The 115343-nt window shown below is 52.8% G+C and carries 87 protein-coding genes and 4 tRNA genes (1 of these 91 running past the window's edge); 65 read left to right on the top strand and 26 right to left on the bottom strand.

The window, feature by feature from the left end; all coding sequences use genetic code 11:
- From BJL95_RS04500 to BJL95_RS04475, 6 genes are all read right to left on the bottom strand, one after another.
- On the bottom strand, positions 1 to 1758 hold the 5' portion of the coding sequence (locus tag BJL95_RS04500) for a DUF563 domain-containing protein (protein ID WP_071155823.1). It extends 102 nt beyond the left edge of the window; only the first 1758 of its 1860 coding nucleotides appear in the window; the start codon lies at positions 1756 to 1758; its stop codon lies off the left edge, out of view.
- Between the two features lie 37 nt (positions 1759 to 1795).
- Positions 1796 to 2554, bottom strand: a complete 759-nt coding sequence (locus tag BJL95_RS04495) for a phytanoyl-CoA dioxygenase family protein (protein ID WP_168032843.1) — start codon at positions 2552 to 2554, stop codon at positions 1796 to 1798.
- A gap of 203 nt (positions 2555 to 2757) precedes the next feature.
- Positions 2758 to 3978, bottom strand: a complete 1221-nt coding sequence (locus tag BJL95_RS04490) for a glycosyltransferase (RefSeq protein ID WP_071155821.1) — start codon at positions 3976 to 3978, stop codon at positions 2758 to 2760.
- An 18-nt stretch (positions 3979 to 3996) separates the two neighbouring features.
- The gene (locus BJL95_RS04485; protein WP_071155819.1) at positions 3997 to 6306 is read right to left on the bottom strand and encodes a glycosyltransferase; all 2310 of its coding nucleotides are present in this window, start codon (positions 6304 to 6306) and stop codon (positions 3997 to 3999) included.
- A gap of 10 nt (positions 6307 to 6316) precedes the next feature.
- Complete coding sequence (locus BJL95_RS04480) at positions 6317 to 8986, bottom strand: glycosyltransferase family 2 protein (protein ID WP_071155817.1); 2670 nt, start codon at positions 8984 to 8986, stop codon at positions 6317 to 6319.
- Between the two features lie 137 nt (positions 8987 to 9123).
- Positions 9124 to 10242 (bottom strand): calcium-binding protein, encoded by a 1119-nt coding sequence (locus BJL95_RS04475; protein WP_071155815.1) that lies wholly within the window; start codon positions 10240 to 10242, stop codon positions 9124 to 9126.
- 479 nt (positions 10243 to 10721) lie between these two features.
- On the opposite strand from BJL95_RS04475, the gene BJL95_RS04470 reads away from it, so the two are divergent.
- Entirely contained in the window at positions 10722 to 11066 is a 345-nt protein-coding gene (locus BJL95_RS04470; RefSeq protein WP_071155813.1) for a DUF2782 domain-containing protein, read from the top strand.
- A gap of 59 nt (positions 11067 to 11125) precedes the next feature.
- Here BJL95_RS04470 and BJL95_RS04465 read toward each other — a convergent pair whose 3' ends face one another.
- On the bottom strand, positions 11126 to 11539 hold the full coding sequence (locus BJL95_RS04465) for a hypothetical protein (protein WP_071155811.1): 414 nt from the start codon (positions 11537 to 11539) through the stop codon (positions 11126 to 11128).
- A gap of 178 nt (positions 11540 to 11717) precedes the next feature.
- On the opposite strand from BJL95_RS04465, the gene BJL95_RS04460 reads away from it, so the two are divergent.
- Together BJL95_RS04460 and BJL95_RS04455 are read left to right on the top strand one after the other, a co-directional pair.
- Positions 11718 to 12005 carry a hypothetical protein gene (locus tag BJL95_RS04460; RefSeq protein WP_064031717.1) on the top strand — a complete coding sequence of 96 codons (288 nt, stop codon included), beginning with the start codon at positions 11718 to 11720 and terminating at the stop codon, positions 12003 to 12005.
- Between the two features lie 8 nt (positions 12006 to 12013).
- Positions 12014 to 12739, top strand: coding sequence for a pteridine reductase (locus tag BJL95_RS04455; protein WP_071155809.1), 726 nt, complete (start codon positions 12014 to 12016; stop codon positions 12737 to 12739).
- Positions 12740 to 12741: 2 nt separating this feature from the next.
- Here the strand turns inward: BJL95_RS04455 and folK are convergent, their stop codons facing one another.
- Both folK and folB read right to left on the bottom strand, forming a co-directional pair.
- A complete protein-coding gene (gene folK, locus BJL95_RS04450) occupies positions 12742 to 13233 on the bottom strand; it encodes a 2-amino-4-hydroxy-6-hydroxymethyldihydropteridine diphosphokinase (RefSeq protein ID WP_064031715.1) in 492 nt (163 codons plus the stop codon).
- A 3-nt stretch (positions 13234 to 13236) separates the two neighbouring features.
- On the bottom strand, positions 13237 to 13590 hold the full coding sequence (folB, locus tag BJL95_RS04445; RefSeq protein ID WP_064031714.1) for a dihydroneopterin aldolase: 354 nt from the start codon (positions 13588 to 13590) through the stop codon (positions 13237 to 13239).
- An 89-nt stretch (positions 13591 to 13679) separates the two neighbouring features.
- On the opposite strand from folB, the gene plsY reads away from it, so the two are divergent.
- The gene (gene plsY, locus BJL95_RS04440) at positions 13680 to 14252 is read left to right on the top strand and encodes a glycerol-3-phosphate 1-O-acyltransferase PlsY (RefSeq protein WP_071155806.1); all 573 of its coding nucleotides are present in this window, start codon (positions 13680 to 13682) and stop codon (positions 14250 to 14252) included.
- A gap of 10 nt (positions 14253 to 14262) precedes the next feature.
- Here plsY and tsaD read toward each other — a convergent pair whose 3' ends face one another.
- Positions 14263 to 15273: a tRNA (adenosine(37)-N6)-threonylcarbamoyltransferase complex transferase subunit TsaD gene (gene tsaD, locus BJL95_RS04435; RefSeq protein ID WP_071155804.1), complete on the bottom strand. Its 1011-nt coding sequence runs from the start codon at positions 15271 to 15273 to the stop codon at positions 14263 to 14265.
- 102 nt (positions 15274 to 15375) lie between these two features.
- Here tsaD and rpsU point away from each other — a divergent pair, with 102 nt between their 5' ends.
- The 7 genes from rpsU (at position 15376) to ahcY (ending at position 22381) form a co-directional block, all read left to right on the top strand.
- Positions 15376 to 15609, top strand: coding sequence for a 30S ribosomal protein S21 (gene rpsU / locus BJL95_RS04430; RefSeq protein WP_020483611.1), 234 nt, complete (start codon positions 15376 to 15378; stop codon positions 15607 to 15609).
- Positions 15610 to 15617: 8 nt separating this feature from the next.
- Entirely contained in the window at positions 15618 to 16067 is a 450-nt protein-coding gene (locus tag BJL95_RS04425; RefSeq protein ID WP_071155802.1) for a GatB/YqeY domain-containing protein, read from the top strand.
- Between the two features lie 17 nt (positions 16068 to 16084).
- Positions 16085 to 17803 carry a DNA primase gene (gene dnaG, locus BJL95_RS04420; RefSeq protein ID WP_071155800.1) on the top strand — a complete coding sequence of 573 codons (1719 nt, stop codon included), beginning with the start codon at positions 16085 to 16087 and terminating at the stop codon, positions 17801 to 17803.
- A 150-nt stretch (positions 17804 to 17953) separates the two neighbouring features.
- Complete coding sequence (gene rpoD, locus BJL95_RS04415; protein WP_071155798.1) at positions 17954 to 19765, top strand: RNA polymerase sigma factor RpoD; 1812 nt, start codon at positions 17954 to 17956, stop codon at positions 19763 to 19765.
- 5 nt (positions 19766 to 19770) lie between these two features.
- Positions 19771 to 19847: transfer RNA gene (locus tag BJL95_RS04410), tRNA-Ile, on the top strand.
- A 66-nt stretch (positions 19848 to 19913) separates the two neighbouring features.
- Positions 19914 to 21074 (top strand): methionine adenosyltransferase, encoded by a 1161-nt coding sequence (gene metK / locus BJL95_RS04405; protein ID WP_071155847.1) that lies wholly within the window; start codon positions 19914 to 19916, stop codon positions 21072 to 21074.
- Positions 21075 to 21088: 14 nt separating this feature from the next.
- A complete protein-coding gene (ahcY, locus tag BJL95_RS04400; protein ID WP_064031708.1) occupies positions 21089 to 22381 on the top strand; it encodes an adenosylhomocysteinase in 1293 nt (430 codons plus the stop codon).
- Between the two features lie 80 nt (positions 22382 to 22461).
- Here the strand turns inward: ahcY and BJL95_RS04395 are convergent, their stop codons facing one another.
- The gene (locus BJL95_RS04395; protein ID WP_254786683.1) at positions 22462 to 24477 is read right to left on the bottom strand and encodes a TonB-dependent siderophore receptor; all 2016 of its coding nucleotides are present in this window, start codon (positions 24475 to 24477) and stop codon (positions 22462 to 22464) included.
- Between the two features lie 284 nt (positions 24478 to 24761).
- Here BJL95_RS04395 and BJL95_RS04390 point away from each other — a divergent pair, with 284 nt between their 5' ends.
- From BJL95_RS04390 to BJL95_RS04375, 4 genes are read left to right on the top strand one after another with little or no spacing between them, the layout of a single operon-like run.
- Positions 24762 to 26126 carry an adenosylmethionine--8-amino-7-oxononanoate transaminase gene (locus tag BJL95_RS04390; RefSeq protein WP_071155845.1) on the top strand — a complete coding sequence of 455 codons (1365 nt, stop codon included), beginning with the start codon at positions 24762 to 24764 and terminating at the stop codon, positions 26124 to 26126.
- Positions 26126 to 26854 carry a 16S rRNA (uracil(1498)-N(3))-methyltransferase gene (locus BJL95_RS04385; RefSeq protein ID WP_071155794.1) on the top strand — a complete coding sequence of 243 codons (729 nt, stop codon included), beginning with the start codon at positions 26126 to 26128 and terminating at the stop codon, positions 26852 to 26854. The genes BJL95_RS04390 and BJL95_RS04385 overlap by 1 nt, the downstream gene beginning before the upstream one ends.
- Positions 26854 to 27738 (top strand): CPBP family intramembrane glutamic endopeptidase, encoded by an 885-nt coding sequence (locus BJL95_RS04380; protein WP_071155792.1) that lies wholly within the window; start codon positions 26854 to 26856, stop codon positions 27736 to 27738. The genes BJL95_RS04385 and BJL95_RS04380 overlap by 1 nt, the downstream gene beginning before the upstream one ends.
- Before the next feature lie 33 nt (positions 27739 to 27771).
- On the top strand, positions 27772 to 28131 hold the full coding sequence (locus BJL95_RS04375; RefSeq protein ID WP_254786682.1) for a hypothetical protein: 360 nt from the start codon (positions 27772 to 27774) through the stop codon (positions 28129 to 28131).
- A 22-nt stretch (positions 28132 to 28153) separates the two neighbouring features.
- Here BJL95_RS04375 and BJL95_RS24470 read toward each other — a convergent pair whose 3' ends face one another.
- Positions 28154 to 28372 (bottom strand): hypothetical protein, encoded by a 219-nt coding sequence (locus tag BJL95_RS24470; RefSeq protein ID WP_139306125.1) that lies wholly within the window; start codon positions 28370 to 28372, stop codon positions 28154 to 28156.
- Between the two features lie 691 nt (positions 28373 to 29063).
- On the opposite strand from BJL95_RS24470, the gene BJL95_RS04370 reads away from it, so the two are divergent.
- Entirely contained in the window at positions 29064 to 29885 is an 822-nt protein-coding gene (locus BJL95_RS04370; protein ID WP_254786681.1) for a lytic transglycosylase domain-containing protein, read from the top strand.
- 553 nt (positions 29886 to 30438) lie between these two features.
- A complete protein-coding gene (locus tag BJL95_RS04360) occupies positions 30439 to 30819 on the top strand; it encodes a hypothetical protein (RefSeq protein ID WP_064031702.1) in 381 nt (126 codons plus the stop codon).
- A gap of 67 nt (positions 30820 to 30886) precedes the next feature.
- On the opposite strand, the gene BJL95_RS04355 is transcribed toward BJL95_RS04360, so the two are convergent.
- From BJL95_RS04355 to dcd, 4 genes are all read right to left on the bottom strand, one after another.
- On the bottom strand, positions 30887 to 33298 hold the full coding sequence (locus BJL95_RS04355) for an EAL domain-containing protein (protein ID WP_071155786.1): 2412 nt from the start codon (positions 33296 to 33298) through the stop codon (positions 30887 to 30889).
- Between the two features lie 305 nt (positions 33299 to 33603).
- Entirely contained in the window at positions 33604 to 34599 is a 996-nt protein-coding gene (gene glk, locus BJL95_RS04350; RefSeq protein ID WP_071155784.1) for a glucokinase, read from the bottom strand.
- Between the two features lie 8 nt (positions 34600 to 34607).
- Positions 34608 to 37805, bottom strand: a complete 3198-nt coding sequence (locus BJL95_RS04345; protein ID WP_071155782.1) for a glycoside hydrolase family 15 protein — start codon at positions 37803 to 37805, stop codon at positions 34608 to 34610.
- 36 nt (positions 37806 to 37841) lie between these two features.
- Complete coding sequence (gene dcd / locus BJL95_RS04340; protein ID WP_064031738.1) at positions 37842 to 38408, bottom strand: dCTP deaminase; 567 nt, start codon at positions 38406 to 38408, stop codon at positions 37842 to 37844.
- Between the two features lie 169 nt (positions 38409 to 38577).
- Here dcd and BJL95_RS04335 point away from each other — a divergent pair, with 169 nt between their 5' ends.
- The 7 genes from BJL95_RS04335 to BJL95_RS04310 all read left to right on the top strand — a co-directional run bounded on the left by BJL95_RS04335 (position 38578) and on the right by BJL95_RS04310 (position 44457).
- Complete coding sequence (locus BJL95_RS04335; RefSeq protein ID WP_071155780.1) at positions 38578 to 39174, top strand: TetR/AcrR family transcriptional regulator; 597 nt, start codon at positions 38578 to 38580, stop codon at positions 39172 to 39174.
- Positions 39175 to 39221: 47 nt separating this feature from the next.
- Entirely contained in the window at positions 39222 to 39446 is a 225-nt protein-coding gene (locus tag BJL95_RS04330; RefSeq protein ID WP_071155778.1) for an addiction module protein, read from the top strand.
- Positions 39443 to 39733 carry a type II toxin-antitoxin system RelE/ParE family toxin gene (locus BJL95_RS04325; RefSeq protein ID WP_071155776.1) on the top strand — a complete coding sequence of 97 codons (291 nt, stop codon included), beginning with the start codon at positions 39443 to 39445 and terminating at the stop codon, positions 39731 to 39733. The genes BJL95_RS04330 and BJL95_RS04325 overlap by 4 nt, the downstream gene beginning before the upstream one ends.
- 184 nt (positions 39734 to 39917) lie before the next feature.
- Entirely contained in the window at positions 39918 to 40451 is a 534-nt protein-coding gene (locus tag BJL95_RS23615; protein ID WP_217631661.1) for a DUF4145 domain-containing protein, read from the top strand.
- A 204-nt stretch (positions 40452 to 40655) separates the two neighbouring features.
- Entirely contained in the window at positions 40656 to 40928 is a 273-nt protein-coding gene (locus BJL95_RS04320; RefSeq protein ID WP_064027354.1) for a DUF4242 domain-containing protein, read from the top strand.
- Between the two features lie 186 nt (positions 40929 to 41114).
- Entirely contained in the window at positions 41115 to 42428 is a 1314-nt protein-coding gene (locus BJL95_RS04315) for a selenium-binding protein SBP56-related protein (RefSeq protein ID WP_071155775.1), read from the top strand.
- 139 nt (positions 42429 to 42567) lie between these two features.
- Positions 42568 to 44457, top strand: a complete 1890-nt coding sequence (locus tag BJL95_RS04310) for a cytochrome c peroxidase (protein ID WP_071155773.1) — start codon at positions 42568 to 42570, stop codon at positions 44455 to 44457.
- A 2-nt stretch (positions 44458 to 44459) separates the two neighbouring features.
- Here BJL95_RS04310 and BJL95_RS04305 read toward each other — a convergent pair whose 3' ends face one another.
- A complete protein-coding gene (locus BJL95_RS04305) occupies positions 44460 to 45449 on the bottom strand; it encodes a hypothetical protein (protein WP_071155771.1) in 990 nt (329 codons plus the stop codon).
- A gap of 338 nt (positions 45450 to 45787) precedes the next feature.
- Between BJL95_RS04305 and BJL95_RS04300 the strand changes: the two genes are divergently transcribed.
- The 5 genes from BJL95_RS04300 (at position 45788) to fae (ending at position 48884) form a co-directional block, all read left to right on the top strand.
- A complete protein-coding gene (locus tag BJL95_RS04300) occupies positions 45788 to 46342 on the top strand; it encodes a flavodoxin (protein ID WP_064026785.1) in 555 nt (184 codons plus the stop codon).
- A gap of 3 nt (positions 46343 to 46345) precedes the next feature.
- On the top strand, positions 46346 to 47125 hold the full coding sequence (locus tag BJL95_RS04295; protein WP_071155769.1) for a 4Fe4S-binding leucine-rich repeat protein: 780 nt from the start codon (positions 46346 to 46348) through the stop codon (positions 47123 to 47125).
- The gene (locus tag BJL95_RS04290; protein WP_071155767.1) at positions 47115 to 47792 is read left to right on the top strand and encodes a hypothetical protein; all 678 of its coding nucleotides are present in this window, start codon (positions 47115 to 47117) and stop codon (positions 47790 to 47792) included. The genes BJL95_RS04295 and BJL95_RS04290 overlap by 11 nt, the downstream gene beginning before the upstream one ends.
- Before the next feature lie 11 nt (positions 47793 to 47803).
- Positions 47804 to 48244: an ankyrin repeat domain-containing protein gene (locus BJL95_RS04285; protein WP_071155765.1), complete on the top strand. Its 441-nt coding sequence runs from the start codon at positions 47804 to 47806 to the stop codon at positions 48242 to 48244.
- A gap of 88 nt (positions 48245 to 48332) precedes the next feature.
- On the top strand, positions 48333 to 48884 hold the full coding sequence (gene fae / locus BJL95_RS04280) for a formaldehyde-activating enzyme (RefSeq protein WP_064026793.1): 552 nt from the start codon (positions 48333 to 48335) through the stop codon (positions 48882 to 48884).
- A 59-nt stretch (positions 48885 to 48943) separates the two neighbouring features.
- On the opposite strand, the gene prsR is transcribed toward fae, so the two are convergent.
- Both prsR and prsK read right to left on the bottom strand, forming a co-directional pair.
- The gene (gene prsR, locus BJL95_RS04275; protein ID WP_064026795.1) at positions 48944 to 50311 is read right to left on the bottom strand and encodes a PEP-CTERM-box response regulator transcription factor; all 1368 of its coding nucleotides are present in this window, start codon (positions 50309 to 50311) and stop codon (positions 48944 to 48946) included.
- Positions 50304 to 52394 (bottom strand): XrtA/PEP-CTERM system histidine kinase PrsK, encoded by a 2091-nt coding sequence (gene prsK / locus BJL95_RS04270; protein ID WP_071155763.1) that lies wholly within the window; start codon positions 52392 to 52394, stop codon positions 50304 to 50306. The genes prsR and prsK overlap by 8 nt, the downstream gene beginning before the upstream one ends.
- 95 nt (positions 52395 to 52489) lie before the next feature.
- Between prsK and BJL95_RS04265 the strand changes: the two genes are divergently transcribed.
- The 25 genes from BJL95_RS04265 to BJL95_RS04150 all read left to right on the top strand — a co-directional run bounded on the left by BJL95_RS04265 (position 52490) and on the right by BJL95_RS04150 (position 84649).
- A complete protein-coding gene (locus BJL95_RS04265) occupies positions 52490 to 52963 on the top strand; it encodes a Crp/Fnr family transcriptional regulator (protein WP_071155761.1) in 474 nt (157 codons plus the stop codon).
- Positions 52964 to 52995: 32 nt separating this feature from the next.
- On the top strand, positions 52996 to 53736 hold the full coding sequence (locus BJL95_RS04260; protein ID WP_254786680.1) for a PEP-CTERM/exosortase system-associated acyltransferase: 741 nt from the start codon (positions 52996 to 52998) through the stop codon (positions 53734 to 53736).
- 88 nt (positions 53737 to 53824) lie between these two features.
- A complete protein-coding gene (locus BJL95_RS04255) occupies positions 53825 to 56194 on the top strand; it encodes a tetratricopeptide repeat protein (protein WP_254786679.1) in 2370 nt (789 codons plus the stop codon).
- Positions 56195 to 56215: 21 nt separating this feature from the next.
- Positions 56216 to 56884 carry a polysaccharide biosynthesis/export family protein gene (locus tag BJL95_RS04250; RefSeq protein ID WP_064023853.1) on the top strand — a complete coding sequence of 223 codons (669 nt, stop codon included), beginning with the start codon at positions 56216 to 56218 and terminating at the stop codon, positions 56882 to 56884.
- A 47-nt stretch (positions 56885 to 56931) separates the two neighbouring features.
- The gene (locus tag BJL95_RS04245) at positions 56932 to 58473 is read left to right on the top strand and encodes an XrtA system polysaccharide chain length determinant (protein WP_071155757.1); all 1542 of its coding nucleotides are present in this window, start codon (positions 56932 to 56934) and stop codon (positions 58471 to 58473) included.
- Positions 58474 to 58497: 24 nt separating this feature from the next.
- On the top strand, positions 58498 to 59391 hold the full coding sequence (locus BJL95_RS04240; protein ID WP_071155755.1) for an XrtA-associated tyrosine autokinase: 894 nt from the start codon (positions 58498 to 58500) through the stop codon (positions 59389 to 59391).
- Entirely contained in the window at positions 59378 to 61030 is a 1653-nt protein-coding gene (locus BJL95_RS23610) for a TIGR03016 family PEP-CTERM system-associated outer membrane protein (RefSeq protein WP_083385633.1), read from the top strand. Before BJL95_RS04240 ends, BJL95_RS23610 begins: the two co-directional genes overlap by 14 nt.
- Positions 61031 to 61044: 14 nt before the next feature.
- Complete coding sequence (locus BJL95_RS04235) at positions 61045 to 62079, top strand: XrtA/PEP-CTERM system-associated ATPase (protein WP_071155753.1); 1035 nt, start codon at positions 61045 to 61047, stop codon at positions 62077 to 62079.
- 3 nt (positions 62080 to 62082) lie between these two features.
- Positions 62083 to 63201, top strand: coding sequence for a non-hydrolyzing UDP-N-acetylglucosamine 2-epimerase (wecB, locus tag BJL95_RS04230; protein WP_071155751.1), 1119 nt, complete (start codon positions 62083 to 62085; stop codon positions 63199 to 63201).
- Positions 63202 to 63209: 8 nt separating this feature from the next.
- Positions 63210 to 64079 (top strand): XrtA system polysaccharide deacetylase, encoded by an 870-nt coding sequence (locus BJL95_RS04225; RefSeq protein WP_071155749.1) that lies wholly within the window; start codon positions 63210 to 63212, stop codon positions 64077 to 64079.
- Positions 64019 to 65095: a FemAB family XrtA/PEP-CTERM system-associated protein gene (locus BJL95_RS04220; RefSeq protein ID WP_254786677.1), complete on the top strand. Its 1077-nt coding sequence runs from the start codon at positions 64019 to 64021 to the stop codon at positions 65093 to 65095. The genes BJL95_RS04225 and BJL95_RS04220 overlap by 61 nt, the downstream gene beginning before the upstream one ends.
- Before the next feature lie 3 nt (positions 65096 to 65098).
- Positions 65099 to 66289: a TIGR03087 family PEP-CTERM/XrtA system glycosyltransferase gene (locus BJL95_RS04215; RefSeq protein WP_071155744.1), complete on the top strand. Its 1191-nt coding sequence runs from the start codon at positions 65099 to 65101 to the stop codon at positions 66287 to 66289.
- Between the two features lie 8 nt (positions 66290 to 66297).
- On the top strand, positions 66298 to 67431 hold the full coding sequence (locus tag BJL95_RS04210) for a TIGR03088 family PEP-CTERM/XrtA system glycosyltransferase (protein ID WP_071155841.1): 1134 nt from the start codon (positions 66298 to 66300) through the stop codon (positions 67429 to 67431).
- 21 nt (positions 67432 to 67452) lie between these two features.
- Positions 67453 to 69342 carry an XrtA/PEP-CTERM system amidotransferase gene (locus BJL95_RS04205; RefSeq protein ID WP_071155742.1) on the top strand — a complete coding sequence of 630 codons (1890 nt, stop codon included), beginning with the start codon at positions 67453 to 67455 and terminating at the stop codon, positions 69340 to 69342.
- A 93-nt stretch (positions 69343 to 69435) separates the two neighbouring features.
- Positions 69436 to 70272 carry a hypothetical protein gene (locus BJL95_RS04200; protein ID WP_071155740.1) on the top strand — a complete coding sequence of 279 codons (837 nt, stop codon included), beginning with the start codon at positions 69436 to 69438 and terminating at the stop codon, positions 70270 to 70272.
- Positions 70273 to 70325: 53 nt separating this feature from the next.
- Positions 70326 to 70565: a hypothetical protein gene (locus tag BJL95_RS04195; protein ID WP_071155738.1), complete on the top strand. Its 240-nt coding sequence runs from the start codon at positions 70326 to 70328 to the stop codon at positions 70563 to 70565.
- Positions 70566 to 70618: 53 nt separating this feature from the next.
- A complete protein-coding gene (locus BJL95_RS04190; RefSeq protein ID WP_217631660.1) occupies positions 70619 to 71473 on the top strand; it encodes an HprK-related kinase A in 855 nt (284 codons plus the stop codon).
- The gene (locus tag BJL95_RS04185) at positions 71470 to 72549 is read left to right on the top strand and encodes a nucleotidyltransferase family protein (protein ID WP_083385631.1); all 1080 of its coding nucleotides are present in this window, start codon (positions 71470 to 71472) and stop codon (positions 72547 to 72549) included. Before BJL95_RS04190 ends, BJL95_RS04185 begins: the two co-directional genes overlap by 4 nt.
- Before the next feature lie 60 nt (positions 72550 to 72609).
- Positions 72610 to 73830, top strand: coding sequence for a TIGR04063 family PEP-CTERM/XrtA system glycosyltransferase (locus BJL95_RS04180; RefSeq protein WP_071155734.1), 1221 nt, complete (start codon positions 72610 to 72612; stop codon positions 73828 to 73830).
- Positions 73817 to 75025, top strand: a complete 1209-nt coding sequence (locus BJL95_RS04175) for a glycosyltransferase (RefSeq protein ID WP_071155732.1) — start codon at positions 73817 to 73819, stop codon at positions 75023 to 75025. The genes BJL95_RS04180 and BJL95_RS04175 overlap by 14 nt, the downstream gene beginning before the upstream one ends.
- Positions 75022 to 76371, top strand: a complete 1350-nt coding sequence (locus BJL95_RS04170) for a phenylacetate--CoA ligase family protein (protein ID WP_071155730.1) — start codon at positions 75022 to 75024, stop codon at positions 76369 to 76371. Before BJL95_RS04175 ends, BJL95_RS04170 begins: the two co-directional genes overlap by 4 nt.
- 9 nt (positions 76372 to 76380) lie before the next feature.
- Entirely contained in the window at positions 76381 to 78171 is a 1791-nt protein-coding gene (locus BJL95_RS04165) for an asparagine synthetase B (protein WP_083385629.1), read from the top strand.
- 239 nt (positions 78172 to 78410) lie between these two features.
- The gene (locus BJL95_RS04160; RefSeq protein WP_071155728.1) at positions 78411 to 78878 is read left to right on the top strand and encodes a prepilin-type N-terminal cleavage/methylation domain-containing protein; all 468 of its coding nucleotides are present in this window, start codon (positions 78411 to 78413) and stop codon (positions 78876 to 78878) included.
- A gap of 74 nt (positions 78879 to 78952) precedes the next feature.
- Entirely contained in the window at positions 78953 to 80968 is a 2016-nt protein-coding gene (locus BJL95_RS04155) for a hypothetical protein (RefSeq protein ID WP_071155726.1), read from the top strand.
- 240 nt (positions 80969 to 81208) lie between these two features.
- Positions 81209 to 84649 (top strand): AAA family ATPase, encoded by a 3441-nt coding sequence (locus BJL95_RS04150; RefSeq protein WP_071155724.1) that lies wholly within the window; start codon positions 81209 to 81211, stop codon positions 84647 to 84649.
- Positions 84650 to 84679: 30 nt separating this feature from the next.
- On the opposite strand, the gene BJL95_RS04145 is transcribed toward BJL95_RS04150, so the two are convergent.
- The 3 genes from BJL95_RS04145 to BJL95_RS04135 form a co-directional block, all read right to left on the bottom strand.
- A complete protein-coding gene (locus BJL95_RS04145; RefSeq protein ID WP_071155722.1) occupies positions 84680 to 85063 on the bottom strand; it encodes an exosortase system-associated protein, TIGR04073 family in 384 nt (127 codons plus the stop codon).
- An 81-nt stretch (positions 85064 to 85144) separates the two neighbouring features.
- The gene (locus BJL95_RS04140) at positions 85145 to 87433 is read right to left on the bottom strand and encodes a Tex family protein (protein ID WP_071155720.1); all 2289 of its coding nucleotides are present in this window, start codon (positions 87431 to 87433) and stop codon (positions 85145 to 85147) included.
- Positions 87434 to 87589: 156 nt separating this feature from the next.
- Positions 87590 to 87787 carry a hypothetical protein gene (locus BJL95_RS04135; protein WP_064024863.1) on the bottom strand — a complete coding sequence of 66 codons (198 nt, stop codon included), beginning with the start codon at positions 87785 to 87787 and terminating at the stop codon, positions 87590 to 87592.
- 375 nt (positions 87788 to 88162) lie between these two features.
- On the opposite strand from BJL95_RS04135, the gene BJL95_RS04130 reads away from it, so the two are divergent.
- Positions 88163 to 88528 carry a SirB2 family protein gene (locus BJL95_RS04130; RefSeq protein WP_071155718.1) on the top strand — a complete coding sequence of 122 codons (366 nt, stop codon included), beginning with the start codon at positions 88163 to 88165 and terminating at the stop codon, positions 88526 to 88528.
- Positions 88529 to 88691: 163 nt separating this feature from the next.
- Positions 88692 to 89096: a septal ring lytic transglycosylase RlpA family protein gene (locus tag BJL95_RS04125; RefSeq protein WP_064024900.1), complete on the top strand. Its 405-nt coding sequence runs from the start codon at positions 88692 to 88694 to the stop codon at positions 89094 to 89096.
- A 58-nt stretch (positions 89097 to 89154) separates the two neighbouring features.
- Here BJL95_RS04125 and purD read toward each other — a convergent pair whose 3' ends face one another.
- From purD to dusB, 4 genes are read right to left on the bottom strand one after another with little or no spacing between them, the layout of a single operon-like run.
- Positions 89155 to 90432 (bottom strand): phosphoribosylamine--glycine ligase, encoded by a 1278-nt coding sequence (purD, locus tag BJL95_RS04120; RefSeq protein WP_071155835.1) that lies wholly within the window; start codon positions 90430 to 90432, stop codon positions 89155 to 89157.
- A gap of 18 nt (positions 90433 to 90450) precedes the next feature.
- Entirely contained in the window at positions 90451 to 92013 is a 1563-nt protein-coding gene (gene purH / locus BJL95_RS04115; RefSeq protein WP_071155716.1) for a bifunctional phosphoribosylaminoimidazolecarboxamide formyltransferase/IMP cyclohydrolase, read from the bottom strand.
- Positions 92014 to 92042: 29 nt separating this feature from the next.
- A complete protein-coding gene (locus BJL95_RS04110; RefSeq protein ID WP_064024856.1) occupies positions 92043 to 92306 on the bottom strand; it encodes a helix-turn-helix domain-containing protein in 264 nt (87 codons plus the stop codon).
- The gene (gene dusB / locus BJL95_RS04105) at positions 92307 to 93284 is read right to left on the bottom strand and encodes a tRNA dihydrouridine synthase DusB (protein WP_071155713.1); all 978 of its coding nucleotides are present in this window, start codon (positions 93282 to 93284) and stop codon (positions 92307 to 92309) included.
- 236 nt (positions 93285 to 93520) lie between these two features.
- Here dusB and parC point away from each other — a divergent pair, with 236 nt between their 5' ends.
- The 9 genes from parC to BJL95_RS04065 form a co-directional block, all read left to right on the top strand.
- Positions 93521 to 95755 (top strand): DNA topoisomerase IV subunit A, encoded by a 2235-nt coding sequence (gene parC / locus BJL95_RS04100; protein ID WP_071155711.1) that lies wholly within the window; start codon positions 93521 to 93523, stop codon positions 95753 to 95755.
- Between the two features lie 143 nt (positions 95756 to 95898).
- Positions 95899 to 95975: transfer RNA gene (locus BJL95_RS04095), tRNA-Pro, on the top strand.
- A gap of 6 nt (positions 95976 to 95981) precedes the next feature.
- Positions 95982 to 96058 (top strand) — tRNA-Arg (locus tag BJL95_RS04090).
- Between the two features lie 18 nt (positions 96059 to 96076).
- Positions 96077 to 96152, top strand: a tRNA-His gene (locus BJL95_RS04085).
- 821 nt (positions 96153 to 96973) lie between these two features.
- Positions 96974 to 97096, top strand: a complete 123-nt coding sequence (locus tag BJL95_RS25990; protein ID WP_083385627.1) for a transposase — start codon at positions 96974 to 96976, stop codon at positions 97094 to 97096.
- Between the two features lie 352 nt (positions 97097 to 97448).
- Entirely contained in the window at positions 97449 to 102782 is a 5334-nt protein-coding gene (locus BJL95_RS04080) for a type I polyketide synthase (protein ID WP_175463644.1), read from the top strand.
- Positions 102775 to 108117: a type I polyketide synthase gene (locus BJL95_RS04075; protein WP_071155707.1), complete on the top strand. Its 5343-nt coding sequence runs from the start codon at positions 102775 to 102777 to the stop codon at positions 108115 to 108117. The genes BJL95_RS04080 and BJL95_RS04075 overlap by 8 nt, the downstream gene beginning before the upstream one ends.
- A 2-nt stretch (positions 108118 to 108119) precedes the next feature.
- Positions 108120 to 113372, top strand: a complete 5253-nt coding sequence (locus BJL95_RS04070; protein WP_071155705.1) for a type I polyketide synthase — start codon at positions 108120 to 108122, stop codon at positions 113370 to 113372.
- A gap of 2 nt (positions 113373 to 113374) precedes the next feature.
- On the top strand, positions 113375 to 115343 hold a 1969-nt coding region (locus BJL95_RS04065), incomplete at its 3' end, for a condensation domain-containing protein (protein ID WP_175463643.1).

Genomic DNA, 115343 nt, shown 5'->3' with positions numbered 1-115343 from the left:
ATTCACGATCATGTCGTCATGCACGCCTAATTCGTGGGAGCCGTCCAGTCTAAAGCATTCAAAGAAGACCAGTTTTAATTTCGCTATTTGGGCCATTTCGGCAAGATAGAAATAGTTGCTGTTCTTGTAACCATTCACCAAGACCACGACTATCGTTCCAGGGCGGCAAAATACCAGATTCGCTTGAGCGGCCCCTGCTTCCGAGACAATAATTTTAGCATTAGAAAATACGCGGATTTGTTCTTCGAACGAAGCGCGGCCAGGGTCGAAATCCCAAAAACCCTCGCGGATAAGCATTTCACGGCAGAGTTCGCGGTTCACTAAACGGCGAAATTCGACGTTAGTGCGAGTAATTAATATCCGCTCATATTTAGCAATGCCTTGCATGGCATGATCGGCCGCGAGTTCCTTTAATAACTCGACGGCTGTGGGCGAAATTAAAATGTCACTTTTTTTAGGTAGCTGCAGGGTGCGAACCGTATTGATCGATAGGTCCGATACCCAATGGAGTTTTCCAACCTTCACCGAGGCATTGCGCGCAACCTTGATGACTATGGCGTCGTTTCCTAAAATTAGACGGATGACGGCTTCCTGAAGTTTGCCAATTTTTTCATCGATTAAAAAAGTAGCATTACAAGCGAGTCCATTCTTTCTGGCTAATAAGTATCGAGGTAGAACCTCAATTATCCAATGGAAGTAATTGTGACCATGATCGTGCATGAGCGAAAACGCTTCGGGTACATACAAGTCCGTGTAAGTATATTTTACCGCGCAAACATTATTGACGGCATGAAGTATGTAATGACATTTGATTTCGGAAGTGTTGTCGGTAGTATCGTCAAGATGGTCGTAAAGTAAATCGTGGCTATTCGCGATGATCATGGCGCTACCGCCAATTAGCACCACGTTTTCCAATATACCGTAATACGGTGTCGGTAGCGGGTGAATTTCAACTTCGCCAATGGTGTTAGGCCGATTCAGAAAATGCGGGTCTGGGACCGAAATGCTGGATGCCGCGGAAAGCTTTTTAACAAACCAGCGGCGATTTTGAGCAAATTGAACTATTTTGTGTATTTTTCCAACGACGTATACACCTTCGCGCCAGTTATTCAGGTGCGGCATGGGTAAGAAATAGTTGAAAAAATAGTTATAGCAAAGCGCGGATGCTCCAAAATATCCGCAGGCGGAGAAGGCAATTGCTAGAGCCAACCAATAATTGTTGCGATAGGTTTTCGGTACAAGGCCTTTTTTACTGGCTTCGTCGAACAGGGCTTGCAATAGCGCGGGGCCGTTTTTAACCTCGAAACGCAGTTGCCGGTCGAGCGAGTTGTCGCATGCAATATTGAACCTCGACAAGATATTCCAAGTGAGGGTTTCGCTATCCACGTTGTCGTTGAAATTGAACGGCAAACGATTTTCGCGGATGCCGTTCAATATGAAGTGTCGGAAATGGTTTTGCGTTACATCGGGGTATTGCTTTTTGTAGAATTCCTCGTCAAAGCCCAAAATGTCCCGAAGGCTCGTTTGCGACGACAGTAATCGCGCTTGCTGTTCTTGAGCTGTTTGAGTATTTATCGACCAAGGGAAACGGCCTTCGTACATGCCTTGGGTAAGAAAGTGGATCAGAGGATCGGTTTTCGTATTGGCGACATCGGGGAACTTCTCTAAATAAGCTTTTTTATCGAATACCAATAATTTCTCAATGACCGCTAACTCTTCATCGGTGTATGCGCTTATGTCAAAAAAATTTTTATACATGGTATTGGATGGGGTTTATCGAATACTAATTCTTGAGTTAGGCTTTTTTATTGTTTAAATGACTTTGTCGCCAAGCAAGAACCGAGTCGGCGGTTTCCCAGCGGTAGCCTAATAAGCCCGCGAGAAAAGGGTCGTCTTTGAAGCGGCCGTTCATCATCCGCGAGAAATTAATTTGCTGTTGAATAATGGGCAGGGTGTAGAGATTGTTAATGGCTCTTCTAACATTAGGCGATACGTTAACCCCGGCGCGGTGGTAAGCGAGCGCGTCGAATATTACGGCATCGCCTGGGTCCGCTATGATTTGAATTTCATGCTTTTTAGCGTACTCGTCCGAAGGAAAAGGCTCATGGAGATGGGAGCCGGGCAGGAAAAACGTGCCGCCGGTCGTCGCGTTAAATGGATCGATACAGAATAGCGATTGCAACGCAATCGGACGAGAAATCGTAAAGTGTTGATATTGCAGTTCGCGATGCCAAGCAGTTTGATAAAGAGTATCGTCGGGTGGGTTTAATATACCGACTTGGGAGGAAAGGCTAATATTGTTGCCTAGCGCCTTTTTAATCACCGGTAAGATTTTTTCATTACAGGCAATTTTATGCAGAAAAAAATCGTCGTAGGCCAGCATGGAGCGCACGATATACCGATCTTTTAGAGCAATCAGATTGTCTAGCCCGAATTCGTCGACTTGCTGCTGATAGATTTCGTCCAGCTTTTGCCGGGTATAATCGACTTCTTCTACCGTTAGAGCGGATTTTATTACCGAGAAGCCGTTTCTAGAGACTTCTTCCAAGTGCATTTCGATATCGGTCTCGTTTTTATGGCGTTCGTATACGCCGTGAACGGCCAAATTGAGTTTTTCTGCTTCGGCTCTCATTATATTGTCCTCGATTAATGGGGATTCAAGTTCTTCGGAAACAAACGGTTGTGCTTGCTTCCAAGTTTAAGTCCGCTCTAGAGTTGAGTTGGTGGTGCGATAATCCACGATAGATTCAAGCGCTTTTAAATTGACGCCATGATTTTGGTGGTCCACTTGTGCAAACATTGCTCAAGATCATACTGAGTCACTATAGTTTTTCTGGCGGCTTTGGAAAGCGAGTTGGCTTTTCGTTTGGGTAGGCTTAACGCTTCGACCACTCGGTTGACCAAGCCCTCTTGATCAAAGAAATCGAACAACAAGCCGTTTTTGCCATCCTGAATCAGTTCTCTTACCGGTGCGGTATCGGAGGCAACGATGATGGGGCCCGTCGCCATGACTTCCAGCAGCGACCACGACAATAAAAACGGATAGGTTAAGTACGCATGTACTTTCGAGAGTTGTAAAACGTTACGGTAATCCGCCTTGGCGAGGCGGCCGAGGATGTGAACCCGGTTCGGGTCCAAGTGGGAACCGACTTCCCGCATCAGCATGGCCAGCCAGGAGTCGTGGCCGTGGGGACCGGGACCGTAGCCGCCGGTTTCACTACCTATGATGATGACGTGCGCGTCGGGTCGACGCTTCAATAGTTCCGGGAGGGCACGCATAAAGACATGAAATCCGCGCGTGGGCTCAAGATAGCGGGCGACAAACGTGATGATCTCGTCTTGTCCGCCAAGCGTTATGCCCTTGTTTGGAATCGTCAGGGTTCGAGTGGCATCTGGGCTAAAGTAGTTCGTGTCGATACCCTCATGAATCACGTCGATTTTGGATTGAGCCCAAGCGGGGTAGGTGCTCCGCTGCCAATGGGTCGGAGAAATCCCGGCATCGATGTCGTGCAGCGCGTGCAGATTGACGGTATTTTTCAAGCGCAACTTAGCGAGCTTTTCGACATCGTCGGTTTTGAATTCGGAATCGAAATTAAAGTCCTGGCCGGTCGCCGCGTAAAAATATTCTAAATAGCCCAGGTATTTTGCGTCCGGCCATATGTCGCGTAATAACAGCGCCTCGCCCCAGCCGGGATGCACCATCACGACATCGGGTTGGAATCCTTGGCTTTTTAGCAGATCGGCGGCCTTGGCGGTGGCTTCCGCTCGCAGAATTTTGGCTTCCCATTCGCTCATCAGCGGGTGAATATCCGGGTTGCTACTGCGAGACGGAGTGTATGCGATAGTACTGATGTTGGCGATTTCGACATTCGGCGCTTGCCGTATCGCCATGACTTGATTTTTTGTGTCCTTGGCTAAATGCGTGGCGATTTGCAGGAATTGGGCTGGAAAATTTTGATGAATAAATAGGATTTTCATAGGAAAGGACAGTTGGGGCTAGCGATGCCGGCGAGTTCGAGGTGGAAATGCCAAGCCATCATGCGAATAGCGGTCCAAGTTAAGATTGTTATTATAGTAGGGGTCGAAAAACAGTCGGTTCGCCCAGCGTCCGCGCAATGCCGATTTTTCCTTCTCCAGTCGGGCGCGTTTTTCCGGCGTATCGTCCCGTCCTCGACTGGCCGATTCCGCATGCCATAATCTGGCTTCAGGCGTCCAGACGATTTTTTTGCCCGAGTCTCCAAGCCGCAAACAAAAATCCACGTCATTGAACGCTACAGGAAACGCCTGGGCATCCAGGCCGCCCAATGCCAAATAATCCGATTTTCGGCAGATTAAACAGGCGGCGGTAACCGCGCTAACTTCGCGGATTAACTGATTATAGCCGAAATATCCCAAATCGGATTCGTCCCACAAGTTGCCGATATGGCCGGCTAAACCGTGTAATCCCAGCAAAACGCCGCCATGTTGGACCATGCCGTTGGGCCATAACAACTTTGCGCCGACCGCGCCGATGTCCGGCCTTAGCAACTGGGTAACCATGTTTTTTAACCAGTCAGCATGGATCGCCTCGATATCGTCGTTGATTAAGCCGATTATTTCGCCTGTTGCTAGGGTAACCGCATGGTTATTAATCGCTGAGTAATTGAAGCGATGTGGGTAGGGAATGATGCGAATGCCGGCTTTTTTAAGTTGGGATAAATACTTGAGGGTTGCTTTGTCTTGCGAGTCGTTGTCGACGACGATGATTTCCAGATAGGGGTAGTCGGTTTTCTTTAAGCTCTCGATACATTTTTCCAGCAGGATTCGATGATCTCGCGTCGGAATGATTAGGCTGACCGTCGGCCAGATTTCCGGTTGCCGCCAGCGCATTACTCTGAACGCGTTGTCGGCGATCCGGGTTTCGATGCGGCTGCCTGGCGCGATTGCGGGCAGGCACTCGGCGACCGCCTCGTCCAATGCTGGGGAGAGACTGGCTTGATGACGGTGGTATAACACTTCCGGCAGGTGTTTGATCGCCGACGCGGTTCGCTCCCGTTCGGGAAGCGCGCGGACGGCCAGCCACGGCCAGCACTCAGGGTGTTCCAGCCACACCGAGTCCTGCGGCAGTAGCCCGCTTCGCACCGCGAATAGATGCTGAAGTAGGTCTTGGCTCAGGAACAAATTCAGGTCCCAGTCCGGCTTGAACCAGGGTTCGATGGTCGGCGGCTGACGATGCAGCAGGCAATCGCTGTAGGCTATCCGAACCGCCGGATCGGCGAACGTGCTGCCGATTTGGGCTAGCGCCGATTCCGGCAAAGTGTCGCCCGCCTCGATAAAGCTCAACAAGCCGTCGTGTTGGCTTAATTTATGTCTGATGGCTTCGGGCCACGCTCGGCTATCGACCACGGTCAGGCGGGAATCGGCGAAGTTGCCTTGGCCCTGTGCCAATACCTCGAAACCCTGCCAGCTTTGCGAAGCCAAGCTATCCAAGGTTTTTTGCAAATCACCGTCGCCGAACACCACGATCAATAAGTCTTGTTGGCAGTCGAGCGGAGTCTGGATCGCTTCAGGCGGATAGCATGCGGCCCAATCCGGATACGCCGAAAAATCCACCGACATCGGCAAATAATCTCGGTATTTTAAGAACTGTTTCGCGAGCAGGCGCCGTTGATCAGGCAACAACACGCGGTCCGCCTCGACGAGTTGCTCCAGCAATAGCGGGGCCGTGGCCACCGTGAGTGGGCTGCCAGGCAGGTTTTGGCCTTGTTCGCTCAATACCCGGACTTCGTGGCTGTCGCCGTCGGCATAGGCAAACGGCAAGGTGTAACTAAAACCGTGCCGGCCGTTGCCTAAACCCATCTCGATCAAATCCGTGCGCCGCCGGTCGGCGTGGATTTCCCCGATCAATTTATCGTCCACGAAAACACTCAGGCGTACCGCTTGATCCGGTCTGGCGGAATTCCAGGCCCAGCCGGTGAGTTTCAATCCTCGTGTATTAGCGACGCTGCCGAGCAGTGTCGAGGTCGGTCGAGTTTGGGTTCGGTTCAGATAAATAGTGCCGTTCAGCCAGAATTCGCTATTGGCGACTTTGGCGCGTAAGCGACTAATGCCGCGCAATTTCGAGACCGGTAATGCGACGCGAAAGCCGTAGCAACCATCCCCGATGGTCTGCGATTGCGGCAGCCAAAAATGAGCGTGGATTAGCGCCAACGGATAGTCGTCGCCATGGATTTCGACGACGACGCGTTCCTGTAACCGCGTGGCGTCGCAGACCCAGCCCGACAAATAGCCGTCGCTGAAATCGGTTAATTCGCCTTGGAAACTCATGTCGGGTCGTTCATGGAGAAATAGCTGGATGGGCGGAGAGTATGGCGTTCAGCCAATTTTCGACCGTCGCGTCGGGAGCCAACGGTATGTCGCCAGCCGTTGGGTCCAGTAAATCGGCATAAGTCCCGATGGCGGGCGCGGCGATCGGCAGACCGCAGGTTTTTGCCAGCCGCCACGCTATGGGTTCGATTTGCGGCCAGCGGCTGGCGTCGAGTATTAACGAGCATCGATGCAGCGCGAGCATCCTCGGAATTTCCTGGTAAGCGAGCGCGCCGACCGCCCACGCCCGGCCGGTTGCCAGTAGCGCGCCGTCATTCACGCTTTCGCCGAATACGATCAATTCCGCATTCAGCCGCCGAGCCGCCAGCAATCGGGACATCTTCAAAAGCGCTTCGAAATCGTCGCCACCGGGCGCGGCCTGTATGACGGCGATGCGCAGGTGCCGGTCCCGAGGTAACGGAGGGGTGTTTTCGGCGGCGTCGCGATCGCTTGCCCAGTTTGGGGCTCGGTAGCGAAACCGAACTTCCGGAAAACGCCGCCGAAAACGGTTTAACCCGTCCCTCGACGCCAAATAAACGCCGCTGGCGTTTGCCAGCAATTGCCGCGAACCCTGGCGCAAATCCGCTGGACTATTCAGGTCGGGCAGTCGGCTGCCGTAACGATCGATACATTCGACGCAAGCGGTGATATTCGGAGGATCGCCGCAAAACGCCGCGTTCGGTCGAGTCAGCGTGATGCGGGGACAATACGCGGCATAATCGCTTAAAAAGATCCGGTAGGGAATAGCGAGTTCGATCAGCCCCGGCCCTATTTGAAAAGGCCAATCGGCCAAATCGTAAATATCGATGCGGGCGAGGTTCAGCCGGGACAGGTCTTGCCACAGTGGCTGCTCGTCATCCGGCCAGCGGTAGTGCAACGACAGCGGCGTTTCGGTTCGAGTGCTTTGCAAGGAGAGGGACAGTGCGCCGTCCGCCGCGCGCGACGCCTGCAGGGTAAACGTGGCGGTTTGGCTTAGGCCTTGCGCCAACCATTCTCCTCGCAAATCGCCGGGCTGGGTGGTGGGCAATAGCGCCAATTCCGCGCGTTTGCCGAGCAGCATCGATAAAAATTGCCGCTGCAAGGCTAGCCGTATCGGCCGCAACGGATCTTCCGATAGGAAGCGGTCGTATTGATCCGAATGGTCCGGGTATCTGGCGTAGATCTTGGCGACATTCTTGGCCGCCAGATCGGCTTTTTCAGTCCCGAAAGACACGCTACCGGAGTGACCGACGAACACTCGCGGCGTGCAAACGTTACGCCAACCCCGCCGTTCGGCGCGTAGGCAAAACTCGGTGTCTTCCCCGTAACCGCGTTCGATCATGCGGCTATCGAATCCGCCGGCCTCGGTCAAACATTGGCGTTTGATGTATAAACAAAAACCGACGCCAACCGGAATATCCACAATGCTGTCGGCGGGCAGTTCGGCGCAGAGACGATCCAAACGTTGCAAGACCGCCGGCTTGGGCAAGGCCCAAGCGCGCATCGGCGTCGGGTAGCTGACCAGTTCGCCGTTGTTGCTGAATGGCGTGACAGTGCCGATATCGTTGGCCAGATATGCGGCGTCGCGCAAGCGGTCCAGCCAATCGCCGTGTACCACGGTGTCGGCGTTGAGTAGTATCGCATCGCGATGCGGGCCGAGCCGTAGGCCGCGATCGACGGATTGGACGAAGCCGGCGTTGACGGCTTGTTTTACTAGTGTGATACGGCCTTGGTCCGCCAGTTTGCGCAAATAAGATGCCAACAAAGGATCGGGGCTTGCGTCGTCGACGACAATCAAGCGGTAGGCGGTGCGATTGGCGGCGGTTAAAACCGACTTCAGACAAGCCTTGGTTTCCGCGTAACCTTTATAGACCGGTACGATCACATCTACGGCGCCGTCTTGCTTTGCTATTGTCAAAGCGGCATCGCCGCTGGACGCGACATCGGACGCGCCGCTGAAAACCAGCGGCGACCCGGCCAGATCTTTATTCGCCAAATGGACCCGGATGTGCCGGGGGCGATAGGGGAGTTTAAAGGAAAATCCGTCGCGCTCGCCGCCCAAGCCGTTCCGGTTTAACAGTGGGGTCGCCAGAAACGGTTTCAGCGTGTAATCGATGCCGTCGAGAACCACGCTGAGCGGCGGTTGCCGCTCGGCGTTCAACAGCCAACCGCTGAGGGTTTCGCCGTCGAAGCGGCAAGCGCCGATCGGTGCATCCCCGAATCGGGTCAGAATCCGCGCCGCCCGTAATACATCCACCGGTTGATCGTGTCTGGCCAAGGCCGCCCAGGCCAGCTGCCGCGAAGCGGGGTTGGGCGGCTGGGGATGCGCTTCCAGCAGTTCCAGCAAATATGCGATCAACGTGTCGTTATCCGGAAACCGTCTTCTCGCGTTGAACAATAATTCCACCGCGGCATTGGGTTGTCGGCAGTGCTCGAGCGCCTTGGCTTGCAAAAGCGTCAAATCGACCGACTTAAGTTGATAGACGCGCGTTACTCTGTCGATCAGTCGCCACGCGTAATAGGGATGATCGCGGCGTAACAATCGGGCGGCGGTATCGACAAAATCGAGGGTATGCGACGGTTCGCCGCCGACGGTTCGGTCGCGGTCATCGAGGCCTATCGCTTCGGCGGAAAGCAGGGGCAGTGGGGTTAATCTCGTCAAAACAGGCCGGGACTTTGTTGGGGGCAAGGCCGACGCAACCCGACCTGCGCCAATATCGGCAAAAAATTCGTCAGGCAAAAAAAAGGTGCCGAATGTTCGGCACCTTTCAATGGGGTTTTAATTAGTCGGAAGCGTCATTACAGGCTATCCAAGAAATTTCCCAGGCCGGTCAGACTGATATTTTCGGCGTGCGCATCGCTATCGAAATTACCAATAAAGCGCTCGACATTGCTGATGTCCAAGGTCGTGCCATCGGCCAGAACCACGGTAGCGGTATTGGCCGCGGTGTCGACCGAGCCGCTGGTGATGTGTACGCCGAACAAATCGAGTACGTCTCTACCGGCGCCGCCGTCGATGGTAATCGTGGTCGAGTCGTCGTTGATTTCGCTGGATTGGACGACGATTTTATCGTTGCCGGTACCTGCGTCGACGATATCGCTGCCGTCTCCGACCGTGATCGTGTCTTTGCCGGCGCCGCCAAAGATCGTATCGTTGCCGGTGCCGCTGGTGATGCTGTCGTTGCCGTCGCCGCCGATCAATACGTCGTTGCCGCCGCCGCCGGTAATTTTGTCGTTGCCGCTGCCGCCATCCAGATAATCGTTGCCGGAGCTGCCGAGTATGCTGTCTTTACCGGTGCCCGCGACGACGGTGTCGTCGCCAAGGCCCGTGACGATGGTATCGTTGCCGGTGCCGGCGGTGATACTGTCGTTTCCGGCGCCGCAGAGGATGCTGTCGTTACCGGTGCCGCTATCGACGGTATCGTCGCCGTCGCCGGCGTCGATGATGTCCTTGCCTTTGCCGCTGACGACGCTGTCCTCGCCGGCGCCGCCTTTAACGGTGTCGTTGCCGGTGCCGCCAATGACGGAGTCGTTACCGTCGCCGCCTTGAACGTTTTGAGCAATGCGGCCGGAATACGTCAGGAAGTCGTCGCCCGCGCCGAATATCACCGAGCCTCTGAACAGGCTGGACAGGTCAAGGGTGACGTTGGTTTGGGTCGAGAAAACCAGCGCGTTGATGTCTCGAATCACCGAGCGGCTCAAGCCGTCCAAGCTGAAGTCGCCGCCGCCTTGAATCCAGACCACGTCCGAGCCGGATGGAATTTGGTCTACCAGACTGGTTTCCGGATCGACAATGACACTCAAGGTGTCGCCACGCTCTCTGTCCAGCGCGGATAAAAACGCTCCGTCGACAAGACCGGAATCTTGCAATTCGGTCAATGCACTGGTGCTCTGGTCGTTATCGTAATTTGAAGACATTCGTTAGCCCCTTATATTTTCTTAATAATTAGGCTGTCGCATGGAGTGCGTTAAAGCGTTGTCACCGTTAACGGCCTGTATGAGCCGTGGTTCCGAGAGTGCGCCGTGTAACATTCCTAGCGAAACAACTGTGCAGGGAGTATAGATTCGCTTTTTTTTTTTGCAAGGCGACGCCCAATTTTTTTAACGGCCATCGCAAATTTGGTGTCGTATATGGCTAGACGAATTTGGATTGGCGTTAGCGGTAAAGCCGATCTCAGGGTGGGGCGGAGTCGTTCGATCAGTGTTGGAAGCGGTGGTTTTGATAGAGCCCGCGGTTTGGGAGTGGAGATTAGTTGCCCGCCCACTTGGCCGCGATTAGGTGATTGGCGCGTCGCACGACGCCGGCGTGTCGATGATTTCTTCGATCAAGGCGCTCCGCGATACGGCACGGCGAAATGGTTTATCATGGCTACTCACCGAAAATTTCAGAGGCCCCAATGCGCCAGTTATTTCGCTTGATCCTTTTTTTGTCTGCGTCCGGACTCGTTCTGGCCGAACCAGCGCCGGAAGAATTGGCGCCAGTACCGGAGCCACCCGATTTGCCGATGCCGATTCAGTCGGGTGAGGAAATGGCACCGGATATTACGATCACCCGCAAGGGCCGGGACATCATTCACGAGTATCGCCGTAACGGCAAATTGGTCATGGTTAAGGTGCAACCCGATGTCGGGCCGTCCTACTACATGCTGGATACCAACGGCGACGGGGAAATGGACGTGAAGAAAAACGATTTGGATAAGAACACCAATGTCAACCAGTGGATCTTATTCGAATGGGATTGACGTCCGGGGTGGTCGATGGCGAGTAGGGCGGCCGCCATCGACAATCGCTGAACGCGGTGTTATTCGCTCACTTTTAGCAGCCAGCCGCCTTCCGCATCGCATTTGCCGGCCTTGGCCTTGGCGGTGACCGAAATACGGACCGCCGCATTTTTCAGATCTACGGGAAGATGACCTTTTATCCAATAGAAGGTGTCTTTGTCCTCGATTTCGACGTCGACCGGTTGTTGCCGAATGCTGACATGGATGTGGCCCGGGCCGTTGCTGCCCGATACCGCGAACGAGAATTCCGCGCCAGGCGCGACCGTTGCCAAATGTTCGGGGTGGTAACGAGTGATTTTTGCCTTGATGCAGTTGTCTCCGCCGCCGCCGGCCGAGCCGCCACCGTGCCCGCCGTGGCTTTCAGTGGATTGCGACCAAGCCTGCTGAGCGATGCCGGTCAGCATTAGAATGGTGAGTAGCTTAGGGATGCGCATGGGTGTTTCCTCATGTTCTTATTGTCAAAGTGTCCAGATTATAAGTCCGAAGCCCGGAAGATTGAAATTCGGGCCTATAGCGCCGGTGGGCTTGGCATTGAAGTCCCGGGTGCTTTTGATTACATTGGGCGCGAGTCGGTTGATTTGCGAATTTATAACAATAGTAAGGGGAGGGGGTATGTTGTTTTTGGCGAAGTTGTGCGGCATTTTGACGTTGATTTGGTTTTACATGACCGCGAAAAATCACGGCGGTCCTTTGTTGAACTGGCCGGTTATCGGTTTGATCGGTTATTGGCTGACGTGGTGGCTATCCAAAATGCTGATTGTCGTGCCTTTGGCCGGCATGGTGCCTAAGCATTCGGTGGTCGAATTCCTGCTCACCCAATTGCCGGTACTGTGTTCGTTGGCAGTCTGCTATTTGATTCGCGGCAAGCTGATCGCCAGTTTGTCCGCGGTCGATAAATAACTGTTTCGGTGCCGAAAACCGTCTTAATCACCGGCGCGGCCCGCCGCATCGGTGCTGCTTGCGCCAGTTCCTTGCACGAAGTTGGTTGGAATGTCGTGCTGCATTATCATCGGTCGGAAGTCGCCGCGTTGGATCTCGCCGGGGCGTTTAACGAAGTTCGACCCGATTCGGCCTTCACCGTAAAGGCCGATTTGGCGGAGGCGGATCAGCGCGGCAAACTGATCGAGTTTGTCGCCGATTTGGGCGGTGTCGATGCGTTGGTGAACAATGCTTCGGCGTTTTTACCGACGCCGTTCGGAAGGGTCGCGGAAAGCGATTGGGACGATTTGATGGCGGCTAACCTGAAAGCGCCGTATTTTTTGTGCCAGTCGCTGGCGGCGGGTTTGAGGCGCCGGCGCGGCAGCATCGTCAATATTGCCGATATACATGCCGAAACGGGTTTGCCGGGCTATTCGGTTTACAGTATCGCCAAAGCAGGTCTGGTAGCGATGACGCGCTGTCTGGCCAAGGAGTTGGCACCGGAGGTCAGGGTGAACGCGGTCGCGCCAGGGGCGATTTTGTGGCCGGAACAAGCCGGATCCGAAGCGGCCCAAGCCGAAATTCTTCAGCGGGTGGCGTTAGGTCGGCGTGGCGACCCGGACGATATTGCCGGGGCGGTCCGGTATTTGCTGACCGCGGACTACGTGACCGGTCAGGTTCTGGCCGTGGACGGCGGTCGCGGTTTGAATCGTTGAGTTTAGTATTCCGCCGGGCCTAGTTTGGTTTGGCTGGCTAGCGTCTTGTCGAAAGCGTCCCACAGTTCGCCGAAACGGCGGCCGCAGACCGGGTGGGTTTCGTTAGGCGCGATTTCCGCCAGTGGCTCCAGCACGAAGGCGTAGCGTTCGATTTCGTCTCGGGGAATTCGCAGGCGGCCGTCGCTAATTATGTCGCTGCCGTACAAAATCAAATCCAGATCCAAGGTTCGGGCCGAGAACTTTTGGCTGTCGCGGCTGCGGCCGTGATCCAGTTCGATTTGGCGGAGCAGTTTTGCCACCGCTTTAGCCGGAAGGTCGGAGTCGAAGCTGGCGACCAGATTGTAAAAGCTATCGCCGCTGAAGCCGACCGGTTCCGATTCGTAAATGCTCGAGACCGTCAGATCGCCAAACTGGGCTTGCAGCGCCCTTAAGCTGGACGGGATGTGGACTTCCTTGTCGATGTTGCTGCCGATGCTAATGTATCCGGTCGGCATGGTCTATCTCTGGCCTCGTTCTATTACGATGCCGACGTCGCGGGCTCGGCTGATCGCGCCTTTTTTGTTAAGAGTAATGCGTACCCAGGGAATGGGGAATTCGCTGCGCAGTAGTTTGGCGATTTCTTCGATCAGAGTTTCCACCAGAAAGAACTCGCTGTCTTCGACGAAGGCGACAACCCGGTCGGAAACGGTTTTATAGTCCAGGGCATGGGCGATATCGTCGCTGGCGGCGGCGGGGCGGATGTCGAAGCCCATCTCGATATCGAGCACCACTTTTTGCTTGATTTTTCGCTCCCATTCGTAAATGCCGATCAATGTATCGATCTCAAGACCGCCTAAAAAGATGATGTCCATCGTTGCTTTCCGGTTATGATATTTTCTTCAAAGCGGCCAGTATCGAGTATCCGGCCGGCCTATACAAGTATCGAAACGAGGTTGTTTGAATGATGGAATGGTTGCTGGTGCCTTTTGCTTATCTAACCGGTTCGGTGTCCAGCGCGATTATAGTTTGCAAATTGATGGGGCTGGCGGACCCGAGGGAGAACGGATCAGGCAATCCCGGTGCGACCAATGTGATGCGGATAGGCGGTAAGAAGGCCGCGGCGATTACGTTGGCCGGCGACGCCTTAAAAGGCTTGATTCCGGTGCTGATCGCCAAGGCGCTCGGCGTAGATACGATGGTGCTGTCGGCTGTGGTGTTCGCGGCGTTTCTCGGTCACTTGTATCCGGTCTTTTTCGGATTCAAGGGTGGAAAAGGGGTGGCCACGTCGCTGGGCGTGACCTTGGGTGTTGCGTGGTTATTGGGGTTGGCGGTTTCAGGTACTTGGTTGTTGGTTTATAAAATCGGTAAGATTTCGTCGTTGTCGGCGCTGGTCGCCGCCATATTGACACCATTCTACGTCTGGTTGATCGTTGGCGACGTATACTTGATCGCCACTTTCGCGCTGATTTCCGCTGTGTTGCTTTGGCGGCATCGCAGCAATATTCAGCGTTTGCTGGCGGGTCGGGAATTCTGATCGCAAGCGCTTAGATCGTTAGCAATTCTTCCATCGGCCAGCGCGGCCTGGCGAAAATCTCCAGGTCTTGGTGCTGGCCCACCAATAGGCGCTGGCAGCCCGCGTAAGCGATCATCGCGCCGTTGTCGGTGCAAAACTCCGGCCTTGGAAAATAAATGCGGCAGCCGGTTCGGTCGGTTAGCGTTTGCAATTGAGCTCGAATCGCTTGGTTCGCGCTGACGCCGCCGGCGACGACCAGAGTTTTTAGCCCGGTTTGCTGCAATGCGCGCCAGCATTTGATCTGCAAGGTGTCGGCGACCGCTTGTTGAAAGGCGTAGGCGATGTCGGCTTTATCTTGCTGGGTTTGCTCGGTAGCGGCCAACGCGTTCAGCGTGAAAGTTTTTAGGCCGCTAAAACTGAAGTCCAGTCCGGGGCGATCCGTCATCGGTCTTGGAAGCTTGAAGCGCTCCCGGCCAAAAGTCGCCAGTTCGGCCAACTTGGGTCCGCCCGGATAAGCTAGGCCCAGCATTTTAGCGGTTTTGTCGAAGGCTTCGCCGGCGGCATCGTCCAGTGACTCGCCCAGCAGCCGGTAGCGGCCTATCCCTTCCACCTCGATTAACAGTGTGTGGCCGCCGGAAATCAACAGAGCGACGAACGGAAACTCCGGCGGTTCCGCCTCCAGCATTGGCGCCAGCAGGTGGCCTTCCATGTGATGAACGGCGATTGCAGGGATTTGCCAGCTCCAGGCCAGGCCGCGGGCTGCGGCGGCACCCACCAGCAAAGCGCCCATCAGGCCGGGGCCGGCTGTATAGGCAATCCCGTTAATCGAATCCGCTGATAAATTGGCTTCTGCCAATACGCACTTGATCAGCGGTACCAGCTTGCGGATGTGATCTCTGGATGCCAGTTCCGGAACCACGCCGCCGTATTCGCGGTGCGTGGGAATCTGGCTGTGCAAAGTGTGGGCAATCAAGCCTCGATTCGAGTGATAAACGGCGACAGCTGTTTCGTCGCACGAGGTTTCTATCCCTAAGACATACATTAGTTTTTGAAGAAATGGAAATTGTCGGTATAATCGAACGTTTCACATGGGTAGCATGCCCTAGGCTTCAACCAGATACTAACACAATTCGGATTATTGCTAATGCCTTCAGTAAAAGTTAAAGAGAACGAACACTTCGATATCGCGATTCGTCGCTTCAAGCGCGCTTGTGAAAAAGCCGGTGTATTGGCCGAGGTTCGTCGTCGCGAGTTCTACGAAAAACCGACCACCGAGCGTAAACGCAAAGGCGCCGCCGCTGTAAAACGTCATTTGAAAAAGCTGGCTCGCGAGCGTTATGCGCTGAAAAATCTGCGTCGCGGTCGTCCGCAAATTTAAGTCTGGCCATGGATGCTTTAAAGGAGCGTATCAAGGAAGAGATGAAAGCCGCGATGAAGGGCGGCGATAAAGCCAGGTTGGGCGTGATTCGTCTGATTATGGCCGCCATCAAGCAAGTCGAAGTCGACGAGCGGGTTGAGCTGGGCGATGATCGGGTGTTGATCGTGCTCGATAAAATGCTCAAGCAGAGGCGCGAGTCGATTCGGCAATTTCGCGATGCCGGGCGCACCGACTTGGCGGAAATAGAGGAGGCCGAAGTGCTGGTTATCCAGGATTTCTTGCCGCAGCCTTTAAGCGATGACGAAATCGATGCGTTGGTCGCCGGTGCGATAGCCGAAACCGGTGCGGCAACGATAAAGGACATGGGCGCTGTTATGAATGTGCTCAGGCCCAAAATGCAAGGACGTGCCGACATGGCTCAGGTCAGTGCGAGAATCAAGGCTCGGCTGACTGCGTAACCCTTTGCGGCGGTAATATGTCCGGCAGGATACCCCGCCAGTTTATCGACGATTTGTTGGTCAGGGTCGATATTGTCGACCTGATAGACTCCCATGTTCCCCTCAAGAAAACGGGCTCGAATTTTGTGGCCCGTTGTCCGTTTCACACAGAGAAGACTCCCAGTTTTTCAGTTAACCGCAATCGGCAGATTTATCACTGCTTCGGTTGTGGTGCCAGCGGCAACGCCATTAGTTTTTTGATGGATTTCAGTCATCTCGGTTTTGTCGAGGCAGTCGAGGATTTGGCGGCATTTGCCGGTGTCGAGGTGCCGAGGGAGTTTCAGTCGTCCGATGCGACGCAGTCTCGCAATCTTACTTCCGTTTACGAGGTGCTGGAAAAAGTCGCCGGGTTTTACGTCGAGCAGTTGTGCAAGAGTCCGGAGGCGGGTCGGGCTGTCGAGTACCTGCGTGCTCGCGGGGTTGGTGACGATGTGGCCAGGAAATTCATGCTCGGTTATGCGCCGGATCGCTGGGATGCGTTGGTCGGGCGACTCCCTCGCGAAGCCTTGATCGAAGCCGGTATGTTGGTCGTTAAGGACGATGGCAAGGCTTATGATCGTTTCCGGGGGCGGTTGATGTTTCCTATTCGCGACAAGCGTAAGCGCGTGATCGGATTCGGCGGACGAGTTTTGGATGACAGTCTGCCTAAATATTTGAATTCGCCGGAAACGTCGGTGTTCTCAAAGGGCAGAGAGTTGTATGGGCTCTGCGAACTGTTAAGCGAGAACGGCAAACCCGAGCGGATTCTTGTGGTCGAGGGCTACATGGATGTGATCGCGCTCACTCAATTCGGTGTGGTGAATTCCGTGGCCGCGTTGGGTACGGCGCTATCCAAGGCGCATGTCGATTTATTATTTCGATATACCTCCGAATTGGTCTTTTGTTTCGACGGCGACAATGCTGGCCGTCAGGCGGCTTGGAAGGGGGTTGAGGCGGCCTTACCGTGCTTGCGGGACGGAAGGCAGATTAAAATTATGTTATTGCCTCAAGGACATGATCCCGATTCGTTGATCAGGGCTGAAAATTTATCCAAATTCATGGAACGAATTGCAACGGCGCGAGTCCTTTCCGACTACTTGTTCGAGAATGTCACCGATGGGCTCGATTTGGCGACCGTCGAAGGTCGTTCGGGGTTGGCGAGCAAGGCGAAGCCTTTGATCGACAAGGTGCAGCCGGGATTTTTCAAAGACATGATGTTGGCTCGGTTGTACCAGTTGTCCGCGGTGGAGCTTGTTGAAAACGCGGCTACACTTAAAACGACGATGCCCAATCCCGTAAGGCGGGGTGGTGGCAAGCAAATGAGCTTGGCGCGCAAGGTGATTGCTTTATTGTTGCAATATCCAAATGTTGCCAAAGCTGCTGAGATTCCGGGTGAATCGTTGAATGGGTTGGATTTTCCTGGTGCCGAGTTGCTGCGTGATTTGTTGGCGACGATTGCGCTTGAAAAACCCGGAAGCAGCGCCATTTTAATTGAACGGTACCGGAATACTGATCAGGAAAAAGTCGTCGGTGCCCTCGGGGTTGTCGATTTAGGTTTGCCGGAGGGCGGTGAAGTTGCCGAGTTCGAGGGGGCGCTGCATCAGCTTGTGAAACAAGGACGGACTCTGTTGTTGAATCGGCTGATCGAAAAGGAGACCAAAGAGGGCTTGAGTGACGCGGAGAGAGAGCAGCTGCGCGGTTTGTTGCGGGAAGGTTGATTCTCTCTCTGGAAGCCTAATCGTATGATGCGCTGTAGCGCTTAAAAACGGATCGGGGAGTGGTTTTATAGGGGGTGACCGTGGCAGGCTTTCGAGATATAATTACCGGTTCTGCGGCGCTTGGTGCTGAAAACGTATTGTGAGTGAAGAATGAATCAAGAACAACAGCAATCTCAACTTAAACAGCTGATAGCGAAAGGCAAGGCGCAAGGTTATTTGACCTATGCGGAGGTCAATGACCACCTGCCGAGCGATATCATCGATCCCGAGCAGATCGACGATATTATCGGCATGATCAACGACATGGGCATTCAAGTTTATGAGGTTGCGCCAGACGATGATGATTCGTTGATTGCCTCGGACGCGGTTGTCACCGCGGACGACGACGAGGAAGTGGCCGAGGTTGCGGCATTGGCGTCGGTGGATAGTGAATTTGGTAGAACCACTGATCCGGTACGCCTGTACATGCGCGAAATGGGGTCTGTTGAGCTCTTAACCCGCGAAGAAGAATTAAAAATCGCCAAGCGAATAGAAGAGGGTCAGCGGCAAGTTGTAGGGGCTATCTCCCGCTCCGGCTTTATCGTTGAATCGTTTATCGAGACGTTCGATTCGGTCAAGGACGAAGAGTCTGGTGTGCGATTGGGTGATTTAGTAACCGGTTTCGTTGATTTGTCGGAAATAGAGGCGGAGATCGAAGTCGAGGCTGTCGATATTGACGCGCCGACGGAGGAAGCGGAAGAGGAATCTAAGGTCGTCGATTACGATGAAGTCAAGGAAAAAGTCGATCAGCTCAGAAAAGCGCTTAAAGCAGTAACCGCTTCGATTAAGAAGCATGGTTACGGGCATGACAAAACCGAGAAACTGTTCGACGCATTGGACGAGATTTTTAGCGAGTTCAAATGGACTCCGCAATATTTGAAAAGAATGGTTTCTATTTCCGAAGAGCTGATCGCTCAAATTCGGGAGGAAGAGAAAGCGGTGCTGGAAGTCTTCGTTAAAAAGGCGAAGGTGCCACGCAAAGACTTTATCAATGCATTTGCTGAAAATGAAGCCAATATCGCTTGGTTAGATCATTATGTCCAGCAACATCCTGCCTATGCCGGGGTTTTAAACGAGCATCGCGAGTATGTTGTCGCCGTGCAACAAAAACTGGCCGATATCGAGGCTCGGTATGGCTTGAGCATCTCGGTGTTGAAAAATATTTGTCGGAATATCTCGCTCGGCGAGGCTAAAGCTCGGCGCGCCAAAAAGGAAATGATCGAAGCGAACTTGCGGTTGGTGATTTCGATAGCTAAAAAATATACCAATCGTGGCTTGCAATTTCTTGATTTGATTCAAGAAGGCAATATTGGTCTGATGAAGGCCGTCGACAAATTCGAATATCGCCGCGGGTATAAGTTTTCAACGTATGCGACTTGGTGGATACGCCAAGCGATTACTCGTTCTATCGCCGATCAGGCCAGAACGATTCGAATTCCGGTGCATATGATCGAGACCATCAATAAGCTGAATCGGGTTTCGAGACAAATCCTGCAAGAGCTTGGCAGGGAGGCTACTCCGGAGGAGTTGGCGGAGCGGATGGAGATGCCGGAAGATAAAATTCGCAAGGTTCTGAAAATAGCCAAGGAGCCGATTTCGATGGAAACTCCGATCGGCGACGACGAGGATTCGCATTTGGGGGATTTTATCGAGGATTCGAAGATGTTATCACCGATAGAATCTGCTACAATCGCGGGTCTTCGCGAGTCCACTCAAAACGTATTGGCTGGATTGACGGCAAGGGAAGCGAAAGTGTTGCGTATGCGCTTCGGTATCAACATGAATACTGACCATACATTGGAAGAAGTCGGGAAGCAATTCGACGTTACCCGCGAACGAATCCGGCAGATCGAAGCTAAAGCGCTGAGAAAACTGCGTCACCCATCCCGTTCGGAGCAGCTTCGCTGTTTCCTAGATGAATAATACCGGGGCCCTTAGCTCAGTTGGTCAGAGCTTCCGACTCATAATCGGCAGGTCGTAGGTTCAAGTCCTACAGGGCCCACCATTGATACTCTAGGCCGTACTCGCGGCCTTTTCTATGTTCGCCACGTTAATTGCGAGGTCCATCACCGTGAACAAAAGCTATCTCTTTACCTCTGAGTCGGTATCGGAAGGTCATCCCGACAAAGTCGCCGACCAAATATCCGATGCCATTGTCGACGCGATTCTAGCCCAGGATCCTAGGGCACGGGTGGCCTGCGAAACACTCGTTAAGACCGGAATGGTTGTGTTGGCCGGCGAAGTGACTACCAGTGCTTGGGTCGACACCGAAGAGTTGGTCAGAAAGGTGGTTTGCGAAATCGGTTACGACCACGGCGATATCGGTTTCGACGGCAACAGTTGCGCGGTATTGAATGCCATTGGCAAGCAGTCCGCCGATATTGCCATGGGCGTCGACGAATCCGAAGATCATGAACAAGGTGCCGGCGACCAAGGTTTAATGTTTGGTTATGCCAGTAACGAAACCGATGTGCTGATGCCCGCGCCAATTACTTATGCGCACCGGTTGGTGGAACGCCAAGCGCAAGTTCGCAAAAACAAGACCTTGCCTTGGCTGCGTCCGGACGCGAAAAGCCAGGTCACATTCCGCTACGAAAACAATAAGCCGGTGGCGATTGATGCCGTAGTGCTGTCGACTCAGCATTCGCCGGAGGTCGGTGGGAAATTGTTGGAAGAAGCGGTGATGGATGAAATCATCCTGCCAACCTTGCCGAAAGAATGGCTGCATAAAGACACCAAATACTTCATTAACCCGACAGGTCAATTCGTCATCGGCGGCCCGGTCGGCGACTGTGGTTTGACCGGCCGGAAAATTATCGTCGATACCTATGGCGGTATGGCTCGTCACGGTGGCGGCGCGTTTTCCGGAAAGGACCCGTCGAAAGTCGACCGATCCGCGGCCTATATGGCGCGTTACGTCGCAAAAAACATCGTCGCGGCCGGTCTTGCCGAGCGTTGCGAGATTCAGGTTTCTTATGCGATCGGCGTTGCCGAACCGACCTCGATTACCGTTGAAACCTTCGGTACGGGCAAAATCGAAGAAGAGCGCTTGGTCAAAATCGTTCGCGAACACTTTGACTTGCGCCCGAAAGGTTTGATTGCCCAATTAGGCTTGTTGAAACCGATCTATCGCCCCACTGCGTCTTACGGCCATTTTGGTCGCAATGAAGCCAGCTTCAGTTGGGAAAAAACCGATAAGGCCGAAGCATTGAAAGATGCGGCCGGCGTTTAATCAAGGAGATTAACATGACGCAAAATGATTACAAAGTCGCCGATATGGCCCTGGCGGATTGGGGCCGTAAGGAAATCAAAATCGCCGAAACCGAAATGCCGGGTTTGATGGCTTTGCGCGCCGAATACGGAGCCTCGCAACCTCTGAAAGGCGCGCGTATCGCCGGCTGTTTGCATATGACTATCCAGACGGCGGTGCTGATCGAAACCTTGACCGCGCTGGGTGCGGAAATTCGCTGGTCATCGTGCAACATCTTTTCGACCCAGGATCACGCCGCCGCCGCGATTGCTGCCGCAGGCATTCCGGTGTTTGCTTGGAAGGGTGAGACCGAAGCCGAAGCCGAATGGTGTATCGAACAAACCATTCTCGGACCGAACGGCTGGCGGCCGAACATGATATTGGACGACGGCGGTGACCTCACCAATATGATGCACGACAAGTTTCCGGAGCTGATGGCCGATGTTAAAGGTTTGTCGGAAGAAACCACGACCGGTGTTTTACGGTTGACCGAACGCGTCGCCAAGGGGTCTTTAAAAGTTCCGGCTTTCAACGTCAACGATTCGGTGACCAAATCCAAATTCGATAATCTGTATGGTTGCCGCGAATCGCTGGTGGATGGCATCAAGCGTGCGACCGACGTGATGGTGGCCGGTAAAATCGCCGTGGTTTGCGGTTACGGTGATGTCGGTAAAGGTTGTGCGCAGTCGTTGCGCGGCTTGGGTGCCACTGTCTTGATTACCGAAATCGACCCGATTTGCGCGTTGCAAGCGGCGATGGAGGGTTACCGGGTTGTGACGATGGATGAGGCTGCCTCGCTGGCGAATATTTTTGTCACCGCGACCGGCAACGTTCACGTGATTACTCACGATCACATGAAGGCGATGCGTGATCAGGCCATCGTCTGCAATATCGGTCACTTCGATTCCGAGATCGATATTGCCTCGTTGCGCCAATATCCCTGGGAAAACATCAAGCCGCAAGTCGATCACGTCATCTTCCCGGACGGTAAGCGGATTATCGTGTTAGCGGAAGGCCGGCTGGTGAACTTGGGTTGCGCAACCGGCCACCCCAGTTTCGTGATGTCCAATTCGTTCTGCAACCAGGTTTTGGCGCAAATCGAGCTCTGGAACAACGCTTCGGCCTATGAAAACAAAGTCTATGTGCTGCCTAAAAAGTTGGACGAGAAGGTCGCCAGCCTGCATTTGGCGCAAATCGGCGTGAAATTGACCAAGTTGACCGCGGAGCAGGCAGCTTATATTAACGTCACGGTGGATGGACCCTACAAGCAGGACCATTACCGTTATTAATAGCGGGATAGTAATAAAAAAGGGGGCGTAGGCCCCCTTTTTTGTGGTCTGATTATTCGGTAGATTCCCGGCGGCGTAGCTCAAAACCGAATTTCGGCTTTTAAGCGAAATTCTCGGCCATTCATTTTCAACACGTTCGCGCGTTGATCGGGGCCGAGCATTTCGTAATGGGAGTCGAATACATTGTATACGCCGAAGGAAATATCCGTTTTTGGGATCAACTTATCCGAGCTCAGATTTAGATTGATCAATTCATAAGCACGGGCACTGGTTCCCCAGTAAGTTTTACGTTGATCGACGAATATGCTTTCAATCCCCAGTCGCAATCGATCATCGAAGAGAGGCTCGGCGAAATGCAGTTTGAGCAGATTTTGGGGCGAATCGTTGCTCCAGGTTTCGTCGGCGTTGTGGTCCTCTAACCAGCTATAGGTGTAGGAGGCTTTAAACAAACGGCCGTTCCGCCAACGCTTTTCGGATTCGAATTCGGCGCCATACGCATGATACTTGCCAACATTCATAACGGAGTAATTTCCGTCAATATCGCCAGTTGGAGCAGCCTGTAGCAGGTTGGAGATGTCGTTGAAAAAAAGCGAGCCCAACAGGCGAAGATTGTCATTGGAATGCCATTCAACAGTTGCTTCGTAACTCTTGATTTGTTCTTCGTGCATCTTGGGATTCGGGATGATGCCAAAGGCATTGTAGTCGCGCTCCCAGGCGTTGGGAGCTCGAAATGTCGAGCTATACAAGAGTTTGGCCGAGAGGTTGTCGCTTGCGGTCCAAATCAGACCGAGCCGGGGATTGAGCTGCAAGTTTTTCAACATGTGATGATAGTCCAAGCGTAGGCCGGCGCTGAATATCCAATTCGTATCCAGCTTTATGTCATCTTGAACGAACAGCTCCAGCCGATGACCGTTACGATGGCCGGCTACATAGCTGAAATAAGGATCTTTGTCGTAGTTGATTAGTCGTTGGCGTTGGTCGTACTGATATTCCAGACCGGCAATCAGTTTGTGTATATCAAATGCAGTCGTTGTCAACTGTATTTCGCCGCCAAACCAACGACCGCTGGCTTCGTCGTAATTGATGACGCGGGCGTTTTCCGTTCCGGTAGGTTGATCCGCGTAGTAGTCGTAGCCCTGGAAAAAACCTTTCGCGGAAACAGAACTATTGGTATCGAGCGCTTTTAGATACTTAAGATTCGTGAAGAATTGCTTGTCGTTAGTGAAGTACTGGGGATCGTTGAAAATGGCGTCGTAAGAGGCGGTCGGCACTTGCTTGCCGCGGCTCACATAGCCGCCGCTCAAGGTCCAATTTTGGTAGGCGATTTTGCCGAATAGCCGGTCGGCTTTTTCGGTGTCGAGGTTTTGGGCGATGCCGTTATTCGTTTCTGGCGTATCGTATCCCGGAAAATACAGATTATCGACTCCGGCGCGATCATAATGCGAAGCGGAAAATACTAAATCCGCACCGTTCTCCAAGGTTTTGCCGTAGCTAATTCTGCCCTTGTAAGTGTCGAAACTTTCTATTTGGCCGGATGCTAGCGCACCGTCTATCCCTTTGCCTGTCTTGGTAATGACATTGATCATGCCTAGAAAGGCGTTTGCGCCATAGATAGACGAACCGGAGCCCGGCACGTATTCGATGCGGTCGATCAGCTCCATGTCGAGCATGAATTCCTGGGCGATGTAACCGCCATCGTAGACATTTTCGTTCATGCGTTGGCCGTCGATCATCAACAAGACCCTGGAATTATAATCTCCGCTTCGGGCAAATCCGCGAACTCCTAGATAGGTGTAATTGCGGTCGTTGCTGAGAAAGATGCCGCGTAAGCTATTTAAGGCGTCGGCTAAGGTTCTCCACCCGAACGTCCGGATATCTTCTCCGGTGAGTATCGAAATGGACGTTGGGGCATGGGCGACGGATGAGCCAAGTCTGGATGCCTTGATAACGTGAACATTCAGCAATTGTTCTACTGACAGATCGGTTAGATCCACCGATCCAGGATCGGGAGCCGCCGCGGCGAGGCTCGGCAGGATCAGTATTATTCCCGCCAAAGTTCTAAGCATGTGAGCGTCCGCAGCAAAAGGCGAAAACAAACGCGTCGTCGGTCGTAGCAGAATGCGCGGCTGACCGATACTTGTGTAAAATTCCCACTTTCAGGCGATCTATCATGTTTTGTTAAGATGGGCTCGAATGTTCGTCTTGCAGCTGGAGTCTGATGGAATTTTAGTGCAACTGGCCATTTTGAATTGAAGTGTTTCCAATTTGCCGAGTTGCTGGTGCGACCAGCGTTCCTTCCGGGTGGCGAAGATAATCGTCGGACTGAGAAAAATGGCACAATATTGTCGTCAAGTCACCACTCTTCCATTGCGAGATATTGTTGAACAACCGTGCTTTAATCGAACGCGATCTGGCTGTGCTTTGGCATCCGTGTAGCCAGATGAAAGACTATGAATTAAGCGGGGATGAGGCATTGCCGATGATCCCGATCAAGTCTGGTAGCGGCGTCTGGCTGGAGGATTTCAACGGCAACCGTTATTTGGACGCGATCAGTTCCTGGTGGGTCAATCTGTTCGGTCACGCTAATCCAACGATAAACCAAGCCATTAAAGACCAGCTCGATACTCTTGAACACGTGATACTTGGTGGATTTAGCCATCAAGCCGCGATCGAGCTTGCCGAAAAATTAGTGGAAATTACGCCGGCTGGCTTGAATAAGTGTTTCTACGCCGACAGTGGTTCGGCAGCTGTAGAAATTGCGCTTAAAATGAGTTTTCACTACTGGCGTAATCTGGGTAAGACTGAAAAAAACCGCTTCATCACGTTGGAGAACAGTTACCACGGCGAAACGCTTGGTGCTTTAGCGGTAGGCAATGTTGCCTTGTACAAGTCAACCTATGCGCCGCTATTGATGGATGTAATCAGCGTGCCGGGGCCCGATTGCTATTTTCGCGAGCCTGGCGAAAGTTGGCGGGATTACTCAAGTCGCCGCTTCAAGGCGATGGAAGAAGCCTTGGCTGAACACGCCGAATCCGTGAGCGCGGTGATCGTCGAACCTTTGGTGCAATGTGCCGGCAATATGCGTATGTACGATCCGGTGTATTTGAAATTGCTGCGCGACGCTTGTGATCGTTACGAGGTGCATTTGATCGCCGACGAAATTGCGGTCGGTTTCGGACGTACCGGTACTCTCTTCGCCTGCGAGCAGGCCGGTATTAGTCCGGATTTTCTTTGTCTTTCTAAAGGATTGACCGGCGGCTATCTGCCGCTCTCGGCCGTATTGACCACCGATAATGTGTATCGGGCATTTTACGACGAGTATCGAAACCTGAACGCATTCCTACATTCGCATAGTTATACCGGTAATGCCTTGGGTTGTAGGGCCGCCCTCGCGACCATCGGTATTTTTCAACAACAAGACGTTTTGGCGCGCAATAGGCGCTTGGCGGCGGTATTGGCGGGGGCGCTGGAACGCTTTCGCGAGCATCCCCAGGTCGGAGAAGTACGTCAAACAGGTCTGATCGCGGCGATAGAATTAGTGAAGGATAAGCGGACGCGAGAGCCGTACCCTTGGCAACAAAGGCGAGGGTTACGGGTTTACCGGCATGCGCTGGCCCAAGGGGTGTTGCTGAGACCGCTTGGAAACGTTATTTATTTCATGCCGCCATACGTGATCAACGAAGCGGAGATCGAGTTGATGGTTGAGGTGGCCTGGCAGGGTGTGCAGCTGGCGGTGCAGGACTAATGAGGGTTTCTCGTCTCTATATTCCCCAGCCGCTACAGGTTGGGGGCAGCGTCCAACTTGACGAGACGCGCGCTCACTATTTGCGTAGCGTGCTGAGACTAAAGCAGGATCACGAAGTTATATTATTCAACGGCTTGGGCGATGAATATTTTTGTCGTTTGGACGAAGTTAGTCGTAAAACGGTTAGTGCACGAGTAGAAAGCCGTATCGAGCGTAATGTCGAAACGCCGCTAAAGGTAATACTTGGCATTGGGGTGTCGAGGGGCGATCGCATGGATTGGGCGATGCAGAAGGCGGTAGAGCTGGGTGTTGCAAGTCTGACCCCGTTGGTCACCGAGCGTTGCGTAATTAAATTTGACGAGGATAAAAAGCAACAGCGTCAAGCTCACTGGCGGGGCATCATTCAACATGCGGCCGAACAGTCGGGCCGAACCATTCTGCCGGAATTGGCGGACTTAGCCGACTTGCCTAAGTGGGCGTCGGAACAAACCGGGTTGCGCCTATTTCTCGATCCGTATGCTGATTTCAGTTTGGCCGATTTTAGGCCGGAGGGTGAAACCGTGACCTTGCTATCCGGTCCGGAGGGTGGGTTTTCCGAGGCGGAGCGGGAATCTGCCAAATCGGCTGGCTTTATCCCTGTCAAGTTGGGAGGGCGGATCTTGCGTACCGAAACCGCGGTCCTAGCGGCATTGGCCGCAGTGCAGGCCTTGTGGGGGGATTTTCGTTAATGCGGACCGCGATTGCGTTGCTGGCGCCGCTAGCTTTGTTACTATTATTGGCCGTTGTCGCCGGGTTTATCGGTTACGGCGTTCTGCTGCTGGTGGGTGATGTCCTGCCGCTCGCGAAGTTAGTTAGTAAGATTACATTGGTGCTGCTGTTGCTAAGTGTATGGCCGTTGAAGCACTATTTGCGGCTGGATTGGTCGAATTTTGGCTTCGCATCGCGCGAAGTGTTTTTTCGGCAGATGGGTTGGGGGTTCTTACTGGGTTTGGCGAGCCTATTGCCCGTGTTAATCGTACTTTACGGACTAGGGGTGCATGTCTGGGACGACAGTCGGGTTTGGAGTGTCAACAAAGTTGCTGAAAAACTCGGTTTGGGGTTGTTTTTCTCGTTATTGATTGGTGTCGGTGAGGAGTTATTATTCCGCGGGTTGTTACTGACGGCGTTGCGGCGCGTCTTGCCACTCTCGATTGCGGTCGTACTGAGTTCGCTGTATTACGCCGCCCTGCATTTCTTAAAAAGTACATCTCTGATTCCGTATGCCGAACTAACACCTTTTTCAGGTATGAAACTGCTTGGAGAAGCGTTCGGCAGTTGGTTGAACCCCGACATCTTGACCGCGCTCATCGCTCTATTGGTTGTCGGTTGTTTTCTGGCGACCATCAGGTTGCGTTGGACGGAATCGCTGGGGCTTTGTGTTGGTTGCCATGCGGCTTGGGTTTGGCAGATAAAAGTCTTTAGGGATTTTTTTAACGTTAATTTGCAGTCGAAGCTACTGTATTTAGTGAATACCTATTATGACGGAGTCATCGGGCCTTTGGTTAGCGTTTGGTTGTTGTTGGTGCTGGCTGGTGTCCGATTTGGCTTAGTTGGGGGAAGTCGAGCCCACTAGAGGTGTAGTCGCCTTTGCAGCGGTGGTTTTCTGGTGGCGATAATTTTTATTAAGTTGTTCTTAGGTAAAAAAGAGGAAATTCAGATGCGCAAATTCGCACCGTTATTCGTAACTCCTGCTATTTTCCTGACGGCCGCTACGTTGAGCGGGTGCGCTGGCGAACCTGCGAAGCCAGCCCGGGAAAAAATTCTATCGGGCGATCAAATGCTACGTGATAGTCAAGGAATTGCACAGTTGGGTAGCCGTTGGCAGGAGGGTAAGCAAATGGTCGAGCGTGCCGAGATCATGCAACGCGATGCTCAGGGCAAGCTGGAAGAGGCGCGTCGCATGATGGAAGAGGGCCAGAAAATCATGCGCGAAAGCGAAGAGGGTTACAAAAATTTGAAGCAGTGATAACCGACCACCCCGACACTGGTCAACCGGTCGCTTCTTTGCTTTGAGAGTGGAATGGCGGGACTGGTTTCAAAAATTGTTTAAGTTTTTGATCGGTTTTAGCGCCAAAATCTGTAAACTCAAAATGTATGCTGTTACATAGTGCGCATAAGCGGCTATTTTCCAAAAACGGTAGATCCGAAATACTGATCTCGTCTCCACAGCGGGAGCACAACATAGGGTGCATTGCGGTTTTTTTCATAGATCCTCCTTGCCGACAAGCGTTTGAGGATACTGCGGATAACGAATAATATCTGTTGCTAATTCAACATTTTCTCGTAGTCTTTTCTTCGGTATTGTGAATTATCCAGAAGTTCTCAAAGTATTGCACAAATTTTCCGCAATTTGAAAAAGGGTCGAGTCTTGGTCATGCGCGATATTTGTTACGCTCGCGGCGTGCGATACGCATGCCTATCCGTGGCGCGCTTGAATATCGACCAGTTTTTAATATCGGTATAGCTGACGCGAAAACGTTTATCGAGTTTTGCATAAAAAAATTGACCACTTTTTAATCCAATCTTCACGAACTTTCGAAATAAGCGCTATTATTCCTTGAAATTCCAAGAATCCCAGGGTGCGGCCATTTTTGGCTGGAGTGCCTCGGTTGCGCAATTGTCAATTTCGAAATTTCCATGAGCCGATTTCAGTCACATCTAGTCTCAATGTTGATGATGTTCGCACTGTTAAGTGCGTGCAGCAGTCCTTCGGTCAAAAAAGAAAAATTGGCCGGCTTCAAGCCTTACAGTGTACAACAACCGCAGTCGCAGCGACGCTCGCCGCAACCTGCGTTGCTGCAACCGGAATTTTATGTTGGGATTTTCCCAAAGCCTGCGGAGTTGGAGCCGGCAGTCGGCTTTTGGCGAAATACCTATGCGGTATGGTCGCGATCGCAGGTGGCGTTTCATGATGATAGGTATCTGGACATTGTCTATGAAGTGATGACTTTGCCCGGCTACGTAGGAGAAGGCTTGACCAGCGTGCAAAAAGAACTGATCAGCCAACGCCGCGAATATTGGAAATCTCAGCTGTCAGGTTTGGAAACCAAATTACGTTACAACGCGGCGTTAAGTAACAACGATAGGGATTTGATCGCTCGCTTGGAAAGTACCGGGAAGCCGCTGACGACGATATTGGCTGGCTCATCAGAGCGTTTGCGCTCGCAGCGCGGAACTCGGGAGCGCTTCAAAAGAGGGATGGAAATCAGCGGTCGCTACGATTTGCAATTCCGCAAAGTGTTTCGCGATGCTGGTTTGCCCGAGGATCTGGCTTATTTACCGCATGTTGAATCGTCGTTTCAGCCGGCGGCGAAGTCCTCCGCCGGAGCGGTCGGCATGTGGCAGTTTACCAAGGCTGCCGCAAAAACCTTTATGCCAGGTGGCGACCGTTTCGACCAACGTCTGGATCCTTTTGCCTCTGCGGCCGGTGCGGCGCGTTACCTGAGTTACGCCTACGCTAAGCTCGGCGATTGGCCGGCTGCGGTGACCTCGTACAATCACGGTATCGGCGGTATGAAACGCGCTCAAAATCAGGCGGGTCGTGATTTCGTTCGGATAGTGGAAAGCTATGACGGTCCTGCGTTCGGTTTCGCGTCCAGAAACTATTATGCACAGTTTCTGGCGGCTCGTGAAATTGCCAATAATTCGTTGGCATATTTTCCGGAAGGCATTCAATACGAAAGCCCAGCATTGCCCGGACAATACGTGGCGGCCGAATAAGAGCTAACAATCAGGAAAACTGGCGGCTTATTTCTCAATATTTGTCGGAGCCGATTTGTCGCTTGCCGTTTTAGCGTGAGTTTGACTGGTGGATGGTGGGGGAGCTCGCGTCGCTCTTGAAGTGTCGGCGCGAGCGGACCGTCGGAACTATCGTTGCAATCGTGAACATTAAAAGATCAGCGTCGATTTTCGCTGGGCAGTTGCATTCCCGTGATGTATTTTTCAGGTTGTTCTTGGTATCGCCCAAGGTAGGTATGTCTTGGGTGTCCGCTTCAAATATCGATGACCTCGTCTATTAATATCGAGTCGCTTTCTATTGGTCATTCCGATTTAATTTCTAAGTGAAATTTCTTGCAATTTGAATGGCTAATCGCGGGGGATTTTCTGATTATTAAACCCTGTATTAATAAGGTTATTGCTTGTCATTTTTCTGTTTTAACGGTGTTGCTTTGATCTGTGATAGCATGCCGGTGCATTTGAATATGCACTAATAAATGGGTGGTAATAACATAGATTTATTAGGGAAATTTAAACAATTAAGACAGGAAACCTAATGATTAATCCGATTAAAAAAACTTTGGCGGCTTTGTGCTTGATGGCTGCGACAATTTCCGTTCCGGCATTTGCAAACAGCGCGGGCGATGCCAAAGTTCGTGCCGCCGCTGAAGGCACAGTAGCGAAAGTCGAAGAAGCCGTGAGTTTGGTGGAAAAGGGCGCCGATAAAGCCGAAGTCCTGAAAGCGCTGAGCGATGTGCGTCAATTGCAAAAGGAATTCCGCTACGAGCAGACCGAACGCTTGCGCCAAAAAGCCGGTGATCGTCTGAAAACCGCTCGCGAGCAATTGGAAAACGGCGACGCGGAAGGTCCTGCGAGCTTGAAAGCCACGCTGGAAATCTATAAGGAAATGTTGAAAGTCTATAACGCCGCGCACTAAGTTCGTCACGGTTTAGCCGGCTGGCCCATGCGCTAGTCGGCCGCTCCGGTTCTTGTTCTCAACCTTTTTAGGTTTGTTCGGAAAATCGGCTTTCGAACAAATCCGCCGGTAACGGTTTCGCAAAGAAAAAGCCTTGGCCGAAGTCGCAGTCTGCGTTTTTGAGCAATTGCCGCTGGGCTTCCGATTCTATGCCTTCCGCGATGACGCGAATGCCAAGCTTGTGGGCCATCAGGATGATGGCTTCGCATAGTGCCAAGTTCGCGGGATCGGCGGAAAGATTGTTAACGCATTCCTGATCGATTTTTAAATAATCAATATCGTATTTTTTTAAATAAGACAACGACGAATACCCGGTACCGAAATCGTCCAACGAGATTTGAATGCCGGCGTTGCGAAATGAGGACAACTGGTCCTGAAAGCGGTTGCCACTTTCCAGTAGCACGCCTTCGGTGATTTCGACGACGATGTGTTGGCCGGACAATTGCAGTTGAGTCAACTTTTCGAGCCACGCTTGGTGGTTTTCGCGTTCGTTGCGAAATTGCACCGAGGATTTGTTGATACTGATTTGAAAGTCGTCGTGTATCGAGAGTCGCCATTTGCGAGCTTGTTGCGCGGCTTGTTCGAAGAGCCAGTTGCCTATTGTGTTGATCAGACCGGTTTCTTCGGCTATGGGAATGAACTCGGCCGGGCCGATCAGGCCGCGTTGGGGATGGTGCCAGCGAATCAGCGCTTCGGCCTTGCATACCCGATTGCTGCTCAGTTCGACAATGGGTTGGTAGTAAACAGTCAATTGCCGGGTGGACAGCGCCGAGCGCAAGTCCTTGCTCAGGCCAAGTCGATGCCGCGCGGCTTCCTGCATGGCAGGGATGAAAAAACAATATTGATTGCGACCGCGATTTTTGGCCACATACATGGCTTGGTCGGCGTGTTTTAGCAGCGATTTGATATCTCTAGCGTCATCCGGGTAGAAGGCGATACCGATGCTGGTGGAAATGTGGGCAATGTCCGCGCCTAACTCGAAGCGCTCCGCCATTTTTTCCAATATCGCACCCGCAATCCGTTCCACGTTACAAGGTTCGCCGACTTCTCTTAGGATCACCGTGAACTCATCGCCACCCAATCTGGCGACCGTGTCGGAGTCTCGGACGCACATTCGTATACGCTGGGCGGCGGTTTGCAGAAGTTTGTCGCCCATGTCGTGTCCCAGCGTGTCGTTGACTTCCTTGAACAGATCCAGATCGATGAAGAACAAAGCCAGCCGGGTTTTATCCCGGCCGGCTTTTTTGATTTCCTGCTCCAAGCGGTCGTGAAACATGCGCCGGTTTGGCAATTGGGTCAGCGGGTCGATATTGGCCTGCTGCCAGATCAGGTTCTCGGCCTGTTTTTTTTCAGTGATGTCCGCGAACAGTGCTACTAATCGAAATATCTGCCCCGCCGAATCCTTGATGGCGTTCACGGTCAGCCATTTTGCGTATCTGTCCCCGGATTGGGTCCTATCCCAAACTTCGCCTTGCCAAAAACCGGATTTGCGAACGCTCTGCCACATCGCTTTGCGGTGATCTTCGGTATTGATAAGATCGATGGATTGGCCCTCGATCTCCTCGCGGCAATGGCCGGTAATCTGGGTAAAAGCCGGGTTGACCGCGATAATACGTCCCTCTGCGTCAGCCAGTAGCATGGCTTCGCTACTGTTTTGGTAAATTAACGCGGCTTGCTGCAAGACTTCTTCGATACGCTTGCGTTCGCTGATATTCCGGGCTATCGCCAGGTTGTAACCGGTGTTGGCGTATTCGAAGAAGTTGGCCACGACTTCGACCGGAAACAGTCGGCCATCCTTGGTTTGATGTAGGGTTTCTAAAGTTAGCGAACCCGATGCTTTTAGCGCTTGCCAATGAGTTCGCCAAATCGTGTCGGTATGCGCGGGGTCGACGTCTTCAACCCGCATGCCTCGCAATTGTTCGCGACTGTAGCCTAATTCCAAGCAAGCGTGGCGGTTGGCGTAGATAATTCTGGCATCATTGTCGATCAAATAAGCCGCGTCGCGCATCTGATCCATGCCGAAGCTCAATTGCGCCAACGGCGTTTCCGAGGCCTTGCGTTCGGTAATGTCGCGAAAATGCCAAATTTGCCCAACCGCGACGCCATCGCGATATTCGGTCATCTGGTGGCGTTCGATGATCCGACCGTCGCTTAACAATAGTTCGTCGTAAGCGTGTCGTTCCGGATCGCGGCGTACCTCGAACCAGCGGGTTTCCGCATCGTCTTGCAAATCCGTGCCGTTCAGGATCCGGCGGAGCGGCGCGGATTGGGTGTCCGCGTTGAGCAACTCCCGGTCAATCTGCCACATACGGGCGAACTCGGTGTTGTATTGTATGACGCGACCGGCCGCGTCGACAACCAGAATGGCATCGGTGGTGGCGTCCAACGTCGCTTTCAGCAGCGACAGGGAGTGTTCGAGCTTGGATCTGGTGTGGGCCATGTCAGCGCTTTGGTATAGGTCGATTTCGGCTAGCCGAGCCCTGTGAGAGACTGCTACGTATCGATCTTAACAATAAACCTCGCGGGCTGATAGTGTCGATTGCCAAAGCCGCATCGCATGGGGGATCCGCAGACCAAGTATCGTGCAAGGCGGGCTCGATTAAGGCGTGCGGTAGCTGTTCAGCATAGGCTTCGCAACCGGCCTAAATCCAAGTTTCCCGTCGAAAAAGGGAGCTCGATGCGGATATCGCCGCTCCCCCTTTTTTGAAAGAGGGGGTGACAGATCGCTGAGCATTCGCCGAATAGTTACTGCTTGCCAAGCAAATCGGCAAAATAATGCATGGCGCCAATCAACGGTGCGCGCGGATTCAACGCGAGTTTTACCGGTATTTTCGCTAACAGCGGCTGAAAGCGGCCTTTGGCTGCGAATGAGCGTAAAAACTCACCCGACTCCAGAACCTTACGAATCTTCGGGCCTATCCCGCCGCCGATAAACACACCGCCCGTCGCAAGCAGCTTCAAGGCCAGATTGCCGGCTTCCGCACCGTACAATTCGGCGAATAAACGGGTTGCTTCTTCACAGAGCGGGTCTTCACCGCCCACACCCAAACGCGAAATCAGTGCGTTGCGGTCCACTTCGGATTCGGCGTGCGCGGCGGGAATTGCTGGGCAGGCAGGCGCGAAACGGTCGGCTAACAGAAAATCGTATAAATGACTGAAGCCGTTTCCGGACAGCACCCGCTCGCAACTGACGTGGTCTGGAAACAGTTGGCGCAAATAGACCAACAACCGATCCTGTTGTTCGGTTTGCGGCGCCAAGTCGCTATGTCCGCCTTCGGTGGCGATGGGATGATAGCGTTGGCCGTCCCAATACAAAGCAGCCTCGCCGAGTCCGGTGCCGGCCGCGATCACGGCGATATTGCCGGTTTGGGGTTCGGCGGCGGGATTCAGTTCGACGAAATCTTCCGGTGGCAGATGCAGCATGCCCAAAGCCATCGCTTCCAAATCGTTAAGCAGTTTGACTTGGTCGGTACCCAGCTTCTGTTGCAACCGTCGACCATCCAGCAACCAGGGTAGATTCGTGGTTTGGCAGCGTTGTTCGACCACCGGTCCTGCGACGCCGAAACAGGCTGACGTTGGCGGGGGCTGATCGGCGAGGAATAAGTCCAAAATCTCCTCGAAGTCCAGGAATTCACGGCTGGCAAACGTTTGTTCGCGCACGCTGTGCAGCGTGCCGTCGGCTAATGGTTCAATTAAGGCCAGCACCGTTTTGGTGCCGCCGATGTCGCCGGCTAAAATCATATCGGTCCTCACTGGGCGTTGGGCGTGTCGAGTAAATGCATCAGAGCGTCGAGAATGCCGTTGGCAACGGCGTGGGGTGGCAGTTGATAAAAGGCCTGCCAAGCCAGCGACACGTAATTTTCGTAATGGTCGCGATGGTCCGGGTGATCGTGCAGCCAGCAGATTCTGACGGCATGGCCGATCAGAATGTCTGTGACTATCGTATCGTCCACCCTTAGGGTCGGGTTGTCCCGGAAAATAGAACCCAGTGCCCGCAATGCCTCGGCGGTCAACTGCCGGTAGACCGGCGCTTGAATTTTATTGAGTACGTGATTGACGTGCAATTTAAAGGTTTGCTCGCCCGGCGTCATCTGCGACAGCGTGGTTTCGCTGTCGAGCCGGCGCATGCCATTGATTTTTTCGCCTATCATCAGACCCTGGCAACGTTCCAATACCGTCCAAACGCCGGTGAAAAAAGCGTCGTTTTCACGGCCGACGCTGCCTTGGCGTTCGCGCCAGTCGTACCAGTCCTCGGAGTCGCCGCGATTCGGGTTCATCGTTGCCGGGAAGCGAGCCGAACTCAAGTCGCGTTGCGCGCCGTCGTAATGCAAGGTTTCCACTAAGCCCAGTTGGGTTTGGCTATTGCCGTAATCCTCTAAAGTTTCTCTGAGCAGTTCCACCAGTCGGTGCGGCGGCAGACCTAATACCTCGGTAAATGCTTGGTCCAGCGAAACTTGGCTGGCGCGTTTTTGCCGGGCCACGATCAGCTGCAGAATATGGCCGACCCGAATCGTATGCATATCGGCGAACAACTCGGGCTTGAGTTTGATCAGCATACCTAAATAAATGATCAATTCCTGGATGACAATGTGCTGGTTGCTGTCCTGACTGTTAAAGCTACGGATGGTTTGCAGTATTTCCCAGGAGTCGGTCGGCCGCCGTAACGTGGCTTTGCCGCTGTAGGCGCGGCCGACGGTCAAGCCGTGTTGGCGGACCAGGATGTCGGTCGCCGCCTGTTCCAGATTGATATCGTACTTGCCCAGAATGCCGGCCGCGCGACGCACGATGTACCAGACGTGGCGGTCGCCGGCGCGGGCGTAAACCTCTTCCAGCAGGTCGCGCACCGAATACTCCTGGCCGGCCAAGCGCACAGGATGGTCCAAGCCGTGGCGGCCGCCGAGCAGACTTAAGGCTTCCAGTTGCGCATACAGATTGCCGTTGCCGCGCAATTGCTCTAGTAACAACGCATCGTCGCCGATTTCCCAGGCGGTCAGCGTATAGCTGTCCAAAGGTTGTGGGGTGGCGGCCTCGTGCGGCATGGCGTGCGCGCAGGGGCGCTCGGCGTCGTCGCGTCGAGGCTCCGAAAAGCGAAAATCGTGCAGATAACCGATTTTCTCACGACAGGAGTCGGCCGCGAATTCGGTTAACAGGCCGAGCCTAACTTCGATGTCGGCTAATTTGCCGGAACCGATTTGCTGGATGAAATCCAGCAACATTTCGCGATCGGCGCCGTGCAGCATGTTGTCCTTGACGTTGATGACGAAGATTGGCGGCTTAGGGCTGTCCCAGTGGTGTGCCAAATACGTCAATTCCATGCGCAGGCGTTGAATCAACAAGCGATTGTCCATCGCAATATAGAATCCTTGTTGGTTCATGAATTGCGGTAGGAATAGCAGCGGTTCGCCGGCCAGCAGATAAAGGCGGGAGGTCGCCAAGCTGCGAATTTGGCGCAAGGGGCGTCCGGTCAGGCCGATTCGATCGTTGCGTCCCACTTGGGTGTAGGCCGCAGCGAGTTCACTGGCTTCGCGCACCTGTATCGGCGCGATTTCACCGAGTGTTTGCGAGACGATGCCGGTAGCGTGTAAGTCGGCTTGTACCGCCTCGCTGTCGGCCAGCAGCGCCACCTGTAAAGGCGTTCGGTTATACAGGCGGGTGGATTTGTAACGGCCCAGCGGATCGATGTCGTCTAGCGCGATCAAGCCGTCCTGCAGTAGACAGCCTAGGATAAACAGACTTTGGGCCCAGACCAGCGGTACGTTTTCGTTGGGTAGCCGTTCTTGGCTGTGGGGGTGGCGCTTCTCGGCCGCGATCGCCGGTTCCGGCACCAAATACAGCTCGGGCAACAACCATTGACCGTTACGTTCCACCAATAAGTGTTCCAAACGGCGCCGATAGTCGCCCACGCCGTCGGCGTCGCGGGCAAACAAGCGATTGAGCAGCAAGTACGAAAAAAACAGCGGCCATTCGCACTCGATGTCCATGAACTGCTTCAGCTCGCTGGGTTCGTAATGCAGGCGCTGGTGGTCTTCGATGACGGTTTGGTGACCGTCCAGCAGAAAGCGCTTGCAACCGTATCGGCCTTGCAGTTTCTCGATGACCAATGTCTCGGTTTTTTCGCGGAGAGCGGCATTGTCGACCGCGAAGGCTGGAAAGCCGGTGATGCTGAGTACCGCCGAATCGACTTCCTTGGAAATCGATTCGCGCGGTAGCAGCGATTCCAGCGTGATCCGGGTGCGGGCGATGTCGTCGGCGACGACATGGATGATCGCGGTCTGGCCGCCATCCTTGCCGAACAGGTTGAAGCCAGACATCGCTTCCAGCGCCGCCTTGGCCATACCGATCGAGCTGGCGTTCAATTCGGCGATGCCGTGGTTCATTTTATTGCCGCGTTCCCAAATGCCGTAATCCGGCGTGCGGTAGGCGCGGCTGACATAGTGCACCAGATTTTGCACGAAATTAACTTCGTCCACGCTGAACACGATGCGGAGACCCGATGCGATCATTTGCGCCAGCATCAACAAAAACAACGAGGTGGCGTCCAGTTGCAAATGGCCCCATTCGTTGTCGGCAACCACGATTTCGCCGGTCTGGGTGTTGTATTTGGCGTGCAGCGCGTCAAGCGGGTCCTGGCTGTGCTTGAATTTCTCGACTTTAGGCGCTTGGCGCATCATCGCGGTCAGCAGGCCGCGCATCAGTTTGACGACGCTTTGCTCCAGCAAATAAGCGCGTTCCGGGTTTTCGCCGTTCTTCCGGTAAGCCAACGCTAGCCCCCAAGCCGCCAGAATGCTATATACGTTATCCCTAACCCAAGCGTCGGTATAGTTGCCGTGTACGGTGACGGCGGTGCTGGCCGGCAGCAAGCCACTAATCCAGTTTTGCCGGCTGAGAATGATGTCGTGGACTTGGCGGTAATATTGGTCTAACGCGTCGCTACTGGGTTGGGTCATATCGGTGCCGGGCTGGGTGGGACGGAATGGTCGGGTTCAGGCCTTGGGTAAAGTGACGCCGGTTTGTCCCTGGTATTTGCCGCCTCTGTCCCTGTAGGAGGTTTCGCAGACTTCGTCGCCGCCGAAAAACAGCATTTGGGCAACGCCTTCGTTGGCGTAGATTTTGGCCGGCAGCGGCGTGGTATTCGAGAATTCCAAGGTCACATGGCCTTCCCATTCCGGTTCCAGCGGCGTGACGTTGACGATGATGCCGCAGCGGGCGTAAGTCGATTTGCCCAGGCAGACCACCAGCACGTCACGCGGAATTCGGAAATACTCAACGGTACGGGCCAACGCGAACGAGTTGGGCGGAATGATGCAGACGTCGGACTTGACATCGACAAAGCTGGCCTCGTCGAAATCTTTTGGATCGACGATAGTCGAGTTGATGTTGGTGAAAATTTTGAATTCGTTGGAACAGCGCACGTCGTAACCATAGCTCGACGTCCCGTAAGAGATGATCCGGCCTTGAGCGGATTCGCGAACTTGGCCGGCCTGAAACGGCTCTATCATGCCGTGTTGCTCGGACATTTTGCGTATCCACTGGTCTGATTTGATGCTCATGTTGCTGGGCTTACCATTAAAAAAGGAACAGACTGCCAACATAGCATATCAAGGCTGAAAAATCGCTACTCCGGCCGCGTTCGGCCGGTTTTATCGGCCCGTGGGTCGCGTTTAAAAATATTAGGAAAAACTGATTTACAAATTAGACGACCGGTCGCATAATTAATCCATGTCATCGCTAAAGCCGAAACAAGTCAAAAAAGATCGATTGCTCGAGCAGGGCGTCAGTTTGCTGCTGGAAAAAGGCTATCACGCCACCGGCCTGAAAGAGATCTTGGACACCGTGCAAATTCCCAAGGGCTCGTTTTACGCCTATTTCGAAAGCAAGGAACGCTTCGCCGCCGAAGCGATCCATCATTACATCGAGCCTTTTATCGTCCGCTTGACCGGGCATTTGCAAAACCCGGAATTGGACGGACTGGGCGCATTGAAAGCGTATTACGCGGAATTGATAGCGGAAGTGGCCAAAACCGGTTTCAAGGGCGGTTGTCTGCTGGGCAATTTGATGGGGGAAATCGGCGATACCAGTCCGCTATGCCGCGACGCCTTGCTGGACGCGGTCGGTCGCTACGCCGATTTGCAGAAAACCGCGCTGGAGCGCGGCCAGAAAGACGGTACAGTACGCACCGACAAGACCGCGAAAAGTATGGCGGATTTGATGTTAAACGGCTGGCAGGGCGCGTTGTTGCGGATGAAAGTCGAGCAGTCGGTTGAACCCTTGCAGGCGGTTTGCCGGGATTTGTTGGATGATTATTTTAGGGCTTGATTGAGTTCCTGCCTTATCGCATGCTAGCGCTAAATTGGAGGTGATTGATGGATGCACAAACGATAACCGAACAGGCATTAAAACTGGCTCCGGCAGCAAGAGCATATATTGCGGAAATCTTGATCGAAAGCCTGGATTATGAAGAAGACTTTCCGGTTTCCGATGAGTGGCGGCAGGAAATCCAAAAGCGTTGCAAGGAAATAGACGCCAATTCGGCGCTGCTGCTGGATGGCGAACAAGTCATGGCGGAGCTAAGACAGCGCTTTTTATGAAATATTTCCTGCATCCTCAGGCCCGCGAGGAGTTGGAACAAGCAATATTGTTTTATCAAAAACAACAAGCGGGTTTGGAAAAGCGCCTTATCGATGCGGTGGACGATGCCACCCACCGGGTTTGTAACAATCCCATGTTGTATCGAAAGGTAGATGATGAAACTCGCAAGTGCCGGATATTGCGTTTTCCATATGCGTTAGTGTTTCGGGAAAAAGCCGGAAAATTGGAGATTTTGGCGGTGATGCATTTGCGAAAACAGCCTAATTATTGGAATTCTAGAAAATGATGTCGTGGATTTGGTGTTGGATGACCTGGCAGGGTGCGTTGCCAAAAATGAAGGTCGAGGGTGGAGCTGTTGCAGGCGGTTTGTCAGGATTTTAGGGCTTAAATAAACATCAAGTTAACCTTTATTGGTACGCCTAGGACACAAGATTTGAAATTGGAGAATATTTGGTATGTCGTGGAATAGCTTGAATAGCTTGCAGTCAGTTCAGTATAAGTGTGGACATTGCGGTAATGTTGTTGCATCTAATCAAGGATATTTCTCAAATTTAGGGCAACGAATTTATATATGTCCTCATTGCGAACGACCTACTCATTTCGCTTATGGAGCGCAGTACCCTGATGTGGCACCTGGAAATGATGTCAATCATCTACCTGAAGAGTTAGCGTTACTATACAAAGAAGCAAGAAATTCTGTTGCGGCGTCGGCGTATACCGGTTCGGTATTACTTTGTAGAAAACTCTTAATGAATATTGGTGTAAAACAGGGTGCCGAAGAAGGTAAACCATTCATTTATTACGTTAATTATTTAGCAGATCAAGGATATATCCCGCCGAATGGCCGAGGCTGGGTGGATCATATTCGTAAAAAGGGTAATGAGGCAACTCACGAAATTGCTCTTATGGATAAATCAGACTGCGAAGATCTAATAGCTTTTTCAGAAATGCTTATGAAATTCATATATGAATTTCCAAACAAAATACCGGCGCAAGGATCGTAGGATGCCCCAATATTAGACTGAAGTGCGTAGTCTGGGTTGAATGAAAGGAAATCCAGCATTGGCAGACGCCTAGCCGGGTTTCAACGTGGCCTTCAGCTCGCTGTCGCTCTACCCAGCCTACGAATCGAAATAACCGCTGCCCCACCCGGCAGCATTTTTTAACGCCGGCAAATTAGACGACCGGTCATTTATTAGGAGATTATCATGCCCAAATACATCATCGAACGCGACATTCCCGGCGCCGGCCAGTTCACGCAAGCCGAGTTGCAAGGCATTTCCCAAAAATCCTGCGGCGTGTTGCGCGATATGGGGCCGCGCATCCAGTGGCTGCACAGCTATGTGACCGGCGACAAGGTGTATTGCATTTATATCGCCGACAACGAACAAGCGATACGCGAACACGCCGAGCAAGGGGGTTTTCCGGCCAATCGGATAGAAGAAATCAAGACCGTGATCGATCCGACCACGGGGGACTGAGCTTGGGTAGGGTGAGCGCCGCGTACCTCGTCGGAGGTCGCGATTGCCGGGCAAAAGCTACGCAGTGCTCACCCTACAACGCTGAACCGCTGGAGCGGTTCATCAGCGTTTGCGCGTGCCAGGGTGGAGCGTTCGAGCGCGGAAGATAGGACACCATTAAAACGATAATTTACGGGGATAACACTCATGACTTTTAAACTCAGCACCTTTACCGCCGCGCTATTGCTCGGCACCGCCAGCCTGTCGGCCAGCGCGGACGAAACCTGCGCCTCGCCGTACATGGCGAAAATTACCGGCCAGGAAGATTTCGTTTACATCTGGACCTTGGGTGCGGAAGGCGTCGGCGACGAGCAGGACAAACTGGTCACCGTCGACGTTAATCCCAAATCCAAACAATACGGCAAGGTGATCGGCAGCCTGTCGGTGGGTGGCCGCAACGAGGCCCATCACTCCGACTTCACCGACGACCGCCGCTTTTTGTGGGCCGGGGGCCTGGATACCAACAAGATTTTCATCTTCGACGTCTCTACCGATCCTGCCAAACCCAAGCTCAGCAAAACCATCACCGATTTCGTCGCCAAAAGCGGCGGCGTAGTTGGCCCGCACAGTTTGTATGCCTTGCCGGGGCGGATGATCATCACCGGCCTGTCCAATAACAAAGATCATGGCGGCCGTACCGCGCTGGTCGAATACACAAATACTGGTGATTACATCGCCACCTACTGGCTGCCGACCGACAGCAATCTGGAAGGCGCGATCAAATCCGGCAAATACGCCGATGGCTACAACTACGACGTGCGGGTATTGCCGCGTAAAAACCTGATGCTGACTTCGTCGTTCACCGGTTGGTCGAATTACATGATGGACTTCGGCAAAATGCTGGCCGACCCGGAAGCGATGAAACGCTTCGGCAACACCGTGGTGCAATGGGATTTACACAGTCGCCAGCCGAAGAAAGTCTTCGACGTACCCGGCGCGCCGTTGGAAATCCGCTGTGCCTGGGACGAAGCGCATAACTACTGCTTCACCAGCACCGCGCTGACCTCGAAAATCTGGCTGATTCATCAGGACGACAAAGGCGAATGGCAAGCCAAGGACGTCGCGGACATCGGCGAGCCGGCGAAAATCCCGTTGCCGGTGGACATCTCCATCTCCAGCGACGATAAAACCCTGTGGGTCAACACCTTCATGGACGGCATGACTCGCCGCTTCGACATCAGCGATCCATTCCACCCAAAACAAGTGTTCGAGCAAAAAATCGGCGCCCAGGTGAATATGGTGTCGTCGAGTTGGGACGGCAAACGCCTGTATTACACCTCGTCGCTGCTGGCGAACTGGGATAAGAAAGGCGCGGACAACGAACAATTTTTCAAAGCCTATAGTTGGGATGGTAGCAAGTTGACCGAGCAGTTCTCGATTGATTTCAATAAAGAGAAGCTGGGTAGGGCGCATCAAATGCGGTTTGGGGCGTATGCTTTGTACGGCAAGGCGCCGAAGTAGCTCGCGCGGGCGTTTAAAACACCGAAAAGGTCGTCGCTACGCCAGCGTAACCGCCGGTTCCGTTGCTTAGGCGCGGACCGCCGGGATTCGCTGGTCGTGGCGAAAGGATCGTTCAATTTCGCCAACGGAATCCACCGCAATGAAATTCAGCTTTCTATTGGGCTTGGTCGCCGTTCTCGCGACCGCACCAGGCTTTGCCGATCCGTTGGATCGGCAAACGCTCGCTCCCGGTCATGCCGGTCTCGTTTTTCAACTCGCGGCCCCCGGCTCTTACCAATTGCCGGTCATACAGGCGGCGATCGACGGCGAGGTGTTGACCAGCGATAATCGGCCCAAGCGCCTTCACGATCTGATGGGCGATAAGCTGGTCTTGCTCAGCTTTATTTATGCGGCTTGTAGCGATAGCAACGGCTGCCCGCTGGCCACCCAAGTGCTGCAGAAGATCGGTCGCCAGTTACAGAAACAACCGGAATTGGCCGACAAACTCAGATTGATAACCCTGAGCTTTAATCCGACTCAAGATACGCCGGACATGATGCGCCACTACGGCGCCGGCTTTAACGCCGGTCAATTCGATTGGCGGTTTTTGACCACGCGCGACGAAGCGGCCTTACAGCCGATTTTGGACGGCTACCAGCAGAGCGTGCAAAAAATCCTCGACGAGCAAGGCCGCTTTAGCGGCACGTATTCACATCTGTTGCGGGTGTATCTGATCGATAAGGACAAGAACGTACGCAACATTTATAACGTCGATTCCTTGCATGCCGATACCTTGCTCAACGACGTCAAAACGCTATTGACACTTGCCAAACCGATGAGATCGGCGCAAACGGTTAATGACGAACGTTTGTACCGGGCCGGTGACGATAAACAAGGTTATCGGCAAGCCGATTATCGGACCGACTCTCTAGCCCTCGAACAGCGGCGAGGTAAGTCCGCCGATTTGCTGGCTTTTGCCCTAAAGCCGCCGCTGGGTTTGCCGAAGTTGCCCGTGCCCAAAGACAACCCGCTCACGCCAGCCAAAATCGCGCTGGGCCGCAAGTTGTTTTTCGACCGGCGGCTGTCGCTGAACAATACCTTTTCCTGCGCGATTTGCCACATCCCGGAACAGGGTTTCGCCAACAACGAGATGGCGACGGCGGTCGGCGTCGAGGGACGGAGCGTGCGCCGCAATGCGCCCTCGCTGTACAACGTTGGTTATGCTCAATTGTTGTTCCACGACGGCCGCGAAAATACGCTGGAACAACAAGCCTGGGGGCCATTGTTGGCGCATAACGAGATGGCTAATCCGTCCATCGGCTATGTAATCGACAAAATCAAAACCGCCGCCGACTACAGTGGCCTGTTCGAAGCCGCTTTCGGCAAAGCGCCGACGATGGAGACGATAGGTAAGGCGTTGGCGAGTTATCAACGCACCTTGAATTCGGCGGATTCGCCGTTCGATCGCTGGTATTTCGGCAAGCGCTCAGAGGCGCTCGACGAACCGGCCAAGCGCGGTTTTGCGTTGTTTATCGGTAAGGCGGGGTGCGGCGCCTGTCATACGGTCGATGCAAAGTCGGCGCTGTTCACGGATCAAAAACGCCATAACACCGGCGTCGGTTATGCGGAATCCATGCAAAAGGCCCCGGTTACGCAACAGGTGCAAGTGGCGCCTGGGGTGTTCGTCGATGTCGATATCCGGCATTTGTCGGGGGTGCGTGGCGAAAAACCTAACGATCTAGGCTATTACGAAATCAGCCAGAATCCGGCCGACCGCTGGGCTTATAAAACGCCGTCGCTACGCAATGTGGCGTTGAGCGCGCCTTATATGCACGACGGTTCGCTGGCGACCTTGGAAGAGGTCGTACGTTTTTACAATCGGGGTGGCGTTGCCAACGACAATCTGGCGCCCGCGATGCGGCCGTTGGCCTTAACTGACGGCGAAGTGAACGAATTGGTGGCGTTTTTAAAGGCGCTGACCGGCGCCAATGTCGGTCGATTGGTGTCCGACGCGTTTGCAGCGCCGGTCGGCGATGCGCCGGCGCGTTGAAGCTATGGCGCCATCAAACCGCTGATGTGTTTGATAAAGTTGGTTTCGTTGACGAAGGTAATGTCGTACATTTTGGTCAATCCGGCGACTTGCTCGTCGCTGGTTCCCAAGGCCAGCAGTAAAAAATGGTTTTTGTCGATGTCGAGGCGGCGGCGCATTTTGCTGTACTTGTCGATGAAGGGTCTGAATTCGCCGGATTTGCATTCGATGAACACTGGAATACGGCTATTGATCAGGAAAAACACGTCGATTTCGTATTGGTCCTCGTTGGCGAAGCGGATCGTAAAATTGCGGAGACAGGAAAACAGGCCGTTGCCGTCGTAGCAATGCTTTAGCAATTTCATGAACACATACCATTCCAACCATTCGCCGTTGAAAAAGTTGACGATGGCCGGCGCAGTTTGCAGCGTCAGATGGACGCGCTTTTCGTTTTTGTTGTAGAAATATTTGGCGACGAATGAGAAGTCGTAAAGCGATTTGCAAAAACCGGTGATGATTTTGATTTGGTTTTGACTGTGGTTGCTTAAATTCATCGTCACCGAACCGTAGTCATTGCGCTGCGCCTTGCGGATTTTGTCGAGTAGTTCCCCCAGCGTCGCCAGCTGATCTCCAAGCTCCACTGCAACTTCGTCGAAAAAACCTTGGGTATCGAGAGCGTCGTGATTGACTTGGACTTGCACGCGTTTACGCTCGAACCAACGGACGATCGGTTGATATTGAGTGCTTTGGCTCATCACCGCCGTATTGTGCAAATCCAGATCCTCGATTTTTTGCGGCGCTTGGCCCTTGGGCGGCGGGGTGGATTGCGACGCTTCCAGAGTCCGGTATTTGCTTAAAAGCGCACTGTACTTGTCGATCAAACCGGTCACGAAGCCGACTGTGTCATGAATCGCGGCAGGTTTTTCGCACACAGGGCATTTGACGGTCTTGCCGGCATGCTCGGAAGGTACCTCTCGCAGATAGGCGCAAGCGCTGCAACGCAAAATTGCCATGGATCAATCTCCCTTTTGGTCTTGAAAACGGTGTTGTTGGTTCGGAGGCCTAGTCTGGATTGGCGAACAATAGCGGTTCTGACTTCTTGTGTTCGCGGGCGGGCGATATGAGTCGCTAACCGGCGGGCTGTTCGGCTGTGTGGCAATCTCGCCAGTTTCCCGGCAATTGTAGCCATACCTTCAAAGAGCTCAACCGTCGGGGCATGCCGGGTGTTTTATGTTATTGAATTTGTGATTAAAAAATGTTGGCGAGCAAGGATTCTGTTTTGGATCGAAATTTGCTGAGAATTGCGAAAAGGCTTAAGGCCATTCCTCGCAAACTCGTCTACAGGTGATTTATGGGCAAAATCGGCATTTTTTTCGGCACCGATACCGGCAGTACCCGGTTGGTGGCAAAGAAGATCTACAGTCTGCTGGGTGAAGAGTTGGCGGACAAACCGAAAAATGTCAATCGGGCCAGTCTGGACGATTTGCTGCAATACGATGCGCTGATCCTGGGGACACCCAGTTACGGTATCGGCGATTTGCCGGGCATGGCCGTCGGTTGCCAGGAGCGCAGTTGGCAGGAGTTTGTACCGCAGTTGGAACATTGCGATCTGACCGGCAAGCGCATTGCGTTGTTTGGTCTCGGACATCAAGAGCGCTACGCTTCGCGGTTTGCCAGTTCGCTGATTCAACTGTACCGCGTGTTTTGCGGCTATGGCGCCGACGTGATTGGGCGCTGGAGCACAGACGGTTATCAATTCGAACATTCCGATTCGATCATCGACGGTCAATTTGTCGGTTTGGTACTGGATCAGCGGACGCAACCGCATTTGACCGACGAGCGTATACGGGTTTGGCTATCGCAAGTAACACCGGAACTGTTGCCCGTCAGGGCCGAGGCGGCTTAAGCGATGGCCGCCCAATCACCGGAAGTTCGGGAACCTGATCTGACGCCGTTGGCCGACTGTAATGCTTGCGCGTATCGGAGCAGTTTGTTGGCGCAGGGGGCTTGTAAGCCCGGCGATATTTGCATCATGGCGGAGAGCGGTCGGCAAATAGACCGGTTTTTCAAGCTGCATCCCGCTTTGGCTCGCGAGTACATGCAAGATGCATTTTGGGAACGACGGGCGATAGCCGCCCGCTATCTGCCGACGAATTTGTTGCGGCCGCTGTTGGCCGATCCCGACGAAGCGGTGCGACGGGTATTGGCCTACCGAGTCCCGCTGGAGTGGTTGCTGGAACTAATCAACGACAGCGATCGAGAGGTGCGAGTGACGGTTGCCGACCGTTTGCCGGAGGCGCAGTTGGAGTTGATGGCGGGCGACACCGATTATCTGGTGCGAGCGTATGTCGCCAAACGCCTGCCCGAGGGGCGCTTGTTTCGCTTGGTGGCCGATGCCGACACCGAGGTTCGGCGTACCGTCGCCGAGCGTATTCCCGCCGTCAGTCTGGGTTTAATGGCTGAAGACCATGAAGTGGGTATTCGCCGCATCGTGGCGCAGCGTATGGAGATCGACGATTTGGTGATGATGGCCGACGATCCGGACTGGACCGTGCGTTACGAGGTGGTCTTGCGGGCCGATGGCGAATTATTGCAGCGGATGATGGAAGACCCCGACGAGGAAGTCGCGCTGATGGCCCGGGAACGATGGCAGGCGCGGTGCGCCGAGCAGGTAGCGAATGAGCGCTGAATTTGTCGTAGGTTTAACCTATGCCGACCGTTTGCGGTTGGCGAGCGAGGCGCGGCAGGCTTTGATCGGTCGCGTGTTCGAATCGGAAGTTGCGTCGTTGACGTCGTTGATGGGGCCTATGAGCGATGGGCCGGAATGGCCGGCCGGCGCCGCTTGGTTGGCGGCTCGGCATGGCGCTAACGCCTGTGTCATTTCCGACGGTCTGTCCGACCCTTGGGTCGAACGCGATCGGCCGGAAACCGGCTTGGGTCTGGAGGTCTTTATCGAAAGTCCGGATGCCGGACTCACCGAGGATCACCCGCTCACTGCGTTGGCGGATACCTGGCTGTTTCCGTTGACTGCCGAGGTCAGCCATACCCTGGCCGGCTACCCGGTACTTTGCGAGAAATTATTGGCGGGCGAGCCTTTGTCGATCGAGTTCAATATCGAACATATCAAAGACGGTCGAGGTCGCGTTGGTGCGCTGTTGTCGCTACCGGCTGGCCTTGATGCCGTGGCCATGTTGCCGGGAGGACCGGTGGCGCTAGTGGCGATTACATTGCTAACGGTCGCGGAGTTACGCTATCTGCGCGGCAAGGGCGAGGCTGCACGTTTGGAATTGTTGGAGGCCTTGCGCCAACATGGGGTTGGGCATGTGTCGCTGTTGTCCAGGCCGTCATTGGTATAAGTGGGGTTAGGATGAGTCCGAATACCGAAATCACTGAATGGCTGGCTCAAAACGGCTTTACGATTCCGCCTGCCGCACCGGTTAACGGGCGGGGAGAGCAGGCTTTGATCTTGGCGGCTCGACACGGTCGAGCGGATGTGGTGGTGTATTTGCTTGAAAGCGGCGCTGATTTGACTGTTTTGGATGCCTACGGCAATAACGCGTTGTGGGCTGCCTGTTTTGCTGAATCGGCGGAGTGTATTGCGTTGCTGTTGCAAGCCGGTATCGCCATCGATTATCAAAATCCTAGCGGTTCCAGCGCATTGATCTACGCGGCATCGGCCGGCAAACACGCCGTGGTTGCTCAATTGCTCGACGCTGGCGCCAATCCGCGTCTGACCACCGACGACGACTTTAGCGCATTGGATTTGGCGGCCAACCGTCAGTGTCTGCAATTGTTACGTAAGCGCTAGGACTCCTGATTCCTTGCTGTCGGCTATTGCCGGGTGGTTGCGAGCGGCATAGAATGCCGGCTTTCGCAATTACGATCAAGGACTCACCATGTCAGATTCATATTGGTTTAGAACCGGCGAAGCCACCGTATTTTCGAGCGAAGGCCAAGGTACCGACGCAATGCCGGAAATACTGCTCGGCGACGTCAAAGGTCCGGCCGGCCATGCTTTCGCCAATTTGATGGGCCAGACCGAAGGCCATACCCGGATGTTCGCCATCAGGGCGACAAACCAGCAAGTGCGGCCGGCGACGATTATGGTACCTAAGGTGACGATCAAGTCTTCCGCTTACGTTAATTTATTTGGCGGACCGGTGCAGTCCGCAGTTGCCGACGCTGTGATCGACAGTGTCGCGGATGGCGTCATTCCTCGGTTGCAAGCCAATGAACTGTGTATCGTCGCGATGATTTGGATAGATCCCTCTTGCGCAACCAACCCCAATCTCGACCGTAAGGATTTGTACCGTACGAATTACGAGGCGATGAAATTGGCTATTCAGCGCGCGATGAGTAATTCTCCCAGTATTGATGAGCTGATAGCTAACCGGCATAAGGTGTTTCATGAAATGTACGATCCGGAGACCGGCGAATCGCAGTGGTAACAGCCTATCGAACGATTCCGCGCTGCAACATGCCGCTCGGAATCGCTTGCCTTAGGAGGCTAGTCGTCGCTCTGGTTGCGGGCCGAGATCGGAATTCCGTATTTTTCGAACAATCCGTACAGCGTGGGCCGAGTGACGCCCAACAGTTTCGCTGCCTCGGAAACGTTATGGTCGGTATAGGACAGTGCACGGTTGATCGCGACGGTTTCAGCCGCCTCTCTGACCGCTTTCAGATTTAGGGGCATGGACTTGTCGGTTGTCGATCCGAGTTGTAGTTCCTCGGCGGTGACGAAATTGCTGTCCGACAAAATCACCGCGCGTTTGATTTTGTTTTCCATCTCCCGAATATTTCCCGGCCAAAGGTAGGCTTCGAGCGCTTGTGCCGCGTCCTGCGAGAAATGCTTTTCCTTCCGGCTGTTTTCGCGACAGTAGCGTTGCAGCAAGGCGGTGGCGATAGCGATAATGTCGCCTTCTCGCTTACGCAACGGCGGAATGTCGACTGCAATTTCGCTAAGGCGGTAATACAAATCGCTACGGAACTGACCTTGTTCGATTAAATCGGGTAGATGACGGTGGGTGGCGCAGATAATGCGGACGTCTACCGGGATTTCCTTCCGGCCGCCGAGTCGTTCAATGACCCGCTCCTGTATGAATCGCAAAAGTTTGGCCTGCAAAGCGAACGGCAGGTCGCCGATTTCGTCGAGAAAAAAAGTCCCGCCCTGTGCGTATTCAATTTTACCCTTGGTTTGAGCGACCGCGCCGGTGAATGCGCCTTTTTCGTACCCGAACAATTCGCTTTCCAACAGCGTTTCCGGAATCGCGGCACAATTCACTGCGACGAACGGTTGGTCGGCGCGCGCGCTGAGTCTATGCACCGTCCTCGCCAAGACTTCCTTACCGGTGCCGCTTTCGCCCAGCAAGAGTACGGTTGCTTGCGTCGGTGCCACTTTTTCCACCATCCGCAACACCGATTGCATTTGCGGGCTAGTGGCGATGATTCCGTGCAGTGGTTTTTGTTGTTTCAGTTCCTGATAACCGCGCTCCAGCGCGTCTAGTTGAAAAGCTCGTTCGATTATCAGTCCGAGCACGTCGGGGTCTATCGGTTTTTGATAAAAATCGTAAGCGCCTAACGCAACGGCTTGAATCGCGTTGTTTCGATCGTCGTTTCCGGTCACGACGATGATTTTGGTCGAGGGCGCTAGTGCCAACATTTCCTGTAGCGTGGCGATGCCTTCGCTCGCATTGGTGGGGTCTGGTGGCAAACCAAGGTCGAGAGTAACGACGCTAGGGGTATGGCGGCGCAAAGCCGCGATCGCTTCGTCGCGATTGCTTGCCAGTACTATTTCGTACTGCTCTAGACTCCATTTCAGTTGTTTTTGCAAGCCTGGATCGTCTTCGACGATCAGTAGAAGTTTGGATTCAGTCATTATGCCCTGGTTGAGCGGAAACCCGCTTTGCTAATGGTAGGTAAATCGTAAACGTGGTGCCGATTCCGGGCGTGCTGTCAACTTGAAGCTGGCCTCCGCTTTTTAAAACATAATCGCGCGCTTCGTACGCCCCAATGCCCATGCCGGCATTCCCTTTGGTGGTGTCGAATGGTTTGAAGAGTCGTTCAGCGATAAATCGCTGATCCATTCCGCTACCGTTATCAATAATTTTTATCACAGCATAGTCAGGGTCTTTGGTTAATTCAAGCTCTACTTTGTCGCCCTTGCCGTTAGAAGCATCTTGAGCATTTTGAATCAGATTCGCTAACACGTTAGAGACCTTGATTTGGTCGGTTTTTACCAGGCACTCGGTCAGAGTCGTACTTAGAATCACCGGAATTGGGTTTATGTTACTGGCGATTATCCGGCGAATAACGTCGACCAAATCTACCAAAACGACTGAGCTGACTTGGTTTTCGCCTTGTTTAAGTTGCTCGACGATGTGCTGAATTTTGTCGGAAACATTGTTGAGGGTGTCGATAGTGTCGTCAAAAAACGCCGGATTATGTTTGTGTTTGGCTGCATTTTTTACAATCAAACCAATCTGAGCGCCGACATTCTTAAGATCGTGAACTAGATAAGCCGACAAACGGTGATAGGTTTCAAATTGGCGACTGCTAACCAGCTCTTCGCTAGCGCGACTCAACGCCAGAGCGTTGGCTAGTTGCATGCCAACGGTCTTCAGTAGGTCATGGTCTTCCCAATCGAGCTTTCTTGGCACGCGGGCTTGCGTTAAAACCGCGAATGCCTCCAATTTGTTCATGTGAAACAGCGGAACGATCAGCCAGACCTGACTGTCCTCGTAGCACCAGGGCGACAGATCGATATCATCGTATACTTCAGGGGCGTGAGCCAGTTCAAAAAAATCAATGACCCATTGTTTGTTGGTAAGGTACTCGGGCAGATCTTCCAAATGGTGCAAATATTCCAATTCCTGTGGCGTTAGCTTCAAATTTTGTTCCGCAGCAAGAAAAAATTGGCCTTGGTCGTTTTTTAGCCACAACCCGCCGCCAGCGCTTTCAACAAGATCGGTTAAGGTGTTGATAATAAAAAGCTTTAGTTCCTCTATGGATTCCAGTTTCGCCAGGGATTTGGAAATTTTCAACCATTCTTCACGATAGTCGTAGCTGTAGTGAAAAAAATGCTTGCTGAAGTAGATCTTGAACAGCGCGCGCATTTTTCCTGAAGTAAATGGAATAATCAGAAGAATAATGGCAAGAAAAATGAACAGTGTTTGAGCGGTTTCTCCCCATTTTTCGTTGGCGTGCTTAATATAAAATCCAGCAAATGACATTAAAATCAGGTAGATACCGCATCCAAACAGAATGGTGGAGTGAAAAACCGATTTTCTGGGAACGGTAAGCTCGGTGTTCGAGTCCGGAAATTGAAGACGAGGCAACGTAATGGCTAAGAAGGGCGTCAAAATCGCGTTAATGATGCCTCTGGACTGCCAAAGTGAAAAATCTAACTGCTTGAACAGCAATGATTTGCTAAAAAGTAGGAGGTCAACCGCAAACAATGCACCTAAGCTGACACATAAGAATTTTATGTTCCAGCGTTGCTTCAGCGGTGTGCTACGATACAGTTGCTCCACTAGGATCAGACCGAATACCGCGAACACTACATGCGCTACAAATCTGGGATCGAAATCGAAAGACTCTCTCAGGAAGTCTTGGTAATCTGGAAAACTCTCTATACTAAGGATGAAGAGGGTCAAAAGCGACGCAAGCCGCGCTGTTTTAGACCTCAATAGAGATAAGGTGCGTTGGTGTCGTTGTTGGAATAGTAGAGAACCTAAGAGGACGAACCACGCGAAATTGCGGACCGTTTCATAGCTAAGGGTATCGGCATAAAAATAATAGCTATTCGATGTTGTTATAGTGGTTCGTGCGCACCATAATAAGGATGAAAGTGCCGCAAACATAAAGGGAAGGTGCTTTGGTTTCCTCAGAATAGAGTAGCCGAGCAGTAGTGCGTAAGCGACGGTGGCGCTCAGGTAGCTGACATAGATGTAGTTTTCCATATTATATGATTATACGTCGATATTTTGGTGGTATGTTTTGCATTGAATGGGTCTTATGCTTGTGCATAGGTAGCTAGGCTTAGACAGACGGCGACATGAAACAAATAATCCACGACTTGCTAGCGGATTCCAAATTTCAAGAAGGCATCGCTTGGCGTAGGTTTGACGAGAAAGCCGGTGAAACGATCATTCGAAAAGGTGACGAGGGTAACTCCCTTTTTTATCTCGAGAGTGGGACAGTTCGAGTGCTAGGCGGGGCGGAGCTTGACGAAAATCGCCGCATTTCGCCTGGTTTGTGCGATTTGCCTGAAGGCGCGGTTTTCGGGGATGTTTGTTTGTATGGGCCGAGGGAGCGCACGGCATCGGTCGTCGCGTTGACGGATATTTCCTTGCTGGAAGTGCGTAGCGATATGCTAAGCGTCTATTTGGATGACCACCCTGTTCAGGGGTACCTTTTTCTCAAGGCGTTGTTTCAAAGTATGTCCAATCGTTTAACCTTAGCAAATGAAAGAATAGAACATCTTTTGGTATGGGGAATTAAGGCGCATGACATCGACAAGTATCTTTAAGCGTGACGGATCGCGCTTTTAAACGAGAGGAAATGATGGAGCCTGGAAACAAGGTATCTGTTGCAGAAAGTTTCAGTCGATTTTTTTCGGTTGCGCTTGCGGATCAGGCAGAGCAAAAGGATTTGGTCTACAGAATTAGATATCGTGTTTATTGTGAAGAGTTCAAATATGAATCGACTGATCATTTCCCGGATCAGATGGAAATGGACGATTACGATAAGTCTTCGTTACATTGTCTAATTACTCACAAGGAGAGCGGCATGCCGGCCGGATGTGTAAGGTTAGTGCCTGCGGATGGCGATAGAATGACGTCTCCGTTGCCGTTCGAACGCTATTGTAGTGAAAGCCTCAATGTTGAAATGATTGACGCTATGAAGTTAGATCGACACTCTGTCTGCGAAATTTCAAGATTGGCTGTAGATGGCGCGTTCAGACGTCGGAGTGGTGAAACCTTGACACGATTTGGTGAAATAAATGGCTTCCAGTTTTCGCCGCAGGAACAACGAACATTTTCCTCAATTGCGGTGGCGTGTTTTTTTGCCGCCACGGTATTGACTGAGATGGTCGAAAAGACCAACGTATTCGCGATGATGGAGCCGTTCTTGCCAAGAATGATGGGGAAGTCCGGTATTCATTTTCAAAGAGTCGGCAAAGACATTGACTATCACGGTATTCGCGCTCCTTATTTTATAACGACTCAGTCAGCGTTGGAAAATATGCATCCCGAATTAAAGGAGCTGTACCAATGGATAAGAGCAAATATTTACAAGTGATTTTTTAATCTTCTAGATAATGTTGAAATTTTTGGAGATAAAAGTGGGTTTTCCGTCGGCAAGAGTGCTAACAATTAGATCGTTATGTTTGGCCACTCTCATTTTAGTTTCAGTAGGGTGTCAATCCCCGGAAGAAGCCGCGAAAGAGCATTTTCAAAAAGGCAAGGAGTTGTTTGATAAAGGAGAGATAGACACCGCTTTCTTAGAGTTTAAAAGCGCTAATCAGAGTCAAGCAGGTAATGCTGATACTTATTATTATATGGCTCTCGTAGATGAAAAGAAAAATAACTTAAAATCGATGAGGCAAAATTTGTCCAAAGCTATTGAGCTGGCTCCGGATATGATTCCAGCGAGATTAAAGCTTGGGAAAATAAGTTTAATATTTGGTGAGGTGGATAAGGCGAGAGAGCAAGCGAATTATGTATTACAAAAAGAGCCGGCAGAGATTGATGGGCAGATTTTGCTTGCCTCTTCGTTCATCCGCGAGGGGAAATATAAGGAAGCAAGCGATATTGTCGACTCTGTATTAAAATCCGCGCCGGAAAATCCGGAGGCAATCTCCCTGAGCGCTGCCCTAGCATTCGAACGAGGGGAAGTTGATTCAGTATTGTCATTAATTGAAAAAGCCCTAGCCATAAAGCCTGAAAATTTGCCGCTCAGGTTGTTACGAATTAAAGCTTACTCCGCTCGCAATGATATTGAGAAAGTGGTTGCCGAATATGAGTCCTTAGTGACGTTGTACCCAGATGTCGATAATTTCAAGGTAACCCTGGCATCAATGTATTCTATGACAGGAAAGCTTGATAAGGCTGAAAATGTTCTTAGGCAGGTTGTTGAGGCTTCTAAAGATAAAATAGAACCAAAAGTCGTTTTGCTAGAGTTTTTAAATGCAAAAGCAAAAGACAGAGTTGTTTCCGAATACTCTGCATTGTCCAGCGCAGCAAAAAACGACCAAAACACAGTCTTTGAGTTATCCAAATGGATGATCGCTTCCGGGTTTAGGGACGCCGGTGTAAATGGATTGAAAGACGTGCTGTCAGTGGAAAAAAATAGCGATCTAGGGTTAGCTGCAAAAACTGTGATAGCTGAGATGGCGCTAGGAGATAAGCGCTATGACGAGGTAGATAAAGCCTTGACCGAAGTATTAACCGTAAAACCAGATTTCTACGAAGCGAAGTTATTACGCGGTAGGTTATTGCTTTCTGAAAATAAAGTTGATGATGCCTTGGAGTTTTTAAATAAATTGGTTTGGGAAAAAAAGGATGCTGACTCCGCGTATCAATTGCTTGGTCAAGCATACGCGATGAAAAATGATCGAAAGCAGGCGGATCGGAATTTAAAATTGGCTCTTGATATTAATCCAGCCAATGCTGCAGCATTTTTTCCGGTGTATGAAGACTATATGAAAGCGGGGCAGAGAGATACTGCTAGGCACTATTTAGAAAAAGCGATTAAAGCCAAACCAAACCAAATCCTATTTCTGATTGCCATGGTAGAAGCAGATGTGTCGGAAGGGCGATTAGACGAAGCGCAAGAGGTTGTTCAGCGTGTTGCACTGCTTTCTAAAAATAAAGTAATTCCGCTCTATTTACAGGCAACGGTAATGCAGGGGAAAAAACAATTTCAATCCGCAGCTGAGTTATATAAGTCTGTGTTGATTGAGTCTCCCGATCATCTCAACTCGATGATAAACTTGGTTAAGGTCTATGCTGCAATAAACGAACCTAGAAAAGCGCAAGATTTTTTAGAGGATCACTATTCGAAACATTTAGGTAATATTGCTATTGCGAGTGTTTTGTCTGACTTTTATGTTGCGAACAACGACTCGGCTAAAGCTAAAAATTTTATAAACGAACAACTGAAGCGATTTCCGAATGCTGTGCCATTGTATCAATCCTTGGCAAGAATCGAAGCCTCGTTACACAAGGACATTGCAATTGCCAAAGATATTCTCTTAAGAGGGTTGGAAGCCAATCCGGATAGCATTCAGTTGTCGATGTCGCTAGGGGCTGTTTTTGAGCAGCTCAGGGATTTTGCAAGCGCTAAGCGACTTTATAGTAAGTTATTGGAGAAATTTCCCGACTCTATGATGGTAGTGAATAACCTGGCGGCTCTTCTGATTGAGTCACCTAACTCTGAGGAAGTGGATAAGGGGGCTCAACTCGCTGAAAGGTTAAAAGATGTTGAAAATACTTATTTTAAAGATACGTACGCGTGGTCTTTGGTTAAAATCGGAAAAACCGATCTCGGATTGCAACTGCTCGGACAATTGGTGTTGAAGGAACCCAAGATGCCAGAGCTAAGATATCATCTAGGGGTTGCTCACGCAAAAGTTGGAAACAAAGCGACAGCAATATCCGAATTGAAGCAAGCTATTGCTCTGTCCGAGAAATTAGGGCGTGAGTTTGCTGGGCAAAGCGACGCGAGAAAGATTTTGAGTGAACTAGAACATAAATAATGGAAATTATCGGGCGCTGAAATGAATAGGTTTTTCAATACTGTTGGATTTGCTGTTTTGCTATTTCTCAATGCTGGATGTTCTCAGCCAATGTTGGAGGACGTTCAGCAAGCGTCTGATTATACATATCAAGTTGGACCTGGGGATAGCGTTAATATTTTTGTTTGGGGTAACCCTGAGTTGTCGACTTCTGCGGTTGTCAGGCCTGATGGTAAAATCACAGTTCCTTTAGTTGAGGAGTTGTTGGCTAACGGTAAAACTCCGTTCGAACTTGCAAGAGAAATTGAGAAAGTTCTGGCGACCTATGTGAAAAGCCCGCAAGTAGTCGTCATGGTTTCGGGTTTTAAGGGAGTCAATACCCAACAAATTCGAGTGATCGGCAGAATCGGTGGAGGTTCTTCTGGCGGCAGTGGATCTGGTGGAGGGGGCGGCGGAACAGGTGGAGGTATTGGGCGATACCAAGGGAAAACAATTCCCTACGAGCGAGGAATGAGTTTACTGGATGTTGTTATCCAAATCGGACTTAACCAATATGCCGATGGTAATAGATCTACTGTCATTCGTAACTTCAATGGAGAGTTGAAATCTTACGGGGTTAGAATTGACGACCTGATTGATGATGCAGATTTATCCGCTAATGTTTTGATGATGCCTGGTGACATATTAATAATCCCGGATGCTTATTTTTAAGTCCCTAGAAACGTTTGATTTTTCTTACTTAGTCATGGCTGTTTGATATGCAACAAGAACTTTCAGAAGTATATTTTTATTTGAAAGGGACATTGAAGTATAAGCGTCTGGCAATCATACTTGCTTTGTTTGTTTCTTTAGTCGCTTGGGCATACGTTTTTTTTATGCCGGATAAATTCGAGTCAAAGGCGAAGGTCCATATCGATTCGGCTACGGTAATTCGCCCTTTAATGCGAGGGATGGTGGTAGAGCCGGACATCTCGGCGTTAATTCGCATTATTCAGCAACTTATGTTTACTCGGCCAAATTTGGAGAAAATCATTGAGTTGTCTCAATTGTCGCGCTCTGAAAACGAATCTGCAGCTGCTACCGAGCTCATTGAAAATCTTAAAAAAGATATAACGATAACTGGTGGGCGAGGGGATATCTTCGATATCGCATACACTTCTCAGGATCCCGAGGTTGCTAAAAGCGTCGTTCAGGCTGTTTTGACCGTCTTTTCAGAGCAAACTGAAGGTAAGGCGATGGCTGATGCAAGTGATGCTCAGCGGTTTATTGAACAACAAATTCGTGATTACGAAATACGGTTGCAAGACGCTGAAAAGGCTAAGGAGGAATTCAAGAGAGTAAATTTAGATTTGCTAAATGAGTCCGATCAATTCCAAATGCTGCAAAAGTTGAAGGAGCAATTGCAAGAAGCGAATACGGCTTTACAGCAGGCGCTTTCACGAAAAAGCGTACTAGCGGAACAGGTGGTTGATGTTCAAGACTCGGATGAGGATTGGGGTATGCCTACGGCTAGTCAAGAGGTTTCCGCTGATAATGCGAGAATCGAATCCTTAAAAGATAAACGAACAGAACTGCTCCTGAAATACACTGAAAGGCATCCAGAGATACTTGAAATCGATAAGCTAGTTGAACAACTCAAGAAACAGGAGGAAGAGGCAAAGGCAGCAAAAGCTCCAGTTGAGGAGCCGGCGGTGGGAGGAGTTGCTTTAGGGGCTGATAAGATGGCAAACCCCTATGTTCAAGCTTTAAAAATGGGTTTGGATAACGCAGCTGCCGAGGTTGCTTCCAACCAGTCGCTTGTAGACTCGATTCAGTCTAGAATTAATAAGTTGCAAGAGGGTCTAAATGAGCGTCTTACAATTGAAACTGAAATGAAAAATTTGAATCGTGATTATGAGACTATCAGTCATAAGTACTCCGAGTTATTAGAGCGGCGTGAGCAAGCTCATATTACAGAGCGTGTTGATGATCAGACTTCTAGGCTCAAATTTAAAATCGCCGATCCTCCTAGCAAGCCTGACAAGCCTAGCTTCCCTAATAGGAAATTGTTTTACTCTTTGGTTTTAGTAGTGTCTGTGGTGGTGGGCTTCGGAGTGGCCTTTTTGATATATTTTATTCGGCCGGTATTTATGTCAGCCAGACAGGTTCGTTTGGTGACGGGGTTGCCTTCTTTGGGGAGTGTTTCCTTAACTTCTCAAGGTATAAATCAGTCCAATAACGTCGACTGGGTGTTGATTGCTACGTTTTTGATTTTTATTTCAAGCTATCTTGGAATAATGATATTCGAGCTATTAAAATAGTTCGAATAATTTATAGGTAACTTTATGAGCATTATTGAAAATGCGCTCAAGAAAGCCGGAAAGCAGGGCTTGGTTTTAGATGATGATCAAGTTTTGCCAAAAGGGAGTGCTTCCAGCCCTGCTATTTTAATAAACTCCGAAGAATTAGCATTGGCCGAGTCAGTCAGTGGTCAATTTTCCGAGCGGCAGGTTAACCTTGATTGGAAGGGATTGGCGGAGAAAGGTTATATTGATAACAATGATGCTAAGTCACAATTGGCAGAGGAGTTTCGTGTTATTAAGCGTCCTTTGGTAAATAATGTACAAGGAGGGGATGGTAACGGCATTAGTCGTCCAAATTTGATTCTCATATGTAGTAGTTTGCCAAGTGAAGGAAAGACTTTTATATCAATTAATCTGGCTCTTAGTTTGGCGAATGAACGAGATAAAAAGGTTCTGTTGATTGATGCTGATGTGGAAAAGCCCAGTATTGCCAAGGAATTGGGTGTTCAAAGCCCATTGGGGCTGATTGAATACTTGGAGGACGATAGAATAACATTTTCTGATATTCTGTTAAAAACAGATCTGCCAAATCTTAGCTTGATTACTGCTGGCAAACGCCATAAATACTCTACGGAGCTGCTGTCAAGTCAAAGGATGTATCTTTTTGCGGAGGAAATCAGTCGTAGATATAAAGACAGGATTGTGATTTTCGATTCCCCGCCCTTGCTAGTGGCTACGCAAGCTCAGATTTTGGCTGAGCTGGTGGGACAGGTTGTTTTGGTGATTGCTGCCGAAATTACCCCACAAAGTGTCGTTAACGAAGCGGTTTCAAAGCTGAGTAATTGTGATGTTGTAATGACTCTTCTGAATAAGACTAGGCGTGAGATAGATATATACGGCCATAATTACAGTTACGGTAAGTATGGACAGCAGTAAAGCCCATTGTTTTAATAGGTTAAGGCTTCGGTACATTGCGTTTTTGGTTTGTATCAGTATATTTCACTCGCGCTATGTGGTCGCTTTGGAGTGGCGTGCTACACCTAGCATGTCGATCAGCGAAATATTTTCAGATAATTTGAATTTGTCTGAAAATGCAAAGAAAAGTGGTTTTGTTACCGATATTAGTCCTGGAATATCGCTATTTGGGTCTTCCGCGCTCAGCAGTTTTAATCTGAACTACCGGTTGCAGGGTTTGTATAATGCTCAAGGTTCGGATAGCGTAGACTTTAATCATCAGTTACAGATGAGTTCTCGTTATCAGATTATTAGAAACAGATTGTTTGTTGAAACCAGTAGTTCTATCAGTCAGCAAAATATTAGTAATGCTTTTGTTGCGACTGATAATATCTCAGGTAACGGTAGTCGAACCGAGGCAAAAAATTTCAATATTTCCCCATATTGGACACCACGGTTCGGGCGATTTGCCAACGGTTTATTTAAAGTCGGTTACAGTCGTTCTTCATTCGATAATGGTGACTCGGCATTGGTTTCTCCGCTCGTTCAAAATCTGATATCAGATTCCGATAGTTTTTTTAAAGAAGCGAGATTGACCAGTGGTAGCGAGTTCAGCTCGGTTACTTGGGGAATGAACTATTCTTCGCGCGAGCAAAATAGAAATTCTGGACAAGATGTTCGATTTGAGGAGTATAGTGGTAATGCTCGGTATTATTTTAACCGGAAGTTTAATGTGTTTGGTCAGGCAGGCTTTTCGGATAATAGTTACCGAACTCTAGCGGCGAACAGTATTAACAATGGTTTTTTTTATACCATTGGCGGGCGGTGGAGTCCGAGTTTATGGTATTCATTGGAAGTCGGAGTCGGTAACAATAAGCATGTCACTATGACTTTTAATCCGTCTTCTAATTTTAGTTCGGCAATTACTTACCGTAATAAGGATGTCGGGCTAAATACAGGAAGCTCGTGGGATGCTAATTTAAACTATCGAGTGCAGAGATTTAGCTTGGGGTTTAGTTATTCTCAAGATACGACCACTCTTCAACAACTTCTAGTAGAGCAAGGCTTCTTCTTGCGAGATGCTTCTGGCAATTTGACGGGTGTGACGGATCTTCAAGACCTTATTAGTCAGGGTTTTTTAGCGTTAGATGGGTCGGGTAACGTAATAAAAGGTCCTAATTATAATAACTCTCAATTAGTATTAAATCCTTTTGATTTGGTTGATGACGTAATTGTTAGAAAGCGTGCTAGCGTAAATTTGGCGTATCAGACCGGTAAAAGTCGCTTCAATGCCACTGCTTTTAATGAAAGAAGAAGCTATGAGCTGAGAGTGGGAGAAGATTCGGCTTATGGAATTTCCGGGGGGTGGCAATGGAGTTTTGTGCCTCGATTAAGTTTTTATCTTCAGCCCTCCTGGCAACATTCGGTTGGTTCCGCAGCAAGTAATACACGTTACGATGTAGCATTGGGTTTAACTCGCTCCGTTCCCATAAATTTGGGGCGGCCATTATTGATGAACACAAAGTTGGAGTTTAGGCACATAGAACAGAATTCAGATAGCTCTTTCGGATTCGATTATACCGAAAATAGGGCTACCGCCAATTTTGCTGTGCGATTTTAATTTGCCTACTCAATATGTACGACGGATTTTATAACCTTAACCAAAAGCCTTTTCAATTAAGCGCGGATCCGGACTTCTTTTTTCAAAGTACAGTTCATAAGCGGGCTTTGGCATACATGCACTACGGGCTAACTCAGGGAGAGGGTTTTGTTCTAGTGATTGGATCGCCTGGTACTGGCAAGACAATGCTGGTTAAGAGTTTGATTAAGAATCTGAACAAGGACAAATTGCTCATTGGGGTAATGATGACCTCTCAGGTTGGGCCTGAAGATACCTTGCGGATGGCCGCATCCACGTTTGGATTTAAATTTACGTTAAGTGATAAAGCTAGTTTATTGACTGGTTTTGAACGTTTTATCGTCGAAAAGGCGCGTGAAGGTCGACGTCTTTTGTTGATCGTTGATGAGGCGCAGAATTTGCCTAAGCAGTCCCTTGAAGAGCTTAGGATGTTGACAAATTTAGATGTGAATGGTCACCCTGTTTTTCAGGTGTTTTTGATAGGCCAAACTGAGTTGAAGCGCACCATATATTCGGCCGATATGGAGCAACTTAAGCAGCGCATTGTTTCTACGTTTCAACTTGATCCCTTAGATGTCGAGGAAACTAGAGAATATATTTTGTTTAGATTACAAACCGCTGGTTGGCAAGGCAAGCCAGAGTTCGGTGTCGGTGTTTTCGAGGCTATCCACCAATTCACCGGAGGTATTCCGCGTCGGATTAACACTTTGTGTGATCGATTGATGCTTTTCGGTTATTTGGAAGAACTCGGTCTTATTGATGAGCAGTCGGTTAACCGGGTTATCATTGAGGTTAAGGAAGAAATGTTATTGGAAGGTGGAGATGAATCGCGTCCAGAGGATTTGCCGTTACACTCGACCCATTCTCGTAACAGTGAAGATATGGATTTGGAAACGCGAATAGGGCGGTTGGAAGATTTGGTTACTAATCTTCGCAGCACCATCAATAAGGAAAGAGCGCTACTTAGGAAGGCGATTTTGCTACAACTGGACATGGATCCGGTCTACGACGACACCTCTAGTTCGGAATAGTTCATGAAATCGAATGTGCTTGTTTGCGTCGTCGGCGCGCGCCCAAACTTTATGAAGATGGCGCCAATTATTAAAGCTTTGAAAGCGGTAGGTCAGCCGATAGTTCCCTATTTGGTGCACACCGGGCAGCACTACGATCAAGCGATGAAAGACACGTTTTTCCAACAATTAGGGATCCCCGAGCCTGATCGAGATCTAGGGGTTGGATCTGGCAGTCATGCTGTTCAAACCGCTAACACGATGCTGCGATTCGAGCCGGTGTTGGATGAGGTGTCGCCTTTCGCGGTATTGGTGGTCGGTGACGTCAACTCGACAATCGCATGTGGGCTGGTTGCGGTTAAGAAAAGCATCCCTTTGATACATGTTGAGGCTGGGCTGAGGAGTTTCGATCGGGATATGCCGGAAGAAATCAACCGAATTTTAACCGATCAAATTTCAGATCTGCTGTTTACGACCGAGCGCGGCGCTCTCCATAACTTGGAGCGAGAAGGTATCGATGAAGGGCGGGTGTGCTTTGTTGGCAACGTGATGATCGATACGCTGTTAGCGAATTGTCAGCAAGCTGTGACGCCCGATCTGACGCTAGCGACCTATGGGAGTTCTCTAGCGATAAAGGAAGAAGGCTACGCGTTGCTTACCTTGCACCGTCCGTCCAATGTCGACGATCCCGATACACTGGTGCGTTTGATCAAAACCGTCGGTGAAATTAGTAAGAGGCTTCCCGTAATTTTCCCTGTGCATCCTAGGACACAGCAAAAAATTGCCCACGCTGGTTTGCTCAACGAATTCTCAACTGAACGTGTTTCTCTGTTGCCGCCAGTTAGCTATTTGGAAATGCTGGGACTGATGCGGGCAGCGCGAGTGGTTCTGACAGATTCGGGGGGGCTACAGGAGGAAACTACCGCCCTGGGGGTTCCGTGCGTCACGTTGCGAGAAAATACAGAGAGGCCGATAACGGTTACCGACGGTACGAATACGATTGTCGGTACCGATGCGGAAAAAATTAAGGCCTGCGTCCACGAGATATTAGACAGCGGCGGTAAAAGGGGGCGGATTCCGGAGTATTGGGACGGTAACGCGGCGACACGGATTGTCGAGCGTTTGTTGCAGCGTTATTTCTAAGTGGGTATATGAAGCCTCAACGCATCGTTAACGCCATGACGGTGGATGTGGAAGATTACTTCCAAGTGTCCGCGTTTGAACCCTATATTTCTAGTTCCGATTGGGATGATCTGCCGCATCGGGTCGAAGCCAATACCCAACGGATTCTGGATTTATTCGATGCGTATAAAGTAAAAGCTACCTTTTTTACATTGGGATGGGTCGCGGAACGCTATCCCAATTTAATACGCCGCGTTGTGCAGGATGGTCACGAACTGGCTTGTCACGGCTATCGACACATTCGGGTCACCCAGCAGTCTCCGGAGCAATTTCGGGAAGACATTCGGGTTAGCAAGCAAATTCTGGAAGACTTAGCCGGACAAGTGGTCATCGGTTATCGGGCGGCGAGTTATTCGATAGGCGCAAATAATCTTTGGGCCTTGGAAATATTACAGGATGAGGGTTTTATTTACAGTTCCAGTATCTATCCCGTCAGGCACGATTTGTACGGAATGCCCGGCGCGCCGCGATTTGCCTATCGGCCCGACAATGCGCCAGACTTGTTGGAAATTCCGATAACCACGTTGCGCATATTCGACCGTAATTGGCCCTGCGGCGGCGGCGGCTTTTTCCGCTTGTATCCCTATGCCGTGTCGAAATGGGCCTATCAGCGTCTCAATGATACCGAAATGCAGTCGGGAATTTTTTATTTCCATCCTTGGGAGATCGATCCAGAGCAGCCTCGGCAGGCCAATTTGCCAGCGAAGGCTCGGTTTCGCCACTATTTGAATCTAGATAAGGTCGCTGGCCGCTTGGAAAGGCTGTTGAGCGACTTTGAATGGAATACCATGCAAAAGGTATTCTTATCGGAATCCGTGAAACCCACAACACCGCCATGATCAAATTACTTGAACCATCGCAAGCCCAGCGTTGGGATGCTTATGTGATGGCTGCGGCCGACTCGACCTTTTTCCACTTGTCTGCGTGGCAACGCGTTATTGCCGCTGCCTTCGGTCACGATACTTATTACTATTATGCCGAGCAGGACGGCGAAATTACCGGCATTCTACCGCTGACGCACATCAACAGTTTACTGTTTGGAAACACGCTGGTTTCGAATGCCTTTTGCGTATACGGCGGCATTGTCGCCAGTAACGACGAGGCTTTCCGTGCGTTACAGGCGCAAGGCAAACAATTGGCCAGAACTTTGAACGTTGATTGCCTTGAAATGAGAAATCGTGTTCAAACGCATCGCGATTGGCCGCATAAAGCGTTGTACGTAACATTTCGCAAAACGCTCGATTCCGACCACGAAAAAAACCTGAACGCGATTCCCAGAAAACAGCGAGCGATGGTGAGAGCGGGCATCAAAGCGGGTTTAGTCGGTGTAGTAGATAATGATGTGGATCGATTGTTTCAAGCGTATTCCGAAAGCGTCAGAAACTTGGGGACTCCCGTGTTTCCGAGGCATTATTTTAAAGTACTAAAAGAGGCTTTCGGTAACGATTGCGAGATATTATCGATCGAGCACGAAGGTCGTTTAGTGGCTAGCGTGATGAATTTTTATTTCAAGGATGAAGTTTTGCCTTATTACGGCGGCGGCACCGAGGCTGCTCGAGACTTAAAAGCTAACGATTTCATGTATTGGGAGGTCATGCAGCGGGCGGTGGATAGAGGCTGTCGCGTGTTCGATTACGGGCGCAGCAAGATCGATACCGGCTCTTATCGCTTCAAGAAGCACTGGGGCTTTGAGCCCGAGCCGCTGTACTACGAAATCGATTTGGTGAAGGCGAAGCAGATTCCGGACATTAATCCGTTGAATCCCAAGTATCGATTATTTATTGCAGCCTGGAAGAAGCTGCCGCTGCCAGTCAGTCAGGTTGTGGGACCATGGCTGGCCAAGGATTTGGGATAATTCGTGCCTAAACTGCTATACCTGATTCATCGGATTCCGTTTCCCCCCAACAAGGGTGACAAAATTCGCTCGTTTCATTTTCTGCGAGCGCTAGCCAAACGGTACGAGATATTCCTCGGCACTTTTGTGGATGATCCTGAAGACCGCCAATATATTGAAGCGCTCAAGCCTTATTGCAGGGATGTATGTTGTGTGGAATTGTCGCCCGGCCTCAATAAGCTTAAAAGTGCGCGCGGCCTATTCAGCGGCGAGGCCTTGAGTCTGCCGTATTATCGAGATAAGGCATTGCGTCGTTGGGTTGATCAGGTCATAAGTACCGAGGGTATAGACCGCGCGCTGATTTTCTCGTCGCCTATGGCTCAGTACGTCGAGCGTTACCCCGAGTTAAGGGTCGTCGCGGATTTCGTCGATGTCGACTCCGACAAGTGGAGTCAATATGCTCGCAGTAAAAGCTGGCCGGCGGCTTGGATCTATCGGCGCGAAGCTCGGACTTTGTTACGTTATGAGACACAAATTGCCAGTCGGGCGGCGAAGACGATATTTGTTTCGGAACAGGAAGCCGCGTTGTTTAAGACCCTGGCGCCGATCGCGAAAGACAAGATCGATTTCGTAAATAACGGTGTCGATACTGATCGTTTTGATCCGAAAGTGGCTGGTGATTCGCCGTTTCCGAGCGGACAATCCCCCATCGTATTTACAGGTGCCATGGATTATTGGGCAAACGTCGATGCGGTCAAGTGGTTTGCCGAGAGTGTGTTCCCGGAGATCAAGCGACAATGCCCGCATGCTAAGTTTTACATAGTCGGTTCCAAGCCTGCCAAGGAAGTGCTGCAGTTATCGGAAAACGACTCGGCAGTGATCGTTACCGGCAAAGTCGACGACGTGCGACCATATATTGTTCACGCCCGTTTGATCGTGGCACCGTTACGTATTGCTCGAGGCATACAGAACAAGGTTTTGGAAGCCATGGCGATGGCTAAGCCCGTGGTCGCAACGTCGGCGGCGATGGAAGGGATATCTGCTGGTCAAGAGTTGCAGGTCGCCGTCGCCGATGAACCAAATGAGTTTGCCGAAAGGGTTGTGTCTTACCTGCAACAACCTACTGTTTACGCCGAAGACAACCGTCGGTTTGTCGAACGTGCGTTTGGCTGGTCCGCGAATGCCGATAAGCTTTTGACTTTGCTCGCAGGTTAAGGTTGACGATGGACGAAGCGGTGCCTTTGGTTGTGCATATCATTTACCGTCTCGGCATCGGCGGTTTGGAAAATGGCTTAGTTAATATCATTAACAAAATGCCGAAAGAACGTTATCGGCATGCCATCATTTGTTTGGCCGATGCGACAGATTTTACCCAGCGTATCGACCGGTCCGATGTCGTCGTCCACCAGTTACATAAGAAACCGGGGCAGGACTGGGCGTCGTTTTATAAGGTTTATAAGTTGTTTAAGGCTTGGAAGCCTGCGGTTGTGCATACCCGAAATCTAGGGGCTATCGAATATCAGGTTTGCGCCTGGTTGGCTCGAATACCCTACCGGGTTCACGGGGAACACGGCTGGGACGTGTTTGATCCTGACGGCAATAACCTAAAGTATCAGCGCTTGCGTCGAGCGTTGGGGCTAATCATTCATCGATTCATTCCATTGTCCAAACATTTGCAGGATTATTTGCAGGAAAAGGTCAAAATTCCGGCAGCTAAAATCACTCGCATTTGTAACGGTGTTGACACAAACCGGTTTTATCCTCGCGATTGCGATCGGGCGGCTCCAATGCATTGCGATATGCTTTTGTCCGGGAAAGTCGTCATAGGCACGGTGGGGCGTATGCATGGAGTAAAGGATCAATTGACACTGGTTAGGGCGTACATTCATGCTTGCCAAACGTATCCGGGCTTTGCTGGAGTGACTCGGCTTTGGTTGATAGGCGATGGGCCTTTACGAGCAGAGGGTGCTGGCCTATTGACGGATGCCGGATTGCTAGACCAAGCTTGGATGTCTGGTGATCGTGACGACATCCCCGATATTTTGCGTTGCCTGGATATTTTTGTGTTGCCATCCAAGGCCGAAGGTATATCCAATACTATACTGGAAGCGATGGCAACCGGGCTTCCAGTGTTGGCGACGATGGTTGGAGGCAATCCCGAGCTGATCTCGGACGGAGAGACAGGGATGCTGGTCGAAAAGGAAAATCCGGAGGCTATGGCAAGGGTGCTAGCGGAGTGGGTTGCCGATTCCGACAAGCGTCGCCGTTTTGGGGCGGCCGGATTGGAGCGCATCCGCCAGGAGTTTTCGATCGATAATATGGTGTCTCGCTACCAACGGGTTTATGACGAGCGATAAATAGCGCCGGAGAATAATAATATGTGTGGCATCGTGGGGATATTCGATATGCAAGGCAGCGGGGAAATTGACCGCGGATTGTTGTCGAAAATGAACGAATCCCAGTTTCATCGTGGACCGGACGAGGGCGGTCTGCATAGTGAGCCCGGCTTGGGCTTTGGGCATCGTCGTTTGTCGATCATCGACTTGTCCAGTGGTCAGCAACCGATGCACAGCGCGGATAGAAATGTCGTCCTAACCTACAATGGCGAGGTATACAACTTTCCCGAGTTGCGCGGCGAGTTGGAAGCCTTGGGCTACAGCTTCAGAACTCACTGCGATACCGAGGTAATACTCTACGCTTGGCAAGCGTGGGGAGAAGCTTGCGTGGACCGACTACGGGGTATGTTTGCGTTTGCGTTGTGGGACAGACCACAACAAACCTTGTTCCTTGCGCGTGATCGATTGGGTGTCAAGCCATTGTACTACTCACTATTGGCTAACGGACATTTCATATTCGGTTCCGAGTTGAAGGCGCTTAAGCAGCATCCGCTGCTGCCAACTCGGATTGATCCGACGGCGGTCGAGGACTATTTCGGTTTCGGTTACGTGCCAGACCCTAAAACAATTTATCGGGATGTCTATAAGCTGGAGCCGGGGTATAGTTTGGCGATTCGGCGCGGAGACGAACGGATTAAGCCTCGTCAATATTGGGATGTGACTTTCGATCCGGGTAATTTCTCTAGCATGGATGCTGCTGGTGAAGAGTTGATCGAACGGTTACGGGAGGCTGTTAAAATCCGGATGATGGCTGACGTGCCTTTGGGAGCCTTCCTGTCGGGCGGCGTTGATTCCAGCGCGGTCGTGGCTTTAATGGCCGGTTTGTCCGACGATCCGGTTAACACTTGCTCGATTTCGTTCGGCGATCCAAAATTCAACGAATCGCAATTCGCGGCTCAAGTTGCCGGTCGATATCACACTGCTCATCGGGTCGAACAAGTCGATCCCGATGATTTCAGTCTGATTGATTGCTTATCCGGTTTGTATGACGAACCCTATGCCGACAGTTCCGCATTACCCACTTATCGGGTTTGCGAGTTAGCCAAAAAACAAGTGACCGTGGTGTTGTCCGGGGATGGCGGCGACGAAAATTTAGCGGGTTATCGGCGCTATCGCTGGCATACCTACGAGGAGAGAATGCGTTCTTTATTGCCGGACGGTTTGCGGATGCCTTTGTTTTCGACCTTAGGTCGGGTCTACCCAAAACTCGACTGGGCACCGAAGGTATTTAGAGCAAAAACCACGTTGGAGTCGATAGGCCGAGATTCTATGGCGGGCTATTTTCATAGCGTGTCGGTGCTGTCTAATGGCATGCGTCAGCAATTATTTAGCGAGCAGCTAAGGGCGGAATTGCAAGGTTACGGCGCAATCGAGGTATTTCATCGATATCGGGAAAAAGCACCGAGCGATCCTCTGTCTATGGTTCAATATCTGGATCTGAAGACTTACTTAGCCGGTGACATCCTGACTAAAGTCGACAGGGCAAGCATGGCTCACGCCTTGGAAGTCAGGGTTCCGTTGTTGGACTACAAACTGGTGGAATGGATGGCGACATTGCCGCCGTCTTATAAGCTCAATGGTCGAGAAGGCAAATATTTGTTTAAAAAGTCACTGGAGTCTCATCTTCCGAACGATATTCTGTATCGACCTAAAATGGGGTTTGCCGTGCCTTTGAGCGGTTGGTTCCGAGGGCCTTTGAAAGAACGCGTACGGGAGGCCTTGTTGGGTAATACGCTTGGTCAAACGGGTTGGTTTAATCGCACTTACTTGGAGCATATGGTGACCCAACACCAGGCAGGTTTGCGAGATTACAGCGCTGCGATTTGGTCGCTGTTAATGTTCGAGGCGTTTCTTAGAAATGCCGGGTTTTGACGCTGGTTAACTTGTACGAGCGGGCAATAGACATTAATTAATTGATTTGCTAGAGTGTGAACCAATTCAAGTTTTTCTAAGTGGCGGTGTAATATGCGATTCGAAGAAGATGATAGCCTGATCGAGAACGGTCAACTGCAAGAGGGCAAGCAAGTAATTGATAAATCTAGAAGAAAGTTTGCTAAAGCTGGCGTTGCGGTTCCTGTCATCCTAACTTTGGCTAATCGTCCTGCATGGGGAGGGGGTACTGGTGGCGTTGACGAATGTACCATTTCTGGGTTTCATTCAATAGGTCCGAATAGAACTGCGTACTCCGGTAATATTGTGACTAATCCGGGGCCGCGTCCCCCGAAGCATTATTGCGACAACCCGAGTCAGTGGCCTTTAAGCAAATGTAAGCCTCACTCGAGTAAACACGAGACGGGTGGAACTTTGGAAGGGGGATCTGGGTGTCGACGAGATAGAACGGCGCCAAACTCTTGGACCTCAAACCGGAACGACACTCAAAAGGGGCAATGGAACTTAAATGCGGTGTGGACTAAAAGCACTCAAGCGCCGAAAACGAAGAGTGAATTGCGATCCAACGGCCAGAATGACTATGCGACTCTTAAGCGTAACGAGGCCACCTACGGATATTATATCTTCAGTGATACTGCGTTAGGGCCTACCACCAATGCCAACAAAACGTTAAACGATTGTATAAAAGAGCTGGATCAAGGGACTGATATAGGGTTGGATAACTGTATGGCTTGGTTGTTTGTTAACGCTTGTGATGGCAAACATGTGGTTGGAAGCTCGCTGTCGGATGTCCAAGCTTGTTTTCAGGCGGTAAAGACCGGAGGTAAGTATAAAGTTGGTGCAGTAGATTGTTCAGCCCAGGATATTATTGACTTTTGCCATCACTTGATCTCTGACGGTTGCACGGCGTAAGAGAACAGTCTTCTGGTTTTATGCTCTGGCGAGTAGTTGGAGAAGTCTATTGCGTGGATTGGGGTGATGGGGTCGTGATTTATCATCGCAACTCCGGTACTACGTTTTTGTTTGAGGCGATGCCGTTAGAGCTGATTCAGCGATGTTTTCAGCCTACGCCATTTGATCAAACGATGCTTGAAGACATCATCGGAAATTTCGACTTATCGGATAAATCGCGCGACAAAGCTGGGTATTTAGAAAGTCTGATACAGGTTTTGTTGCGAAAAGAATTAATTGAGCCGGTAAATTGAGATTACAGCATTTGCCGTTCCAGGAGGTTAATAGCCGACTGCGAAATAGCGGTTTGAATTTGCAACTTGGTCAGTTTTGCTTTGCTATCACGACTAAATTGGCTTCAGTGGCGCAAAGTCTTTCGATTTTGTATGCCGATTTTGAAGTTTTTGATAGTAGTGTGTTCGTTGATTTCCCCGTATCGGTTGCTTCTGGACATAATTGGTTCAGCTCGATAAGTAAAAGCGCTGAATTTCGTTTTGATGGCTACGCGCCCTTCAATCCTTTACCGCTACAACATGCCCCGGCTTTGATCGAATGGGGGATGAATTGGTGTGTATCTAGTCAAATTAATACTTTTTTGATAATCCATGCTGCTGTCATAGAGAAAAATGGCTGGGCGGCTGTGTTACCGGCGCCGCCGGGATCCGGAAAAAGTACTTTGACCGCCACGTTGATTCAAGAAGGTTGGCGATTACTATCGGACGAATTGACTCTGGTTGATCCAGTGACGTTCCGAGTACACCCCTTTCCCCGTCCCGTCAGCTTGAAGAATCAATCCATTGACATCGTCGCCAAGCGCTATCCTGGCCTTGTGTTCGGGCCATTGTCAACGGATACATCGAAGGGCACTGTTTGCCATCTTAAGCCACCCGAAACCAGCGTCAGTCGGCAGAGCGAGTCTTGTCCGATTGCGTGGATCATATTTCCAAAATATGAAGCTGGCTCCGCGACCGAGTTTGCGCCAAAGGCAAAATCGTTAACGTTTATTGATGTAGCGGATAACGCGTTTAATTTTAGTCGGTTAGGCTACGCGGGATTTTACGCCTTGCGTAATGTATTGGACCGGGCAAGCTGTTACCAGTTGCGTTACAGCTGCCTAGACGATGCCGTTCAAATTTTCGACCAACTTAAGAGCGCCGAATGAGTTTTGAATGGCCCTTGTTGGTCAAGGTGATCAACGATCAGGTGTCTCATGCCGAGTTGTCCTTACCCGAATGGGGATTATTAGTCAGGCAGGCACGTGCATCGATGCTACTGGCGAAGCTGGTTCACTGGGTGGAGAGCCGTGGCGGACTGGATGAAATTCCGGAAGCCGCGCGTCGGCATTTAATCTCCGCAAAATGTTTTTCCGAAAAACAAAGCAACGACCTATTTTGGGAAATTCGCCAGTTGCAAAAAGTGGCTCGACAGTTAGAGTTTCCTTTTGTCTTGTTGAAGGGCGCGGCGTATGCAGTGACTGAACACCCCGCCGCGAGAGGTAGGGTCTTTTCAGATATTGATTTACTGGTTCCCCGCGAAAAAATAGGCTCCGCCGAGAAGCGTTTGATGATTCATGGTTGGATGGGCGGGCAAAACGGCGTTTACAACGAACGTTATTACCGGCGCTGGATGCATGAAATTCCACCAATCAGACACCTGTCCAGGGGCAGCGTCATCGATCTACACCACAACATCCTGCCGATAACGTGTAAGGATTGTCCCGATGCCGGATTACTGCTAGCCGATGCGCGCGCATTGGATAAATTCGATGGACTAGCGGTATTATCTCCTGTCGATCAAGTGATACACAGCGCGGTTCATTTGTTTTACGACGGTGAATTGGAGCACGGCTTGCGGGACTTGGTCGATTTAGATGCGCTGATTCGCGGTTTGGGCGAACAGCAGGTCAGATTGATTTCACGTTCATCCGAATTGGGTCTGGCAAGGCCAGTCCTTTACGCATTGCGTTACTCGACTACAATACTCGGTACACCGCTGTCGGACGAATTGGCCCGGCAACTTCAACAAGTGACGCCCGCCAAGGCAATTCTCGCGGTGATGGATTTTTTGTTCATTCGCGCGCTGATGCCGGTCCATCCAAGTTGCACCGACCGCTGGACAGGTTTGGCCCGTAACGTATTATTTTTGCGGGCGCATTGGTTAAAAATGCCGTGGTATTTGCTATTGCCCCATCTGACTATCAAGGCCTGGATGCGTCTGACCGGCAAAGAGAAGCACTAATTCCGGGTGCTCACTTCATGGCGAGCCGACTTGACAGTCTTAAACAAGAACCTTCTCGACATGAAAATCTTACATATTCTGGATCACTCGATTCCATTGCACAGCGGCTACACCTTTCGTACCCGAGCGATACTCGAACAGCAACGTAAGCTGGGTTGGCACACTTTTCATGTGACTTCCGCCAAGCATCAGGCTCCCGGTAGCGATTTCGAAACGGTGGATGGCTTGGATTTTTATCGTTCGTCCCAACCGCGCGGTTTACAGGCAAAATTACCCGTTATGAACCAATGGGCGATTGTTCAGACTCTGGCGCGAAGGTTGGACCAGATCATTCCGGAAATTCGCCCGGATATCCTCCATGCTCATTCTCCGGCATTAAACGGGATGGCGGCTTTGAGAATGGCCAAAAAATACCGATTGCCGTTGGTTTACGAATGCCGGGCATTTTGGGAAGACGCCGCCGTCGACCACGGTACGACCGCGGAAGGTAGTTTGCGTTACCGTATTACCAAAGCCCTGGAAACGTATGTGTTTAAGAATGCCGATGCCGTGACGACGATTTGCGAAGGGCTCCGCAACGACATTATAGGACGGGGTATTCCAGCCGAAAAAATCACCGTGATTCCCAACGCGGTCGATATCGAAAAATTCAGTTTCGGTGATGTTGCCGAACCCGAGCTTCTCGATCAACTAGGCCTGACAGGAAAAATCGTACTCGGTTTCATCGGTTCTTTTTATGCGTACGAAGGTTTACTGTTGTTGCTGGATGCTTTGCCCGAGATCGTCCGGCAGCGGCCGGATGTCCGGCTGTTGTTAGTTGGCGGCGGTCCGCAACAAGCACAAATCCAACAGAAAATTCAAGCCTTAGGGCTGGCGGACTGGGTCGTGATGCCTGGACGGGTTCCGCATGATCAGGTGCAACGGTACTACAATTTGGTCGATATTTTTGTCTACCCGAGATTATCGATGCGGCTGACCGATTTGGTGACGCCTCTGAAGCCGCTCGAAGCCATGGCGCAAGGTCGCTTGCTGGTGGCCTCCGACGTTGGCGGTCACCACGAATTGATTGAGGATCGGCGCACCGGCTATTTGTTCAGAGCCGGCGACCAAGCGGCCTTGGCGTCGACCGTTTTGAATGCCTTGGCCGATAAATCGCATTGGGACGACATCCGTCGAGCTGGACGGCACTATGTCGAACAAATCCGTAACTGGCAAAACAGCGTGGCACGTTATCAAGCGGTGTATGCCGGATTGGTGCGGGACGGGCATGACGCGGACTGATCCCAGGCTGGTGGTTTTCAGCAGTCTTTACCCCAGTCAGGTTCGCCCGAATGCCGGTGTATTCGTCCGGGAGCGCATGCGCAGGGTCGCGACGCACTGTGCGTTGGCGGTGGTCTCGCCGGTACCATGGTTCCCGTTTCAAGGGGTGATCCGCAAATTCAAGCCCAGTTACCGGCCACAGCCCGCCACTTACGAATGTCAGGACGGTATCGACGTTTATTTCCCGAGGTTTCTGTCCTTGCCAGGATTAGGCCGCCGGTGGGACGGATTGATGATGGCGTTGGGCAGTTATCGGACTTTATACCGATTGTCTCGCAACTTCGGATTTAATCTGATTGACGCGCATTTTGCCTATCCGGACGGCTACGCGGCAGGATGGTTGGGGCGCTGTTTCCACGTGCCGGTTACAATCACGTTACGCGGCACCGAAGTACCGTTGTCCAAAATCGCCAGTCGGCGGGCGCGCCTGTTGGCGGCGCTTCGTAGGGCCGCTCGAGTGTTCTCTGTGTCGGAATCGCTTAAACGACATGTCGTTAGCATCGGTGCCGAAGCCGATAAAATTTTGGTGGTGGGGAATGGCGTCGATACGAATGTCTTCTATCCGCTGGATAAAGTCTCGACTCGTCAGAATTTGCAACTCAACGTCGATGCGCCGGTGCTGATTTCAGTGGGTGGCTTGGTCGATCGCAAAGGGTTTCACCGAGTCATCGAGATATTGCCGGCGCTGCTGGCAAAACATCCCGGTTTACGCTACTTGATTGTCGGTGGCGGCAGTCCGGAGGGTGATATTCGCCAGCGTCTGGAGAAGCAAGTCGCCGAACTCGGCCTCGCTGAACAGGTGCGTTTCCTGGGTGCGATGCCCGCCGCGGCCTTGAAAGAGGTTCTGTCCGCCGCCGACGTTTTTGTATTGGCGACGGCTAACGAAGGCTGGGCCAATGTGTTCTTGGAAGCGATGGCTTGCGGTTTGCCGATTGTAACCACCGATGTTGGCGGCAATCGCGAGGTGGTTTGCGACGATAGTTTGGGGCAGGTGGTGCCGTTCGGCGATCGCGATGCCTTGCTTGCGGCGCTCGATGCCGCGCTGGGGCGCGACTGGGATCGCCATGCGATTATCGCCTATGCCGCTCAGAATGCCTGGGATCAACGCGTCGCTGTCTTGGTGGCGGAATTCAACCAACTGGTAAATCGATCATGAGCCTTTACACCTCGCTGTGCTCCTCCGTGCTGTTTCCTCTACACGAAGCGTTAAAAAAACACAGTACCGTCAGAGTGCGCAAGGCGATGGAGCGTAGCCAGTGGTTGGGCGTGGACGAAATTCGCCAGGCTCAGGTCAAGGACTTGACACGGTTTCTAACCGATATTGGTCATCATGTGCCTTACTATCGGACATTGTTTGCGGCATTAGACTTCAATCCGGAGCAGGTCGCCAGTTTAACCGATTTGGCGCGCCTCCCCTTGCTGGACAAACCGACGATACGCGCCAATTTGGATAAAATGCGGGCGGATGATGCCGAGGGTTTGGCCCGCTTTAATACCGGCGGATCAAGCGGAGAGCCGTTGATTTTTTACATCGGCAGTCGCCGCGTCAGTCACGACGTGGCCGCCAAATGGCGCGCCACCCGTTGGTGGGGTGTCGACATTGGCGATCCGGAAGCGGTGATATGGGGGTCGCCGATCGAGCTGGGCGCACAGGATAAAATTCGGCTGATTCGCGACAAGCTGTTGCGGACCCATTTAATACCGGCTTTCGAGATGTCTCAAGAAAAGTTGGACGGCTTCGTGGCCAGGATACGGCAAATCCGGCCGAAAATGCTGTTCGGCTATCCGTCGGCGTTAGCGCATATTGCCAGTCACGCCGAAAAGCGCGGCGTGGCAATGACCGATTTGGGTATCAAGGTGGCCTTCGTCACGTCCGAGCGCTTATACGATTATCAGCGTGACAAGATCCAAGCGGTCTTCGGCTGTCCGGTTGCCAACGGCTATGGGGGCCGCGATGCCGGTTTCATCGCCCATCAATGTCCGGAAGGCGCGATGCACATCACGGCGGAAGACATCATCGTCGAAATTGTCGATAAACAAGGCAAGCCGCTGCCCAATGGCGAGTTGGGCGAGATTGTCGTCACCCATCTGGCGACGCGCGATTTTCCGTTTATCCGCTACCGCACCGGCGACATGGGAATCTTGTCCGACAAATCTTGCGCTTGCGGAAGAGGACTGCCGTTGCTCGAAGAGATACAAGGTCGCACCACTGACTTCGTTGTGGCGCGGGACGGCACCGTGCTGCACGGCCTGGCCTTGATTTATGTGTTGCGCGATTTAGAAGGTGTCGACGCTTTCAAGATCACGCAAGACAGTCTGGATATGACCAGCGTGCAAATCGTCAAGACCGACGCTTACCGAGCCGAATCCGAACAACGCATCGTCGCCGAATTTAAAAAGCGATTGGGCGAGACGGTCAACGTTGCGATCGAATATACCGATTACATACCCAAGGAGCGTTCCGGCAAATTCCGGTACGTTATCAGCCACGTCAAGCCTTAATCGAGCAACATGACAAAATTCGCGGGATGGGTGGGCAGCGGACCCTGGAACGAAAGCGCTGTCGCGAGTCTGACCGAGGTGGTCGGTCCGGCCGGGTCGGCCTTCGATTTTCAATACGACGGTCATTTCGGACTGGCCATTCAAGCGCCGGCGCTGCTCCGAGACGATGGCATTCTGTTGTTTGCTTTGAAGACGGCTGCTTCTCCGGAGCATTTGCGGGAAGTCTTGGCGCGGTATCGGCGGCACGGTGCCGCGTTATTCGATGGCGGTAGCTCATGCGATGGCGTGGTTTTGATCGATAGCGTCCGCCGTTTGCTGTTGGCTGCTACGGACCCGATCGGCTTGAGTCACATTTATTACGCGGTTACCGATTCCGTGATCGTGTTTGGTTCCAGTGCCGATTTCGTGGTTCGCCATCCGGCGGTCGAAAGCGAAATTTCGGCGCAGGCTATTTACGATTACGTCTATTACCACCATTGCCCTAGCCCGAACACCATCTACACCAAAGTCAAGAAGTTGGAAGGCGGTCAGCAATTGAGTTTCGAAGACGGCAAACTGGAACTGCGCCGTTATTGGTTGCCGTCGTTTAACGAATCCGCGCTCGATTTAAGGCAGGTCGGCGAGGATTTGAAAGCCGGCTTGATCGAAACCGTGCGAGGCATGGTCGGCAGCGGAGACGAAACCGGCGCATTTTTAAGCGGTGGCTTGGATAGTTCCAGCGTGGCCGGTGCGCTGGCTAGCGTGTTTCCCGGGAAGGCCAAGACCTTTTCGATGGGTTTTCCGGTCGAAGGTTACAACGAAATCGAATACGCCAACATTGCGGTCAAACATTTCAATACGCGCCAACACGAGTATTACGTAACGCCGGAAGACACGGTCAATGCCGTCCCGATGATTGCCGCGTATTACGATGAGCCGTTCGGCAACTCTTCGGCCTTGGCGGCCTACTATTGCGCGAAATTGGCTAAGGACAACGGCGTCGGGCGCTTGCTGGCCGGGGACGGCGGCGATGAGATCTTCGCCGGCAACGAGCGCTACGCCAAGCAGATGTTGTTCGAGCATTACCATCGGCTGCCCCGAGCGGTTGGCGCCGGCTTGGAAGGGGTGTTGAACGCCTTGCCGGCCGGCTTGGCGAATACTAAATTGCCGTTCAAGGCCAAACGCTATATCGAGCAAGCCAAGGCCGCGATGCCGGATCGATTGCAGGATTACAACTTTTTGCACCGTCACGCCGCTGCCGACATTTTTGTCGGCGATTTTCTGGCGCAAATCGATACCGGCGAACCGCTGCAACTGCTACGAGACAATTACCGGCGCCCGGATCAGGCCAGCACCTTGAACCGAATGCTGTATATGGACTGGAAAGCCACGTTGCACGACAACGATTTGGTCAAGGTCAACCGGATGTGCGAACTGGCCGGCGTTGAAGTCTGCTATCCGCTGTTGGATAGCCGTATCGTCGAGTTGTCCTGCCAAATACCGTCCGCCGCCAAATTGCACGGTCAAAAATTACGTTGGTTTTATAAGCAGGCGATGGCGGATTTTCTGCCGGACGCGATCATCAACAAACCCAAGCACGGCTTCGGGCTGCCGTTCGGTATTTGGCTCAAGGACCATCAACCCTTGAAAGATTTGGCCTACGACGCGATCAACGCGTTGAAAAAGCGCGGTTATTTCAAGCCGGAATTCCTCGATCACGCGATTGCGATGCATCAAAGCATACACGCGGCCTACTACGGCGAACTGATCTGGATTTTGATGATGTTGGAACTGTGGTTTGCCGGTAAACAAAAGGCGTGATGCACGCGGCAAGACGAGTGACAAAAAACGTCAGTTTTCGACTTGGAGCGATGGTGCAAGGCTTGCCGGGTTTCCGCGGGTTGCTGTTTGATTTAGTGGTCTAGGGCTGGGTTTTAGGTAAGTTGTTGATCTTGTTTTTAAAAAAGCACTCGATATTTCGCAATCGTAAAAGTCCGTTCTGGCATAAGTCTTGTATTGGTTAGTGCGTTCGTTATTCAATCAGACAGAGAGATACCGCTATGAACATTCAAATGCGAAAAACACAACAAGGTTTCACCTTGATCGAACTGATGATCGTCGTCGCGATTATCGGTATTTTGGCCGCTATCGCGATTCCGGCTTATCAAGACTATACGGTCAGATCCAAAGTGTCCGAAGGCCCAAGTTTGGCATCGCCGGCGTTGACCGCGGGCGGCGTGGCGTGTAGCGACGGTACCTTGGGCGTGGGTTCCACGACCAATTTAAGTTTTGGTTTATCCACGTCGAGTGAAATCAACGGCAAATATGTTCGCTCGGTGAACATTACGTCCGCCGCTAGTAATTCCGCGACAGTGACGATAGTCTACACAACGATTGGTACTGCCGTTACAGGCGGTGATAAGTTGTTGTATAGAGGGGAATGCTCTCCAGGTTCCGGCATGCAGTGGCGCATAGATACTAACACAACTAACTCGACGCTGAATTCTAAATATCATCCTAAAACCTAACCGTTAGGAGTTGAGTGATGAAAAGGGGCTGAAAAGCCCCTTTTCTTTTTGTAGCTTCCCGGTATTTCGAAAATATGAATTACGTTAAAACGACCGTACTGCAATCGGCCAACAAGGTATTGCCGGTTTTTGTTCTGATTGCCGTTATTTTCGCCGTTTATTTCAACGGTCTTTCCGGGCCGTTTTTAGCCGACGATTACCCCAATATTGTTGACAATAACGGGGCGTTACTAAAGCAGTTAAAGCTTGATGATTTGCAAGGTGCATTCAGTAGTGGACCGAGTGGTGCGAGGCGGCCGCTAGCGCATCTAAGCTTTGCTCTTAATTATTACTTTGCCGGTCAGAAATTTGATAAGGTGGCTTTTAAATTAACTAATGTCGCAATTCATGTGCTAAATTCGATATTAGTGTTTTTTATATCCAAGTTATTGATTCGCGCGGCTGAGCCGAATCTGCCGCCGGCTAAGTTAGCGTTTGTTGTTGCGTTAATTTGGGCCGTGCATCCGCTGCAAGTCAGTACCGTGTTATACGTTGTGCAGCGCATGACTAGTCTGGCCTGCTTGTTTACATTGGGTGGTTTGCTGGTTTTTTTACATGGCCGCCTTGGGATTGGCAAGTCCAACGGTTTGTTTTGGATGATACTCGGCAGTTTGGGAGGCAGTGGCATCGGTTTTTTTGCCAAGGAAAATGCGTTATTGTTGCCATTGTTGATTCTCGTCGTCGAAGTTTCCCTATTGCCTCGGCCAATCGAAAAGGTTGATGTCAATAAGTTAAAGGGCTTTTATGGCTGCCTTGTTGTGCTGCCTGCGATAATTGGATGTATTTATTTAGTATGGCATCCAGAAATTGTTCTAAGAGACTATCAGGTTCGCGAGTTTACATTGTTCGAGCGGATAATGACCGAGTTCAGAGTGTTGATTTATTATCTGAGTTTGCTGTTTTATCCGGATAATACTCAATTGGCGCTGTTTCACGACGACTTTTCGATTAGTAAGGGTTTTTTACAGCCGATAACGACCTTATATTCTTGCGTCCTAATTGTTTTTCTGGTTGGTCTGGCGATTTTAAATGTCCATGCAAGGAAAATGCCCTTTCTTAGTGTCGCGGTACTGTGGTTTTTTGCCGGTCATAGTATGGAGTCCACGATTTATCCGCTGGAACTGGTTTTCGAACATCGCAATTATTTGCCAAGCATCGGTGTCGTATTTGGGGTGGTGGTTTTGATTTATCAGGCATTCGCCGGTGTAATCGCCGCTAGTTTGCTTAACGCACTATACGCAGGTATCGTCGTCAGTTTAGGGCTCGCAACCTATACCAGAGCCACGATTTGGGGGCGGCTGGACAGTTTTGCCTATTTCGAAGTGAGAAATCACCCGGATTCGCCCAGAACCAATAGTATTTACGCCAATGCGCTCGAGTTAAAGAGCGGCCCCAATCTTGAAACCTATCGTCATTACTTAGTTGCATCCAGACTAAATACCTATGAAGTCGCCTCGTTAATGGAGGTGTATATGGAACTAAATCGTCTATCACATTTTCACGACCCCGCTCAGGATAAAGCGGATAGCGGTTTGCCTAAAACCTACGATGACGAGTTAATACTCGATAGCCGATATATGGGAGCTTTGAAGGCTTTATTGCATCGCGAGATTATCCGCAGAATAAATGCGAGAACCTATCCGCTACGGACCGTGGCAAGTCTGCGTAATGCCGCGAATTGTTTGATCGATCGACATTACGAGTGTCTAGAAATCGCCGCCGACTTGAACGAATGGATTGATGCGGCATTGGCACAGCCCGATTTTTTCGATGTGGCGATGATATATGTCATTAAAGCAAAAGTCGTATTTAACCAAGGAAATATCGATCGGGCATTCGAATACATGGACAAAGCCATCGAGCTGTCGCCACGGCGCATGTATTTCTATGCGGAAAAGGCGCATTTGCTGATTACCTTGAGCAAGTTCGACCAAGCTGAGCAAGTGCTGCTCAGTGCTGAACAATTAAACGTGGCCAATGGGTTCGACAAGCAAGAGTTTGCTGGGCTTCGCAAAATTATTTCAACCGAGCTTTCCAACGCAACGCCCTGACTCGATTTGCTTACGAAAGCTGTTTGGTAAAATAGCGCATACCAGTGTAGGAGCTCCATCTGTAACGGCTAATGCCGCTCTTACACTGGTTTTTTACCCTCCGGTGCGAAAAAACGCGTCGAATTCCAGTTAGGTTTTCTCTACCTGTCCTATCGTGTAACATGTCAAGGTTACGCCACGGTATGCTCCGCTAATCGCCGGCATGCGCTCGTCAATTAAGTCGTGTGAAATCTCAGTGCTATGCGCATCCTGAATATTCGTTACAAAAACATCAACTCCCTGGCCGGCGAAGGGCGGATCGATTTCGATCAAGGCCCGATCGCCGAGGCCGGCGTGTTTGCGATTACAGGCCCCAACGGTTCCGGTAAAACCAGTATCCTTGATGTCATCACGCTGGGCCTCTATGGTGAGACCTTTCGCTTCGACAAGCCGGCCGAGCATGTAATGACCAAACAGACCGACGAGAGCGTGGCCAGCGTCGAGTTTTCGTTGGGTGGAGAGAAGTTTCGTTCCGATTGGTATGCCAGGCGGGCGGAAGGCGATAAACAGTCGCGGGCCGAGACCGAGATGTCGTTGACCAAGCTTGGCGAGAGCGATGAGTTGTTGGCCGAAACGCCATCTGCCGTGCGTGGGCGGATTGCCGAACTGACCGGTATGGATTTCCATAAATTCAGCAAATCGATGGTGTTGCCGCAAGGCGATTTCGCGGCGTTTTTAAATGCGTTGGATAGCGAGCGCATGGACATACTCGAAAAAATCGCCGGTGGCGACATTTACGAACAATACCGCCAACAAGCCGAAGCCCACTATCGCCAAATTGCGGATCGCGTGCGCCAATTGCAACAGGATAGCGTCGCGATTCCCTTGCTCGAAGAGGCGGAACTCGACGCCAGTCGCGCCGACCTGCGGGATTTTCTAGATCAACACACCGAATTGTCCGGTCAGCAGGACTATTTACGACAACATCAGCTTAAATTGGAAAACGTCGCCGCATTGGAGGCCGAAGAGCGGCAACTGGCCCGGCAAACCGCCGAACTTCAAACCCAAATTCAGACTTTGCAATCCGATCTGCAAAGAATAGCCGCGATCGACGATGCCGACAGCTATCGTGAACAGTTGGCGGGATTGGATGCCAAGCAGTCTAAAATCGGCGAACTCCAAAGCGAGTTGGCGAGTTTGCGCCGGGAGGTGGCCAATCTGCGCCAGCAGTTGGGCATCGGTAGTGGCGACCTGGAGCAGCCCGCCGGCGACCGGGATTGGGCCTCGCGGAAACGGATTATCGATGACATCAAGATCAGGCTCAGCGAGCTGAAATTAGAATTGCCCAGAGAAATGGCGGCGGTGGAAACGGCCCAGCAAACCTTGGCCGACAAACGTGCCGCGCTCACCGAGCTGGAAGGGTGGTTGCAAGAGCATCGCGGCGAGGCCATTCTGCTAACCGACTTTCCGGATGTCGTGCAGTTGCGCAATCTCAGAACCGAGATCGCGGAACTAGGTGCCAAGCAGAAGACGCAGTTGGCTTGGTCGAAAAATACCTCGGCGGCCTTGAAAAAGAATCAAACGGCCTTGACCGATGCCAAGGCCGGCGTGGTTGAGTTACAGGAGCGGATCGCGGCAGCCGAGGCAAATATCGCGACGCACGGTCAGGGTAGAAGCGTCGATGAAATTCGCGAGCTGTTATCCGAGCAACAGGCGAGGGTCAACGATTTCCAAGAGTTGTATTCGTTAGCCAGCGTCAATGCGAAGGTGACCAAAAAGGGCTTGTTCGGTTGGCTGTCGACGAACAAGTCGTCGGAGTTTCCCGACGAGGGCGAACTGCGCGACAAATTGGCGGCGCTGAAACACGAATTCGGCCGAGAGGAAAACATCGGCTCGGCGCTGGAACAAGCGATCGCCAACGAGGCCTTGTTGCGCAAAATGACGCCCGATCGCGGGAAATTGGTGGACGGCAAACCTTGTTTCCTATGCGGCTCCTTGCATCATCCTTACACGTCGAAGCCGCCGGTAATGACCGACTCGAAAAAGGCGTTAGTCGATCAGCGCGGCAAAATGCAAGCCTTGAAGGCTGCCATGGCCAATATCGAAGCCCAGTTGACCGCGGCGGAAAAACGTAGTTCACAGATGTCCGCCAAGGAACGGCGCTTGCAGGAAATGCGCGCGCAATGGCGGGTTTTGGTGAATCGGCTGAATGTCGCCCGCGACGGTATGGCGATCGAAAATCTGAGCTTGCAAAAGCAGTGTTTGGATCAGGAAACCGAAGAACTCGAAAAAATTAAACTGCTGCTGAAAGATGTCGGCCAGTGGCAACGTAACATCGGGAAATGGACCGACGAAATCGGCGTGAAACAAGCGCAAATCCTCAAATTGGCGGCTGTCGTAGAGCAATTGGAAACCGCGTGGAACAACCGTCCGCCCGAAGCCATTGAAGGCGAACAGCAATTGGCCGCGTTGAAAGCTTCTGAAAAGGCCTTGTTGGACAAACTGGAGAAAGCGTTGATACCTCTGGGGGAGAAAATACCGGGCAAGGCCAAGGAAAATGCTTTGTTCGATCGCCTGAATGTCCGGCGCCAGGACTATCAAATACGCGATTTGCGCAAGCAGGGTGTGCTTGGCGATATCAACGGTTTGCAGGACGGTTTGCAATCCGGTCAGGCGCGCATTATTCGCTATCAAGCGGAAATTGCCGAACTGTCCGAAGCCTTGCAAAGTCATGAGTTGTCGGGTTTGCATTTGGCATTGTTCGAGAAACAAACGTCAATCGCCGACCTTGAAGTCCGGCTCAGTGAGTTGGAGGCGGATTACGAGGTTGACCACGACCAATTGCTGCAGCGATTGCTGGCCGGCGGTTTCAGCGATCTGGAGAGCTTGAGGTCGGTGTTGGAGCAATGGAATAGCAGAACGGAAATGGCCGAGATTCTAGCGAAAATGGAGCAGCGCTTGGCGGCATTGAACGTAGAATTGGCCGAGCTGGATTTACGCTTGCAAAAAGCCTATGCCGCGTTGCCTGGGCCCGACACAGCGGCCGATTTACTAGCCATGCAACGCGCGCTGTCTGAAAAAATCGACATTGCTGAGCACGAGATCCGTAGCTTGGAGCACAAACTGGCCAAACAACAGACTTACGCGGAGACCTTTGGCGAACTGCAAGAACAACTGCGGCGGGAACTAGCGGCTTTCGCCGAAGCGGAAGCGGAGTTGAATTTGATCAACCACGAGCAGGGCGGGATGCGGCGGCGGATTCAACAGTTGTTGGTCGAGAAACTGCTACGGCAGGCGAATCGAATCTTGGAAGGCTTGAGCGGTCGCTATTATTTACGTAACGGCTTTAGCGAGTACGGTTTGGCATTGGAAGTCGAGGATACTAAGCAGATCAACGTACGGCGTTTGCCGAAAACCTTATCGGGCGGCGAGAGTTTTGTTGTCAGCCTGGCGCTGGCCTTGGCTCTATCGGAAATTGCCAACAACGGTAGAGCGATCGATTCCTTGTTCTTGGACGAGGGGTTCGGCAATCTTGACGCCGAGGCGCTGTATCTGGCGATGACGACGCTGGAGAGCCTGAAAACCCAAGGTAAGATTGTCGGGGTGATTTCTCACGTAGATGCCGTGAAAAAGCGGATTAAGACCCAAATCGAGTTGGTCAAAAACACCAACGGTTTTAGCGAGTTGAAAATGGTGGCCTGACCGCCGGCGCGGTCGGGCCTGTTCAGGTGTTCATGGATTTGGCGTCGGTTTGAAGGCTTTGCCGTAAGTGGTGTCCGCGTTGAAATCGTCCCAAACGTAGACCGGCCTGACGATGGGTTGAGTGGGAATCGGCGCTGAGATTAAGTCAAGCACACCGACGCCCATCCTGGCGCCCATATTGATCAAGCCTTTGAAAGTGCCGCCAACGAAACCGTACACGACATTGCTCTGGTTATTCACCAGGATGATGTTTTTAGGGATTTCCAGTGACGCGGTGGCGATATTGGCCAGCCCGGAACTGAGTTTACGGCCTACCGTTTCTCCATAGCTTTCGTTTTCACCGGGTTGGGCATGCGCGGCGGCGGCGAACGCGGCGATCAAGCTGAAGGCCCAAACGGTTTGCTTTGCTTTCATAGCGTATCCTGAATCTGTTGACGAATCGGCGCCGCCCGCAAGCGGGCGACGGTACGCGAGCAAGTATAGCAGTGGGTGTGCTTACTTTTTCAAGGCCTTGGCGAAGGCATTGCTCATGGTATTCGGCACGGCCGGCTGTGGTTTGCCTTTAAGCGCCGGTTTGTTCGCGGGCCTTTGCGGCTTTTCGCCGCGCACGATGTCGGCTTCGTCGACACTCTTTTTCATGCTCAACGAAATCCGCTGCCTAGCGACATCGATTTCCAATACTCTGACTTTGACCATGTCGCCCGCTTTGACGACATCGCGCGGATCCTTGACGAAGTCGTCGGCCAAGTGAGAAATATGCACCAGACCGTCCTGGTGCACGCCGATGTCGACGAAGGCGCCAAAGGCGGCGACATTGGTGACCACACCCTCCAGTGTCATGCCGGGTTCCAGATCGGTGATTTTCTCGACACCTTCCTTGAATTGCACGCTTTTGAACTCGGGGCGCGGGTCGCGGCCGGGTTTTTCCAATTCCTGCAAAATATCGGTGACGGTCGGCAGGCCGAAGTCGGCGTTGGCGTAGTTGGCGGGATTCAGGCTACGTAGTGCCTGGCTTTGGCCAATCAGATCGCGTATCGATTTGCCGGTGTCGTCCAGGATGGCGTTGACCACCGGGTAAGCCTCGGGATGCACCGCCGAGGCGTCGAGCGGGTTGTCGCCGTTCATGATGCGTAAAAAGCCGGCGGCCTGTTCGAAGGCTTTGTCGCCGAGGCGCGGCACTTTCTTCAACTGCGCGCGGTTGGCGAAAGGGCCGTTTTGGTTGCGGAAGGCGACGATGTTTTCGCTGATACTGGCACTCAGGCCGGAGACTTGTTTCAGCAAGGCGACCGATGCGGTATTGACGTCAACACCGACCGCGTTCACGCAATCTTCGACCACGGTGTCCAGCATGCGAGCCAGTTGCACTTGGTTGACGTCGTGCTGGTATTGGCCGACGCCGATGGATTTGGGGTCGATCTTGACCAATTCGGCCAACGGGTCTTGCAAGCGGCGGGCGATGGATACCGCGCCGCGTAACGATACGTCGAGATCGGGAAATTCCTTGGCGGCCAATTCCGATGCCGAATACACCGAGGCGCCGGCTTCCGAAACGGTGATTTTCTGGAACAGCAGTTCTTTATGCCGTTTCATCAAATCGGCGACCAGCTGGTCGGTTTCACGGGATGCGGTACCGTTGCCGATACTGACCAGTTGCACGCCGAATTGAGCAATCATGCGCGCCAGCGTGGCGATGGATTGGTCCCACTGGTTTTTCGGCTGGTGGGGATAAACGGTTTCGGTGGCCAGCAGTTTGCCGGTGGCATCGACGACCGCCACCTTGACGCCGGTGCGGATACCGGGATCCAGACCCATCGTCGCTTTCGGACCTGCCGGCGCCGCCAGCAACAAGTCGCGCAAATTGCTGGCGAAAACGCGGATGGCCTCCTGCTCGGCGGCTTCGCGCAAGCGCAGTTTCAAATCCATGTCGATGCGGGTGAAGAGTTTGATCTTCCAGGCGAAACGGGCGGTATCGGCCAGCCAAGAGTCCGCGGGTTTGGCGGTGTCGGTGATCTGTAAACGCTGGCAAACGAATTGGGTGCAGAGTTGATGTTCTTCCTGGTCAAGCTCGGCCGGTTTCAGCGTTAAATTCAGCATGTCCTCGTTACGGCCGCGGAACAGGGCCAACGCGCGATGCGACGGAATTTTGTTGATGGCTTCGCTGTAATCGAAGTAATCCTTGAATTTCGCGGCTTCAACTTCCTTGCCGGCGACGATGGTCGATTGCAATATGCCTTTGTTCCAAATGCGCTCCCGCAGTTCGGAAAGTAATTCGGCGTCTTCGGAAATCCGTTCCATGATGATCTGGCGGGCGCCATCCAACGCGGCGGCGACATCGGCTATCCCTTTGTCCGCATCGATATAGCGCTGGGCGACTTGCTCTGGAACCAGATCGCGATCGTCCAATAGCGCATCGGCCAGCGGCTCCAGTCCGGCTTCGCGGGCGATTTGCGCCTTGGTACGGCGCTTGGGTTTGTAAGGTAGGTACAAGTCTTCCAGCAAGGTTTTGGTATCTGCGTCGAGTATGGCCTGTTCCAGCTCCGGTGTCAGTTTGCCCTGCGAACGTATGCTGTCGAGTATCGTATTGCGTCTGTCGTTCAGTTCCCGTAGATAAGTTAGCCTTTCCTCCAGATGCCGCAATTGAGTGTCGTCCAGGCCTTCGGTCACTTCCTTGCGGTAGCGGGCGATAAACGGCACGGTGGCGCCTTCGTCGAGCAACGCGACGGCGGCGGCGATTTGTTGAGGTTTGACGGAGAGTTCCGCGGCTATGCGCTTGATGACATCCATTGAGCTTTGCAGAGATGGTTGGAAACCGGTGATTTTACCGTAGTTAAGCGCGAGTCGAAGCGTCGGACCGGTTTACGTGAGGCACAAAAAAGGCGCTGTTTCTATCGAAACAGCGCCTAATCGAAAGAAGAACTTAATTATTATTATGGAAAACGATTACTTTGCTTGGCTCAGAATATCGTTGTTGAAGTCTTTGTGTTTAGCCAAGACTTGCGCTTCCGCTTGAGCAGTGGTTTCGCCGCTCATTTTCAAATGTTTAGTTTCGTCCATTTTCAGAAGTAGTACGCCAGCAATAGCGATAGCGGTTACGACAGCGACGACGGTAAAGGTATTGTCTTTTTCTTGTTCAGCCATTTTTATAATCCTCATCTTTGTTGTAATAATCAGCCCGTCTAGCAGGGGCAACTCGAGTTGTATGTCGAATGTTTAGTGTTTTTTTAGTCGACGGGGTATTTTTTACACTTAAATTTGTTTTGTGTCAAAACATTATTTTTTTTTTGTGCTGATTGTCGTTGGTGTCGGCTTATATTTATGAATTGATTGATAAAAATTTGTTTTGTATGCGGCTGGGACGCAAGGCGTCGCTTGCAGACAGGCGACCGGTGTCGAGGCGGATGTGGGTTTTAGCTTCGGTTCGGGGTATCTTAAGCTCGCCAGCGCTACTGATCGGGCGGATAGCTTCGGTATTCGGCGGTTTGGTTGTCTTTTTACATTCGGAGAAACGTTTACATGATTAAGCATATTCACTTGTTTTTCGTGGCATTGCTGGTGGTCAGTTTTTTTGGGCGGGTGGCGCTGGCGCAATTTAAGCCGGAACTATTGGCGCGGAAATGGCTGAAACTGGCTCCGCATGTCATCGCTGGCGTGCTGTTGTTGAGTGGCTCGGTTTTGGTATTTCAAGGCGACTGGCTTGCCGGCAACTTCGGGTGGATTATCGCGAAATTAGTGGTTTTGGTCGGCTTTATGATCGCCGGTGTTCGGACTATCCGCGAGGAGGGCGCAAGTCGCTGGAGGTGGTTTGGCGTGGCCTTGCTTTGCCTGTTTTATATTTCGAAAGTCGCGGTGACCAAGCAAATTTTCTTCTTTTTTGGCTGATCGGTTGACGCCGGCTATCCCTTGCCGGCTCTGGATTTTTGTTGGCGGATCGTCACGTTTTTGGAGCGACGCTAGAGCCGTTTGGCCGTAAAGGCTTGCCAAATCAATGCCTTCTGGGGTAACCTCCCTACCTCCTGTCAATACTCAACGAAAGGAGGGTAGGATGCGAAAAACGAAATGGACGGCAGTTATGCTGGTTTCTATGAGTCTAGCGTCTTTTAGCTCTGTAAGTTTAGCGAAAACAGAAAGACACGGTTTATTGTCCATTGCACATAGCGGAGTCGCCTCTTATTACAGCGACAAACTGCATGGTCAGCGGACAGCAAGCGGTGAAATCTACGACAAAAATTCGTTAACAGCGGCCCATGCCAATCTCCCGTTCGGGACCTTGCTACGGGTGGTCAATCTCAACAATAACCGCAGTGTTGATCTGCGGGTCAACGGACGGCCGGGCCGGCATAACAAGCGCTTGCTCGACGTCTCCAAACGAGCCGCCAAGGAGCTGGGATTTGTCCAGGCCGGGTTGGCTCAAGTCAAGATCGAAATCTTGCGCTGGGGCGAAGCTTAGCGCGGAAAAAAGGCGCGATTGCCGGGCAATCGCGCCTTTTTGTTTTCGATGGTTCGCGCTAAGCCGTGATGGCCTTGAAGCCGATATCGGTACGATAATAAATGGATTGCCAATTGATGCGTTTACACAGCGCATAGGCTTCGCGTTGTGCGTCGGCGATATTGTCGCCTAGCGCGCAGGCGCACAGTACTCGGCCGCCGTTGGTGACGATGGTGCCGCCGGCGCTTTGCGTGCCGGCGTGGAAGACTTTGGCATTTGCAGAATCGACGCCGTCCAGCCCGGAAATCGGTTCGCCCTTGGCGTATGCGTCCGGGTAGCCTCCGGCCGCCAACACCACGCCGAGCGCGGCTCGCTCGTCCCATTCGGTCGTAATTTGGTCCAGCTTACCGTCCAACGCCGCCAAGCAGAGTTCGACCAAGTCCGATTTTAGCCGCATCATGATGGGCTGAGTTTCCGGATCGCCGAATCGGCAATTGTATTCCAACACCTTGACGTTGCCGCGCGCGTCGATCATCAAACCGGCGTAGAGGAAGCCGGTGTAGGGCGTGCCATCGTCGCGCATGCCTTGCAAGGTGGGATAAATTACCTCGTCCATGACACGCTGATGGATGGCGGGCGTGACCACCGGCGCCGGCGAATAGGCGCCCATGCCGCCGGTATTGGGGCCTAGATCGCCGTTGTCCCGAGCCTTGTGATCTTGCGAGGTGGCCATCGCCAGCGCGTGTTCGCCATCGGCGATGACAATGAAGCTGGCTTCCTCTCCGACCAGGAACTCCTCGACGACAACCCTATGTCCGGCTTCACCGAAACTGTTGCCAGCCAACATATCGTTGACCGCGTCTATCGCCTGTTGCTCGTTTTGGGCGACGATGACGCCCTTGCCGGCCGCCAGGCCGTCGGCCTTGACGACGATCGGGGCGCCTTTGCGGCGAATGTAGGCGATCGCGGCTTCGGTGTCGGTGAAGGTTTGGTACTCGGCGGTCGGAATGCGATGGCGGGCCAGAAAGTCCTTGCAGAACGATTTGGAGCCTTCCAATTGCGCGGCTTGTGCTTTGGGGCCGAAGCATTTCAAGCCGGCCGCCGAGAAGCGATCGACAATGCCTTTTACCAGTGGCACTTCCGGGCCAACGATAGTCAGGCCGATGTTGCGGGCCAGTGCAAACCCTAATAAACCTTCGATGTCGTCCGCCGGGATGTCGACGTTAACGATACCGTTCTCCAAATCGGTGCCGGCGTTGCCGGGCGCGACATAGATTTGCCCCGCCAGCGGAGACTGTCTGGCCTTCCAGGCGAGCGCGTGCTCGCGACCGCCGCTACCCACGATCAATACGTTCATCATGTACTTACTCCGCAATCAGTGTCTGAAATGGCGCATGCCGGTCAACACCATTGCGATGTTGTGTTCGTCGGCCGCGTCGATGACTTCCTGGTCGCGCATCGAGCCGCCGGGGTGTATCACTGCGGTGACGCCGGCCGCCGCCGCCGCGTCGATGCCGTCGCGAAACGGGAAAAACGCGTCGGACGCCATTACCGAGCCCGGCACTTCCAGGCCCTCGTCGGCGGCTTTGATGCCGGCGATCTTGGCGGAATAAACCCGGCTCATTTGGCCGGCGCCGATGCCGATGGTTTGGCCGCCCTTGCCGTAGACGATAGCGTTGGATTTTACGAACTTGGCCACCTTCCAGACGAACAACAAATCAGCCAGCTCTTGCTCTGTCGGCACGCGCTTGCTGACCACTTTCAAGTCTGCGGGACTGATGCTGCCGGTGTCTTTGTCCTGCACCAGCAGACCGCCGGCGACGCGTTTGAAGTCCAGCGCCTCGGGTTGGCTTGGCGACCAGAGGCCGGTTTCCAGAACCCGGACGTTCGGTTTTTTTGCTAGCGCGGCCTTGGCGCCGGCGGAAACTAGCGGGGCGATGATGACTTCGACAAACTGGCGGCGGGCGATTTCGCCGGCGGTTTGTTCGTCCAATTCCCGGTTGAAGGCAATAATGCCGCCGAAGGCCGACGTCGGATCGGTGGTATAGGCGGCGTTATAGGCGTCGAATAGGCTATCGGCGATGGCCACGCCGCAAGGATTGGCGTGCTTGACGATGACGCAGGCCGGTTGCTCGTCGAAGGATTTGACGCATTCCAGCGCGGCATCGGCGTCGGCGATATTGTTATAAGACAGTTCCTTACCTTGCAGTTGCTTGGCGCTGGCGATACTGCCGGCCGGCGGGTTTTTCTCGCCGTAAAACGCCGCGTTCTGATGCGGGTTTTCGCCGTAACGCATGCTTTGCAGTCGATGGAATTGTAAATTCAGCGTTTCCGGAAAATGGCCGGCATCGACAACCTTACTTAGATAAGCCGCGATCATCGTGTCGTAGCGGGCGGTATGCTCGAAACTTTTTAGCGCCAATCGAAAGCGGGTTTCGTGGCTCAGCGAACCGGCCTCGGCTTGCAGTTCGGTCAGAATGCTGGAGTAGTCGGCCGGGTCGACGACGATGGCGACGTCGTTATGGTTTTTGGCCGCGCCGCGAATCATGCTGGGGCCGCCGATGTCGATGTTTTCGATCGCGGTTTCCAGATCGCAATCCGGTTTAGCGACGGTTTGTTCGAAGGGATAGAGATTGACCACGACCATGTCGATGGCTTTGATGCCGTTTTCGGCCATTACCGCGTCGTCGATCCCCCGCCGGCCCAGAATTCCACCATGCACCTTGGGATGCAGGGTTTTCACTCGGCCGTCCATCATTTCCGGAAAGCCGGTGTAGTCGGACACTTCGGTAACCGGGATTTTATGCTCGGCCAGCAATTTGGCGGTGCCGCCGGTGGACAGCAGTTCCACGCCCAGCGCGCTGAGACTTCGGCAAAATTCGAGTACGCCGGTTTTATCCGAGACGCTAACCAGCGCCCGGTTGACTTGTTTTTTCATGCAAACCTCAAAAACAAAAGAAAATCGATTTAGCCGATACCGTAGTGGTCGAGCTTTTTACGCAAGGTGCTGCGGCTGAGACCCAGAATGACCGCCGCCTTGCTTTGATTGAAATCGCAATATTTCAGCGTGGTTTCCAGTAGCGGTTTTTCCACTTCGGCCAGCACCAAATGGTACAGACCGCTGGAATCGTGGCCGTTCAGATGCGAAAAATAGTCTTCGACGCAATGGCGGACGTGGTCGGACAACGTATCGACGCTGTCGCTGGCATTTTGGCTGTCGTGGCTTCCCATCTAGGCGGCTCTTGGTAGGAGATGATTGAACGACGCGTTAACCCGCGTCAGTTGTTGCACGGGATGTTGGGCTTGATTGATAGACTGCTTGTGCTCGGCGGGCAAGCCGCCCAGACGTTCGAAGTACCAGCCGATGTGTTTGCGGGCAATTCTAACACCGCAGTCGTCACCGTAAAAACGGTATAAATACTCCAGATGACTGTTCATTACGCCCTGGACGTCGGCCAGCGCCGGGTATTGCCAATGTTCGCCGTTGAGCGCGGCGGCCAGTTCGGCGAAAATCCACGGCTGACCTTGCGCGGCTCGGCCGATCATGATGGCGTCTGCGCCCGTGTGCGCCAGTACCCGTCGGGCTTTTTCGGGGCTGTCGATGTCGCCGTTGGCAATGATCGGAATCCGCGCGGTTTGCTTGACCTGCCGAATAGTGTCGTATTCGGCTTGGCCCTCGAATTTGCAAGCGCGGGTGCGGCCATGGATCGTCAGGGCCTGAATGCCGCAGTTTTCGGCGATACTGGCGATTTTGGCCGCGTTACGGTTTTCTCGGTCCCAGCCGGTCCGGATTTTCAACGTCACCGGAATGTCTACGGCGGCGACGACAGCGGTCAAAATGTTTTCCACCAGCTTCTCGTCTTTCAACAAGGCCGAGCCCGCGGCGGTGGAACAGACCTTCTTGGCCGGGCAGCCCATGTTGATGTCGATGATGTGGGCGCCGCGTTGTTGATTCAATTTGGCCGCTTCCGCCATTTTCACCGGATCGTTACCCAAGATTTGCACGGCTCTGAGGCCGGTTTCGCCGGTGTAATCGGTTTTCTGCAGTGTTCTGGGGTGCTGTTGCAATTCGGTATTGGAGATTACCATTTCAGATACCGCCAGTCCCGCGCCGAATCGGCGGCAAAGTTGCCGAAAAGGCTGATCGGTGATGCCGGCCATCGGCGCCAGCAGCAAATTGTTGGGCAGGGAATAAGGGCCTATGCGCATAACTTGGGGAGGCTTCGGAAGGCCGAAAATGATACTCGAAAACCGTGCCGGACACGATGTTTTGTCGGGTCGAATCGACGAGCCCAACGCGGCTGCCGACGTCAGGCTTTCGCTATTGGGCCGCGATGGGCGCGCTTTCGCGTTTTCTCGCTAACCCGTTTCGACGCCTGTGATATTTTAGAAAGACAAAACTTCACCGCAACCCGCGGCTAGCCATTGATTGCAAACGACTGGATATGGGCGTACAGGAAAACTTCGAAACTCTCCCTCTCAAAGATTTTACCGAAAAGGCTTACCTCGATTACTCGATGTACGTCATTCTGGACCGGGCGCTGCCGCACATCGGCGACGGCTTGAAGCCGGTGCAACGGCGCATCGTCTATGCGATGTCCGAACTGGGTCTGACGGCTTTGGCTAAATACAAGAAATCGGCGCGTACCGTCGGCGACGTATTGGGTAAATACCATCCGCACGGGGATTCGGCCTGCTACGAGGCGATGGTATTGATGGCTCAGGATTTTTCCTACCGTTATCCGTTGATCGATGGGCAGGGTAACTGGGGTTCGCCCGACGATCCCAAATCCTTCGCGGCCATGCGTTATACCGAATCGCGGCTGACCGCCTACGCGCAAACCCTGCTCAGCGAGCTGGGCCAGGGCACGGTGGATTGGGTGGACAATTTCGATGGCACGCTGGAAGAGCCATCGCTGCTGCCGGCGCGCTTGCCCAATGTGCTATTGAACGGGACCACCGGTATCGCGGTGGGCATGGCGACCGATATTCCACCGCACAATCTGCGCGAAGTGGCCGCCGCCGTCCTGCAACTGCTCGACGAGCCGGAGACGCCGCTGGAAAGCCTGCTGACGCATATCAAGGGCCCGGATTTTCCGACCGACGCGGAAATCGTCACGCCGGCCGCCGATTTGCAAAAGCTGTATTTGACCGGTAACGGCTCGGTGAAAATGCGCGCGAAATACGAGGTCGAGGACGGCAATATCGTCATCACCGCGTTGCCTCACCAAGTGTCCGGCGCGAAATTGTTGGAGCAGATCGCCGCGCAGATGCTGGCGAAAAAGCTGCCCATGATCGAGGACCTGCGCGACGAGTCCGATCACGAAAATCCGACCCGCTTGTTAATCATCCCCAAGACCAAGCGTACCGATGTCGACGCCGTGATGTCGCATCTGTTCGCCACGACCGATCTGGAGAAAAACTTTCGGGTCAACCTGAACATGATCGGTCTGAACGGCAAACCGCAAGTGAAAAATCTGCGGCAAATTCTGACCGAGTGGATTTCGTTCCGAACCGAAACCGTGCGTCGGCGTTTGCAATTCCGTTTGGACAAGGTCCTGGCGCGCCTGCACATCCTGGAAGGTTTGCTGATCGCCTACCTGAACATCGACGAAGTGATCGCGATCATTCGCCGGGAAGACCATCCCAAGCCGGTATTGATGGCGCGCTTCGGTTTGAGCGACGTGCAGGCGGAAGCGATTCTGGAATTGAAGCTGCGCCACTTGGCGAAATTGGAAGAAATGAAGATTCGCGGCGAACAGGACGAGTTGGAGCGGGAGCGGGAGGAGTTGGAAAAGACTCTCGGCTCCGCGCATTTGCTGAACCGCTTGATCCGAAAGGAAATAGAACGTGACGCCGAGAAATACGGCGACGCCCGTCGTTCGCCGATTGTGGCCCGCGAAGCCGCCCAAGCCCTGGATACCACGGAGCTAATCGCCAACGAACCGGTGACCATCATCTTGTCTCAGAAGGGCTGGATTCGCGCGGCAAAAGGATACGACATCGAAGTCGAGGGCCTAAGTTATCGGGCCGGAGACGGCTATTTGTCGTCGGCCAAGGGGCGAACTACCTTGCCGGCCTATGTGCTCGATTCGACCGGTCGGGTGTACACGATTACCACCCACGACCTGCCGTCGGCGCGTAGTCAAGGCGAACCGTTGACCGGGCGGCTGAATCCGCCTCCAGGCAGCATCTTCACCGACGTGTTTACCGGGCAGGCCGAGGATTGGGTGTTGATGAGCAGTAGCGCCGGTTACGGGTTCCGGGTGCAATTAAAGGAGCTTTACGGCAAGAACAAGGCCGGCAAAGCGGTCTTGACCGTACCGGATAAGGCCGAAGTCATGACGCCGACGCCGATTCCGCGGGACGCCGAGTGGCTGGCGGTCGCGACCTTGCAAGGCCGCTTGCTGATCTTCCCGGTCGCAGATTTACCGGAATTGGCAAAGGGCAAGGGTAACAAGCTGATTCAGATTCCGTCCGCCGATCTGGCATCCGGTAAGGATGCGGTGGTCGCGGTGACGGCCTTGGCGACCCGCGGTGAGCTGAAAATTCTGTCCGGTAAGCGGTTCGTCACGTTGAAGGCCATCGACATCGCTCAATACTCCGGCAGCCGGGCCAACCGCGGAAATATATTGCCTAGAGGCTTTCAAAAAGTCGATGGATTGGAAAGTGTGGTTTGATTCAGATGCGGTGGTGTTTTCGGGAACCGACACGTCTGCCGCGCTCGGTAACGTAAAAAGTGGTTGACGTGGTTTGGATGGACAGGTAAGATGTCGGTCTTTCCGGTGCTCATGCGAGTGGCGGGGAGAAAACAAGATCAATTCGGGGTATAGCGCAGTCTGGTAGCGCGTCTGCTTTGGGAGCAGAATGTCGGGAGTTCGAATCTCTCTACCCCGACCAAGTTTTGCGCTTGTAGCTCAGCCGGATAGAGCATCGGCCTTCTAAGCCGAGGGTCGCAGGTTCGAGTCCTGCCAAGCGTGCCATTGCAAATTCACGTTATGGTGAGCGTAGCTCAGTTGGTAGAGCCCCGGATTGTGATTCCGGTTGTCGTGGGTTCGAGCCCCATCGTTCACCCCAGTAAAATCAGCGCCTTGCAAGTGTTGCTCTCCGCTTTAAAAAGCCATCAGGCATCTTAATAGATTGCTGTTGCTTGCATCGCCTTCTAAAAAACAAATCCCTCCCTGTAAAGCCTACACGCGGTGCTCTAATTAATAAGGTCTCCCGTAACTGCTCTGCGGCAAAGCTGTCAATTGTCGATGGCAAATCAAAAGGTAACCTCTGAATTTTCGGCGTCAGCATTGGTAGATGACTTTTGCGTTTTGTTGCTGTATCGCTAATGTATTGTTAACAAATAGCTTATTCGACTCCCTGTAGTCGTATATTCTTCGATGCATGGTATCTGATTCTGCATTCGCCAACATTGGGTGCTAATCCGAGAAGCGCAGGATGAGCGGCAACGCCGGTTTTTGGCGGCTGTGGATGCCAAGGTTCTGGGATGTGGCGTGTTTCCCCTGCGCTTTTGCTTGACATGGCTGGCGTAGACCTCGGCTGGTCTTGAGCCGTGCCACTCCAAAGCCGCATATGGGCTTTGCCACTCAATGCCGGTGCTTTCTAGCGCAACGAGTTCCGGCTGAAGCGCATCCACTGCCATCTCGCGCCGCTCTGTTTAAGCCTGCCGAACTCGCCTAATTGTTTTCTGACACCACACAAACGGTGAGCTTGGCTGAGCTACAGCCCAACGGGGTATGTTAGGTGTCGGGCTCTAGCTTCTTAAAAGTTAATCGACCTCTTTCCGCCGCCTCTCGCACAGCATCTTGCATTCGCCGGGGCGATGCGGCAGTTTCATGATCGTTCCGTGAAGTGTTTTGGCAAGTAGTAGCCAGATAGAAAGCTGAGCATTGGAAGGGCAAGCGATGCCGGGCCATGTGCATACGCTGATCTTGCAATTGCCAAAAATTTCGATGTCGCAGATTATTGACGACATCAAAGGCAAGAGCGCGATTCATTTGCCCAGGCTCTAACGCGAGAAAAAGCGCGACTTCGCGCGGCAGCATTACGGGGCGTGACGGTATTTTGTTTAGATGGCCGGCAGGGGGGATGGACCGGGAAAGTTTCCGGCATCAAGGGCAGGAAGACCCGCGAATGGCGTAAATACACCTTTGGCCACGAGTCGCCACCGATTGGTAGTTAACGATAAGGACGCGCGTTAGTGGTCGCATTATAAATTTCCCGGCCTTGCGGAGGATTTTTACTATCCTTAATTGTCAGTTAACTGAGGCGCATACTGTCACGCTAGATATTACAAGTTAACGGAATTATTCGATGATTTTCTTAAATTAAGAGGGTTGTGCTATCAGTAGCATGGTAAATCACGTGGATCACTCCCTAACGCCTTTACAAAAAGCCTTTTTGGCGATTGAAAGATTACAGGCTAAGTTAGAACATTATCAGCGCTCGCAGACTGAGCCGATTGCCGTTATCGGTATGGCTTGCCGTTTTCCGGGAAAAGCCGACTCCGTCGAGCAATACTGGCAAATGCTGCAGGACGAAGTGGATGCGGTCGGTCCCATCCCTAAAGAGCGCTGGGACCATTCTTTATTTTTCGATCCTAGCGGTGAAAGGCCGGGTAGCACCTATGTCGGCGAAGCGGCGTTTCTGCAGCAAATCGACGGTTTCGACGCGGAATTCTTCGCCATTCCTCCCCGCGAAGCCAACAGCCTGGACCCTCAGCAGCGCCTGTTACTGGAGCTCGCCCACGAAACCTTACAGCATGCCGGCATTGCCAGCCGACGCTTGAAGAACAGTCAAACCGGTGTATTTATTGGTATCGGTCAGCAAGACTATTTACATTTATTACGTGAGTCGGGGGATATGGCCGGCGCCGAACTTTATACCGGTACCGGTAACGGATTTTGTTTTGCTTCGGGTCGGTTATCTTATCAACTAGGTCTGCAAGGCCCTAGTTTTTCTATCGATACCGCTTGTTCTTCTTCGCTGGTGGCTTTGCATCAGGCTTGTTTAAGTCTACGGGCTCAAGAGTGCGATTTGGCCTTAACCGGCGGTGTGCAATTGATGCTGTCGCCCAGCGCATTTGTGTTGATGTCGGCAGCCAAAGCCTTGGCTAAAGACGGCCGCTGCAAGAGTTTCGCCGCCTCGGCCGACGGCTACGGGCGCGGCGAAGGTGCGGGCATGCTGGCGCTGAAACGTTTGTCCGACGCCCAACGCGACGGTGACCGAGTCTTGGCGGTGATCCGCAGTTCCGCCGTTGACCACGACGGCCGCAGCAGCGGCTTAACGGTGCCAAACGGCCGGGCTCAAGAACTGTTATTGAAAAAATTATTGCAAACGGCTAATGCGCGGGCCGACGAGATTGCGTATATCGAAACTCACGGTACCGGGACTTCGCTCGGCGATCCCATCGAATACCAGGCTTTGGCCGAGGTACTGCGCAAGCAGTCAACCGAGCCATTATTGTTGGGTTCGGTGAAAACCAATATCGGCCATTTGGAAGCCGCGGCAGGAATCGCCGGTTTAATTAAACTGATCTTGGCGATAGGCCATAACCGGATTCCGGCCAGCTTGCATTTCGACCAGCCCAATCCGGCCATTCCCTGGCAGGATTATCCGCTGAAAGTTGCAACACAGGCTGCGGCCTGGCCGCTACCGTCCAAAGCGGGGATCGTCAGTTCGTTCGGCTTGAGCGGCACCAATGCCCAGGTACTCGTGGCGGCGGCCGATTGCCAGCAAACCGCCGTGTCGAGCGATGCGGAAGGCAGCTATTTGTTCAAATTGTCGGCCAAATCGGAACCGGCTTTGCAGGATTGGCTGGCAAGCCACCTTAAGCAATTGGCTACATTAAAAGCTGAAGACTTGGCGGATTTTTGCTTCAGCGCCAATATCGGCCGAGACGATTTTAATTGGCGACTGGCTGCGGTAGTCGATAGCGTCGAACAGTTGCAAGGGTTTTTACAAACCTCGTTGGCGGAAAAAACTTGGCAATCGAATCTTAAAGCGCCTATTGCACCGGTATTTTTATTCGCCGGACAAGGCAGTGTTAGAGCCGGTGCCGGATGGGCCTTATACAACGGGCAGCCGGTATTCAAGGCCGCCTTGGATGCTTGCGACGCCGAATTGGTTAAACAAAATCGGACTCAAGTTACTGAATTGCTTTATGGCGACCAAGCCTCGGTTCGTTTGGAGCAGACCGAGCACGAGCAAGTGGCTTTATTCGCGTTGCAATACGCATTGGCCAAGATGTGGCTGTCGTGGGGGGTAAAGCCCGCCATGGTGTTGGGCCATAGCTTGGGCGAATATGCCGCGGCTTGTATCGCCGGGGTATTCGATTTGCAGGCGGCCTTGCGCTTGGTGGTTTGCCGAGGCCGGTTGATGCAGGCCTTGCCGGAAGACGGCGCCATGTTGGCCGTCTACGCCAATGAGGAACAAGTCCGTCAATTGCTCAGCGGTCTGGAATCCAAACTGGCTATTGCCGCGGTGAACGCCGACCAGCAGATTGTGGTGTCCGGTGCCGGCGAAGCGATTAACGATTTTACCGTGCGGGCCCAGCAACAGGATTGGTTTACTAAAGTCTTGCCGGTCAAGCGGGGTTTTCACTCGCCCCAGGTCGATAGCATGTTGGCGGATTTCGAAACCTGTTTGCACGGGATTGCCTTCAATAAACCGCAATGGCCGTTTATTTCAACGCTGACCGGCAAAGCGGAAAGCGAAGTCTTGCGTAGCGTCGACTATTGGCTTCGGCATGTCAGGCAGCCGGTTTTATTCAAACAGGCATTGACGGCGGCCGCGCGACTAGGTGCTAATTTCTTTATCGAATTTGGCGGTCGGCCGGTATTGAGTAGCCTGGTGCAACAAACGAATCTTGCCGGCGCGTGTTCCCTGGATGCCAAGGGCAACGACTGGCGCGCCTGCCAACAAGTCGCGGCGGTTTTATACCAAGCCGGCCACGACTTGGATTGGCCAAGCGTTTACCAAGGCCGGCGCCGGCGCTTGCTGAGTTTGCCGAATTATCCGTGGCAAAGACAGCGCTATTGGTTCAGCCCAAGACCGGTTAAAGCTGATGTCTCGCTAGGCGAGAGCATCCATCCGATGTTGCAACAAGCGATAACGTCGCCTTTCTGGACGGGGGATTTGTACCAAGGCCGGATAGCTTGCCGGCATTTGCCGTTCTTGCTCGATCATAAAGTCTTCGATCGGGTGGTGGTCGCGGGGGCTTGTCACTTGTCGGCCTTGATTGCGGTCGGCCGGGAGCGCTACCCGACGCAGGTGTTCAAAATCCAAGATGTTGAATTTATCGAAGCCTTACAGCTGATGGAACAGGAACAGCGCTTATTACAGCTGGGACTGACGCCGCTGGGCGAGCGGCAATATCAAGTCAAAGTGATTAGCTTGTTCGACGAAAAAGCGGCCGAGTTTACCGAACATCTGTCGGCGTCGATGGTAGCGGCCTCGGCTGACTTCGCCGTTCTCGATTTGCAGGAGCTGCGCCGGCAATGTCCGGAAGCAGTCGATGTGCAACACTTCTATCAATTGCTGACGCTGCAACACGTGCAATTGGGCGAAAGTTTTCGCTGGTTCGAGCAATTATTCAAAGGCAAACATCAAGCTTTAGCCAGGATTCGCCCCTTTACCGCGCTGGACAAGACTTTCGGACTGCCGCCCGGACTTATCGATGCTTGCTTTCAATTGTTAGGCGCCGCTGTGCCGGAGCAATACACCGAGACTTACATACCCGTGGCGGTCGAGCAATTGCAATTGGCGGCGGAAAGCCGCTTTACTCGGTTATGGTGTCATGCTTGCTTGACGGATGGGGAAGTCGGCCAGCAAGGCAGTATTAAAGGCCGGGTGACAGTATTCAACGAATCGGGGCAAGTGCTTGGCGAGTTGTCTGCTGCTACCTTGCGTAAAGCCGACAGCAAGTCGATGCAGCAAGCCTTGACCGTGGAGAAAAACGCTTACGCCATCGTTTGGCGTCAAACCGAGGCGCTGTCCAAGGCGACACTAGAACCGCTTGCTTCGCGTTGGCTGGTGACAGGGAATGCCTTGGCCAAAGCCTTCGCCGATACGGCGGCCTGGGCGCAATGGCTGGATTTTGACGGGTTTATCGCCTCGGATCTAAACGCCGAAGGCGTTTTGTTGTGTTTGGATAGCGCTTCGTTGGCCGAGAATATGGCGTCGCAAGCGGCACAAAACGCCGTTGTTTTATTGCGATTTTTGCAAAAGGCCGCCGCCATCGGCGAACGGGCCGGGGTCAAAATAGCGCTGTTAAGCCGCCAAGCCAGGCCGGTTAATGATACAGATGTGCTCGATCCGACTCTCGAGGGCTTATCCGGGTTATTGCGTAGTTTTAACCACGAGTATCCGCTAAATCCTTGCCAATGGTTGGATTGGGATGAAACCCGGCTTACCGCCGAGCATGTCGTGGCAGTTTTAACGCGTCACGCGCAAGAAACCGAAATCGCTTTACGCGGCGACTATTGTTTTTCGCCGCGGTTGCATACGTTTAGCGTCGCCCAAAAACCGGGTTTTAGCGCGCGGGGCACTTATTTACTGACCGGTGGTTCCGGGGCTTTGGCATTGCAAACGGCGCACTGGTTGGCGGAAAAAGGCGTCGCTAAACTGGTGTTAGTCTCGCGCCACGGCGTTCGGGACAGCGGCAAAGACCGGTTAGAGGCGATTTTGCGTTTGGGCGCCGAAGTGATCGAGCTTAAAGCCGATATTGCCGATGCGCAACAAGTACAAGCCATTTTGACTGAGCATGGCGAAGATTTACGTGGGATTTTCCATGCCGCCGGGGTGTTGCAGGACAGCGTTGTGGCCAATCTAGATAGTGAACGGCTGGCGCAAGTGCTGAAACCCAAAGTGTTTGGCTTATGGAATTTGCATCGTTTTAGCCAGGGATTGAACTTGGATTGTTTCGTGGCCTATTCCTCGATGGCGGCTTGGTTGGGCGCGCCCGGACAAGGCAATTACGCGACCGCTAACGGGTTTATGGATGCCTTGATGCAATGGCGGCGGCAGCAAGGCTTGCCGGGCTTGAGTATGGGCTGGGGGCCTTGGGCCGGCGCGGGCATGGCCGATATTCAAACTGCCGATAGTTTGGCTTTGGCGGGGATCGGCAAATTAAGCGCCGAGCAAGCGTTTGCGTTTCTCGAGCGGCTTTTGTCCGACAATCGAGAGCGTCTTCCGGCGCCGGTCGGTTTATTCAATGTCGATTGGCGGCACTTCAAATTTAACCGTTCGTCGTTGACCAAAGCCTTCGAGCCGGTTGAGCAAAACCGACAGACCCTGGCCGAACAGCTTGGCCTGTTGCCGCTCGAGCAGCGGCGGCGGTTTTTGCACCGGCATTTGACCGAGCATGTCGCTGCGGTGCTTGGCTTGCACGACCTTGGGCAATTGGCTGCGGGAATCGGATTTGCCGAGTTGGGCATGGATTCTTTGATGACGCTGGAATTACGCAATCGTTTGCAAAAATCCACCCAGACGGCTTTACCATCCACGTTGGCGTTCAAATATCCGTCGGTCGACGAATTATTCGAATTTATCAGCCTAGAGGTTTTCCCGGCGTTGTTCAGCGAGCAGGCCGGACAGGAAAAGTCGCCGACGGAAGCGTTTGATCAGGAAGAAGAGGATATTGCGGTGCTGTTGGAGCGGGAATTGTCGAAATGGGATAGCGGACAGAGCGATGACTGAGTCGGAGAAACAACAAGCCTTAATGCGCAGGGCCTTGGACGAGTTGCGAGAGTTGCGCGGCCAGTTGGTCCACTATCAACAGGCCGCGCACGAGCCGATCGCCGTGCTGGCGATCGGGTGCCGTTTTCCCGGCGCTTGCGATTCTCCCGAGGCTTTATGGCAGTTTTTAGCGGAAGGCAAAAATGCCCGTGGCGAAGTACCGGAACAGCGCTGGTCGCTAGCCGAATATTATGCCGAACCGGCTCAAACGCCCGGCAAAATCAGCAGCCGTTACGGCGCTTTTTTAAGCGATATCGACCGCTTCGATGCCGATTTTTTTGCCATTGCCGCTCGTGAAGCCGAACAGATGGACCCGCAGCAACGCTTGTTGCTGGAAACCAGCTGGCAAGCTTTCGAGCGCGCCGGCATTCATCCCAAAACCTTACGCAATAGCCGTAGCGGGGTGTATATCGGTTGCATGACGCAGGAATATGCCGAGCTGATCAAGGACGACAGCGCCATCGACGTGCATACCGGTACCGGCAACGCGCCGAGTATTCTGGCCGGCCGCTTGGCCTATTATTACGGTATGCAAGGCCCGGCGATGGTCATCGATACCGCGTGTTCTTCATCGTTGTTGGCGGTGCATTTGGCGGTGAAAAGCCTGCGCGGCAACGAAATCGATATGGCCTTGGTTGGCGGCGTTAATTTGCAGCTATCGCCGCGTGCCGCGATTACCGAAAGTCAGGCGATGATGCTGGCGGCGGACGGCTTGTGCAAAACCTTCGATGCGAAGGCGGACGGTATAGCCCGCGGCGACGGCGTCGGCTTGGTGGTCTTGAAGCGGCTAAGCGATGCGTTGGCGGCAGGCGATCCGATTTGCGCGGTGATCAAAGGCAGCGCCGCCAATCACGACGGCCGTAGCAGCGGTTTGACCGTACCCAGCGAACGGGCACAGGAAGCCGTATTGAAAGCGGCCTTGGCCGATGCGCTGTTGACGGCGGCCGATGTCGGTTATATCGAAGCCCATGGCACCGGTACGGCCTTGGGCGATCCGATCGAGGTCGGCGCCTTGAACAGCGTCCTGGGCGGCGGTCGCGCCGAGGTCAATCCGCTTTATACCGGTTCCTTGAAAACCAATTTCGGTCATATGGAAGGCGCGGCGGGGATTGCCGGTTTGATTAAGGCCGTCTTGATGTTGCAACAGCGCATGCTGCTGCCGCATTTAAACTTTACCACCCCCAGCGCCCATATTCCTTGGCAGGCGATACCGCTGAAAGTGGCGACAAAGTTCGAGGCGTGGCAAGTGGAGGAAGGACAAACGCGGATAGCCGGCGTTAGCGCCTTTGGTTTGAGCGGCACCAATGTGCACGTATTGCTGGCGGAAGCGCCGGCTCGGAATGCGGAACACCCTGTCGAACGGGGCCGGGGTTTGGCGCTAAAGCTCTCGGCCAACAGCGAGGCTTCCTTAACGGCGCTGGCGGCGGCATATCAACACTGGCTGGCTGCGCACGATGCCGATTTACATGCGGTGTGTTATCGCGCCGCCGTTAGCCGGGCGGATTTGAAACACCGCGCGCTGATCGTCGCCACCGACCGACAGCAGATCGAACAGGCTTTGTCGGCGTTAGCAACAGGTCGGGACGATGGGCGTTTATACCGCTCCGGGCAAGGCCGGCAAAAGCCAAAATTGGCGATGGTGTTCAGCGGTCAGGGTTCGCAGTATCCCGGCATGGCCCAAGATTTATACCGGCGCTGGCCGGTTTTCAGGCAAACCATCGATCAATGCGCCGAATATCTACAAAAATCGTTGCCGATGCCGTTGCAGCAACTGTTATTCGACAGCAGCGACGCGCAATTGCAACAAACCTGCTATGCGCAGCCGGCCATTTTCGCGGTCGATTACGCGCTGTTTCGCCTATGGCAGTCTTGGGGCATAGAGCCGGATGCGGTGATGGGGCACAGTCTGGGCGAATACGTCGCCGCTTGCGTCGCCGGCGTATTCAGCTTGGAACAGGCTATAAACTTGGTGGTAGCCCGGGCGCAACTGATGCAGCAAGCCCCGAGCGGAGGCGCGATGCTGGCTGTCGCGGCAAGTCGCGAAGGGCTTAACGCTTTATTGGCGGCTAACTGGCCGGAGTTGGACATCGCGGCGGTCAATTCGCCTAGGCATTGCGTCTTGGCGGGCTCTAGCGTACTGATCGAGCAGGCTAGGCAATATTTTTCGGAGAGTGCCGTACAGTGTACGCCGCTAGCGGTCTCGCATGCTTTTCACTCCCGGATGATGGAGCCGGTATTACCGGCGTTGAGGCGGATCTTCGAACAAGCGGCGTACGGCAAAGCCTTCATGCCGCTGGTTTCCAATGTCACCGGACGAATCATCGGCGATGACATCGTTTGGGCCGATTATTGGCTGCAACATTGTCGGCAACCGGTCGCCTTTGCCGACAATGTGGGCGCGTTACGGCAATTGGGTTGCGACGTGTTTTTGGAATGCGGAGCGAAGCCGGTTTTGGCGCCGATGTTGTCGGCCAACGCGATCGAGGCGGAGCGGATATTTGCCAGTTTGCAGCCCAAGCAAGCCGATAGTGTGCTGCATTGCGCCGCCCGTTTATATACCGGCGGTTTTGATCTGAATTGGCAAGCGATTTTCGGCGACGCGCCTAACGTGTATTGCCCGCCGCTACCGGTCTATCCTTTTTCCGGCAAACGTTATTGGTTGCCCGATAGCGCGTTAAAAAATAGACGCGTGGAAACAACGCAAACCTTATCGCCTTTGCTGAGCAAGCGTTTGGCGCTGGCCGATTCGGAGTCGGTTTATTTCGAAACTTGGCTGGCGCCGAGGGAACAGGCCTATTTGAGCGAACACCAAGTCTTCGGCAGGCTATTGGCACCGTTCGCGGTGTTGCTGGAAATATTGTTCGAAGCCGGGCAACAGTTGAGCAAATCGTCGGCCCTGGCGCTGAAAAATCTGCGGATCGAACGGCCTTTGCTTTTGTCGCGGGATAGCGAAACTCAGCTGCAAATTAAGGCTAAAGCCGTCGGCGGCCAATATCAACTCGGTATTTTTTCCCGCTTGGACGCTGCCGGCTGGCATCGTCATATCAGCGCCGAAACCGACGTTTGCATGAGCTTTAAAGATTTCGAAGCGCCGGCGGCTGACGACGAGCGGCAAAGCCTTGCAGCGGACAAGCTCTACCGGCAATTTCGGCAAAAAGACATCGTGTACGGCGAGACCTTTAAAGTGTTGGAGAGCATTGAGATCGCCGGACAGTCGGTCTTTGCCGGCTTTAAACCCAGAGCATGTGAACCTGGGCAGGTTTTGCATCCGGCTATTTGGGATGGTTGTTTGCAAACCGCCGGCATAGCGGTCGGCGAAACAGTCGGCGACGAAACCTGGCTACCGATCGCGGTAGAACGTATCGATTTTTACCGGCCGCTCGAGTTTGGCGGCTCATGTCTTGCCAGATTGTCGTCCAGAACAGACCGGGCTTGTCAGGTCGATGTGATCCTGAAAGACCGTGATAACCTGACATTGGCTATGCAAGGCGTCAGTTTTCAGCCATTAGCCAAACAAGCGTTGGCGGTAGCGGCGGATCAACGGCCGGAGGATTGGCTTTGTCGGCCGGGTTGGACATTGCTAGCCGATACCGACCTGACCGAACAGCCGGCTGGCGAGCACGTTTTGTGCATCGGCACGGCAACGGCAAACCGCTTGCTGGCTAAATTACGGACCCAAGTCGTGGGCTTGAGCTTGATGAGTCCCGAACAGTTGCGAGATTCCGGGTATTGGCGGGATTTTTCACCAAGCTCGACATCACTGCATTTGGTTTATTGCGCCGAAGACTTTTTAGGCGAAGAGGACAGCAGCGTCTGTTTAGGCTTTTTAACGTTGGTTCAGACGTTGGAAATTCGGAATATCGCGGCTAAAGTCACTCTGCTGACTCGGGGAGGCGCTGTGATCGACCTCGAGGCCGTTTGCCCGAAACAAAGCGCTTGCGTGGCTTTGCTTAAGACCGCGGCACTGGAGTTTCCGCAGCGGATTTGGCAAGCATTGGATGTAGACGCTATCGATACCGCCGAAAATGGCAAGCTGGCGCGGTTGTTGTCCGGCATCAGCGGCGAACAACAGTTGGCCTTGCGGGGCGGGCAATGTTATGCCGCGAGATTGTTGCCTTGGCGTCCGGAAAACCGCGCGGCATTAACCATAGCGGCCGACAAGACGTATTTGGTTACCGGCGGTTCCGGCGCCTTGGGTTTCGCGGTCGTGGAGTGGCTGGTTGAACACGGCGCGGATAGCGTGCTGATTGCCAGCCGCAAGGGCTTAACCGCCATCGACCCGTTGAAGTTGCAGGCATTGGCAGCTCAAGGCGCGAAAATTATCGGAGTCGCGGCCGACTTGGCGCAAGCGGAAGGCGTCAGCGCTTTGATGGCGCAATTACAGTCCTTGCCGCCCTTGGCCGGCATTGTCCATGCCGCCGGCGCATTGAGCGATGCGTCTTTGTTGAAGATGAATCAAGCCGATTTCGAGCGGCCTTGGCGGGCTAAAGTCAGCACGTTGCGGTTTTTAGATCAATCGTTCCCGGAACTGGCGTTTTTCGCGGTGTTTTCATCGTTGGCCGCATTGACCGGGGCGCCGGGGCAGGGCAATTATGCGGCGGCCAATGCCTATACCGATGCGCTGATGCTGAACCGAAAACACCAAGGTTTAGCGGCGTTGACGATTAACTGGGGCGGCTGGAGCGGCGAGGGCATGCTGGCCGGTGCGGCTGAGGCGATGGCCGAAAAAGGCTTGGCCCTGATTCAACCGCGGCAGGGCTTGGCTTTATTCGAGCGTTTGTTGACTGAAGATTTACCGCAGGCGGCGGTGATGCCGGTGGACTGGCCGGCGTTTTTTGCCGCCTTACCGTTCGAGGTGCCGAATTATTATCGAACGATGGCGGCTAACGAGGCTGGCCACGATACTCAGTCGGAGAGTTTGATTCAACAATGGCGGCAAAGCGACGCTGCCCGGCGGCCGGCTTTATTGGAACAAGCCGTGCGGCAGGGAATCGCCCAGGTGTTGCGGAATCCGGAAAGCCTTGGGTTGGCGCCCCGGCAGCGTTTGTTCGATATCGGCTTCGACTCTTTATTGGCGATGGAGTTAAGCCGAAAATTAGGCCAGACGTTGGAATTGCGACTGGCCTCGACTATGCTTTTCGACTATCCGACCATTGAGGCGCTGTTGGCTTATCTTAGTCAACAGTTGGCAACGGAATTCGGCGCGGAAGAGGAGCCCTTGAGCGACAATCTCGACGATTTTTCGGAACAGCAGCTTTCGGCTTTATTGGAACGGCGTTTGGCGGCTATGGATTGAAGATGACCGAAAAGAGCGAACCGAAAACCGATTATCGAGCCTTGATGCTGGAGGCGTTGCGTAAGATCGATGCCTTGGAAGGAAAACTTAAAACCGCCCAACAATCGCGGGAAGCCATTGCCGTTGTCGGCATGGGTTGCCGATTTCCAGGGGCCGAGGGTTTGGCGGCATATTTGGATTTGTTGCGCCACGGGATGGACGCCATCGGGTCAATGCCGGCTTGGCGTTGGCGGGTGGACGATTATTTCAATGCCGATCCGGAACGACCAGGGAAAATGTATGTACGCGAAGGCGGCTTTATTGAGCAGCTGGATCGCTTCGACGCCGATTTCTTCGGTATTTCGCCGCGCGAGGCCATGGCCATGGATCCGCAACAGCGCTTGTGGCTTGAAGTCTGCTGGGAAGCCTTGGAGCATGCCAATATCGTTCCCGGCGATTTATTTTCCACGCAGACCGGGGTTTTCGTCGGCGCCAGTAGCTTTGATTTTGCCGCGGTTATGGCTAAAAAATTGCAGCCGGATCAGGTCGACGCTTATCTGGGCACCGGCGCTTCGCTGAATATTCTGGCCGGCCGTCTATCTTATTGGCTCGGTTTGACCGGGTCCAGCATGGCTATCGATACCGCGTGTTCCTCGTCGTTGGTCGCCGTACATAACGCCTGCCAGAGTTTGCGCGCCGGCGAATGCACGATGGCGATCGCCGGCGGCGTCAATGTGATTTTGGCGCCCGAAACTTACGTGGCTTTCAGCCGCGCCGGCATGCTTTCCAAAGACGCACGATGCAAGACTTTTGCCGAAGACGCCGACGGTTTCATTCGCTCGGAAGGCTGCGGGGCTGTCGTATTAAAGCGCTTGTCCGACGCCGAAAAACAAGGCGACCGCATCTGGGCCGTGATTCGCGGCTCGGCCGTCAATCAAGACGGCGCCAGCGGCGGCTTGACGATACCGTCCGGCCCTTCTCAGCAGGCGGTGATCAACGCCGCCTTGGCCGCGGCCGGGGTGAAGGCCGAACAAGTCGGCTATATCGAGGCGCACGGTACCGGAACGCCGTTGGGCGACCCGATCGAAATGCGGGCCTTGGCCGCTTGCTACGGTAAAAATCCTAAGCGCGGCCCGGTGTACGTCGCTTCGGTCAAAACCAATTTAGGCCATTTGGAAGCGGCCGCCGGGATTGCCGGTTTGATCAAGACCGTGTTGTCGCTGCACGAAGCCGAATTGTTCCCGCATTTGCATTTCAGCCGCCCCAGCTCGCATATCGATTGGCAGGCCTGGCCGGTAAATATTCCCCTAACCCGCCAGGCTTGGCCCGCCGACGGGCAACCCAGGTTGGCGGCGGTCAGCTCGTTCGGTTTAAGCGGGACCAATGCTCATCTGATACTCGAACAAGCGCCGCCTTCCGAACCGATAGACGCAGGGGCGTCCGCGGGCGTAAACCTGTTGCTGTTATCCGCGAAAACCTTGCCGGCTTTGCAGCAACTGGCGTCCGATTATGCGACTCGACTATTCGGCTCGGAAACTGCGGCGGTGGCCGATATTTGTTATACCGCCAATTCCCGGCGCTCGCGTTTCGCTCACCGTTTGGCCGTGACGGCCGATTCGGCGGCCGACTTCAAGTCGCGCTTACTGGCATTTGCGGAGCAGGGCGCCGGTTTTTCAGGCTATCGCTATGTCTCACGCGCCAAGCCTAAGGTTGGCTTCGCGTTTACCGGACAAGGTTCGCAATGGCCGGGGATGGCGGCGCAGTTGTACGACGTTTATCCGGAGTTTAGCCGGCAAATCGACTGCTGCGATCGATTGCTGCGCCAGTTCAGTACCATCGATTTGAAGCGCTTGTTGCTCGAGCCATCGGCCGAGGACATTCATTTAAGTGCGAACGCTCAGCCGGCCTTGTTTGCCTTCGAATACGCCCTGGCCAAACAATGGCAAGCTTGGGGCGTAAATGCCGTTTGTCTGATCGGTCACAGCCTAGGCGAATACGTGGCGGCCTGTATTGCCGGCGTGTTCGATTTGGAACAAGGTTTGCGACTGATCGTAAAGCGGGCCGAACTGATGCAAGAAGCGCCCGGTCGGGGCGGCATGGCGGCGGTGTTTACGTTTGCCGAGCGCCTGCAAACGATGCTGACCGGCTTTCCAAGCTTGAGTATTGCTGCTTATAACAGTCCGGAAAATCAAGTGGTTTCCGGCGACGAGGCCGAACTGTCCAGGTTTTTGCAAGTGTGTGCCGAGCATAGCCTGGAATATCGCCGCCTTAACACCTCGCACGGTTTTCATTCGCCGTGCATGCAGCCCGTATTGACAGAATTTGCCGCCTGTTTTGCCGAGGTCGCGTTAAGCGCCGCCTCGATTCCGATGATTGCCAATTTGACCGGCGGCGTCGAAACGGCTTGCTACGCCCAGGCCGATTATTGGTTACGGCATTTGCGCCAGCCGGTGTTATTTCAACAAAGCCTGGATACCTTGGCACGGCAGGATGTGGATTTATGGCTGGAAATCGGTCCTAAACCGGTGTTGACCGGCTTGATCCGGCAACAGGCGACGAATGTGACTGCCGTTTCGGCTTGCCCCGGAAACGAAAGCTCATTTAACCAAGCGTTGGCCGAGGCGGTCGCCTCCGGTTTGGAACTGAATTGGCAGGCGCTTAATGCCGGCCAGCTCACGGATCTGCCCACTTACCCTTGGCAGCGCCAGCGTTATTGGCCCGATTGGTTCGAGTTTGACACGCTGCCGCTGCTTGACCGGCAAGGCCGTTGGCTCAGTAGTCCGGCGTTTGCAGAAAATAGCAGTGTTTACGCCTGGACATTAAGCCTTGCGAACCAGCCCTGGCTAAGCGAACATCGGCTGTATGGTTTGGTTGTCGCGCCGCTGGCCTTGTTGATCGCCATGACTTACCAAGCGTTATTTAAGCGCGATGGGCACACGGGCTTTGCGATTGTCGATTTGGAAATCGAGCGCGCGCTGCTGATTCCCGAGCATGAGTCCATCGACTTGCAATTGATATTTAGCGGCGTGGGCGACTCGGCTGACTTGAAAATAGTCAGTCGGGAGGAAGGTGGCGAGCAATGGAGGCAGCATCTCAGCGCTGCCCTGCAACCGCTGAGCGAAAGTATCGATACTACGGCCGTGTCGTCAGGATTGCCGGAACAAGGGGACGAATTCTCAGCTGAACAGTTGTATCGCTTGTTTGCCGAACATGGTTTGCAATACGGATCCCGTTTTCGAGGCATCGCCACGCTTTGGCAACAGCAAGGTCGGGCCGTTGCCCAGCTGAATCAGCAGCGGGTGGACGCTACCGCAGTGGATACGGTCGTACTCGATTCGGCGCTGCAATTGATGGCTGCGGTGTTGGAGCCGGACAGCCGGGGGTTGCGTTTGCCGGTGCGTATCCGGCGGATCGAATGCTGGCGAGGGGATTTTGCCGAGAGTTGTTGGACTAGCGCTACCTTGAATGAATCAGGGCAGACCGATTTGGCGATTTTCAACGCTCAGCGGCAATTGCAGTTTTCGATTGCCGGCGTCGAAGTGGCGACTGTCAGCGAAAGTCGTGTGAAACAAATGCTGTCGCCCATGCCCGATTGGTTCTATCAACCGGTTTGGCGGCCGCATCGTGCCGTGGTCGGCCGGGGCGGAAAGTCCTGGCTGTTCATTGCCGGCCAAGACCAGCCGGCCTTGGTCGAGCCCTTAACCCGGCAAGGCCATCGGGTTAGCGTCGTCGCTTTCAATCAGCTTAGTGCTGCCGATTTACTCGGCGTCGATGAGTTGGTCGATTTGAGCGGTTTTTTAGCGGCGGATGGCGCGGCACATGCCATGGAGGCGCCGGGGCAGTTGTTGGCCTTGCTGCCGTTGTTGCAAGGCCATCGCCTGAATTTGACGCTAACCACCCGCAACGCGCAAGGCGAATTTTGCCGACAAATGAATTACGGCGGTGCCGCGTTGTGGGGGATGGCGGCGGTTTTGTTCCAGGAGCATAGCGAGCTGAAACCGCGCATCATCGATGCCGATAGCGCTGAGGCATTGCTAGCCGGCTTATTGGACAACAGCGGCGAGCAACGCTTGGCCGCGATAGGCGATCAACTATGGGCGCAACGATTGCAGCGTCATAAACCGCCGACCGACTCGCCGGTCGAGATCGATCAACACGCCAATTACTTGGTGAGCGGCGGTTTGGGCGATTTAGGGTTAACGACCGCTTGTTGGTTGATCGAGCAAGGTGCCCGTCATCTTTATCTGACCAGTCGCCGGGAGCATGCGCGGTTGCCGAGCCGCTTGCTGGATTTGCAAGGCCAATATGCCGATCTCGAGTTAATCGTAATGACGCTGGACGTTTGCGAACCTCTGGCCGTCGAGCGGCTGTTTGCTAACATCGAACATAGCGGCAGGCCGCTAAAAGGCATTGTGCACTGCGCGGGTTTTACCGACGACGATCTGTTGCTAAAGCAATCGGCGTTGCGGTTGGCACAATTGAATCGGGTCAAGTTACAAGCGGCGGTTTTGCTGGATCAAGCGTCCCGCAACCAACCGCTGGATTTTTTCTGGCTGTATTCGTCGTTGAACGCCTTGTTGGGCAATGTCGGCCAAGGCGCTTACGCGGCGGCCAATGCGGCGATGGACGCCTTGGCATGGCAACGCGGGCATGACGGCTTTCCGGCTCTGGCTATCGACTGGGGCCCTTGGCAGAGCGGGATACAACAACAGAGCAGCGATGCTGTGCGTACATTTTGGCGCCAATCGGGTTTGGGCTTGATTGATGGCGAACGCGCCGGAACGGTGTTGCAAGGGCTACTCGGCGGCCGCCAGACCGGGCAAGTTTGCGTGGTGAATTTCGATTGGCGGCAGGCCGCCAAGAGCGCGGGGCATGGCGCGGCGGAGGGATTACTGGCGGAACTGATGCCGGCTGTCGGCGTGGAGGCCGTTGACGGCGACGAATATTTGCGGGCTTTACGTTCCGCCGACTCAGAACAATCCAAGGCGATGTTGGGCGATTGGCTCAAGCGGCAATTGGCGGGAATCTTGAAATTATCGGCGGCGCAATGCGAATTGAGCCGCTCGCTGAGTTCTCTGGGTTTGGATTCCTTGGCCGCCGTGGAGTTACGCGCAGTCATGCGCAAAACCCTGCAAACCGAAGTGCCGGTCAGCCAGCTATTGCAGTGCGAAGGTTGGGGTTTGGTCGATTATCTGCAAGTGAACCTATCGCCGATAGAGCGGATTAAGACCGCCTCGATAGCCGAGGATGAAGATATGCTGGAGGGGGAAATTTGAGCGTGCAAGGGTTACTGCGGGATTTGGCCGACAATCGGGTGGAACTGTGGCTGGAAGGCGATAAATTACGTTACCGGGCACCCAAACAAGCCATCAACGAGGCGCTGCTGGACGCGCTTAAAAGCCATAAACAAGCTTTAATCGAGCATTTTCAAACCTTGCAACGCGAGCCCTTTGTCTTGACTTACGGGCAACGGGCTTTGTGGTTTCTGCACCAAACGGCGCCGGATAGCGCGGCTTATAACGTGGCTTTCTCGGCCAGGATTTTGTCGGCGGTCGACCCCGAGCGCCTGCGGCAAGCCTTGCGCTATTTGGCGGAGCGCCATCCTGCGCTACGTTTGCGTTTTCAAGCGCAAGACGGCGAGCCGCGCCAGTTCATCGATCCTGGCGCAAGCATCGATTTTCAACACATTGATGCGTCCGGCTGGGACGAACCAACCTTGAGCCGGGAGGTCGCCGGAAGTTACGCCGAGCCGTTTGATTTGAACGATTCGCAACCTCTGTTCAGGGTGCGTTTATTTCAATACGCGCCCCGGCAATCGGTGTTATTGCTGGTTTTTCACCATATTATCGGCGACGGCTGGTCGCTGTGGCTGTTGCTGGACGAACTCGCTCAGGTGTATTCGGCCTTAGTGGCCGGGCGTGAGCCTGATTTGCCGAGGTTATCGCTTTCGTATCGTCAGTATGCCGAAACACAGGTGGCCGAGGTCGAGTCAGGAACGTTGGAAGCGGATTGGCGGTATTGGCGCGATAAATTCGTGCAAGCCCCACCGTTATTAAACCTGCCCACCAAGCGGCCTTTTCCGGCGCGGCGGAATTACCGGGGCGCCTCGTATCCTTTACGTATCGATAGCCGGACAGTCTCCGCCTTGCGGGCGCTAGCCGTCGAGCTGGATGTTACCTTATACGTGTTATTGCTCGCGGCTTATCAGTTATTGCTACACCGCTGCGGCGGTCAGCAACGGCTTTGTGTCGGTACGCCGCTGGCCGGTCGGGATGACGATCGTTATGCCGGCGTCGTGGGGTATTTCGTCAATCCCTTGCCGCTGTTATCGGAATTAACCGTCGGGCAAACGGTCGCCGATTTCGTTCGCGCCTGTCGTCGGGAAGTCTTGTCGGCCATGGCGCATCAGGCTTTCCCGTTAGCTTTGATTATCGAGCGGCTGGCGCTGTCCCGCGATACCAGCCGTCCGCCGTTGTTTCAGGCCGCTTTCGTGTTCCAGCAATTGCAAAAAGCCCAGCTACTGCTCGATGCCAGCGGCAGCGGTCGAACTGCCGGGCAAACCGTGGACTGGGGTGGTTTGGCGTTGGCGCCCTATGCCTTGTTTCAACAGGAAGGGCAGTTCGATCTGTCGTTGGAGTTGATGGAAGCGGGCGGCGACTTAGTCGGTTCGCTTAAATTCAATAGCGAGGTACTGGATGCCGACGATGCCCAAAGACTCGCCGATTATTATCAAACCGTTTTACAGTCCTTTCCGGAGTTTCAAGACAAACCGGCGGTCTTGCTGCCGCTGCTGAACGCTGATTATCGACGCCAGCTATTGGCAGACTGGAACGCCACCGACTACCCGTATCCGGATGCCTTGATCCCGGAGTTGTTGAGCCGTCAGGCGCAACGGACGCCGGCGGCGGTGGCGTTGGTGTTCGAACAACGCCAATTGACCTACGACGAACTGGAACGGCGCAGCAACCAATTGGCGCATTATCTAATCTCGCAAGGCGTCGGCACCGAAAGCTTGGTGGCGGTGTGTATGGAGCGCTGCCTGGAGTTGGTGGTCAGCCTGCATGCGATCGTCAAGGCCGGTGCGGCTTATGTGCCGTTGGACCCCGACTATCCGCAGGAACGCTTGGATTACATGATCGCCAATGCCGGTGCCGGCTGGTGTCTGACTCAGCAGGCCTTGGCCGGCAAGCTGCAAGATTATCCCGGCCAAGTGCTGGTCATCGAAGCCTTGCAAACCGAGCTGGCCC

Source organism: Methylomonas sp. LWB, from assembly GCF_001856095.1.
Lineage (GTDB): Bacteria > Pseudomonadota > Gammaproteobacteria > Methylococcales > Methylomonadaceae > Methylomonas > Methylomonas koyamae_A.
This window is presented reverse-complemented; position numbering and strand designations above follow the sequence as displayed.

Excerpts from the sequence above, each read along its gene's own strand:
- BJL95_RS04495 (WP_168032843.1), bottom strand. The coding sequence starts at position 2,554 with ATGCACTTGGAAGAAGTCTCTAGAAACGGCTTCTCGGTAATAAAATCC.
- BJL95_RS04490 (WP_071155821.1), bottom strand. The coding sequence starts at position 3,978 with ATGAAAATCCTATTTATTCATCAAAATTTTCCAGCCCAATTCCTGCAA.
- BJL95_RS04485 (WP_071155819.1), bottom strand. The coding sequence starts at position 6,306 with ATGAGTTTCCAAGGCGAATTAACCGATTTCAGCGACGGCTATTTGTCG.
- BJL95_RS04475 (WP_071155815.1), bottom strand. The coding sequence starts at position 10,242 with ATGTCTTCAAATTACGATAACGACCAGAGCACCAGTGCATTGACCGAA.
- BJL95_RS04470 (WP_071155813.1), top strand. The coding sequence starts at position 10,722 with ATGCGCCAGTTATTTCGCTTGATCCTTTTTTTGTCTGCGTCCGGACTC.
- BJL95_RS04465 (WP_071155811.1), bottom strand. The coding sequence starts at position 11,539 with ATGCGCATCCCTAAGCTACTCACCATTCTAATGCTGACCGGCATCGCT.
- BJL95_RS04460 (WP_064031717.1), top strand. The coding sequence starts at position 11,718 with ATGTTGTTTTTGGCGAAGTTGTGCGGCATTTTGACGTTGATTTGGTTT.
- folK (WP_064031715.1), bottom strand. The coding sequence starts at position 13,233 with ATGCCGACCGGATACATTAGCATCGGCAGCAACATCGACAAGGAAGTC.
- folB (WP_064031714.1), bottom strand. The coding sequence starts at position 13,590 with ATGGACATCATCTTTTTAGGCGGTCTTGAGATCGATACATTGATCGGC.
- plsY (WP_071155806.1), top strand. The coding sequence starts at position 13,680 with ATGATGGAATGGTTGCTGGTGCCTTTTGCTTATCTAACCGGTTCGGTG.
- tsaD (WP_071155804.1), bottom strand. The coding sequence starts at position 15,273 with ATGTATGTCTTAGGGATAGAAACCTCGTGCGACGAAACAGCTGTCGCC.
- rpsU (WP_020483611.1), top strand. The coding sequence starts at position 15,376 with ATGCCTTCAGTAAAAGTTAAAGAGAACGAACACTTCGATATCGCGATT.
- BJL95_RS04425 (WP_071155802.1), top strand. The coding sequence starts at position 15,618 with ATGGATGCTTTAAAGGAGCGTATCAAGGAAGAGATGAAAGCCGCGATG.
- dnaG (WP_071155800.1), top strand. The coding sequence starts at position 16,085 with ATGTCCGGCAGGATACCCCGCCAGTTTATCGACGATTTGTTGGTCAGG.
- rpoD (WP_071155798.1), top strand. The coding sequence starts at position 17,954 with ATGAATCAAGAACAACAGCAATCTCAACTTAAACAGCTGATAGCGAAA.
- ahcY (WP_064031708.1), top strand. The coding sequence starts at position 21,089 with ATGACGCAAAATGATTACAAAGTCGCCGATATGGCCCTGGCGGATTGG.
- BJL95_RS04385 (WP_071155794.1), top strand. The coding sequence starts at position 26,126 with ATGAGGGTTTCTCGTCTCTATATTCCCCAGCCGCTACAGGTTGGGGGC.
- BJL95_RS04380 (WP_071155792.1), top strand. The coding sequence starts at position 26,854 with ATGCGGACCGCGATTGCGTTGCTGGCGCCGCTAGCTTTGTTACTATTA.
- BJL95_RS24470 (WP_139306125.1), bottom strand. The coding sequence starts at position 28,372 with ATGAAAAAAACCGCAATGCACCCTATGTTGTGCTCCCGCTGTGGAGAC.
- BJL95_RS04360 (WP_064031702.1), top strand. The coding sequence starts at position 30,439 with ATGATTAATCCGATTAAAAAAACTTTGGCGGCTTTGTGCTTGATGGCT.
- BJL95_RS04355 (WP_071155786.1), bottom strand. The coding sequence starts at position 33,298 with ATGGCCCACACCAGATCCAAGCTCGAACACTCCCTGTCGCTGCTGAAA.
- glk (WP_071155784.1), bottom strand. The coding sequence starts at position 34,599 with ATGATTTTAGCCGGCGACATCGGCGGCACCAAAACGGTGCTGGCCTTA.
- BJL95_RS04345 (WP_071155782.1), bottom strand. The coding sequence starts at position 37,805 with ATGACCCAACCCAGTAGCGACGCGTTAGACCAATATTACCGCCAAGTC.
- dcd (WP_064031738.1), bottom strand. The coding sequence starts at position 38,408 with ATGAGCATCAAATCAGACCAGTGGATACGCAAAATGTCCGAGCAACAC.
- BJL95_RS04335 (WP_071155780.1), top strand. The coding sequence starts at position 38,578 with ATGTCATCGCTAAAGCCGAAACAAGTCAAAAAAGATCGATTGCTCGAG.
- BJL95_RS04330 (WP_071155778.1), top strand. The coding sequence starts at position 39,222 with ATGGATGCACAAACGATAACCGAACAGGCATTAAAACTGGCTCCGGCA.
- BJL95_RS04325 (WP_071155776.1), top strand. The coding sequence starts at position 39,443 with ATGAAATATTTCCTGCATCCTCAGGCCCGCGAGGAGTTGGAACAAGCA.
- BJL95_RS04320 (WP_064027354.1), top strand. The coding sequence starts at position 40,656 with ATGCCCAAATACATCATCGAACGCGACATTCCCGGCGCCGGCCAGTTC.
- BJL95_RS04315 (WP_071155775.1), top strand. The coding sequence starts at position 41,115 with ATGACTTTTAAACTCAGCACCTTTACCGCCGCGCTATTGCTCGGCACC.
- BJL95_RS04310 (WP_071155773.1), top strand. The coding sequence starts at position 42,568 with ATGAAATTCAGCTTTCTATTGGGCTTGGTCGCCGTTCTCGCGACCGCA.
- BJL95_RS04305 (WP_071155771.1), bottom strand. The coding sequence starts at position 45,449 with ATGGCAATTTTGCGTTGCAGCGCTTGCGCCTATCTGCGAGAGGTACCT.
- BJL95_RS04300 (WP_064026785.1), top strand. The coding sequence starts at position 45,788 with ATGGGCAAAATCGGCATTTTTTTCGGCACCGATACCGGCAGTACCCGG.
- BJL95_RS04295 (WP_071155769.1), top strand. The coding sequence starts at position 46,346 with ATGGCCGCCCAATCACCGGAAGTTCGGGAACCTGATCTGACGCCGTTG.
- BJL95_RS04290 (WP_071155767.1), top strand. The coding sequence starts at position 47,115 with ATGAGCGCTGAATTTGTCGTAGGTTTAACCTATGCCGACCGTTTGCGG.
- BJL95_RS04285 (WP_071155765.1), top strand. The coding sequence starts at position 47,804 with ATGAGTCCGAATACCGAAATCACTGAATGGCTGGCTCAAAACGGCTTT.
- fae (WP_064026793.1), top strand. The coding sequence starts at position 48,333 with ATGTCAGATTCATATTGGTTTAGAACCGGCGAAGCCACCGTATTTTCG.
- prsR (WP_064026795.1), bottom strand. The coding sequence starts at position 50,311 with ATGACTGAATCCAAACTTCTACTGATCGTCGAAGACGATCCAGGCTTG.
- prsK (WP_071155763.1), bottom strand. The coding sequence starts at position 52,394 with ATGGAAAACTACATCTATGTCAGCTACCTGAGCGCCACCGTCGCTTAC.
- BJL95_RS04265 (WP_071155761.1), top strand. The coding sequence starts at position 52,490 with ATGAAACAAATAATCCACGACTTGCTAGCGGATTCCAAATTTCAAGAA.
- BJL95_RS04260 (WP_254786680.1), top strand. The coding sequence starts at position 52,996 with ATGATGGAGCCTGGAAACAAGGTATCTGTTGCAGAAAGTTTCAGTCGA.
- BJL95_RS04250 (WP_064023853.1), top strand. The coding sequence starts at position 56,216 with ATGAATAGGTTTTTCAATACTGTTGGATTTGCTGTTTTGCTATTTCTC.
- BJL95_RS04245 (WP_071155757.1), top strand. The coding sequence starts at position 56,932 with ATGCAACAAGAACTTTCAGAAGTATATTTTTATTTGAAAGGGACATTG.
- BJL95_RS04240 (WP_071155755.1), top strand. The coding sequence starts at position 58,498 with ATGAGCATTATTGAAAATGCGCTCAAGAAAGCCGGAAAGCAGGGCTTG.
- BJL95_RS23610 (WP_083385633.1), top strand. The coding sequence starts at position 59,378 with ATGGACAGCAGTAAAGCCCATTGTTTTAATAGGTTAAGGCTTCGGTAC.
- BJL95_RS04235 (WP_071155753.1), top strand. The coding sequence starts at position 61,045 with ATGTACGACGGATTTTATAACCTTAACCAAAAGCCTTTTCAATTAAGC.
- wecB (WP_071155751.1), top strand. The coding sequence starts at position 62,083 with ATGAAATCGAATGTGCTTGTTTGCGTCGTCGGCGCGCGCCCAAACTTT.
- BJL95_RS04225 (WP_071155749.1), top strand. The coding sequence starts at position 63,210 with ATGAAGCCTCAACGCATCGTTAACGCCATGACGGTGGATGTGGAAGAT.
- BJL95_RS04220 (WP_254786677.1), top strand. The coding sequence starts at position 64,019 with ATGGAATACCATGCAAAAGGTATTCTTATCGGAATCCGTGAAACCCAC.
- BJL95_RS04210 (WP_071155841.1), top strand. The coding sequence starts at position 66,298 with ATGGACGAAGCGGTGCCTTTGGTTGTGCATATCATTTACCGTCTCGGC.
- BJL95_RS04205 (WP_071155742.1), top strand. The coding sequence starts at position 67,453 with ATGTGTGGCATCGTGGGGATATTCGATATGCAAGGCAGCGGGGAAATT.
- BJL95_RS04200 (WP_071155740.1), top strand. The coding sequence starts at position 69,436 with ATGCGATTCGAAGAAGATGATAGCCTGATCGAGAACGGTCAACTGCAA.
- BJL95_RS04185 (WP_083385631.1), top strand. The coding sequence starts at position 71,470 with ATGAGTTTTGAATGGCCCTTGTTGGTCAAGGTGATCAACGATCAGGTG.
- BJL95_RS04180 (WP_071155734.1), top strand. The coding sequence starts at position 72,610 with ATGAAAATCTTACATATTCTGGATCACTCGATTCCATTGCACAGCGGC.
- BJL95_RS04175 (WP_071155732.1), top strand. The coding sequence starts at position 73,817 with ATGACGCGGACTGATCCCAGGCTGGTGGTTTTCAGCAGTCTTTACCCC.
- BJL95_RS04170 (WP_071155730.1), top strand. The coding sequence starts at position 75,022 with ATGAGCCTTTACACCTCGCTGTGCTCCTCCGTGCTGTTTCCTCTACAC.
- BJL95_RS04165 (WP_083385629.1), top strand. The coding sequence starts at position 76,381 with ATGACAAAATTCGCGGGATGGGTGGGCAGCGGACCCTGGAACGAAAGC.
- BJL95_RS04160 (WP_071155728.1), top strand. The coding sequence starts at position 78,411 with ATGAACATTCAAATGCGAAAAACACAACAAGGTTTCACCTTGATCGAA.
- BJL95_RS04155 (WP_071155726.1), top strand. The coding sequence starts at position 78,953 with ATGAATTACGTTAAAACGACCGTACTGCAATCGGCCAACAAGGTATTG.
- BJL95_RS04150 (WP_071155724.1), top strand. The coding sequence starts at position 81,209 with ATGCGCATCCTGAATATTCGTTACAAAAACATCAACTCCCTGGCCGGC.
- BJL95_RS04145 (WP_071155722.1), bottom strand. The coding sequence starts at position 85,063 with ATGAAAGCAAAGCAAACCGTTTGGGCCTTCAGCTTGATCGCCGCGTTC.
- BJL95_RS04140 (WP_071155720.1), bottom strand. The coding sequence starts at position 87,433 with ATGGATGTCATCAAGCGCATAGCCGCGGAACTCTCCGTCAAACCTCAA.
- BJL95_RS04135 (WP_064024863.1), bottom strand. The coding sequence starts at position 87,787 with ATGGCTGAACAAGAAAAAGACAATACCTTTACCGTCGTCGCTGTCGTA.
- BJL95_RS04130 (WP_071155718.1), top strand. The coding sequence starts at position 88,163 with ATGATTAAGCATATTCACTTGTTTTTCGTGGCATTGCTGGTGGTCAGT.
- BJL95_RS04125 (WP_064024900.1), top strand. The coding sequence starts at position 88,692 with ATGCGAAAAACGAAATGGACGGCAGTTATGCTGGTTTCTATGAGTCTA.
- purD (WP_071155835.1), bottom strand. The coding sequence starts at position 90,432 with ATGAACGTATTGATCGTGGGTAGCGGCGGTCGCGAGCACGCGCTCGCC.
- purH (WP_071155716.1), bottom strand. The coding sequence starts at position 92,013 with ATGAAAAAACAAGTCAACCGGGCGCTGGTTAGCGTCTCGGATAAAACC.
- BJL95_RS04110 (WP_064024856.1), bottom strand. The coding sequence starts at position 92,306 with ATGGGAAGCCACGACAGCCAAAATGCCAGCGACAGCGTCGATACGTTG.
- dusB (WP_071155713.1), bottom strand. The coding sequence starts at position 93,284 with ATGCGCATAGGCCCTTATTCCCTGCCCAACAATTTGCTGCTGGCGCCG.
- parC (WP_071155711.1), top strand. The coding sequence starts at position 93,521 with ATGGGCGTACAGGAAAACTTCGAAACTCTCCCTCTCAAAGATTTTACC.
- BJL95_RS04075 (WP_071155707.1), top strand. The coding sequence starts at position 102,775 with ATGACTGAGTCGGAGAAACAACAAGCCTTAATGCGCAGGGCCTTGGAC.
- BJL95_RS04070 (WP_071155705.1), top strand. The coding sequence starts at position 108,120 with ATGACCGAAAAGAGCGAACCGAAAACCGATTATCGAGCCTTGATGCTG.